102 protein-coding genes and 2 pseudogenes (1 of these 104 only partly in view) are annotated in these 112,400 nt (G+C 73.2%); 53 read left to right on the top strand and 51 right to left on the bottom strand.

What is annotated here, in order from left to right:
* Positions 1-74: 74 nt before the first annotated feature.
* Complete coding sequence (locus tag ACFYZL_RS10875; RefSeq protein ID WP_384750194.1) at positions 75-1,211, top strand: nitric oxide synthase oxygenase; 1,137 nt, start codon at positions 75-77, stop codon at positions 1,209-1,211.
* A 48-nt stretch (positions 1,212-1,259) separates the two neighbouring features.
* Positions 1,260-2,333: a lactonase family protein gene (locus tag ACFYZL_RS10870; RefSeq protein WP_388678030.1), complete on the top strand. Its 1,074-nt coding sequence runs from the start codon at positions 1,260-1,262 to the stop codon at positions 2,331-2,333.
* 81 nt (positions 2,334-2,414) lie between these two features.
* Here ACFYZL_RS10870 and ACFYZL_RS10865 read toward each other — a convergent pair whose 3' ends face one another.
* The gene (locus ACFYZL_RS10865) at positions 2,415-3,329 is read right to left on the bottom strand and encodes a sirohydrochlorin chelatase (protein WP_384750188.1); all 915 of its coding nucleotides are present in this window, start codon (positions 3,327-3,329) and stop codon (positions 2,415-2,417) included.
* A gap of 187 nt (positions 3,330-3,516) precedes the next feature.
* Here ACFYZL_RS10865 and ACFYZL_RS10860 point away from each other — a divergent pair, with 187 nt between their 5' ends.
* The gene (locus ACFYZL_RS10860; RefSeq protein WP_384750185.1) at positions 3,517-4,194 is read left to right on the top strand and encodes a uracil-DNA glycosylase; all 678 of its coding nucleotides are present in this window, start codon (positions 3,517-3,519) and stop codon (positions 4,192-4,194) included.
* Positions 4,195-4,440: 246 nt separating this feature from the next.
* Complete coding sequence (locus ACFYZL_RS10855) at positions 4,441-6,051, top strand: von Willebrand factor type A domain-containing protein (protein WP_388678026.1); 1,611 nt, start codon at positions 4,441-4,443, stop codon at positions 6,049-6,051.
* A gap of 56 nt (positions 6,052-6,107) precedes the next feature.
* Here the strand turns inward: ACFYZL_RS10855 and ACFYZL_RS10850 are convergent, their stop codons facing one another.
* Positions 6,108-7,199, bottom strand: coding sequence for a WD40/YVTN/BNR-like repeat-containing protein (locus tag ACFYZL_RS10850; protein ID WP_384750179.1), 1,092 nt, complete (start codon positions 7,197-7,199; stop codon positions 6,108-6,110).
* A 219-nt stretch (positions 7,200-7,418) separates the two neighbouring features.
* Here ACFYZL_RS10850 and ACFYZL_RS10845 point away from each other — a divergent pair, with 219 nt between their 5' ends.
* The 4 genes from ACFYZL_RS10845 to ACFYZL_RS10830 all read left to right on the top strand — a co-directional run bounded on the left by ACFYZL_RS10845 (position 7,419) and on the right by ACFYZL_RS10830 (position 12,499).
* Positions 7,419-8,759, top strand: coding sequence for a wax ester/triacylglycerol synthase family O-acyltransferase (locus ACFYZL_RS10845; RefSeq protein WP_384750176.1), 1,341 nt, complete (start codon positions 7,419-7,421; stop codon positions 8,757-8,759).
* Positions 8,760-8,839: 80 nt separating this feature from the next.
* Positions 8,840-9,958: an NADH:flavin oxidoreductase/NADH oxidase gene (locus ACFYZL_RS10840; protein WP_384750173.1), complete on the top strand. Its 1,119-nt coding sequence runs from the start codon at positions 8,840-8,842 to the stop codon at positions 9,956-9,958.
* A gap of 80 nt (positions 9,959-10,038) precedes the next feature.
* The gene (locus tag ACFYZL_RS10835) at positions 10,039-10,383 is read left to right on the top strand and encodes an ArsR/SmtB family transcription factor (RefSeq protein ID WP_384750170.1); all 345 of its coding nucleotides are present in this window, start codon (positions 10,039-10,041) and stop codon (positions 10,381-10,383) included.
* A 181-nt stretch (positions 10,384-10,564) separates the two neighbouring features.
* Entirely contained in the window at positions 10,565-12,499 is a 1,935-nt protein-coding gene (locus ACFYZL_RS10830) for a PAS domain S-box protein (RefSeq protein WP_388678020.1), read from the top strand.
* Positions 12,500-12,653: 154 nt separating this feature from the next.
* On the opposite strand, the gene ACFYZL_RS10825 is transcribed toward ACFYZL_RS10830, so the two are convergent.
* Genes ACFYZL_RS10825 through ACFYZL_RS10815 form a run of 3 tightly spaced genes read right to left on the bottom strand, consistent with a single transcriptional unit; the run spans position 12,654 to position 15,200 of the window.
* Positions 12,654-13,055: a hypothetical protein gene (locus ACFYZL_RS10825; protein WP_388678017.1), complete on the bottom strand. Its 402-nt coding sequence runs from the start codon at positions 13,053-13,055 to the stop codon at positions 12,654-12,656.
* Between the two features lie 41 nt (positions 13,056-13,096).
* Positions 13,097-14,455 carry an FAD-dependent oxidoreductase gene (locus tag ACFYZL_RS10820; protein ID WP_388678014.1) on the bottom strand — a complete coding sequence of 453 codons (1,359 nt, stop codon included), beginning with the start codon at positions 14,453-14,455 and terminating at the stop codon, positions 13,097-13,099.
* A gap of 52 nt (positions 14,456-14,507) precedes the next feature.
* The gene (locus tag ACFYZL_RS10815; protein WP_388678011.1) at positions 14,508-15,200 is read right to left on the bottom strand and encodes a DUF305 domain-containing protein; all 693 of its coding nucleotides are present in this window, start codon (positions 15,198-15,200) and stop codon (positions 14,508-14,510) included.
* A gap of 78 nt (positions 15,201-15,278) precedes the next feature.
* Here ACFYZL_RS10815 and ACFYZL_RS10810 point away from each other — a divergent pair, with 78 nt between their 5' ends.
* The gene (locus ACFYZL_RS10810) at positions 15,279-16,766 is read left to right on the top strand and encodes an LVIVD repeat-containing protein (protein WP_388678008.1); all 1,488 of its coding nucleotides are present in this window, start codon (positions 15,279-15,281) and stop codon (positions 16,764-16,766) included.
* Positions 16,767-16,776: 10 nt separating this feature from the next.
* Here the strand turns inward: ACFYZL_RS10810 and ACFYZL_RS10805 are convergent, their stop codons facing one another.
* From ACFYZL_RS10805 to ACFYZL_RS10790, 4 genes are all read right to left on the bottom strand, one after another.
* Positions 16,777-17,397: a TetR/AcrR family transcriptional regulator gene (locus ACFYZL_RS10805; RefSeq protein WP_388678005.1), complete on the bottom strand. Its 621-nt coding sequence runs from the start codon at positions 17,395-17,397 to the stop codon at positions 16,777-16,779.
* 97 nt (positions 17,398-17,494) lie between these two features.
* A complete protein-coding gene (locus tag ACFYZL_RS10800; protein WP_388678002.1) occupies positions 17,495-18,157 on the bottom strand; it encodes a phosphatase PAP2 family protein in 663 nt (220 codons plus the stop codon).
* Positions 18,158-18,227: 70 nt separating this feature from the next.
* A complete protein-coding gene (locus ACFYZL_RS10795) occupies positions 18,228-19,166 on the bottom strand; it encodes a M56 family metallopeptidase (RefSeq protein WP_388677999.1) in 939 nt (312 codons plus the stop codon).
* 80 nt (positions 19,167-19,246) lie between these two features.
* Complete coding sequence (locus ACFYZL_RS10790; protein WP_388677996.1) at positions 19,247-19,810, bottom strand: DUF5134 domain-containing protein; 564 nt, start codon at positions 19,808-19,810, stop codon at positions 19,247-19,249.
* Between the two features lie 207 nt (positions 19,811-20,017).
* On the opposite strand from ACFYZL_RS10790, the gene ACFYZL_RS10785 reads away from it, so the two are divergent.
* A complete protein-coding gene (locus ACFYZL_RS10785) occupies positions 20,018-20,557 on the top strand; it encodes a GNAT family N-acetyltransferase (protein WP_384750138.1) in 540 nt (179 codons plus the stop codon).
* Positions 20,558-20,576: 19 nt separating this feature from the next.
* Here the strand turns inward: ACFYZL_RS10785 and ACFYZL_RS10780 are convergent, their stop codons facing one another.
* A complete protein-coding gene (locus ACFYZL_RS10780) occupies positions 20,577-21,236 on the bottom strand; it encodes a glycerophosphodiester phosphodiesterase (RefSeq protein ID WP_384750135.1) in 660 nt (219 codons plus the stop codon).
* Positions 21,237-21,460: 224 nt separating this feature from the next.
* Positions 21,461-22,096 (bottom strand): PadR family transcriptional regulator, encoded by a 636-nt coding sequence (locus ACFYZL_RS10775; protein WP_384750132.1) that lies wholly within the window; start codon positions 22,094-22,096, stop codon positions 21,461-21,463.
* 49 nt (positions 22,097-22,145) lie between these two features.
* Between ACFYZL_RS10775 and ACFYZL_RS10770 the strand changes: the two genes are divergently transcribed.
* From ACFYZL_RS10770 to ACFYZL_RS10745, 6 genes are all read left to right on the top strand, one after another.
* Entirely contained in the window at positions 22,146-23,267 is a 1,122-nt protein-coding gene (locus ACFYZL_RS10770) for an LLM class flavin-dependent oxidoreductase (protein WP_384750129.1), read from the top strand.
* On the top strand, positions 23,267-24,430 hold the full coding sequence (locus ACFYZL_RS10765) for an alpha/beta hydrolase fold domain-containing protein (RefSeq protein ID WP_388677991.1): 1,164 nt from the start codon (positions 23,267-23,269) through the stop codon (positions 24,428-24,430). The genes ACFYZL_RS10770 and ACFYZL_RS10765 overlap by 1 nt, the downstream gene beginning before the upstream one ends.
* Before the next feature lie 81 nt (positions 24,431-24,511).
* On the top strand, positions 24,512-25,918 hold the full coding sequence (locus ACFYZL_RS10760; RefSeq protein ID WP_388677988.1) for a DUF6421 family protein: 1,407 nt from the start codon (positions 24,512-24,514) through the stop codon (positions 25,916-25,918).
* Positions 25,919-25,944: 26 nt separating this feature from the next.
* A complete protein-coding gene (locus ACFYZL_RS10755; RefSeq protein ID WP_384744992.1) occupies positions 25,945-26,709 on the top strand; it encodes an SDR family NAD(P)-dependent oxidoreductase in 765 nt (254 codons plus the stop codon).
* Positions 26,688-27,782, top strand: coding sequence for a threonine aldolase family protein (locus ACFYZL_RS10750; protein ID WP_388677984.1), 1,095 nt, complete (start codon positions 26,688-26,690; stop codon positions 27,780-27,782). Before ACFYZL_RS10755 ends, ACFYZL_RS10750 begins: the two co-directional genes overlap by 22 nt.
* Before the next feature lie 86 nt (positions 27,783-27,868).
* Entirely contained in the window at positions 27,869-28,513 is a 645-nt protein-coding gene (locus ACFYZL_RS10745; protein ID WP_388677982.1) for a transglutaminase family protein, read from the top strand.
* On the opposite strand, the gene ACFYZL_RS10740 is transcribed toward ACFYZL_RS10745, so the two are convergent.
* Complete coding sequence (locus ACFYZL_RS10740; RefSeq protein WP_388677979.1) at positions 28,449-29,687, bottom strand: MFS transporter; 1,239 nt, start codon at positions 29,685-29,687, stop codon at positions 28,449-28,451. The two genes, ACFYZL_RS10745 and ACFYZL_RS10740, sit on opposite strands and share 65 nt — an antisense overlap.
* 78 nt (positions 29,688-29,765) lie before the next feature.
* On the opposite strand from ACFYZL_RS10740, the gene ACFYZL_RS10735 reads away from it, so the two are divergent.
* Together ACFYZL_RS10735 and ACFYZL_RS10730 are read left to right on the top strand one after the other, a co-directional pair.
* Entirely contained in the window at positions 29,766-30,317 is a 552-nt protein-coding gene (locus ACFYZL_RS10735) for a CGNR zinc finger domain-containing protein (RefSeq protein WP_388677976.1), read from the top strand.
* A 118-nt stretch (positions 30,318-30,435) separates the two neighbouring features.
* Positions 30,436-31,647, top strand: coding sequence for an alginate lyase family protein (locus ACFYZL_RS10730; RefSeq protein ID WP_388677973.1), 1,212 nt, complete (start codon positions 30,436-30,438; stop codon positions 31,645-31,647).
* A gap of 80 nt (positions 31,648-31,727) precedes the next feature.
* On the opposite strand, the gene ACFYZL_RS10725 is transcribed toward ACFYZL_RS10730, so the two are convergent.
* Positions 31,728-32,450, bottom strand: a complete 723-nt coding sequence (locus ACFYZL_RS10725) for a lysophospholipid acyltransferase family protein (protein ID WP_384588059.1) — start codon at positions 32,448-32,450, stop codon at positions 31,728-31,730.
* Between the two features lie 320 nt (positions 32,451-32,770).
* Here ACFYZL_RS10725 and ACFYZL_RS10720 point away from each other — a divergent pair, with 320 nt between their 5' ends.
* From ACFYZL_RS10720 to ACFYZL_RS10700, 5 genes are all read left to right on the top strand, one after another.
* Positions 32,771-33,064 carry a thioredoxin family protein gene (locus tag ACFYZL_RS10720; protein WP_384744981.1) on the top strand — a complete coding sequence of 98 codons (294 nt, stop codon included), beginning with the start codon at positions 32,771-32,773 and terminating at the stop codon, positions 33,062-33,064.
* 264 nt (positions 33,065-33,328) lie between these two features.
* Positions 33,329-33,862 (top strand): flavin reductase family protein, encoded by a 534-nt coding sequence (locus ACFYZL_RS10715; RefSeq protein WP_384744979.1) that lies wholly within the window; start codon positions 33,329-33,331, stop codon positions 33,860-33,862.
* A 201-nt stretch (positions 33,863-34,063) separates the two neighbouring features.
* Positions 34,064-34,849, top strand: coding sequence for an electron transfer flavoprotein subunit beta/FixA family protein (locus ACFYZL_RS10710; RefSeq protein ID WP_384734483.1), 786 nt, complete (start codon positions 34,064-34,066; stop codon positions 34,847-34,849).
* Between the two features lie 59 nt (positions 34,850-34,908).
* Entirely contained in the window at positions 34,909-35,871 is a 963-nt protein-coding gene (locus ACFYZL_RS10705; protein WP_388677968.1) for an electron transfer flavoprotein subunit alpha/FixB family protein, read from the top strand.
* 174 nt (positions 35,872-36,045) lie between these two features.
* Complete coding sequence (locus ACFYZL_RS10700; RefSeq protein ID WP_384744976.1) at positions 36,046-37,344, top strand: DUF6986 family protein; 1,299 nt, start codon at positions 36,046-36,048, stop codon at positions 37,342-37,344.
* A 51-nt stretch (positions 37,345-37,395) separates the two neighbouring features.
* On the opposite strand, the gene ACFYZL_RS10695 is transcribed toward ACFYZL_RS10700, so the two are convergent.
* Complete coding sequence (locus ACFYZL_RS10695; RefSeq protein WP_388678165.1) at positions 37,396-38,388, bottom strand: LacI family DNA-binding transcriptional regulator; 993 nt, start codon at positions 38,386-38,388, stop codon at positions 37,396-37,398.
* 189 nt (positions 38,389-38,577) lie between these two features.
* Here ACFYZL_RS10695 and ACFYZL_RS10690 point away from each other — a divergent pair, with 189 nt between their 5' ends.
* Complete coding sequence (locus tag ACFYZL_RS10690) at positions 38,578-39,615, top strand: NUDIX domain-containing protein (protein ID WP_384744974.1); 1,038 nt, start codon at positions 38,578-38,580, stop codon at positions 39,613-39,615.
* 9 nt (positions 39,616-39,624) lie between these two features.
* Here the strand turns inward: ACFYZL_RS10690 and ACFYZL_RS10685 are convergent, their stop codons facing one another.
* Both ACFYZL_RS10685 and ACFYZL_RS10680 read right to left on the bottom strand, forming a co-directional pair.
* Entirely contained in the window at positions 39,625-40,320 is a 696-nt protein-coding gene (locus tag ACFYZL_RS10685; protein ID WP_388677964.1) for an MBL fold metallo-hydrolase, read from the bottom strand.
* Between the two features lie 108 nt (positions 40,321-40,428).
* The gene (locus tag ACFYZL_RS10680) at positions 40,429-41,793 is read right to left on the bottom strand and encodes a dipeptidase (RefSeq protein WP_388677961.1); all 1,365 of its coding nucleotides are present in this window, start codon (positions 41,791-41,793) and stop codon (positions 40,429-40,431) included.
* A gap of 351 nt (positions 41,794-42,144) precedes the next feature.
* Here ACFYZL_RS10680 and ACFYZL_RS10675 point away from each other — a divergent pair, with 351 nt between their 5' ends.
* On the top strand, positions 42,145-43,341 hold the full coding sequence (locus ACFYZL_RS10675) for a geranylgeranyl reductase family protein (RefSeq protein ID WP_384744996.1): 1,197 nt from the start codon (positions 42,145-42,147) through the stop codon (positions 43,339-43,341).
* Between the two features lie 505 nt (positions 43,342-43,846).
* A pseudogene (locus tag ACFYZL_RS10670) lies at positions 43,847-43,954 on the top strand (aldo/keto reductase); the annotation flags it as partial.
* A gap of 142 nt (positions 43,955-44,096) precedes the next feature.
* Here ACFYZL_RS10670 and ACFYZL_RS10665 read toward each other — a convergent pair.
* Positions 44,097-44,558 (bottom strand): nitroreductase/quinone reductase family protein, encoded by a 462-nt coding sequence (locus tag ACFYZL_RS10665; protein WP_388677958.1) that lies wholly within the window; start codon positions 44,556-44,558, stop codon positions 44,097-44,099.
* A gap of 175 nt (positions 44,559-44,733) precedes the next feature.
* Between ACFYZL_RS10665 and ACFYZL_RS10660 the strand changes: the two genes are divergently transcribed.
* A complete protein-coding gene (locus ACFYZL_RS10660) occupies positions 44,734-45,432 on the top strand; it encodes a TetR/AcrR family transcriptional regulator (RefSeq protein ID WP_384744966.1) in 699 nt (232 codons plus the stop codon).
* Positions 45,433-45,557: 125 nt separating this feature from the next.
* Positions 45,558-46,508: a spherulation-specific family 4 protein gene (locus ACFYZL_RS10655; RefSeq protein ID WP_388677954.1), complete on the top strand. Its 951-nt coding sequence runs from the start codon at positions 45,558-45,560 to the stop codon at positions 46,506-46,508.
* 30 nt (positions 46,509-46,538) lie between these two features.
* Here ACFYZL_RS10655 and ACFYZL_RS10650 read toward each other — a convergent pair whose 3' ends face one another.
* Positions 46,539-47,282 carry a maleylpyruvate isomerase family mycothiol-dependent enzyme gene (locus tag ACFYZL_RS10650; RefSeq protein ID WP_384744964.1) on the bottom strand — a complete coding sequence of 248 codons (744 nt, stop codon included), beginning with the start codon at positions 47,280-47,282 and terminating at the stop codon, positions 46,539-46,541.
* A 36-nt stretch (positions 47,283-47,318) separates the two neighbouring features.
* Here ACFYZL_RS10650 and ACFYZL_RS10645 point away from each other — a divergent pair, with 36 nt between their 5' ends.
* Together ACFYZL_RS10645 and ACFYZL_RS10640 are read left to right on the top strand one after the other, a co-directional pair.
* Complete coding sequence (locus ACFYZL_RS10645; RefSeq protein WP_388677951.1) at positions 47,319-48,011, top strand: alpha-ketoglutarate-dependent dioxygenase AlkB family protein; 693 nt, start codon at positions 47,319-47,321, stop codon at positions 48,009-48,011.
* 42 nt (positions 48,012-48,053) lie between these two features.
* A complete protein-coding gene (locus ACFYZL_RS10640; RefSeq protein WP_384744960.1) occupies positions 48,054-49,310 on the top strand; it encodes an ROK family protein in 1,257 nt (418 codons plus the stop codon).
* A 124-nt stretch (positions 49,311-49,434) separates the two neighbouring features.
* Here the strand turns inward: ACFYZL_RS10640 and ACFYZL_RS10635 are convergent, their stop codons facing one another.
* Positions 49,435-50,031, bottom strand: a complete 597-nt coding sequence (locus tag ACFYZL_RS10635) for an ATP-binding protein (RefSeq protein ID WP_384744958.1) — start codon at positions 50,029-50,031, stop codon at positions 49,435-49,437.
* Between the two features lie 201 nt (positions 50,032-50,232).
* Here ACFYZL_RS10635 and ACFYZL_RS10630 point away from each other — a divergent pair, with 201 nt between their 5' ends.
* Positions 50,233-51,414: a PLP-dependent cysteine synthase family protein gene (locus ACFYZL_RS10630; protein WP_388677947.1), complete on the top strand. Its 1,182-nt coding sequence runs from the start codon at positions 50,233-50,235 to the stop codon at positions 51,412-51,414.
* Between the two features lie 87 nt (positions 51,415-51,501).
* Here the strand turns inward: ACFYZL_RS10630 and ACFYZL_RS10625 are convergent, their stop codons facing one another.
* Positions 51,502-51,990, bottom strand: a complete 489-nt coding sequence (locus ACFYZL_RS10625; RefSeq protein ID WP_384744954.1) for an SRPBCC family protein — start codon at positions 51,988-51,990, stop codon at positions 51,502-51,504.
* Between the two features lie 157 nt (positions 51,991-52,147).
* Between ACFYZL_RS10625 and ACFYZL_RS10620 the strand changes: the two genes are divergently transcribed.
* The gene (locus tag ACFYZL_RS10620; protein WP_388677944.1) at positions 52,148-54,625 is read left to right on the top strand and encodes a hypothetical protein; all 2,478 of its coding nucleotides are present in this window, start codon (positions 52,148-52,150) and stop codon (positions 54,623-54,625) included.
* Here the strand turns inward: ACFYZL_RS10620 and ACFYZL_RS10615 are convergent.
* The 5 genes from ACFYZL_RS10615 to ACFYZL_RS10595 form a co-directional block, all read right to left on the bottom strand.
* Positions 54,576-57,023, bottom strand: coding sequence for a right-handed parallel beta-helix repeat-containing protein (locus ACFYZL_RS10615; protein WP_388677941.1), 2,448 nt, complete (start codon positions 57,021-57,023; stop codon positions 54,576-54,578). The two genes, ACFYZL_RS10620 and ACFYZL_RS10615, sit on opposite strands and share 50 nt — an antisense overlap.
* A 100-nt stretch (positions 57,024-57,123) precedes the next feature.
* Positions 57,124-57,735 (bottom strand): hypothetical protein, encoded by a 612-nt coding sequence (locus ACFYZL_RS10610; protein WP_384744949.1) that lies wholly within the window; start codon positions 57,733-57,735, stop codon positions 57,124-57,126.
* A gap of 229 nt (positions 57,736-57,964) precedes the next feature.
* A complete protein-coding gene (locus ACFYZL_RS10605; protein ID WP_388677938.1) occupies positions 57,965-58,789 on the bottom strand; it encodes an MOSC domain-containing protein in 825 nt (274 codons plus the stop codon).
* Positions 58,790-58,841: 52 nt separating this feature from the next.
* Positions 58,842-59,372 carry a DUF6643 family protein gene (locus tag ACFYZL_RS10600; RefSeq protein ID WP_384744946.1) on the bottom strand — a complete coding sequence of 177 codons (531 nt, stop codon included), beginning with the start codon at positions 59,370-59,372 and terminating at the stop codon, positions 58,842-58,844.
* Positions 59,373-59,628: 256 nt separating this feature from the next.
* The gene (locus ACFYZL_RS10595; protein WP_388677934.1) at positions 59,629-60,822 is read right to left on the bottom strand and encodes a glycosyltransferase; all 1,194 of its coding nucleotides are present in this window, start codon (positions 60,820-60,822) and stop codon (positions 59,629-59,631) included.
* 173 nt (positions 60,823-60,995) lie between these two features.
* On the opposite strand from ACFYZL_RS10595, the gene ACFYZL_RS10590 reads away from it, so the two are divergent.
* The 3 genes from ACFYZL_RS10590 (at position 60,996) to ACFYZL_RS10580 (ending at position 64,609) form a co-directional block, all read left to right on the top strand.
* Complete coding sequence (locus ACFYZL_RS10590; protein WP_384744943.1) at positions 60,996-61,730, top strand: nucleotidyltransferase domain-containing protein; 735 nt, start codon at positions 60,996-60,998, stop codon at positions 61,728-61,730.
* 349 nt (positions 61,731-62,079) lie between these two features.
* Positions 62,080-62,871, top strand: coding sequence for a glutamate racemase (locus ACFYZL_RS10585; RefSeq protein ID WP_384744941.1), 792 nt, complete (start codon positions 62,080-62,082; stop codon positions 62,869-62,871).
* Between the two features lie 127 nt (positions 62,872-62,998).
* On the top strand, positions 62,999-64,609 hold the full coding sequence (locus tag ACFYZL_RS10580; RefSeq protein ID WP_388677930.1) for an ABC-F family ATP-binding cassette domain-containing protein: 1,611 nt from the start codon (positions 62,999-63,001) through the stop codon (positions 64,607-64,609).
* Positions 64,610-64,847: 238 nt separating this feature from the next.
* On the opposite strand, the gene ACFYZL_RS10575 is transcribed toward ACFYZL_RS10580, so the two are convergent.
* Positions 64,848-65,432, bottom strand: a complete 585-nt coding sequence (locus ACFYZL_RS10575) for a TetR/AcrR family transcriptional regulator (RefSeq protein ID WP_388677927.1) — start codon at positions 65,430-65,432, stop codon at positions 64,848-64,850.
* A gap of 115 nt (positions 65,433-65,547) precedes the next feature.
* Between ACFYZL_RS10575 and ACFYZL_RS10570 the strand changes: the two genes are divergently transcribed.
* Entirely contained in the window at positions 65,548-66,600 is a 1,053-nt protein-coding gene (locus tag ACFYZL_RS10570; RefSeq protein ID WP_388677924.1) for an FAD-dependent oxidoreductase, read from the top strand.
* Positions 66,601-66,629: 29 nt separating this feature from the next.
* Here ACFYZL_RS10570 and ACFYZL_RS10565 read toward each other — a convergent pair whose 3' ends face one another.
* Positions 66,630-67,091, bottom strand: a complete 462-nt coding sequence (locus tag ACFYZL_RS10565) for a VOC family protein (RefSeq protein ID WP_384744934.1) — start codon at positions 67,089-67,091, stop codon at positions 66,630-66,632.
* Positions 67,092-67,205: 114 nt separating this feature from the next.
* On the opposite strand from ACFYZL_RS10565, the gene ACFYZL_RS10560 reads away from it, so the two are divergent.
* Genes ACFYZL_RS10560 through ACFYZL_RS10550 form a run of 3 tightly spaced genes read left to right on the top strand, consistent with a single transcriptional unit; the run spans position 67,206 to position 69,934 of the window.
* Positions 67,206-67,721 (top strand): hypothetical protein, encoded by a 516-nt coding sequence (locus ACFYZL_RS10560; RefSeq protein WP_388677921.1) that lies wholly within the window; start codon positions 67,206-67,208, stop codon positions 67,719-67,721.
* 43 nt (positions 67,722-67,764) lie between these two features.
* Entirely contained in the window at positions 67,765-69,390 is a 1,626-nt protein-coding gene (gene lnt / locus ACFYZL_RS10555) for an apolipoprotein N-acyltransferase (protein WP_388677918.1), read from the top strand.
* Between the two features lie 37 nt (positions 69,391-69,427).
* On the top strand, positions 69,428-69,934 hold the full coding sequence (locus ACFYZL_RS10550) for an NUDIX domain-containing protein (RefSeq protein WP_384744928.1): 507 nt from the start codon (positions 69,428-69,430) through the stop codon (positions 69,932-69,934).
* Here ACFYZL_RS10550 and ACFYZL_RS10545 read toward each other — a convergent pair.
* The 3 genes from ACFYZL_RS10545 to ACFYZL_RS10535 all read right to left on the bottom strand — a co-directional run bounded on the left by ACFYZL_RS10545 (position 69,931) and on the right by ACFYZL_RS10535 (position 73,594).
* Positions 69,931-71,190, bottom strand: coding sequence for a MalY/PatB family protein (locus ACFYZL_RS10545; RefSeq protein ID WP_388677915.1), 1,260 nt, complete (start codon positions 71,188-71,190; stop codon positions 69,931-69,933). The two genes, ACFYZL_RS10550 and ACFYZL_RS10545, sit on opposite strands and share 4 nt — an antisense overlap.
* Positions 71,191-71,235: 45 nt before the next feature.
* The gene (locus ACFYZL_RS10540) at positions 71,236-72,012 is read right to left on the bottom strand and encodes a trypsin-like serine peptidase (protein WP_384744925.1); all 777 of its coding nucleotides are present in this window, start codon (positions 72,010-72,012) and stop codon (positions 71,236-71,238) included.
* 127 nt (positions 72,013-72,139) lie between these two features.
* Positions 72,140-73,594, bottom strand: coding sequence for a hypothetical protein (locus tag ACFYZL_RS10535; protein WP_388677911.1), 1,455 nt, complete (start codon positions 73,592-73,594; stop codon positions 72,140-72,142).
* A 160-nt stretch (positions 73,595-73,754) separates the two neighbouring features.
* Between ACFYZL_RS10535 and ACFYZL_RS10530 the strand changes: the two genes are divergently transcribed.
* Complete coding sequence (locus tag ACFYZL_RS10530; protein WP_384581068.1) at positions 73,755-75,044, top strand: ATP-binding protein; 1,290 nt, start codon at positions 73,755-73,757, stop codon at positions 75,042-75,044.
* Between the two features lie 319 nt (positions 75,045-75,363).
* A complete protein-coding gene (locus ACFYZL_RS10525) occupies positions 75,364-75,687 on the top strand; it encodes a DUF6191 domain-containing protein (protein ID WP_384744922.1) in 324 nt (107 codons plus the stop codon).
* Here ACFYZL_RS10525 and ACFYZL_RS10520 read toward each other — a convergent pair.
* The 5 genes from ACFYZL_RS10520 to ACFYZL_RS10500 form a co-directional block, all read right to left on the bottom strand.
* On the bottom strand, positions 75,665-76,288 hold the full coding sequence (locus tag ACFYZL_RS10520) for a hypothetical protein (RefSeq protein ID WP_384744921.1): 624 nt from the start codon (positions 76,286-76,288) through the stop codon (positions 75,665-75,667). The genes ACFYZL_RS10525 and ACFYZL_RS10520 overlap by 23 nt on opposite strands.
* Positions 76,285-77,895: a serine/threonine-protein kinase gene (locus ACFYZL_RS10515; RefSeq protein ID WP_384744919.1), complete on the bottom strand. Its 1,611-nt coding sequence runs from the start codon at positions 77,893-77,895 to the stop codon at positions 76,285-76,287. The genes ACFYZL_RS10520 and ACFYZL_RS10515 overlap by 4 nt, the downstream gene beginning before the upstream one ends.
* A gap of 106 nt (positions 77,896-78,001) precedes the next feature.
* On the bottom strand, positions 78,002-79,258 hold the full coding sequence (locus ACFYZL_RS10510; RefSeq protein ID WP_384744917.1) for a Tm-1-like ATP-binding domain-containing protein: 1,257 nt from the start codon (positions 79,256-79,258) through the stop codon (positions 78,002-78,004).
* A 59-nt stretch (positions 79,259-79,317) separates the two neighbouring features.
* Positions 79,318-79,821 carry an NUDIX domain-containing protein gene (locus ACFYZL_RS10505; protein ID WP_388677904.1) on the bottom strand — a complete coding sequence of 168 codons (504 nt, stop codon included), beginning with the start codon at positions 79,819-79,821 and terminating at the stop codon, positions 79,318-79,320.
* Positions 79,822-79,851: 30 nt separating this feature from the next.
* The gene (locus ACFYZL_RS10500) at positions 79,852-80,967 is read right to left on the bottom strand and encodes a cation diffusion facilitator family transporter (protein WP_388677901.1); all 1,116 of its coding nucleotides are present in this window, start codon (positions 80,965-80,967) and stop codon (positions 79,852-79,854) included.
* A gap of 179 nt (positions 80,968-81,146) precedes the next feature.
* Between ACFYZL_RS10500 and ACFYZL_RS10495 the strand changes: the two genes are divergently transcribed.
* From ACFYZL_RS10495 to ACFYZL_RS10485, 3 genes are read left to right on the top strand one after another with little or no spacing between them, the layout of a single operon-like run.
* Positions 81,147-83,522, top strand: coding sequence for an FHA domain-containing protein (locus tag ACFYZL_RS10495; protein ID WP_384744913.1), 2,376 nt, complete (start codon positions 81,147-81,149; stop codon positions 83,520-83,522).
* Entirely contained in the window at positions 83,519-84,151 is a 633-nt protein-coding gene (locus tag ACFYZL_RS10490; RefSeq protein ID WP_384744912.1) for a hypothetical protein, read from the top strand. The genes ACFYZL_RS10495 and ACFYZL_RS10490 overlap by 4 nt, the downstream gene beginning before the upstream one ends.
* Entirely contained in the window at positions 84,151-85,125 is a 975-nt protein-coding gene (locus ACFYZL_RS10485; RefSeq protein WP_384744910.1) for a serine/threonine-protein kinase, read from the top strand. The genes ACFYZL_RS10490 and ACFYZL_RS10485 overlap by 1 nt, the downstream gene beginning before the upstream one ends.
* 69 nt (positions 85,126-85,194) lie before the next feature.
* On the opposite strand, the gene ACFYZL_RS10480 is transcribed toward ACFYZL_RS10485, so the two are convergent.
* The gene (locus ACFYZL_RS10480) at positions 85,195-86,442 is read right to left on the bottom strand and encodes a streptophobe family protein (protein ID WP_384744909.1); all 1,248 of its coding nucleotides are present in this window, start codon (positions 86,440-86,442) and stop codon (positions 85,195-85,197) included.
* Positions 86,443-86,626: 184 nt separating this feature from the next.
* Between ACFYZL_RS10480 and ACFYZL_RS10475 the strand changes: the two are divergent.
* A pseudogene (locus ACFYZL_RS10475) lies at positions 86,627-87,835 on the top strand (DUF6777 domain-containing protein); the annotation flags it as partial.
* A 782-nt stretch (positions 87,836-88,617) separates the two neighbouring features.
* A complete protein-coding gene (locus ACFYZL_RS10470; RefSeq protein ID WP_384743955.1) occupies positions 88,618-90,687 on the top strand; it encodes a SpoIIE family protein phosphatase in 2,070 nt (689 codons plus the stop codon).
* A gap of 23 nt (positions 90,688-90,710) precedes the next feature.
* Here the strand turns inward: ACFYZL_RS10470 and ACFYZL_RS10465 are convergent, their stop codons facing one another.
* The 4 genes from ACFYZL_RS10465 to ACFYZL_RS10450 form a co-directional block, all read right to left on the bottom strand.
* A complete protein-coding gene (locus tag ACFYZL_RS10465; RefSeq protein WP_388677895.1) occupies positions 90,711-91,484 on the bottom strand; it encodes a DUF4328 domain-containing protein in 774 nt (257 codons plus the stop codon).
* A gap of 79 nt (positions 91,485-91,563) precedes the next feature.
* Entirely contained in the window at positions 91,564-93,549 is a 1,986-nt protein-coding gene (locus tag ACFYZL_RS10460; RefSeq protein ID WP_388677892.1) for an ABC transporter permease, read from the bottom strand.
* 167 nt (positions 93,550-93,716) lie between these two features.
* Positions 93,717-94,538, bottom strand: coding sequence for a molybdate ABC transporter substrate-binding protein (modA, locus tag ACFYZL_RS10455; protein ID WP_388677889.1), 822 nt, complete (start codon positions 94,536-94,538; stop codon positions 93,717-93,719).
* 19 nt (positions 94,539-94,557) lie between these two features.
* On the bottom strand, positions 94,558-94,953 hold the full coding sequence (locus ACFYZL_RS10450; RefSeq protein WP_384581036.1) for a molybdopterin-binding protein: 396 nt from the start codon (positions 94,951-94,953) through the stop codon (positions 94,558-94,560).
* A gap of 134 nt (positions 94,954-95,087) precedes the next feature.
* On the opposite strand from ACFYZL_RS10450, the gene ACFYZL_RS10445 reads away from it, so the two are divergent.
* Entirely contained in the window at positions 95,088-95,480 is a 393-nt protein-coding gene (locus ACFYZL_RS10445; protein ID WP_384581035.1) for an RNA-binding S4 domain-containing protein, read from the top strand.
* Between the two features lie 63 nt (positions 95,481-95,543).
* Here ACFYZL_RS10445 and ACFYZL_RS10440 read toward each other — a convergent pair whose 3' ends face one another.
* The 5 genes from ACFYZL_RS10440 to ACFYZL_RS10420 form a co-directional block, all read right to left on the bottom strand.
* Complete coding sequence (locus ACFYZL_RS10440; protein ID WP_384743962.1) at positions 95,544-95,951, bottom strand: PTS-dependent dihydroxyacetone kinase phosphotransferase subunit DhaM; 408 nt, start codon at positions 95,949-95,951, stop codon at positions 95,544-95,546.
* Positions 95,948-96,553, bottom strand: a complete 606-nt coding sequence (gene dhaL / locus ACFYZL_RS10435; RefSeq protein WP_388677885.1) for a dihydroxyacetone kinase subunit DhaL — start codon at positions 96,551-96,553, stop codon at positions 95,948-95,950. Before dhaL ends, ACFYZL_RS10440 begins: the two co-directional genes overlap by 4 nt.
* A 55-nt stretch (positions 96,554-96,608) precedes the next feature.
* Positions 96,609-97,613 carry a dihydroxyacetone kinase subunit DhaK gene (gene dhaK, locus ACFYZL_RS10430; protein ID WP_384743965.1) on the bottom strand — a complete coding sequence of 335 codons (1,005 nt, stop codon included), beginning with the start codon at positions 97,611-97,613 and terminating at the stop codon, positions 96,609-96,611.
* 60 nt (positions 97,614-97,673) lie between these two features.
* A complete protein-coding gene (locus tag ACFYZL_RS10425) occupies positions 97,674-97,961 on the bottom strand; it encodes a hypothetical protein (RefSeq protein ID WP_384743967.1) in 288 nt (95 codons plus the stop codon).
* Between the two features lie 169 nt (positions 97,962-98,130).
* On the bottom strand, positions 98,131-99,822 hold the full coding sequence (locus ACFYZL_RS10420; protein WP_384743969.1) for a fibronectin type III domain-containing protein: 1,692 nt from the start codon (positions 99,820-99,822) through the stop codon (positions 98,131-98,133).
* Between the two features lie 232 nt (positions 99,823-100,054).
* Here ACFYZL_RS10420 and ACFYZL_RS10415 point away from each other — a divergent pair, with 232 nt between their 5' ends.
* Positions 100,055-100,690, top strand: a complete 636-nt coding sequence (locus tag ACFYZL_RS10415; RefSeq protein WP_388677880.1) for an alpha-ketoglutarate-dependent dioxygenase AlkB — start codon at positions 100,055-100,057, stop codon at positions 100,688-100,690.
* Between the two features lie 18 nt (positions 100,691-100,708).
* Here ACFYZL_RS10415 and ACFYZL_RS10410 read toward each other — a convergent pair whose 3' ends face one another.
* Positions 100,709-101,002, bottom strand: a complete 294-nt coding sequence (locus ACFYZL_RS10410; protein WP_384743972.1) for a YkvA family protein — start codon at positions 101,000-101,002, stop codon at positions 100,709-100,711.
* A 60-nt stretch (positions 101,003-101,062) separates the two neighbouring features.
* Positions 101,063-101,527 carry a MarR family winged helix-turn-helix transcriptional regulator gene (locus tag ACFYZL_RS10405; protein ID WP_384581086.1) on the bottom strand — a complete coding sequence of 155 codons (465 nt, stop codon included), beginning with the start codon at positions 101,525-101,527 and terminating at the stop codon, positions 101,063-101,065.
* A gap of 150 nt (positions 101,528-101,677) precedes the next feature.
* On the opposite strand from ACFYZL_RS10405, the gene ACFYZL_RS10400 reads away from it, so the two are divergent.
* Together ACFYZL_RS10400 and ACFYZL_RS10395 are read left to right on the top strand one after the other, a co-directional pair.
* A complete protein-coding gene (locus ACFYZL_RS10400; RefSeq protein ID WP_384743973.1) occupies positions 101,678-102,241 on the top strand; it encodes a DoxX family membrane protein in 564 nt (187 codons plus the stop codon).
* Between the two features lie 43 nt (positions 102,242-102,284).
* Positions 102,285-104,084 carry a glycoside hydrolase family 15 protein gene (locus tag ACFYZL_RS10395; RefSeq protein ID WP_388678162.1) on the top strand — a complete coding sequence of 600 codons (1,800 nt, stop codon included), beginning with the start codon at positions 102,285-102,287 and terminating at the stop codon, positions 104,082-104,084.
* Here the strand turns inward: ACFYZL_RS10395 and ACFYZL_RS10390 are convergent.
* Positions 104,068-104,907 (bottom strand): helix-turn-helix domain-containing protein, encoded by an 840-nt coding sequence (locus ACFYZL_RS10390; protein ID WP_388677875.1) that lies wholly within the window; start codon positions 104,905-104,907, stop codon positions 104,068-104,070. The two genes, ACFYZL_RS10395 and ACFYZL_RS10390, sit on opposite strands and share 17 nt — an antisense overlap.
* A 135-nt stretch (positions 104,908-105,042) precedes the next feature.
* On the opposite strand from ACFYZL_RS10390, the gene ACFYZL_RS10385 reads away from it, so the two are divergent.
* The gene (locus ACFYZL_RS10385) at positions 105,043-106,071 is read left to right on the top strand and encodes an NAD(P)-dependent alcohol dehydrogenase (protein WP_388677872.1); all 1,029 of its coding nucleotides are present in this window, start codon (positions 105,043-105,045) and stop codon (positions 106,069-106,071) included.
* Between the two features lie 16 nt (positions 106,072-106,087).
* Here ACFYZL_RS10385 and ACFYZL_RS10380 read toward each other — a convergent pair whose 3' ends face one another.
* Positions 106,088-107,494 (bottom strand): APC family permease, encoded by a 1,407-nt coding sequence (locus ACFYZL_RS10380; protein ID WP_384743979.1) that lies wholly within the window; start codon positions 107,492-107,494, stop codon positions 106,088-106,090.
* 393 nt (positions 107,495-107,887) lie between these two features.
* Positions 107,888-110,020: a SpoIIE family protein phosphatase gene (locus tag ACFYZL_RS10375; protein WP_384743981.1), complete on the bottom strand. Its 2,133-nt coding sequence runs from the start codon at positions 110,018-110,020 to the stop codon at positions 107,888-107,890.
* A 267-nt stretch (positions 110,021-110,287) separates the two neighbouring features.
* Between ACFYZL_RS10375 and ACFYZL_RS10370 the strand changes: the two genes are divergently transcribed.
* On the top strand, positions 110,288-111,040 hold the full coding sequence (locus ACFYZL_RS10370; RefSeq protein ID WP_384743983.1) for a class I SAM-dependent methyltransferase: 753 nt from the start codon (positions 110,288-110,290) through the stop codon (positions 111,038-111,040).
* 31 nt (positions 111,041-111,071) lie between these two features.
* On the opposite strand, the gene ACFYZL_RS10365 is transcribed toward ACFYZL_RS10370, so the two are convergent.
* A complete protein-coding gene (locus tag ACFYZL_RS10365) occupies positions 111,072-111,980 on the bottom strand; it encodes an alpha/beta hydrolase fold domain-containing protein (RefSeq protein WP_384743985.1) in 909 nt (302 codons plus the stop codon).
* 212 nt (positions 111,981-112,192) lie between these two features.
* Here ACFYZL_RS10365 and tdh point away from each other — a divergent pair, with 212 nt between their 5' ends.
* A protein-coding gene (gene tdh, locus ACFYZL_RS10360; RefSeq protein WP_384743987.1) for an L-threonine 3-dehydrogenase crosses the window boundary here: on the top strand, positions 112,193-112,400 show its beginning. The gene runs 821 nt beyond the window's last position; 208 of the gene's 1,029 nt are visible here — the first part of the coding sequence; the start codon lies at positions 112,193-112,195; the stop codon falls past the right edge of the window.

Raw genomic sequence — 112,400 nt, 5'->3', positions numbered from 1 at the left:
ACGGTGATTGTCTCTTGCACATTCATCCGGCATGTACAGGGTGGATCTGGTCGGACAGGGGGTAACCGCCCGGAATGGAAATCCTTCAACAGCGCGCCACCACCGCTCAGGTGTGGGAAGCGGCCGAGGAGTTCATCCGACTCTTCCACAGGGAGAGCCACGGCGCGGGCGATCCGCGCACCCGGCTCGCCGAGGTGCGGGCCGAGCTCGCCGACACCGGCACGTACCGGCACACCCACGCGGAGCTGGTCCACGGGGCCCGGGTCGCCTGGCGCAACAGCAACCGCTGCATAGGCCGGCTCTATTGGAACTCGCTGCGGGTCCGCGACCGCCGCGGGCTCACGGACGCCGACGAGATCGCCGCCGAGTGCTTCGAGCACCTGCGCGAGGCGACCAACGGCGGCCGGGTCCGGCCCACCATCACCGTCTTCGCCCCGGACACCCCGCAGAGCCCCGGACCGCTGATCTGGAGCGAGCAGCTCGTCCGGTACGCCGGTTACGGCGACCACCCGTCGATAACCGTCGGCGACGCCCGCAACGCCCCGCTCACCGAGGCCCTGCTGAGGCTCGGCTGGGCCGGCGGCGCCGGTACCCCGTTCGACCCGCTCCCGCTCGTGGTCCAGGGGGTCGACGACAAACCCCGCTGGTTCGACCTCCCCGCGGACGCGGTGCTGGAGGTGCCGATCGAGCACCCCGAGGGCGACGGCTGGGCCGACTGGGGGCTGCGCTGGCACGCCGTACCCGCCATCTCCAACATGTGCCTGGAGATCGGCGGCATCCACTACCCGGCGGCCCCGTTCAACGGCTGGTACATGGGCACCGAGATCGGCGCCCGCAACCTGGCCGACACCGACCGCTACAACCTCCTTCCGGCCGTCGCCCGGCGCCTCGGCCTGGACACCGGCAGCGACCGCTCGCTCTGGAAGGACCGGGCGCTCGTCGAGCTCAACCGGGCGGTGCTGCACTCCTTCGACCGCGCCGGGGTCACGATCGCCGACCACCACAGCGAATCCCGGCGCTTCCTTTCCCACATGGAACGGGAGGAGCGCAAGGGGCGCGAGGTGGGCGCGGACTGGTCCTGGATCGTGCCGCCGATCTCCGGCTCCGCGACCCCGGTCTTCCACCGCACCTACGAGGACCGGCCGAGCAGCACCGCGTACGTCCACCATCCCGGCGCGGAGGAAAGGGCGCAGGGGCGCGATTTGGTCTAGACCCTTCTGTTACGGTCGGCTCCGAACCGATCGACGGAGGGACAGGGCATGGGCGACACGACGGCCGGCGAGGCGGAACACCGGGTCCACATCGGCTCGTTCACCTCGTCGGGCGGGCGCGGGATCACCACCGCGGCCCTCGACCCGGCGACCGGAGCCCTCGCGGAGCTCTCCACGACCGACGCGCTGGCCGATCCCTCGTACCTCGTGGCGGGCGTGCACGCCGGGGTGCTCTACGCGGTGAGCGAGAGCGCCGAGGGAGCCGCCGGCGCCTTCGTCGCGGAGGGCCGGGGGTTGCGGGCGCTCGGGGACCCGGTGCCGGTCGGCGGCGCCGGCCCCACCCACCTCGGTGTCGCCGGGCCGTGGCTGCTCACCGCCCACTACACCTCGGGCGGCGTCGGCGCCCTCGCCATCACCGGGGACGGGTCCCTGGCAGGGCCCCCTCGGGTGCTGCCCCACCGCGGATCGGGTCCGGACCCCGAGCGCCAGGAAGGCGCGCACGCCCATCACGTACTGGCCGACCCCGACGGCCGCTGGGTACTGAGCGTGGACCTGGGCGCCGACCGGGTGCGCGTCTGCGCCCTGGACGCGAGCACCGGCACGCTGCGGCCGCACTCCGCGACCGCGCTGACCCCCGGCAACGGCCCGCGCCACCTCGCCTTCCACCCGGACGGGGAGGTCGTGTACGTGGTGAACGAGCTGAGGCCGCTGCTGACCGTCTGCCGGTGGGACGCGCGGGCAGGGGTGCTGGAACCGGTCGCGGAGGTTCCGATCGCCGCAGAGCCCGCTCCGGCGGGCGTCAGGGCCTATCCCTCCGCGATCGTGGTCGCGCGGGACGGCCGCTTCGTCTGGGTCGCCGTACGCGGCACGGACACCCTCGTGACGTTCTCGCTCGCCGACGGCCCCGAGGAACCCCGGCGGACCGACACGGTGGAGTGCGGGGGGCGTTGGCCCCGCGACCTCGCCCTCGACCCCTGGGGGACCCGGCTCTACGCGGCCAACGAGCATTCGGGGGACGTCACCTGGTTCGACGTGGATCCGGTGACCGGGCGGCCCGGCCGAGCCGGTTCGCTGCCGGTCCCGGCCGCCACCTGCGTGCTGTTCGCCCGCGCCGTCTCCTGACCCGCTCGCGCGTGAGGCCCCGCCCCCGGCGTTTCACCGATCGGGGGGCGGGGCCTCGCGCACGCGTGGTGCGGGTGGTCGTCAGTTCGCGGGAGCGCTCAGCGTGATCCCGAGGGCCGCGGAGTACTGGGCGACGGCCAGCTTGCCGAGCGCGCCGTAGGCGCCGAGCACCTCGGCGGCGGCGCAGTCGGCCTCCTTGCAGGCGGTGTCCAGCAGCCCGTCGGCGGCCTCCGGGCCGATCAGGTACGGGGCGAGCGCGAGCTGGGTGGAACCCTCGCGGCGCAGCTGCTCGGCGACCGCGGCCACCGAACCCTCCTCGTCCAGCGCGGCGGCCTTCACCGGCACCGCGAGGCGGGCGGCGAGCAGCATGCCGGTGATGCCGGCGGCCTGCACGGCCTCCTCGCCACCGGTGGTGGCGAGCACGATGCCGTCGGCGGCGGTGGTCACGGTGAAGAGCCGCGCGCGGTCGGCACGGGCCAGCCCCGCCTCGGAGAGCCGCACGTGCAGGCCCTCGGCGAGCAGCGGGTGCGGGCCGAGTACGTCGGCCAGCTCGGCGGCGGCCGAGGAGTCCATCAGCGCCTGGCGGATCCGGCGCAGCAGACCGCCGTCCGGACCGGCCAGCAGCGGCACGACCACGGCGTCCGGGCCGGTCGGAGCGGGCACCTCGTGGCCGGCGGTACGGGCGAACTCGGCGCGTTCGGCACGCTCGGTCGCGACGGCCGTCAGCACGCCGGACAGCGACGGGAACTCGGTCTCGTCGTCACCGTCCAGGAAGCCGATGCGGGCGTCCAGGCCGGGCAGCTCGGAACGGCCGATGCTGATGATCTCTTCCGCCAGCCCCCGCGAGGCGGCCGACGGCGTACCCGGCACGGCGAGCACCAGCGCGGGCGCGCCCTCTGGCGCCGCCGCGGGCTCGGGCCGGCGGTGCCGTCCGGTCTGGCGGGGTCGCGGCATTCGTACGGGCAGGCCATTTGCGGGCCCAGTGGGGGAGCTCATGGCGCCGCATGCTACTGGCTTATCGGAACCAGGTGTTCGGGAGGGCCTTCTCGGGCGGCATCTGTCCGTATTTATCCGATGAATATCGCATACGGTCAGCCGGTCATGGCCGAAAACCGAGCGGTCGTACTTTATACCGCCGACCGGATGCGGAGACGTGGTGCTTGCGCCAGTAGAGTGATCCTTTGTGGCAGCTCTTCCGTTGAACCAACTCGTCGAGCCCGGCTGGGCCGAGGCGCTGAGCCCCGTGGCCGGCCGCATCGCGGCCATGGGCGACTTCCTGCGCGCCGAGATCGCCGCAGGTCGCACCTACCTTCCGGCCGGGGCGAACGTCCTGCGGGCCTTCCAGCAGCCCTTCGACGAGGTACGCGTCCTGATCGTCGGGCAGGACCCCTACCCGACCCCGGGGATGGCCATCGGCCACAGCTTCGCCGTCGCGCCCGACGTGCGCCGACTGCCCGGGAGCCTGGAGAACATCTTCCGGGAGCTGAACACGGACCTCGGACTGCCCCGGCCCTCCAACGGCGACCTGACGCCGTGGACCCGGCAGGGCGTGCTGCTGCTCAACAGGGCACTCACCACCGCGCCCCGCAACCCCGGAGCCCACCGTGGCAAGGGCTGGGAGGAAGTGACCGAGCAGGCCATCCGCGCGCTCGCCGCCCGCGGCAAGCCCCTGGTGTCCGTCCTGTGGGGGCGCGACGCCCGCAACCTGCGGCCGTTCCTCCAGGAGTTCCCGGCGATCGAGTCCGCCCACCCGTCGCCGATGTCCGCGGACCGCGGCTTCTTCGGCTCACGGCCGTTCAGCCGGACCAACGACCTCCTGGCCCGTCAGGGTGCCCAGCCGGTCGACTGGCGCCTGCCGTAGGCCCCGTCCGGCAGGCGGGGCGGGTCCACGCCGGGCCGGATCGCGCCCCGAGGCGTCGTCGTACCGGATGCGGACGGCCGATCCCCGACGACGCCGGGCGATACCGGATGTCGTCGGGATCGACGCACGACGTTGACATTCCGCATGCCGTTGTCGGTTCGATACCGGTTCGCAATCCCTCCGAATGCTCCAACTCCCGCTCGTGCGCGTCAGATTCAACACCGACGACGCTCCGAGGGAGACGGCATGACGCCCCACCAGGATGACCGCACGTCCCGAACGACACGAACACCCCGAACGGCACGAACACCTCGCACGGCCCCGACCGCCCGGAGGAGACCCCGCGGCCGGCTGATCGCCGCGCTCGCGGCCGGAGGCGTCCTGCTGGCCGGGTGCGCGTCGGGCGGCGGGAACGGGAACCGGGCCGCGAACGGTGCCGACTCCCGGCCGAGGCCCGCCGCCTCCTTCCCCGGCGCAGGCGCCCCGGAGGGCGAGAGCGACGGGCGCAGCACCACGAAGCCGCCCGCGGACTACCTCTCGACCTTCGCGCTCGACGTGGACACCGCCAGTTACGGCTACGCCCGCCGCACCCTCGCCGAAGGCCGACTGCCCGACGCCGCGAGCGTACGTCCCGAGGAGTTCGTCAACAGCTTCCGCCAGGACTACCGGCAGCCCGCCGGCGACGGCTTCACGGTCACCGTCGACGGAGCCCGTACCACCGACCCGAGCTGGTCCCTGGTCCGTGTGGGCCTCGCCACCCGGGCCGCGGGAGGCGGTACGGACGCGGAACGGCGGCTGCCCGCCGCCCTCACCTTCGTCGTCGACGTCTCCGGGTCGATGGCCGAGCCCGGACGCCTCGACCTCGCCCGCACCTCCATGAACCTGATGACCGACCAGCTGCGCGAGGACGACTCGGTCGCCGTCGTCACCTTCAGCGGCACCGCCCGGACCCTGCTGCCCATGACCCGCGTCGAAGGCCACCGCGGCCGGATCCACGAGGTGGTCGACGGACTGCGCACCGCCGATTCGACCAACGTGGAAGCCGGCGTCACGCGCGGGTACGACGAGGCGGTGAAGGGCCTGCGGCCCGGCGCCACCAACCGCGTCGTCCTGCTCTCCGACGCCCTCGCCAACACCGGCGCCACCTCCGCCGACACCATCTTGAAGCGGGTCGCCTCGGCGCGCACGGAGCACGGGATCACCCTCTTCGGGGTGGGAGTGGGAAGCGAGTACAACGACGCCTTCATGGAACGGCTCGCCGACAAGGGGGACGGCCACACCACCTACGTCTCCGACAGCGAGGGCGCCCGCAAGGTGTTCTGCGAGGACCTCCCGGCGCAGGTGCAGCTGCGGGCCCGCGACGCCAAGGCACAGGTCTCCTTCGACCCGGCGACCGTCGAGCGGTTCCGGCTGATCGGCTACGACAACCGCCGGGTCGCGGACGACGCGTTCCGCGACGACACCGTGGACGGGGGAGAGGTCGGCTCCGGCCACACCGTGACCGCGCTGTACGCCGTACGGCTGCGTCCCGGCGCCGGCGGGCACGTGGCGACGGCGACGGTGCGCTGGCTGGACCCGAACACCCGGGCCCCGCACGAGGAATCGGGCCGGGTGGAAGCGGCCGCGCTGGCGGGTGACCTGTGGACCGAGGCGCCCCCGCGGCTCCAGATCAGCGCGGTGGCCGCGTACTTCGCCTCGGCGCTGCGCGAACGGGGCGGCGGCTGGGAGCGGGTGCCGGGCGCCGTCCCGCTGGCCGGTCTCGCGGAGCACGCGGACCGGCTGGCCGGCCGCACCGAGGACCCCGCCGTACGGGAGCTCTCGCAAGCCGTACGACAGGCGGGGCGGCTGACGGGCTGACGGGCGGTCCGGGCGGTCCGAACGGTTCGAACGGTCCGAGGGGTCCCCGGTGGGGCCTACTCCTCCACCACGGCCGCCCGTACGCACAGGACGTCCGGCAGGTGCTCGATCAGCAACTGCCAGCTCTCGCCGTCGTCATGACTGGCGTACAGCTCGCCGTTGCGGTTGCCGAAGTAGACGCCCGCCGGGTCCGCGTCGTCCGTGCACAGGGCGTCGCGGAGCACGGTGCCGTAATGGTCGCCCGCCGGCAGCCCCTTGGAGAGCGGCTCCCAGGTGGCGCCCGCGTCCCGGGTCCGGAAGACCCGGCAGCGGTGCTCGGCGGGGACGCGGTCGGAGTCGGCGTTCAGGGGGAAGACGTACGCGGTGTCCGCCCGGTGCGGGTGGGCGGCCACCGCGAAGCCGAAGTCCGAGGGCAGCCCGCCGCCGATGTCCGTCCACCGGGCGCCCGCGTCGTCGCTGCGGTAGACCCCCCAGTGGTTCTGCAGGTACAGGCGGTCCCCGTCCCCGGCGTCCCGGGCGATCTTGTGCACGCACTGGCCGAACTCGGGGTGCTGGTCGGGCAGGAAGACCGCCGAGACGCCCTCGTTGGACGGGGACCAGCTGGCCCCGCCGTCCGCGGTGCGGAACACCCCGGCGGTGGACACGGCCACGGTCACCGCGTCCGCGTCGCGCGGGTCGGTGATCACCGTGTGCAGGCCCTCGCCGCCCCCGCCCGGCACCCATTTCCCGCGACTCGGGTGTTCCCACAGGGGGCGGACCAGCTCGAAGGATTCGCCCCGGTCGGTGGAGCGGAACAGCGCCGCGGGCTCCGTCCCCGCGTAGACCACACCGGGGGCCTCCGGGCCGGCCGGCTGGAGCTGCCAGACCCGCTCCAGCGAGGCGCCGGTGTCCTTGGGGAACTTCACGGCGGGCGACGCCGGTTCCCGCCAGGTCGCGCCGAGGTCGTCGGAGGTGAAGACGGACGGCCCCCAGTGGGAGCTGTCCCCACCGACGAGCAGCCTGGGCGCCGGGCCCCGGCGGTCGACCGCCACGGCGTAGACGGCCTCGGCGTTGAAATGGGGTCCGTCGAACTCCCACGGGCCCTCACCCCGCCGTCGGCCGATGAACAGTCCCTTGCGGGTTCCCACGAGCAGCAGTACCTCGGCCATGGCCGGCACCTCCGGACTCGGACCTCTTCTTCCCGGTTCTTCCCGGTTCTTTCCGGCCAGTCTGCACCCGCCCACCGACAGCGACCCGGGGGCCGACCCGGGGCCCGGATTAGCTGATCGATACTGATCGTTTACCGACAGGAAATCATTGCCACTTGCATGTAGCTGTTTGGAATGGGTTGACTTCAGGCCATCACCGCCACACGCGAGAGGACCTACGTGGCCACCGAGCACCTTTCCCCGCTCGACCTCGCCTTCTGGCGGATCGAATCCGCCGCCCACCCCATGCACCTCGGCGCCCTGGCCGTGTTCGAGGCTCCCCGTGACGGGTCCGCCGCGGGACGTCCCGCCGAGCGGGCGGCCGAGCTGCTCGCCGCCCGGTGCGCCGCCGTGCCGGGCTTGCGCCGCCGGATTCGTGACGTGCTGCTGCCCGTCGGCGCGGCCGCCTGGTCGCCGGACCCCGGGTTCGACCCGGCGCGCCACGTGTTCCTCGTACGGACGGACTCCGCGGACCCGCACACCGCCGCCGGTCCCCTCATGGCGCGCCCCCTGGACCGGCGGCTGCCGCCGTGGGAGGCGCACGTACTGGCCGGACCCGACCCGGAGCGCTTCGCGGTGCTCTTCAAGTTCCACCACGCCCTCGCCGACGGCATGGGCGCCCTCGCCCTGGCGGCGTCCCTGTTCGACGGGTTCGACCAGGAGCCGGCCGTACGGACCTCCGCGCGTCCGGTGCCCGAGCAGCGGGCCGGTTCCGCCCTGCGCCGGCTGCCCGGAGCCCTGGCGGCCCGGGTCCAGGACGTCGGCCAGGCCCTGGAGATCGGCGCCGCGGTGGCTCGCTCCGGCCTGCCGCTCGGGGTTCCCGCGGCCCTCGTCGCGGGCCCCGAGAGCGCGGGCACCCGTACGGTCGCCGCCCTCGCGCTCGACCTGGACGAGGTCAACCTGGTCCGCAAGGGCGCGGGCGGCACCGTCAACGACGTGCTGATCGCCCTGGTCGCCGGAGCGCTCCGGCGCTGGCTGGCCGGGCGGGGCGAGCCCTTGCCGCAGGGGCCGGGCCCGCGCGCCCTGATCCCCGTGTCCCGGCGGGGCCGGCCCGGGACCGGCGGCGGGAACCGGCTCTCCGGCTACCTCCTGCGACTCCCGCTCGCCGAGGCCGACCCGCTGCGCCGCCTGTACTCGGTGCGAGCGGGCATGGACCGCAACAAGGACGCCGGTCCCGCGCGCGGCGCCGGTGCCGTCGCGCTGCTGGCCGACCACGTCCACCCGCTGGGCCACCGGCTCGGGGGCCCGCTCGTCGCACAGGCCGCCCGGCTGCTCTTCGACATCCTGGTCACCAGCGTGCCGCTGCCCGGGCTCACCTTCGCCCTCGGCGGGAGCCGGGTCCGCGAGGTCTACCCGCTCGCCCCGCTGGCCCACGGCCAGTCCCTGGCCGTCGCGGTCTCCACCTACCAGGGCACGGTCCACTACGGCCTGGTCGGCGACGCGGCCGCCGTTCCGGACCTGGAGGCCCTGGCGAGGGCGCTGCGCGCGGAACTGGACGAGCTTGTACGACAGGTCTCGTAGTACGAGAGTTTTCGTAGTACGGTGTCTCTCGTACTTAGCCGCCGATCCCCGGCGCGCCCGGTGACATCTGGAGATCCCTGATGAGTGCTGCACCCGCCGCCCCTGCCGCCCCCGCCGCTTTCGCCGCCCTGTTCGCACCGCACACGCTCCGCTCGGTCACCATCCCCAACCGCGTGTGGATGGCTCCCATGTGCCAGTACAGCGCCGAGGCCTTCGGGCCGAACGCCGGCGTGGCCAACGACTGGCACTTCGCCCACTACGCGGCCCGTGCCGTCGGCGGCACCGGCCTGATCATCCAGGAGGCCACCGCCGTCTCCCCGGAAGGCCGGATCACCCCCTACGACCTCGGCATCTGGAACGACACCCAGGTCGAGGCACTGCGCCGGATCACCGCCTTCGTCAAGGCCCAGGGCGCCGTCCCGGGCATCCAGATCGCCCACGCCGGCCGCAAGGCGTCCACCGACCAGACCTGGAAGGGCGGCGGCCCGGTGGGTCCGGAGGCGCACGGCTGGCAGCCGGTCGCCCCGAGCGCCGTGCCGTTCGCCGAGGGCCACCCGGTGCCGCACGAGCTGACGCCCGCCGAGATCGCCGAGATCACCGGCCGGTTCGCGGCCGCCGCCGGGCGCGCCCTGGACGCGGGCTACGAGGTCCTGGAGATCCACGGCGCACACGGCTACCTCATCGGCGAGTTCCTCTCCCCGCACAGCAACAGGCGCACCGACGCCTACGGCGGCTCCTTCGAGAACCGCACCCGCCTCGCCCTCGAAGTCGTCGACGCGGTGCGGGCCGTGTGGCCCGAGGAACTCCCGCTGTTCTTCCGGATCTCCGCCACCGACTGGCTGGAGGAGAACGGTTGGACGGCCGACGAGACGGTCCGGCTGGCCGCCCTCCTCCACGAGCACGGGGTCGACCTCCTCGACGTCTCCACCGGCGGCCTCGCCCCCGGCGTGACGATCCCCCTCGGGCCGGGCTACCAGGTGCCCTTCGCGGCCCGGGTCAAGGCGGAGACCTCCCTGGCGGTGGCGGCCGTCGGCCTGATCACCGAACCGGAGCAGGCGGAGAAGATCCTCGCCAACGGCGAGGCCGACGCGATCCTCCTGGGCCGGGAACTGCTCCGCGACCCGTACTGGGCCCGCCGCGCGGCCGCCGAACTGGGCGGGGAGCCGCGGACCCCGAACCAGTACCACCGCTCCTGGTGAACACCGGTCGTACGATGGTTCTCGTACCATGGGGGCCAGAGCGAACCGAGTGAGCGAACCGAGTGAGCGGAGCCAAGGACATGACGGAACGGGACGCGGCCCGCACCCTCGACCATCCCGAGGCGGCGGAGATCCGCCTGGAGGGCGTGCTGCACGCGCTCTCCGACCCGGTCCGGCTGTCCATCGTCCGCGACCTCGACGCCTCGGCGGCGGAGCTGGCCTGCTCGTACTTCGACCTGCCGGTCACCAAGTCGACGACCACGCACCACTTCCGCGTGCTCCGCGAGAGCGGTGTCGTACGCCAGACCTACCGTGGCACCACGAAGCTCAACACCCTGCGCCGCGACGAACTGGAGACCCTCTTCCCCGGCCTGCTCGACGCCGTCCTGACGGCGGCGACGGCCGAGGCGGGGCGGCTCGGCTAGGCGCTCGGGGCGATCGACAACCCGCGGAGCGTGGGTCGGGTGTTGGGCCGCCATATCCGTACATGAGGTCACCCGGATGCGACAGTAATCCGCCAATAAGAGGCAACTGCCGTGCGACAGTCCCTCACTGCGGTCACATGTCCCTCTGAACTGGCGCGGCGGAATCGCACTTGGGGTCGGTATGGGCACAGGACACAGATCAACGACGCCCCTGAGTCAGGACACCGGACCATCGCCGGCGGCGGAGGAGCGGTTCCGGGGGTTGCTGGAGGCGGCGCCCGACGCCATGGTGATCGTCGACGCGACGGGGACGATCACCCTCGTCAACGCGCAGACCGAGGCGCTGTTCGGCTATCAGCGTGAGGAGCTGTTGGGTCGACCCGTGGAGCTGTTGATTCCGGACCGGTTCCGCGGGCATCATGCCCGGCACCGCGACGACTACGCGGCGAACCGTCAGGTCCGGCCGATGGGGGCCGGACTGGACCTCCACGGTCTGCGCAAGGACGGCACCGAGTTCCCGGTGGAGATCAGCCTGAGCCCGCTGGAGACCAGCGACGGCCTGCTGTTCTCCGCCGCCGTCCGCGACGTCAGCGACCGCAAGGCGGCGGAGGAGCGGTTCCGGGGGTTGCTGGAGGCGGCGCCCGACGCGATGGTGATCGTCGACGCGACGGGGACGATCACCCTCGTGAACGCGCAGACCGAGGCGCTGTTCGGCTATAAGCGTGAGGAGCTGTTGGGTCGACCCGTGGAGCTGTTGATTCCGGACCGGTTCCGCGGGCATCATGCCCGGCACCGCGACGACTACGCGGCGAACCGTCAGGTCCGGCCGATGGGGGCCGGACTGGACCTCCACGGTCTGCGCAAGGACGGCACCGAGTTCCCGGTGGAGATCAGCCTGAGCCCGCTGGAGACCAGCGACGGCCTGCTGTTCTCCGCCGCCGTCCGCGACGTCAGCGACCGCAAGGCGGCGGAGGCGGAGTTGAAGGCGCTGTACGAGCGGCAGCGGCACATCGCTCTGACGCTCCAGCGCAGTCTGATGGGGACTCCGCCGGCCGTTCCCGGCCTCGCTGCGGCATATCGATACAGGCCCGCGACGCAGGGCGCCGGGGTCGGTGGAGACTGGTTCGATCTGATCCTGTTGGGTGCGGGCCGGGTCGGTGTCCTGATCGGCGATGTCATGGGGCGTGGTCTGGAGGCGGCGGCCGTGATGGGGCAGTTGCGTTCGGCCGCGCATGCCCTGGCCGTCACCGGCATGGAGCCGCGGGCGTTGATGCAGTCGCTCGAGACCGTCGTCGCGGACCTTTCCGTCCCCGATCAGCTGGTCACCTGCTGCTACCTGGTCATCGCTCCCGACACCAGGCAGGTGGCGGTCTGCTCAGCCGGTCATCTGCCGGTCCTGATAGCCGCCCCCGGCCAGCCGGCACAGATCCTCCCCGCCCCCGTGAGCGCGCCACTGGGCGTGGGCGGCATCCCGCACCAGCAGACCACTGTCGTCCTCGCGCCGGGCACGCTCCTCGCCCTGTTCACCGACGGCCTGATCGAAACCCCTGGCTGCGACATCGAGGAGCGGCTGAACGCCCTCATCGACACGATCGACAACACTCCCCACGGCAGCGCACTGGAGTCGGCGGCCGATCACATCCTGGCCACCCTGCTGCCACCCGATCCAGGCCATGACGACGATGTCACGCTTCTGCTGACCCGGGTCCCCGATGCCCCACAGGCCACGGCCGCGATCGAACTGCCTGCCGTGCCCGCGTCGGCAGGAGAGGCACGGGCCTTCGTCGAGAAGGCCCTCACCGCATGGGACCACGGCTGCCTCGCCGACGACGCCCGGTTGCTGACCTCGGAGGTGTTCACCAATGCCGTCCGGCACGGCAAGGGCCCGGTGCGCCTGCACCTCCGCCTCGACGCCTCCGAACTGGTCGTCGAGGTCACGGACCACAGTCCTCACCTGCCGCACCCTCGGCTCGCGGAAGCGGATGAGGAATCAGGACGCGGCCTCGCCCTGGTCGAAGCCCTGGCCACCCGGTGGGGTACTCGCCCCACCGATGCGGGCAAGACCACCTGGTTCACACTGCCGCTGAGCAGGAAGCCCCAGCCGGACGACAGGTAGAGGAGCGCCCGCACCGGCCCGAGTCCGAAGCCCGGTTCCGGTTTCGATAACCCAACACTCCACACTCCACGGCTGCCCTGCGTCAGAGCCATGAAGCGCAGCGTCCAGTTGTGCACGTGCGCGTCGCCGAGATGGTTCACACGCAGGATCGCACCTAGACCGTGGTGTCCCACCGGTGGAGCAGGCGGCCGTCGGGGCCGTAGACGTCCATCAGGTAGCCGCCGCCGAGGGTCAGGCCCTCCTTCGAGGTGAGGAAGGAGGTGATCGAGGCAGCCTGCTTCTTGAAGAGGGCGTCGCCCGAGTCCGGATTGCGGGTGTGGACGACGATGTACGGGGGGTAGCCCTCGCGCTTGAAGTTCGGCTCGATGCCGTACACGTCCGCGTCCCCGCCGGCTTCGCGGTAGCGGTCGGCCAGCGCCGCCGCCTCCGGCGGGGCGGCCGTGCTCGTCGCGGTGGGGCCGGGCGGAAAGCCCGTCGGCGACGGGGCGTCCGTGCACGCCGTCAGGGCGGCGGCGCACGTCACCACCGTCAGGGTCAAAGCGATCCCGCGTCCCACCCGCACAACTCCCATGATCCGGCGACCCCGTCCGGACCACGCTATGCCAGGCCCGCCGCCCCCAACAGGCCCGACCAGTCCGGGATCTTCACCGAGCCCCGGCCGAAGGAGCGGCCCAGGTCCGTCTCGGCCGCCTCGATGGCCAGCCAGCCCGGCCATTCCACCGGGTGCAGGCCGGCCGCGCGCAGGGCGTCCAGGGGGTCCCCGGACAGCTCCCGCCGGGCCAGCACGCCCGCGTCCTGGAGCAGCGAGGAGGCGGTCTCCTTCGCGCAGGGGCGATTGGTGCCGATCACGCCCGTCGGGCCGCGCTTGATCCAGCCCGCCACGTACTCGCCGACCGAGGCCCGGCCCGCCCGCAGCACCCGGCCCGCCGCGTGCGGGACCGTGCCCTTCGACGGATCGAAGGGCAGCCCGGCGAGCGGAACGCCCTTGTAGCCCACGGAGCGCAGCACCAACTGCGCCTCGATGTCCTCGAAGACGCCCGTCCCGCTCACCCCGCCCCGCCCGTCCGGGGCGGTCCGTTCGAAGCGCATCGCGGTGACCCGGCCGTCGGGCCCGCCCAGGATCTCCGCCGGGCGCAGGTAGAACCGCAGCGCGATCCGGCGGCCGGACCCGCCCGGGTCGGCCCCGGCCCAGCCGCGGAGCGCCTCCAGGTTGCGCCGTGCGACCGCGGGCAGGGCGGCGGCCGCGGCCGGGTCCTCGTACACCGGGTCGATGGCCAGCTCGGCCGGGTCGACCACCGTGTCCACTCCCGGCAGTGTGCCCAGCTCCCGCAGTTCCTTGGTGGTGAACTTCCCTTGCGAAGGCCCCCGTCGGGCCACCATCGCCACCCGGCGCAGCCCGCTGATGGCGAGCGCGCCCAGTGCCGGCTGGGGCATGTCCGTCGGCTCCAGTTCCGCGGGGCCGCGGGCCAGGATGCGGGTCACGTCCACCGCGACGTTGCCCGCGCCGACCACCACCGCCGAGTCCACTCCCGGCAGGTCGAAGCTCTCGTCGACCGCGTCCGGGTGCCCGCTGTACCAGGACACGAACGAGGTGGCGGAGTGCACCCCGGCCAGGTCCTCGCCGGGGATCCCGAGCAGCCGGTCCCGGGCGGCGCCCACGCAGTAGACCACCGCGTGGTACAGCTCCAGCAGTCGCCCGGTGGGCAGGGCGGGCCCGCCCACCTCGACATTGCCGAGGAAGCGGATCCGCTCGTCCTCCAGTACGGTGCGCAGGCTGCCCTGGAGGGACTTGATCTTCTCGTGGTCGGGCGCGACCCCGTAGCGGACGAGCCCGTACGGCGCGGGCAGGCGGTCCAGTACGTCGACGAGCACCCCGGGCACCTCGCGCTGCTGGACCAGCGTCTGGGCCGCGTAGACCCCGCTGGGGCCCGATCCGACGACGGCGACACGAAGCACGGCGGAGCTCCTCCCGCAGGTGGTCCCAGCATGACACCGGCCTCCCCGGCCGTCAGCCCATCGCGCGCATCCGGTTGATCTCGGCCGTCTGCACGGCCACCACCTCGGTGGCCATCTCCTCGACGGCGACGTTGTTGCCGTCGGCCAGCGCCTCGCCCGCCATCTTCAGCGCGCCCTCGTGGTGGGTGGTCATCAGCCTCAGGAAGAGCCGGTCGAAATCGGCGCCCGTGGCCGCGGTCAGCTCCTCAAGCTGCTGCTCCGTCGCCATGCCGGGCATCGTGGAGTGGTCGTGCGGGTGCCCGCCGGAGGCCGCCGGCGGCGCCGGGTGCAGGGCCCGCCACTTCTCCATGGCGCCGATCTCGGGCTGCTGAGCGGCCGTGATCCGCTCCGCCAGCCGCCTGACCCCGTCGGCCGAGGCCCGCTGCGGGGCCAGGGCGCTCATGGTCAGGGCCTGCCGGTGGTGCTCGATCATGTTCTGCACGTAGGCGTGGTCGGCGGCGTTCGGGCTGTCGTCGGGCTTCTCCTTGGCGGCCTGCTCGGGCGTGAGCGTGCGCGCCGCCTCGCCCGGTCTGCCGGGTGCGATCACCACGGGCCGCCCGTCCCGCGCGGCGTCCGTCGCGCCACCGGACTCGCAGCCGGTCAGGGCGAGCAGGATTCCGGCGATCGCGATCGCGGCCGCGCCGGTGAAACGGCGGGGCCGTACGGATAAGGCCATGAGACCGCTGGGGGCTTTTGCCATGTCCATGCAAAGGACCATACTGCCGGGGTCCTGGTTCCGTTCCCACCCCGAACGGAATCGACCGGACTTCCAAGGGAGGGCACAGTGACCTCGCTACACCACAGGAGAGTGCGAAAAGGGAGGATCGGGGCGGTCGTCGCGACGGCCGGGCTGTTCACCGCACTCCTGGCCGCCGGACCGGCGGCGGCCAGTCCCGACCCGGGTGACTTGTCGCCGGGCACCGGCTCCCGTCAGGGCGGCGCGGGCCTCGCGGCCGGACGGGAGCTCGCCCCGGGCGAGATCCCCGGGCAGGACGAGGTCGTGCACAGCGCCAACATCAAGCCCCTGGCCAACATCCCCTCGGTCGACCCCACCGTCATCAATTCGGACATCGCCTTCCAGGGCAGGTACGCCTACGCGGGCAACTACAACGGTTTCACGATCTACGACATCGCCAACCCGAAGGCACCCAAGACCGTCACCACGGTCCTCTGCCCCGGCGGTCAGAACGACGTCTCCGTCAGCGGCGACCTGCTCTTCCTCTCCACCGACTCCTCCCGCAGCGACGACTCCTGCAACAGCGTCTCGCAGCCCGCCACGGAGAAGTCCTCGTGGGAGGGCATCAAGATCTTCGACATCAAGGACAAGAAGAACCCCAAGTACATCAAGTCCGTGGAGACGGCCTGCGGTTCCCACACCCACACCCTGGTGCCGAGCGGCCGCGACATCTACCTCTACGTCGCCTCGTACTCGCCGAACGAGGCCTTCCCCGACTGCAAGCCGCCGCACGACGGCATCTCGGTGGTGAAGGTCCCGAAGAAGGCGCCGACGCAGGCCGCGGTCGTCGCCTTCCCGATCCTCTTCCCCGACGGCGGCAACCCGGGCGCGCCCACCAACCCGGGCGTCTCCAAGACCACCGGCTGCCACGACATCACCGTGCTGCCCTCGAAGAACCTGGCCGCCGGAGCCTGCATGGGGGACGGCATCCTCTTCGACATCAGCAAGCCCGAGCAGCCGCGCGTCATCGACCGGGTGCAGGACAACGTCAACTTCGCGTTCTGGCACTCGGCCACCTTCAACGAGCGGGCGAACAAGGTGGTGTTCACCGACGAGCTCGGCGGCGGCGGCGCCGCCACCTGCAACGAGGCAACGGGCCCCAACCGGGGCGCCGACGGCATCTACGACATCACCGGCACGGGTGACCAGCGCAAACTCGTGTTCCGCAGCTACTACAAGATCCCGCGCCACCAGGCCGACACCGAGAACTGCGTGGCCCACAACGGCTCGCTGATCCCGGTCGGCGGCGGCCGCGACATCATGGTGCAGGCCTGGTACCAGGGCGGCGTCTCGGTGTGGGACTTCACCGACTCCGCACAGCCCAAGGAGATCGCGTACTTCGAGCGCGGACCCCTGACGACGGACAAGATCGGCGTCGGCGGCTCCTGGTCGGCGTACTACTACAACGGGCACATCTACTCGAACGACATGGCCAAGGGCCTGGACGTGCTGCGGCTCGACGACTGGCGCACCGAAAGCGCCAAGTGGGTCTGGCTGGACCGGCTCAACGTCCAGAGCCAGCCCGACTACCACTGACCGGCACGACCTAGCGCAACGTTCCGCCGGGCGGCCCGCCGTCCGGCGGAACACCCAGCTTCCAGTCCAGTCCGTACCGCTGGAACAGCTCCGCCCGCAGCCTCGCCGGTGGCATGGGCGCCCCCGGCAGCAGCACCGCCACCACCGCACCCATGAGCAGCGCGCGCAGCAGCGGGTAGTCCGCGTCCGCCTCCGCGGAGCCGTACCGCACCACCGTGTCCCGCAGCAGCTCCGCCAGTCGCTGCTGCTCCGGGCACTGCACGAAGCCCTCGGCCGTGAGGATGCCCGCCATGTGGGTGCGCATCAGCAGCGGCTGGTCCCGGGCCAGCCCGAGGATCGCGTCGATCGCGCGCGCGAGCCGCTCCCGCCCGTCGTCGCAGCGCGGCTCCCGCTCCAGCGCCGCGTGCAGGGTGCGGTGCATCAGCCGGTGCACGGCGGACTGCAGCAGCTGCCGTTTGCCCGGAAAGTAGTACGAGACCAGGCCGCGAGCCGCTCCCGCCCGGTCGGCGATGTCGCCGAGCGTCGTCGCCTCGTACCCGCGTTCGGCCACGAGCTCGACCGTCGCCTGCAGCAGCCGCTCCCGGGAACGTCTGCGCAATTCTTCATTGACCGATGGGCTACGCGGGGACATGCTTACTCCTGCGTTGACTGGCTCGGAGCCAATATACTCAGCGCACGGGTCGGCCTGCTCTGGGTGACACGGGGGATCGCCCAGGGCAGGCACACCTTCACCGCCGAGCGGCGACGAACCGGGGCCGGCGGGCCGGCAGGCACACCGCGAGGGCCACCAGGACCACGCCCAGCAGCCAGCCGCCGATCACGTCCGACAGCCAGTGCACCCCGAGGTAGAGCCGGGTGAATCCGACCCCGGCCACCGAGACCACGGCCACCACCCAGGCGGCCACCACCCAAGCGTTCGTCGACCTCGCCCGGTCCGCCTTGCGGGGCAGCAGCCACAGCAGCAGCCCGCACACCACCGCGGCCGTCATGGCATGGCCGGAGGGGTAGGAGGCGTAGTTCGACGAGTGCACCGGGTCCGGCCACACCGGCCGCTCCCGTCCCACCAGCGCCTTCAGCCCCTGGTTCACCACCCCGGCCGCCAGTGTCGCCAGGCCCACCCGCCACGCGCGCTCCCGGTCACCGCGCAGCCACAGCCACGCGCACGCGAGGGCGGCGAGCGCGCGCATGGTCCAGGGGTCCCAAAACCAGTCGGTCAGCACCACCATCAGCCGGGTGACACCGGGATGGGTGACGGCATGGGCGTGTAGATCCCGGGCGACCTGTCGGTCGAGGCCCAGGAGCGGTGGCCACTCCAGCACCACCAGTACCGTCAGCACGGCCGCGAGCAAGGCGCAGCCGATGCCCACCCACCGCAAGTGATCGTTCCGCATGCGGGTGATCCTCGCACCCGTGCGTGCCCGAGGAGCTCAGCGCCTCAAGCCGGCGCCCCGGACCGGCGCCTCAGGCCAGCGCGCTCAGCCCCGGTACGAAGGCCACGAGCAGCGGTACCGCGGGGAGCAGCGTCGCCAGCGCCGTCAGCCGGAGCCTGCGGCTCGCCGGCAGGCGGGGTTCGGCCGTCAACAGCCGACGCACCCGCTGCGGAACGTGTGCGTCGGGCGTGGCTCCGGGTCCGAACGCCCCCCGGTCCTCGTTGAGTCCGACCAGCGCCAGTGCCACGGTGAGCCGCCCGTACCGCCGGGAGGCCACGTCGTCGGCGGCCAGCTCCACCAGGAGGTGCATTTCGGCCTCGAACGCCGCGAAGACCGGCACCTGCGGGAAGCCCCCGGCCAACGCCCGCGAGCAGTGCAGCAGCCAGTCGTGCCGGGCCGCCGTGTGGCTCTGCTCGTGCGCCAGTACGGCGTCCAGCTGGCTCCCCTTCAGCCGGCCGAGCGCCGCCGTGGTCACCACGAGCCGCGGCGCCGTACCCGGCAGCCACCACGCGTCCGGCCGAGGGCCCTCCAGTACGACGAGCCGCGCGCCCACCGGGTCCTCCCCGGGCAGCAGCGGGGCCCGCACCAGCAGTTCGCTGCCCTGCGCGCGCCGTCGGGCCCGTGCCCGCAGCACCTCCCGCGTCAGCATCGCCCCCGTCCACAGGGCGCCGCCCGCCAGCGCGAGCGCCGTACCGGCGGCCCAGGGACCGCCCGACGAGCCGAGGGCGTAGGCGTCGACCACCCCGTGCGGGGCGGAGGCGAAGAGCCACCCGCGGACCGCCTGCCAGGCGGCCGCCGCGCTCAGCAGCATCGACAGCCCGAAGCACAGGAGCACCGCGCCGACCACGCACTGCCACACCCACAGGGCGACGACCGGTTCTCGTTCGGGCCATCGGGCCCGGGCCAGCAGGCGGGGAGCGAGCACCGCGGTCAGGGCGCCGAGCAGCAGCAGTGCGGCGGGGACCATCATGGTCTTCACCCTATGAGCGAGGGCTACCTGCGGGTAAGGCCTCGGGACATTGGTGACGCAGGACACGTCGTCCCGCACCCTCACATGGCGAGCAGCATGGCCAACATCCCCATTCCCATGGCCAGTCGGCAGGCCCGGGTCAGCTCGGCGGACCCCGTCGGCCCCGTCGGACCCGTAGACCCCGAGGTCCCGGCACCGGCCGGGTGGTGGACCGTGGTGCCCGACGTGGTACCCGCCGTGATCAGGCGTGCCCCGCCGAGGACCACGTAGCCCGCGTAGTAGAGGAGCAGCACCCCCGTCAGCAGCGGAAGCCCGCCGCCGTGCCCGGATCCGGCTCCGTACCCGGCCGTCACCGCCATGTAGACCATCGTCAGCGCACCCACCAGGTGGTGGGCGTGGTGCGCCCCCTGGCGCAGCAGCCACACGGCGTGCAGGGCCGTGGCGCAGAACACCAGCGCCAGGGCCGTGGCCCGCCACCCGTCGCCGTGCCCGAGCGGAACCGCCATCAACGCCATGCCGAAGCCCATCACGGCCTCCCCGGCCGCGGCGCCACCCGCTCTGCGCACCCGCCCCAGGCAGTACGCGCCGCTCACCGCGCACAGCAGCACCAGCAGCCAGGCGGAGACGGAGACGGGGAGGGACATGGCGGAACCGTGCACGGCACAACCCCCGGGGCGTCGGCGCTCTCCGGCGTCACCGAAGAGACGTACAGGGGAAGGGATTCCCGCCTCACGGCGTCCTCACGCGGTCCCGGGTTAGGCTCTCGGTGCGCTGACCGGCATGTCATATGCCACCGCGCGGAACGCCGCACAGAACGCCCGCACAGAACGCCGCACAGAACGGAGCGCCCGATGTCGACCGCACAGCCCGCCCCCCTCAGTTTCCGTGACGCCGGGGAGGCGGACGTGTCCGAGTTGGTGGCGCTCGTCGAGTCGGCGTACCGCGGTGAGACCAGCCGCGGTGGCTGGACCACCGAGGCGGACTACCTGGAGGGCCAGCGCACGGACGAGGACGGGGTCCGCCAGATCGTCAACGCCCCCGAGGGCACCCTGCTCGTCGTCGAGCGCGCGGACGAGATGGTCGCCTGCTGCCACCTCGAACACCGGGGCGACCACGCCTACTTCGGCATGTTCGCCGTCCGCCCCGGCCTTCAGGGCGGCGGCCTCGGCAAGGAGATCCTGGCCGAGGCCGAACGCCGGGCCCGCGAAGCGTGGGGCGTCCGCGAGATGCGGATGACGGTGGTGAACGTACGGGAGGAGCTCATCGCCTACTACGTGCGCCGCGGCTACCGGCGCACCGGCGAACTGAGCCCCTTCCCCTACGGCGACGAGCGCTTCGGCGTCCCGCTCCGCGACGACCTGGCCTTCGAACTGCTGGTCAAGCCGCTGTAGGACGCCGCAGGGCGTCCCGTCAGGCGGTGAAGCGGCCCGTGCTGCGGATCTCCGGGAAGCGGGTCACGGCGCCGTCCAGGCCCAGCGCCCGGGCGAGCCGCAGCAGGTCCAAGGTGTCCACCTCCCTGCCGACGACCCGCAGTCCGGCCGCGTGCGCGTCCTCGACCGTCGCCAGGGGGAGTTCTCGGATGTCCAGGGCGACGGTCCCCGCGCCGATGGCCAAGGCGCGGTCCACGAGAGGCCTGCGTGCTGCCTGCGGGTGGTCCGCGTACAAGGTGGTCCGCACGCCCGGTACCAGCCGCGCCATCTCGCCGAGCGCTTCGTCGTCGAAGGAAGCGACCTCCACCCGCCCGGTCAGGTCGCGGCGCAGCAGCAGCTCAGCGAGCGGCCCGACCGCCGGGTGCTCCCGTACGGAGACCTGGAGGGGGGTCCGGACCGCGTCCAGGACCTCCTCGAAGACCGGCACGGGCTCGCCCTGCCCGGCGTCGAGCCCGCGCAGTTCGGCCAGGGTCAGATCGGCGACGGCGCCCGAACCGTCGGTGGTCCGGTCCACCTCGGGGTCGTGCAGGGCGACGAGGGCGCCGTCCTTGCTCAGTCGCAGGTCGAGGGCGATGACGTCCATGCCCGAACGTTCCGCTCGCAGGTAGGACCGCAGGGTGTTCTCCGGTTCGACACCCATGACCCCGCGGTGACCGATGGTGAGGAAAGTCAAGGTTCTCTCGCTTCCGTCGACGGCGGCTTCGCGCGCGGTCGCGGTGTCCCGACCGGCCCCGCGCGATGAGGACGCATGCTAGTGCGCCCGCCGCGCGAAGGGACCGCCCGTGCAAGGCCCTGAACGCGGCGCTCCGGCCGCTTCCCGCACGGGTCGTACGGTCCTTCGCGGCCGCCGGCGGCGTGATCGCGTCACCCGGGCGTGGGCGCGTCCCCATCGGCTTGACGACCGGCCGGACCGGCTGTCGGAGCGGCCGCGTCGAGCTCCGCCAGGTCGGTGAGCAGGGCCTGCGCCAATTCCAGTTCCGCGAGGTGCTGACGCTCGCTCCAGCGCAGCGCGAGGGTGGGGAACGCCCATTCCGGTACGTCGGCCGCGTGCTCCATGGCCTCGCGCACGGCGGCCAGTTCACCCCGGGTGCGCTCGATGTGTTCGGCGACCATCGCGCGCAGCCGCTCCGGTTCGGCGAGGTGACCGAGCCAGATCCGCAGGAGCAGCCCGTGCTTGAGCACCGGCGGGCCGGCCTCGGCGGTGTCGGCGGCCCAACCGGCGAGCGCCTCGCGGCCGGCGTCGGTGATGGCGTAGCGCCGCTTGGCCCGCGCCTCCTCGGGCCCCGAGCGCGCGGAGGACGCGTAACCCAGCTCCTCCAGGCGGCGCAGTTCCGCGTAGATCTGGCTGATCGCGGGCGACCAGTAGAAGAAGCGCAGGGAGGAGTCCGCCCACTTCTTCAACTCGTAGCCGGTCCGCTCCCCCGGGAAGGAGAGCAAACCGAGCATGGCCCACGCGGTCGGCGGCAGCTCTTGCTTCTTCGGCTCCTGACTACTAGTCATATTTCGAATTGAAGTGAGGCCAGGCACCGGACGCAACCCTGGAGGCACAGTGAAATTCTCCGTGATCTTCGAAGCTCAGCTTGCCGACCCGACGGTGGAACGGGAGCACCAGGTCATCCACGACTGCGTCGAGCAGGCCGTGCTGGCCGAGCGCATGGGCTTCGACCGGATCTGGGCCGTGGAGCACCACTCGCTCAAGTGGTACGCACACATGAGTGCCCCCGAGATATTCCTGACCTGGGTCGCGGCCAGGACGAACACCATACGCATCGGGCACGGCGTCGTGTGCATGCCCTTCAACTTCAACCATCCGGCGCGGGTCGCCGAGCGGGCCGCCATGCTCGACCTCCTCTCGGGCGGGCGGCTCGACCTCGGGGCCGGGCGCGGGGGCACCGAGCAGGAGACCTCGCTGTGCGGGGTGGACCGGGAGCGGACCACGGCGGAGGTCGAGGAGGCCCTGCGGATCATCGGCAAGGCCTGGCAGGAGGAGGAACTGGAGTACCACGGCGAGCTGATCGACATCGATCCGCACCCGATCCTGCCGAGGCCGAAGCAGACGCCGCATCCGCCGCTCTTCCTCGCGTGCAGCCGGGGCGAGACCCTCGTGCAGGCCGCCGAGCTGGGGATCGGGGCCCTGGTGATGGGCTTCGCCGGACCCGAGTCGATCGCGGGGATGCGGAGCGTCTACGACGCGGCGGTCGCCGGGCGGGACGGCAGCCGGTTCGTCTCCACCGTCGTCAACGACCACTTCTCCGTGCTCTGCCCGACCATCGTCCTCGACGACCGGGAGGAGGCGCGGCGGATCGGCATCCGGGGCCAGCGGTTCTTCGCGCAGTCCATCGGCCACTGGTACGGCGGGGCGGGCATCCCGGACGAGGCGGTGGTGGCGGGGGCCGACGAGGCCGCGGAGATGCGCCGGGCCGCCGAGCAGGTGGTGGCCCGGCTGCACGAGCTGGACATCCCGGTGCGGCCCAACTCCACCGCCACCTTCAACGCCGACCACGCCTACGGGAACGCGGACGACGCCATCGCGTACGCGGAGCGGCTCAGGGCGGCGGGGGCCGACGAGATCATGTGCCTGATCCAGATGGGCACGGTGGAGCAGGAGGCCTGCCTGGAGACCCTGCGCCAGTGGGGCGAGAAGGTCATCCCGCACTTCCGGGGGGCGTGATGCGCGAGCCCGCCGCCGAGGCCCGAGCGCGGACCGCCGTGTCCGGCCCGGAGCCCGCCTCCGCCTCTCCCGTGCCCGCCTGCGTCGGCCCGACGCCCGCCTCCGCCTGCCCGACGTCCGCCGGCGGCCCCGCGCCCGCCTCCGTCCGCCCGGGGCCCGACGCCCCGCTCGCCCCCGCCGCGCGGCTCGACCCGGCCGCGCGGCCCTACCTCGACGCCCTCGCCGCCGGCTTCCCCGACCTCGGCGGGCGGGTCACCGACGCCGACGAGGCGCGGCGGATCCTCGCGGCCGCGCCGCGCCCGGCCGCCGCGCGGCCCCGGGTCGGGGCCGTGGAGGACCGGAGCGTCCCGGGGCCGCCGGGGGCCCCGCCGGTCCCCGTACGGGTCTACCTCCCCGACCCGGAGCGGTGGCCCGGCCCCCGTCCGACCGTGGTCTTCAGCCACGGCGGGGGCTGGGTGCTCGGCGACCTCGACACCCACGACACCACCGCCCGCAACATCTCCCGCGCGGCCGGCGCCGCCGTCGTCTCCGTCGACTACCGCAGGGCCCCCGAGCACCGCTTCCCGGCCGCCCTGGAGGACGTCCACGCGGTCCTGTGCTGGGCCGGCGCCCACCTCGACGAGCTCGGGGGCGCCCCGGAGGCCCTGGTGGTCGCCGGGGACAGCTCGGGCGGCAACCTCGCCGCCGCGTCCCTGCTGCTCTCGCGCGAGCGCGGGGGACCGGCCGTCGCGCTCCAGGTGCTGGTCTACCCCGCCCTGGACGCCGCCCAGGACAGCGCCTCGTACCGGGCCGACGCCGAGGGCTGCTTCCTGACCGCCGCGCACATGCGCTGGTTCTGGGCGCAGTACCTCGGGCCGGACGGCCGCCCGGACGATCCCCTGGCCTCGCCGGTCCGCGCGGACCCGGCAGGGCTGCCGCCGGCCCACGTGGTCGTCGCCGGATGCGATCCGCTGCGGGACGAGGGCGTGGCGTACCACCGGCGGCTGAACGAGACCGGGATCACTTCGGTCCTCGACGTCCGTCCCGGGCTGTTCCACGGCTTCCTGGCACTGGCGGGCGTATTGCCGGTGGCCCGCGCCGTGTTGGACGGGTTGGGCGGAGCCATACGTTCCACCCTTTCGAACGGGAAGACTTCCGGTGAAGCGGGGGGTGACGCAGGATAATTTCCCGCTTCACCTCTTGAACGGGAGAGCCTCATATGCATACGCTGCCTTGACGTGAGGTTCTCCTGTGGAGGAAGTGACATGACGGAAACTCTTGTGCCGGGCATCGGCGGGGCCGCAATAACCGCCGGGGCGCGGGTGGTCGACCACCCGGCGTGGCCCGAGCTCAAGGCCGCCGTGGAGGAGATCCGCCCCTGGCAGTCCAAGGACGGGTCGATCGACTTCGAGGCCGAGGGCGCACCCGCCCAGCACACGGCCGAAGCCGCCGTCGGCCGCGTGATCCGCGCCGTCGAGGAGCTCTCCCCGCTGCTCCCGCACGCCACGGCGTACCACGAGGCCCTCGTCGCCGACCTCCGCAAGTGGGCCGCGGCCGGCTTCCAGGTGCCGGACTTCCTCGACTCGCTGCTGGCCTTCCACCCGGCCGCCGAGCGCGCCGACGGGCTCCAGCACCTCGTCGTCTTCCCCATGTACACGCAGAACGGCAACCCGGACCGCAACCTGGAAGCCGTCGCGCTGAAGATGGTGTGGCCCGAGTGGCTCTCCGAGCTGGAGCGCACCCGGTACGACAACCCGCTCTTCCTCGGCATCACCTTCGAGGACTTCACCGCGGGCTACGACACCCACTCCGCCGTGCTCTTCCCGGAGACCATCGCCGTGCGCGAGGCCCCCGAGCGCTTCACCTGGGGCGGCATCTTCTGCGACCGCGAGGCCGCGCGCTTCCGCAAGGTCACCACGGCCGCCGTCGAGATCCTCGGTGTCGAGCTGCCCGCCGACATCGCCGCGATGGTCACCGACCAGGAGCGCTGCGAGAAGGCGTTCGTCCTGTGGGACATGGTCCACGACCGCACCCACAGCCACGGCGACCTGCCGTTCGACCCCTTCATGATCAAGCAGCGCCAGCCGTTCTGGATGTACGGCCTGGAGGAGCTGCGCTGCGACCTCACCGCCTTCAAGGAGGCCGTGAAGCTGGAGTCCGAGGGCAACGAGCACGGTCGTGACGTGCAGTACGCCGTCCTCTTCGACCGGATGTTCCGCTTCCCCGTCTCCGGCGACCGCAACCGCAACTACGACGGTCTCGGCGGTCAGCTGCTCTTCGCGTACCTCCACAAGCACGACGTCGTGCGCTGGACGGACAACAAGCTGAAGATCGACTGGATGCGTGCCCCGCAGGTCACCAACCAGCTGTGCGCCGAGATCGAGGAGCTCTACCGGGCGGGCATCGACCGTCCGAAGCTCGTGCACTGGTTCAAGGCGTACGAGCTGGTCTCGACCTACCTCGCCCCGCACCCGGGCTCCAAGTGGGCCAAGGGCGCCGACGCCCTCGACCTGACGCAGCCGCCGCGCAAGCTGGTGGACGACGTGCTTCCGGACGAGTTTCCCCTGAGCATGTTCTTTGAGGCGCTCGCCAAGAAGCTCAAGGGAACGATCGCCTCCACCAAGGGCATCACCGCCCTCAACGCCGATCAGGCCGAGCGAGCCGCCGCGTGAGCGCTCGCCCACAGGAGGCTGCACAGATGAACGGCTCCGGGAACGGCAACAACGGAAAGCTGCACGGAGCGGTGGTGGCGGTGGCCGGGGCCGGCGGGCCCGCCGGCCGCGCCACCCTGCTCCGCCTCGCCGAGGCGGGGGCGACCGTCGTCGCCTCCGACGCCGATCCGGCACGGCTGGCGGAGGCCGTGGACGCGGCGCGCTACGCCCACGGTGGCGCCACCATCACCGGTGACACCGTGGACCTGCTCGACCTGGACGCCACCAAGGCCTGGGCCGAGCAGATCGAGAAGGAGTTCGGCCGCGTCGACGGCCTGGTCCACCTCGTCGGCGGCTGGCGCGGCAGCAAGACGTTCACCGACGTCGACCTCGCGGACTGGGACTTCCTGGAGAAGCTCCTCATCCGCACCGTCCAGCACACCTCGCTCGCCTTCCACGACGGACTGCTGCGCAGCGACCGCGGCCGTTTCGTCCTGGTCAGCCAGTCCGGTGCGCACAAGCCGGTCGCCAACAACGCCGCGTACAACGCGGGCAAGGCGGCGGCCGAGGCGTGGACGCTCGCCATGGCCGACTCCTTCCGCAAGATCGGCGGGGACGAGGGCCCGGGCGCCGCGGCTGCGATCCTGGTGATCAAGGCACTGGTGCACGACGCGATGCGCGCCGAGCGTCCCAATGCGAAGTTCGCGGGCTTCACCGACGTGAAGGAGCTGGCCGAGGCCATCGCCGGCGTCTGGGAGCGGTCCGCAATCGATGTGAACGGACAGCGTCTGTGGCTCACTCCGCAACCGTGAGAACCGAAACAGGGAAGACCGACGCCCGCCGCCACCACGACCCCGCCGTGCGCGGGTTCGCGAGCGACAACTACGCGGGGGTGCACCCGGAGGTCCTGGCCGCCGTGGCGCTCGCCAACGGCGGCCACCAGGTCTCCTACGGCGACGACGAGTACACCGAACACCTGCAGAAGGTCTTCCGCAGCCACTTCGGCCCGTACGCGGAAGCCTTCCCGGTCTTCAACGGCACCGGCGCGAACGTCACCGCCCTCCAGGCGATGACGGACCGCTGGGGCGCCGTGGTCTGCGCCGAGACGGCGCACATCAACGTCGACGAGGGCGGCGCGCCCGAACGGATGGCGGGCATCAAGCTGCTCACCGTCCCGACGCCGGACGGGAAGCTCACCCCCGAGCTCATCGACCGGCAGGCCTGGGGCTGGGAGGACGAGCACCGTGCCATGCCGCAGGTCGTGTCGATCACCCAGAACACCGAGCTCGGCACGGTCTACACGGTCGACGAGATCCGCGCGATCTGCGAGCACGCGCACGCCAAGGGCATGAAGGTGCACCTCGACGGCGCCCGCATAGCCAACGCCGCGGCCTCGCTCGACGTACCGATGCGCGCCTTCACCAACGCGGTCGGCGTGGACGTGCTGTCGTACGGCGGCACGAAGAACGGCATGATGTTCGGTGAGGCCGTGGTGGTGCTGAACCCGGATGCGGTCCGGCAGATGAAGCACGTCCGCAAGATGTCGATGCAGCTCGCGTCCAAGATGCGCTTCGTGTCGGTGCAGTTGGAGGCCCTGCTCGCGAAGGACCTGTGGCTGCGCAACGCCCGGCACGCCAATGCCATGGCCCAGCGCCTGGCGGCGGGCGTTCGTGAGACCGACGGCGTGGAGATCCTCTACCCGGTGCAGGCGAACGGGGTGTTCGCGAGGCTGCCGCACGAGGTGTCCCTGCGACTGCAGAAGCGTTTCCGCTTCTACTTCTGGGACGAGAGCGCCGGAGACGTCCGCTGGATGTGCAGTTACGACACTCAGGAAGAGGACGTCGACGCCTTCCTCCAGGCCCTGAAGGAAGAGATGGCCCGCTGATCCAGGCCATGGCTCTCTCTGCATAGATATACCCCCTACCGAAAATCTATTGATCTTCGGTAGGGGGTCTGTCTATGCTCCGGCGCATGCAGCTGATCCAACAGAACCCCGATATCCACGCCTATCTGGCATCGGATGAAGCGATCGATCACTGGCACCCCCTGGTGCAGGAAACCGCCGACGCCCTCTGGTCCGCCACCGGCGATGCATACTCATACGCCAAGGCGGCCTTCGAGTTCGTCCGCGACACCATCCCCCACTCGGCCGATTCCGGGGACCTGCGGGTCTCCTGGCGCGCCTCCGACGTCATCGCCACGCGCAACGGCATCTGCTACGCCAAATCCCACGCCCTCGTCGCCCTGCTGAGGGCCCAGGGCATCCCTGCGGGCCTTTGCTACCAACTCCTCGCGGACGATCATTCGTGCAGCGACAGCTGCTCCGGTGGAGCCGGGGCTTGCCCCGGGGGGACGAACGCGGTGATCCACGGGCTGGTCGCCCTCCGGCTGCCCGGCCGCGAGCGCTGGTCCCGGGTCGACCCCCGGGGCAACAAGCCCGGCGTGGACGCGCAGTTCAGCCTGGACACCGAGCGACTGGCGTTCCCCGTACGGCCCGAGCTCGGCGAGATCGACCACCCCGAGCTGTACGCGGTCCCGCACCCGGCCACCCTCAAGGCGCTCCGGCACTCCGCCGACCGGCCGGAGCTGTGGCGAAACCTGCCGACGGCTCTGTAACCGCCCCGACGGGCGCGGGCCCGCGCCCCACCGTCAGCACGTGCACCAGCGCCGCCGCGAACTGAAGTCCGGCGATCCCGGTCAGCAGCAGCCCCGCCGGTGCGTCGGCCGCGAGCCCCACGAGGGCCGCCCCGGCCGACGCGGCCGTCATCTTCAGCCCCGCCCCCAGCGTGAACACCTGCGTCCGCACCCCGTCCGGTGCGTACTCCGCGCGGATCCGCAGGGTCGCCGTGAGCAGCGGCCCGTCGCACACCCCGGCCACCGCGAACAGCGTCGCCGTGAGCGCGACGGAGGGCGTGAACGCCGCCGCCGTCAGGCCCACCCCCGTACCGGCCATCGCCCAGCGCACCAGTCGGCCGGGCGCCACCGACGTCATCCGGCCCAGCGTGAGCGAGCCCGCCAGCGCGCCCACCGCGAAGGCCGTCATCAGGACGCCCCCGGCGCCCGGGCTGCCGAGCCCGGTGGCCAACAGCACCGAGGTGGTGGTGAGCGAGCCTATGCCGACGAACGCCAGCGTCGTGGCCGCCGTGACCGCGCGCAGCTCCCGAACCCGCCACAGCGCCGCGAGGCCCGCGGCCGCTCCGGCCAGGGCGCCGAGGGGCGCGGCGCCCGCGGCCCGCTCCTCGTACGGGAGGGTCGCGGCCAGCGCCGCCGCCAGCGCCGCGGCCCCCGCCAGGACTCCCATCGCCGGCCCGGCCGACGCCGTCGCCGCGACGAGGCTCACCACCGCCGGGGCGGTGACCGCCGCGGCGTTGTAGGTCGAGGCGTCCCAGCCGTACGCCCGGTCCCGCCCGGGTCCCGCCGGGACCAGCCCGGTGACGAGGCTGGACAGGCCGCCCGTCACCATCGGCCCGCAGGTCCCGCCGAGCACCGCCACCGCGAACACCAGCGGCTCCGGGGCCCGGCCCAGCAGCACGGACAGGGACGCCACGGCTGCCGTGAATCCGGCCAGCGCGCCCACGTGGAAGAGTCGCGGCCTGCGGGTCCGGGCCGCGGCGGCGCCCGCGAGCGGGGCCGCCAACACGTTCGGCACCAGCCAGGCCGTCAGGACGAACGCCCCGTGCGCCGCGCTCCCGGTGCGCTCCAGGGCGAGCAGCACCACGGCCATGCCCATGCCCTCGTTGGCGAACCGCGCGGCCAGTGCCGCCGCCAGGTAGCGCCCGAACCCGCCCATTCCGGCCCCCCGCGTTGTGTAACGTGATAAGTGGACAAGACGTTACGTCATTCGAGTGTACGGGGAAAGGATCCAGGCATGGTGGACTCCGGACGGGGTTTTTCGGCGGCCCGGCGGCTGATCGACCTCGCGGAGGCGGTCCGCGCCACCCCCGACCTGCCGCGCGCCGCCCTCGCGGAGCTGCTCGCCGGGCACGGGGAACGCCCGGCCGATCTCACCGAGGAGGCCTTCACCGAGGCGGACGCGGCGCAACTGCGGGCCGCGGCGCGGCGGATGGGGGAGGTGCTCGCCGAAGGCGACATGGACCGGGCGGCCGAGGCGCTCAACGCGCTGTTCGCGGAGTGTGCCACCCGGCCCCGGCTGACCCGGCACGACGGCCACCCCTGGCACCTGCACGTGGACCGGGGCGAGGGGGCCGGCTGGGGTGATTGGTTCCTGGCCTCCGGCGCCCTCGCGCTCGCCGGGCTGCTCACCGAGTACGGGCGGATCGCCTGGGGGGCCTGCGCCGCCACGGGCTGCGGGCGGTTCTTCCTGGCCACCGGACCGGGCAGTGCCCGCCGGTACTGCTCCACCACGTGCGCCACCCGCGAGAGGGTCGCGGCCCACCGCCGTCGCAAGCGCGAGGGCTGACCGCGGGCGCCCCGCCGGGGCCGCTGATAGGAAACCTTCTTGTCGGATATCGTTGTCGACTTGGCATGTGCATGAGTATCTTCGGCCTACCGGAACCCCTCCCACCGGAAGGCCCCCCATGCGTTTCGGAATCCCCGCAGGACTCGCCGCCCTGGCCCTCGGCCTGGCCGTGACCGTGCTCCCCGCCCCCACACAGGCAGCGCCCGCGGCCCCGGCCGCGCCCGAAGTCCGAGCCGCACCCGCGCAGTTCGCACACCCCGGAGTCCTCAACAGCCGCGCCCAGCTGGAGTTCGTACGCACCCAGGTGCAGGCCGGCCGACAGCCGTGGAAGGCGGCGTACGACCAGATGCTCGCGAGCAAGTACGCCTCCGCGACCCGCACCGCCAAGCCGCGCGCGGTCGTCGAATGCGGCTCGTACTCGAACCCGGACATCGGCTGCTCGGACGAGCGCGAGGACGCCATCGCGGCCTACACGCACGCACTCGCCTGGTACGTCACCAAGGACCCCGCGCACGCGCGGAAGGCCATCGAGCTGATGGACGCCTGGTCCGCGGTCGTCAAGGACCACACCAACAGCAACGCGCCGCTGCAGAGCGGCTGGGCCGGCTCCACCTGGCCCCGCGCGGCCGAGATCATCAAGCACACCTACACCGGCGGCTGGCCGAACCAGGGGCGCTTCGCCGGCATGCTGCGCGAGGTGTACCTGCCCGAGGTGATCGGCGGCAGGCCGAACAGCAACGGCAACTGGGAACTGATCATGATGGACGCGGCCGTCGGCATCTCCGTCCACCTCGACGACCGCGCGAGCTACGACAAGGCGATGGGCATCTACCTCGGCCGCGTCCCCGCCTACTTCTACCTGGCCTCGGACGGGGCACAGCCCGTCTACCCGCCGCGTTCGAACATCGACACCCGCGGCGAGCTGATCGACTACTGGCACGGCCAGAGCACCTTCGTGGACGGCCTCGCCCAGGAGACCTGCCGGGACTTCGGCCACACCGGCATGGGCATCGCGGCCGCCATGCACGTCGCCGAGACCTCACGGATCCAGGGCCGCGACCTCTACCCGCAGTTCAAGGACCGCTTCCGGCACGCCCTCGGATTCCACGCCACGTACGAACTCGGCGAGCCCGTGCCGTCCTGGCTGTGCGGCGGGAGCCTGACCAAGGGCATCGGCCCGGCCACCGAGGTCGGTTACAACGCCCTGCACACCCGGCTCGGCGTCGCCATGGAAAAGACCCGCAGGCTCACCGAGGGGCGGCGCCCCGCGGGCACCGAGAACCACTTCGAGGCCTGGGAGACCCTGACGCACGCCGAGAACCCCAACTGACGGGGCCGGCGGACGGCATGCCGACGGCCCCCGGGACCGGCTGGTGGTCCCGGAGGCCGTCGCTCACGGTGTCGGCGGGGTCAGCCCCGGTCCTTGACCTCGGCGGCGGTCGGGGCCGTGCCGCCCAGGTGCGCCGGGAGCCACCACGAGTCGGCGGCGTCCTTCGGCTTGGCCGGATAGGCGCGCTGCGCCGATTCGAGCAGTTCCTGCACCCGCTCGCGCAGCCTGCGCGTGATCGCGCCGGCGTACTGGTCGGAGGGCGCCTCGATCGGCTCGCCCACGCGCATCGTCACCGGGATGTGGCTGCGCTTGAGGTCCTTCGGACGCCCCTTGGTCCACAGGCGCTGGGTGCCCCACAGGGCCACCGGGATCAGCGGGACCCCGGCTTCCTGCGCCATGCGGGCCGCACCCGACTTGAAGCTCTTGAGGGTGAACGACTGGGAGATCGTCGCTTCGGGGAAGACCCCGATGATCTCACCGGAGCGCAGCGATTCGAGGGCGTGCTGGTAGGCGGTCTCGCCCTGCGCGCGGTCGACCGGGATGTGCTTCATGGCGCGCATCAGCGGGCCCGACACCCGGTGCCGGAAGACCGATTCCTTCGCCATGAAGCGCACGAGCCGCTTCTGCGGCCGCGCGGTCAGACCGGCGAAGATGAAGTCGAGGTATCCGATGTGGTTCGACACCAGGACCGCCCCGCCCTTGCGCGGGATGTTCTCGGTGCCCTTCATGTCGATGCGGATGTCGAGCGCCCGGAACAACGTGTGCGCGGCGCCGATCACCGGGGGGTAGACGAGCTCAGCCATGGTGCGGAACCCCGCTTTCTGCCTGGGGAGGTGCTCCCGGCCGGAAGTTACGGCAGCGTAGGTACGCGGCCATGGGGGATCGTGCCCCATACGCGGGCTGCTGGCCAGTCCAGACGGGCGCGCCCGGGGAGATTCTCGTCACGCCGGGAATTGCGCAGGTCCGGGCAGCGCTCCGATCCTCGTACGAGCGTACGGGGATGATGTGCGCGGACGAAGACGGACGTGAGACGGGAGTACGGGTGCTCGGGCGGGCGGACGGGTCGACGGGGCCGGTTGTGACGGGATCGGGTGCGGCGGGATCGGGTGCGGCGGAGCTCGGCGTGGCGGAGCTCGGCGTCGCACTGGGGGAGCGGGCCAGCCTGGTGCAGTTCTCCAGCGCGTTCTGCCAGCCGTGCCGGGCCACCCGGCGGATCCTCGCCGAGGTCGCGGCGATGGTGGAGGGGGTCGCGCACATCGAGATCGACGCCGAGGAGCGGTTGGACCTCGTACGGGCCCTCGGGATCGAGAAGACCCCGACCGTGCTCGTGCTCGACGCGGCGGGTCGGGAGGTGCGCCGGGCGGCCGGGATGCCCCGCAAGGTGGACGTCATCGCGGCCCTGGGAGCCGCCGTATGACGGGGAACCGGGGCGCCGGCGAGACCCGGACGCGCCGGTGCGCGCGCCCGCACGCAGCGTGACGCGCCTGACATCTGTCTCGTCTCGCTTGACTGTGTACACGGGAGATCGCCAGGCTGGCGGCATGCGGTACGAACTCCTGCTCTTCGGCCGGGTCCACATAGACCTCGTCCGCCACGCGAGCGCGCGCTGTTGGGATCAGTGAACGCCCCGACCCCTGATCCCCGACCCGTGCCCGCGTTCGCCGCGGCAGAAGGAAGACTCATGACCGCCCCGACGGCACCCTCCCCCGGCCTCGCGGCCGCCCTCCCGGGCTCGCCCGACCTCCTGCGCTCCGTCTTCCGCCGGCACGCCGCCGGCGTCGCCGTGATCACCGCCGCGGACGGTGCGCGCCCGGTCGGCTTCACCGCGACCTCGCTCAATTCCGTTTCCGCCGAGCCGCCGCTGCTGTCCTTCACGACCGGCACCGGCTCCTCCAGCTGGCCCGCGGTGCGCGACAGCGAGTACCTCGGCGTCCACATACTCGGCGAGCACCAGAGGGAGCTGGCGGGCCTGTTCGCCCGCAGCGGAGCCGACCGCTTCGGCCCGGCGACCGACTGGAGGCTCGGGCCGCACGGCGTCCCCGTGCTGGACGGCGTACTGGCGTGGCTGGTCTGCCGGGTGGTGGCGCGCGTGCCCGCCGGAGAGCACCGTGTGATCATCGCGGAGGCGGTCGCCGGGGACCCGGCGGGTGATCCGACCGGCGCGGGCCGGCCCCTCCTGTACCACCAAGGACGCTTCAACGCCTTGCGCGACTGAATCGTCCCTGTTGGGAGCAGTTGCCCGGCGTTGGACAGATCACAGTTCACCGGCCTTGCGGGTTGGCGGAACCCAAGGTGTACTGACGAGTAACATTCCCTTCGGAGCGCGGGCCGCCCCGACCGGGATCCGCCCGACAAGGCGCCTATGCTGCCTGCACAAGGCGGTACCAGAAAAAGACGATGCGGTAGGAGAGCCGGCGTGAGCCTGAGGATCGTTGTCTGTGTGAAGTACGTGCCCGACGCCACCGGCGACCGGCACTTCGGCGATGACCTGACCGTCGACCGCGACGACGTCGACGGCCTGCTGTCGGAGCTCGACGAGTACGCCGTCGAGCAGGCGCTGCAGATCGCCGATGAGGCCGACGACGCCGAGATCACCGTCCTGACGGTGGGCCCCGAGGACGCCAAGGACGCGCTGCGCAAGGCGCTTTCGATGGGCGCCGACAAGGCCATCCACGTCGAGGACGACGACCTGAACGGCTCCGACGTCATGGCCACCTCGCTGGTGCTCGCCAAGGCCGTCGAGAAGGCCGGTTACGACCTGGTCATCACGGGCATGGCGTCGACCGACGGCACCATGGGCGTGCTGCCGGCGATCCTGGCCGAGCGCCTGGGCGTCCCGCAGGTCACCCTGCTCTCCGAGGTCAAGGTCGAGGACGGCGTCGTGACCGGCCGCCGTGACGGCGACACCGCGAGCGAGCAGCTGGAGGCCTCCCTCCCCGCGCTCGTCTCGGTGACGGACCAGTCGGGCGAGGCCCGCTACCCGTCCTTCAAGGGCATCATGGCCGCCAAGAAGAAGCCGGTGGAGTCCTGGGACCTGGAGGAGCTGGAGATCGAGGCCGACGAGGTCGGTCTCGAGGGCTCCTGGACCGTGGTCGACTCCGCGGCGCAGCGTCCGGCGCGCACCGCCGGCACGATCGTCAAGGACGAGGGCGAGGGCGGCAAGCAGCTGGCCGAGTTCCTGGCCGGCCAGAAGTTCATCTAAGAGCTTCGGCCAACCCCTCACAGTCCCCAGACACTTCGCAAAAGCAGGAGAGCAGTCCCATGGCTGAAGTTCTCGTCTACGTCGACCACGTGGACGGCGCCGTCCGCAAGCCCACCCTCGAGCTGCTGACGCTGGCCCGCCGCATCGGCGAGCCCGTGGCCGTCGCCCTGGGTGCCGGCGCCGCCGACACCGCCGCCACCCTCGCCGAGCACGGTGCCGTCAAGGTCCTCACGGCCGACGCCCCCGAGTTCGCCGAGTACCTCGTCGTCCCCAAGGTCGACGCCCTCCAGGCCGCGTACGACGCCGTTTCCCCGGCCGCCGTGCTCGTTCCGTCCTCCGCCGAGGGCAAGGAGATCGCCGCCCGCCTGGCCGTGCGCATCGGCTCCGGCATCATCACCGACGCCACCGACCTGGAGGCGGGTGACGAGGGCCCGGTCGCGACGCAGTCCGCCTTCGCCGCGTCGTTCACCACCAAGTCCCGTGTCTCCAAGGGCACCCCGGTCATCACCGTGAAGCCGAACTCGGCCCCGGTCGAGGCCGCTCCGGCCGCCGGCGCCGTCGAGGCGCTCGCCGTCACCTTCGGCGCCCTGGCCACCGGCACCAAGATCACCTCCCGCACCCCGCGCGAGTCGACCGGCCGCCCCGAGCTGACCGAGGCCGCGATCGTGGTCTCCGGCGGCCGCGGCGTCAACGGTGCCGAGAACTTCCACATCATCGAGGACCTCGCGGACTCCCTCGGTGCGGCCGTCGGTGCCTCGCGCGCCGCCGTCGACGCCGGCTGGTACCCGCACTCGAACCAGGTCGGCCAGACCGGCAAGTCGGTCTCCCCGCAGCTGTACATCGCCTCCGGCATCTCCGGCGCGATCCAGCACCGGGCCGGCATGCAGACCTCGAAGACCATCGTGGCCATCAACAAGGACGCCGAGGCCCCGATCTTCGACCTGGTCGACTACGGCGTGGTCGGCGACCTCTTCGCCGTCGTTCCGCAGCTGACCGAGGAGATCAAGGCGCGCAAGGGCTGACCTGCGCTTCTCTTCGTAGCTCCACTTCTCCGGGGCCGTGTGGTGATTGTCACCGCGCGGCCCCGAGTCGTTTGTCCAGGACGGCGGAGGGACCATTGACGGAGCGGAACCCCGTGACTAAATTCTGCTATGCGGATCTAAGCTTCCGTGAAGCGGAAAAGAGGAGAGTGCACGATGGGTCAGCAGGAGAAGGTGGCGACGAGCCTCGCAGGCGCGGTCAGCGAGGGCATCAGCGCTTCCCTCGCGCCGGTGGACGCGGAACTCGCGCGCCACTACCCGGGCGACCCCGGCACCCGTCAGCCGATCCACACGGTCTACGTGCCGGGTGACGTCTTCGACGCGGACACCGTCCGTTCCTGGGGCGACCAGGCCCTCGCGGCCATGGACGAGCACGCGCCGGACGCCGCCACCTTCGCCAAGGTACTCGGCATCCCGGACGAGCTGGCCGTACCGGTCTACGACCGCGTCCGCGCCAAGCTCGCCACGGAGCCCATCGAGGACCTCCGCGTCGACTTCGAGGACGGCTTCGGCGTCCGCTCCGACGAGGAGGAGGACCAGGCCGCCGCGCGTGCCGCCCGCCTGATCTCCGAGGCGTACTCCAACGGCACCAACGCGCCGTACATGGGCATCCGCATGAAGTGCATGGAGTCCAACGTCCGCGACCGCGGCATCCGCACCACCGACGTCTTCCTGTCCGGTCTGCTCGCCCACGGCGGCCTCCCGGACAACCTGGTCCTGACCCTGCCGAAGGTGACGTACGCCGAGCAGGTCACCGCCTTCGTCCAGCTGCTGGAGGCCTTCGAGACCGCCCGCGGCCTGCGCCCGGGCCGGATCGGCTTCGAGATCCAGATCGAGACGAGCCAGTCCATCCTGGCCTCCGACGGCACCGCCACCGTGGCCCGCATGATCGAGGCCTCGAAGGGCCGCGCCACCGGTCTGCACTACGGCACCTTCGACTACAGCGCCTGCGTCGGCGTCTCCGCCGCCTACCAGGCCAGCGACCACCCCGCCGCCGACCACGCCAAGGCGATCATGCAGGTCGCGGCCGCCGGCACCGGCGTGCGCGTCTCCGACGGCTCCACGAACGTGCTGCCGATCGGCACCACGGAGAAGGTCCACGAGGCCTGGAAGCTGCACTACGGCCTCACCCGCCGCGCCCTGGCCCGCGCCTACTACCAGGGCTGGGACATGCACCCGGGCCACCTCCCGACCCGCTACGCGGCCGTCTTCACCTTCTACCGCGAGGGCCTCGAAGCCGCCGCCGCGCGCCTGAAGGCGTATGTGGCCAAGATCGAGGGCGACGTGATGGACGAGCCCGCCACCGCCAAGGCCCTGGCCGGCTACCTGGTCCGCGGCCTCGACTGCGGCGCGGTCGGCGCCGAGGAGGTCACCGCCCTCACCGGCCTGACCCGCGCCGAACTGGACGCCTTCGCGATCCCCCGCCGCTCGGCGACCCTGACGGCGACCGCCTGATCCACCCCTGCGGGGCCCGGCCGGAACTCCCCGGCCGGGCCCCGCGGCGTTTCATGCCCCACCGGCCGGCGGGAGTTCCCCCGAGCCGCGGGGGATCAGGTGGGTCGGGAGCTCGATGCGGGTCGGGGGGAGGGTGGCGCCCGCCAGGCGCTGGAAGAGGCGGTCCGTGGCGACGCGGCCCAGGGCCGCCGGGTCCTGGGCGACCACCGTGATGCCCGGGCGCAGCAGGTCGGCCAGTTCGAAGTCGTCGAACCCGACCAGCGCCACCGGGTGTTCCAGGGCGGCGAGGATCCGGACCAGCGTGACCGTCACCCGGTTGTTGCCCGCGAAGAAGGCCGTCACCGGTTCCGGGGCCCCGAGCATCGCGCGGGCCGCGGCCGAAACCCGTTCGGGGTGCGTGGAGCCCAGGGAGACCCAGGAATCGGCCACCGGCAGGCCCGCCCCCGCCATCGCCGCCCGGTAGCCGCGCAGGCGTTCCGTCGCCGTGTGGATGCGCGGGTGGTCCCCGATGAAGCCGATCCGTCGGTGGCCGCCCGCGATCAGGTGGGCGACGCCCTCCCGGGAGCCGCCGAAGCTGTCCGAGAGGACCACGTCCGCGTCGATCCGGCCGGCCGGTCGGTCCACGAACACCGTGGCCACGCCCGCCCGCATCTCCGGTTCCAGGTAGCGGTGGTCCTCGCCCGCCGGGATGACGATCAGCCCGTCCACCCGGCGGGCGCACAGCGCGAGCGCCAACTCCCGCTCCCGATCGGGGTCCTCGGCACTGGAACCGTTGATGAGCAGCGCCCCGTGCTCCCGCGCCACCTCTTCCACCGCCCGGTTCAACGGGCCGTAGAAGGGGTCGGCGAGGTCCTCCAGGACCAGTCCGACGGTGGCGGTGCGGCCCTTGCGCAGCACGCGCGCGCTGTCGTTGCGGCGGAAACCGAGTGCCTCGATGGCCTCCTGGACGCGCTTCTCCGTCTCGGGGGTGACGCCCGGTTCGCCGTTGACCACCCGCGACACCGTCTTCAGGCCCACACCCGCGCGAGCGGCCACGTCCTTCATCGTGGGCCGGTTGCCGTAGCGGGCGTCGGACGGGCGGCGGTTGGTGGCCACGGCGGGAAAACCTCCGGAGGTAGCGGGCGGCGCTCTGACCTTGAGGATAAGCACTCGGCTGATTAACGGGTTTCCGTGGCAGGGTGGTGCGGGCAAGCCACTGGGGGCTCCGGACGAGCCATGCGGAGAGGGGTAGACGTGATTGTCTGGATCAACGGCACATTCAGCGCCGGGAAGACCAGCACGGCCCGCGAACTGGCCGGAATCCTGCCGGACAGCACCCTGTTCGACCCGGAGTTCATCGGGGACGCGCTGCGCGTGCTGCTGCCGCGCAAACGGCTCGCGGAGGTGACCGACTACCAGGACCTGCCGAGCTGGCGCCGGTTGGTGGTGGACACCGCCGCGGCGATGCTCGCCGAACTGGGAGGCGTGCTCGTCGTGCCGATGACGCTGCTGCGGCAGGAGTACCGGGACGAGATCTTCGGCGGCCTCGCGGCGCGCCGCATTCCGGTGCGCCATGTGCTGCTGGCCCCCGCCGAAACGATCCTGCGGGAGCGGATCGCGAACCGGGAGGAGCCGGGGGCCCCACAGGAGGTGGACCTCCACGTCCGCCAGTGGGCCTACGACCACATCCCGGTCTACCAGCAGGCCCTCGGCTGGCTCACCGCCGACGCGCACGTCATCGACAACGGCGCCCTGAGCCCACGGGAGACCGCCGAGCGGATCGCCGAGGCCGTCCGCACCGAGGCCGCCCCCGTCTGCGACATCGTGCAGAGCCCGGAACCCGTGCGCGAGACCGTGGCCGCCGGGGTGCTGTTCTTCGACGAGCAGGACCGCGTGCTGCTGGTGGATCCGACGTACAAGGCGGGCTGGGAGTTCCCGGGCGGCGTCGTCGAGGCCGGCGAGGCGCCCGCCCGGGCGGGCGTACGGGAGGTCGCCGAGGAACTGGGCCTCGTACTGGACGACGTGCCGAGCCTGCTCGTCGTCGACTGGGAGGCCCCTCAGCCCCCCGGGTTCGGGGGGCTGAGGCTGCTCTTCGACGGCGGCCGACTGACCGAGGAGGCGGCGCGGCGGATCCGGCTGCCGGGCCCGGAGCTCCGCGCCTGGCGCTTCGTCACCGAGGCCGAGGCCGCCGGACTGCTCCCGCAGCACCGTTACGAACGCCTCCGCTGGGCCCTGCGCGCCCGCGAGCGGGGACACCCCATGTACCTGGAGGCGGGCGTCCCCACCGGCTGACGGTCCCCGTCAGGCCGGGGTGTCGGCGGCGGCCTTCGCGAGGGCCGCCGCCGTGTCCGTGGTCAGGGGATCGCCGTGGCCGAAGCAGGCGACATCGGGGGAGAGGGCGGCCAGTCGGCGGAACGAGTCGATCGCCCGGGCGCGGTCCACGTTGAAGACGCCCAGCATCAGCGGGCCGACGGCGGCGACGCAGTCCCCCGTGAACAGCACCCCGTGGCGGGGCAGGTGCACGCCGATGCTGCCGTCCGTGTGGCCCGGGGCGTGGACCGCGTAGGCCCCGTCCCCGAAGCCCAGTGCGTCCCCGTCCTCCAACTCCTCGTCGACGGGGGTCGGCGGGGCCTCGGGCACCGTCAGGCCGTGCTCGTACAGCGGGACCTCCCACTCCGCCAGCACCGGTTCGGGCACCGGCCGCTCGCCCCGGATCACGGGCGCGTCCAACCGGTGCGCGAGGACCCGCGCGCCCCAGCGGGCGGCCAGTTCACCGGCCGCGCCGACGTGGTCGCGGTGGCAGTGCGTGAGGACGATCCGTTCCAGCCGGTCGGGCTCCAGCCCGAGGGAACGTATCGCCCCCTCGATCTCGGCGGCGGACTCCGCGTTGCCCGAGTCGATGAGCGTGAGGGCTCCGTCGTCCTGCCAGAGGTAGGCCTGGCCGATGGGGAAACGGAGCATGTGGAGCCGGTTGGGAAGTACTTCGACGAGATCCATGGGGCGAACGTACGCACGGCCGGGCGGCCCGGGCAGGCGAGTTCGCCGGGAGCGTGGTACGCCCAGAGCGCACTGCGCCCTGGGCGTACACGCACGTCATCGCGAGGGTCAGCCGCGCTTGGACTCCGCGTAGTTGACGAGGAACAGGGCCTCCGCCACCGACAGCCGCTCCAGCTCCTGCGGCGACACGCTCTCGTTCACCGCGTGGATCTGCGCCTCCGGCTCGCTCAGCCCGATCAGCAGCATCTCCGCCTCCGGGTACAGCTGCGTCAGCGTGTTGCACAGCGGGATCGAGCCGCCCATGCCCGCGATCTGCATCTCCTGCCCCGGGTACGCCTCGCCCAGCGCCGCGGCCATGGAGGCGTACGCCGGGCTGTCCGTGTCCGCCTGGAACGGCTGGCCCTGGCCCACGACCTCCAGCTCCAGCCGCGCCTTCCACGGCGTGTGCGCCACCAGGTGCGCCTCCAGGAGCTTGACGGCCGCGGCGGTGTCCACGCCCGGCGGCACCCGCAGGCTGATCAGCGCACCCGCGCTCGCGTGCACCGACGGGGTGGCGCCGACCACGGGCGGGCAGTCGATGCCGAGCACCGTCACGGCCGGGCGGGCCCACAGCCGGTCCGCGATCGTGCCCTCGCCGATGAGCTCGACACCGTCCAGCACCTTCGCGTCGGAGCGGAAGTCGGCCTCCGGGTACTGCAGGCCGTCCCACACCGCGTCCGAGGCCAGACCGTCCACGGTCGTCGAACCGTCCGCCGCGCGCAGCGAATCGAGGACGCGGATCAGCGCGGCCAGAGCGTCCGGGGCGACCCCGCCGAACATGCCCGAGTGCAGGTTGCCGCCCAGCGTGTCGATCTTCACCTTGAGCAGGCACATGCCGCGCAGGGTCGCCGTCACCGTCGGCAGGCCCAGGCGGAAGTTCCCCGCGTCGCCGATGACGATGGTGTCGGCGGTCAGCAGCTCCGGGTGCGCCTCCGCGTACTGCTGGAGACCGCCGGTGCCCTGCTCCTCCGAGCCCTCGACGATCACCTTCACGCTCACCGGCACGCCGCCGTTGGCCTTCAGCGCGCGCAGCGCCAGCAGGTGCATGATGAACCCGCCCTTGCAGTCGGCCGCACCGCGCCCGTACCAGCGGCCGTCGCGCTCGGTCAGCTCGAAGGCCGGGGAGATCCAGGCCGCGTCGTCCAGGGGCGGCTGCACGTCGTAGTGCGCGTAGAGCAGAACGGTCGGCGCCCCCTCGGGGCCGGGCAGGAAGCCGTAGACGGACTGGGTGCCGTCGGGGGTGTCGAGCAGGGCCACGTCCTGGAATCCCTCGACGCGCAGGGCCTCGGCCACCCAGTTGGCGGCGCCCTCGCTCTCGCTCCGGGGGAACTGTGCCCAGTCCGCCACCGACTGGAAGGCCACCAGCTCGGTGAGCTCCTGCTTGGCGCGGGGCATCAACGAGGCGATGGTCTCGGCGATCGGATTCTGGGACATGGGCACGCTCCTTTTGGGTGCGACGTTGTACTTCGTGTACGGCTTCCCCGCATCCGCGGGGTGCGCGTATGCCGGGGACGGCGAAAGACAGTCCTGATCCTCGCACAACGGGGCGACGGAGCGTCTCGCTAGGATTTGCCCGGCATCGGAGCAACGGGTGATCAGGAGCGGCAACACATCGTGAGCAGCGACGACGACGTACGCGACGCAGGTACGGGCGCAGGCGAAGGCGCGGACGCGGAGCGGTCCGGGCAGAGGGTGGGCGACGAGGTGACCGGCGAAGCCGACGAGGTGTCCGGGGGGGCGGGAGAGGCCGACGAGGTGTCCGGGGTGGGTCGGGAGACCGGCGAGGTGTGGGACGTGGTCGTGGTCGGGGCCGGGCCGGCCGGATCGTCCGCCGCGTACGCGGCGGCCAAGGCGGGGCGTAGCGTCCTGCTGCTGGAGAAGGCCGAACTGCCGCGGTACAAGACCTGCGGCGGCGGCATCATCGGTCCCTCGCGCGACGCCCTGCCGCCGGGATTCGTCCTACCCCTCAAGGACCGCGTCCACGCGGTGACCTTCTCGCTGGACGGGAAGCTGACCCGGACCCGGCGTTCCAAGCAGATGCTGTTCGGGCTCGTCAACCGGCCGGAGTTCGACGCGGCGCTGGTCGCCGAGGCCGAGAAGGCCGGGGCGTCGGTGCGTACGGGCACCGCCGTGGCCCGCGTGGAACAGCACGGGTCCGCGGTGCCCGACCGGCGCACGGTGGCCGTGGTGCTGGCCGACGGGGAGACCGTACTGGCCCGCGCGGTCGTCGGCGCGGACGGCAGCGCGAGCCGGATCGGCGCGCACGTCGGTGTGGAGATGGAGCAGGTGGACCTCGGCCTGGAGGCGGAGATCCCCGTCCCGGAGACGGTCGCCGAGGACTGGAAGGGGCGGGTGCTGATCGACTGGGGCCCGCTGCCCGGCAGTTACGGGTGGGTCTTCCCCAAGGGGGACACCCTCACCGTCGGGGTCATCTCTGCCAAGGGCGAAGGCGCCGCGACCAAGCGCTACTTGGACGACTTCATCGCCCGACTCGGGCTCGCGGGCTTCGAACCGGCCGTTTCCTCGGGGCACTTGACCCGCTGCCGCAAGACCGACTCGCCGCTCTCGCGCGGCCGGGTCCTGGTCGCCGGCGACGCCGCCGGACTGCTGGAGCCGTGGACGCGGGAGGGCATCTCCTTCGCGCTGCGCTCGGGGCGGCTGGCGGGGGAGTGGGCGGCGAAGATCTCCGAGGCGCAGGACGCGGTGGACGCGCGCCGCCAGGCCCTGAACTACGCCTTCGCGGTGAAGGCCGGGCTGGGCGCGGAGATGGGCGTCGGGCAGCGGATGCTGACCCTGTTCGAGTCCAAGCCGGGGCTGCTGCACGCGGCGATCACGGGCTTCCGCCCCGCATGGCGGGCCTTCGCGCGGATCACGCGCGGCTCGACGACGCTGGCGGACCTGGTACGGACGCACCCGCTGGCGCGGCGTGCCCTGCACGCGATGGACGCCCGCCAGGCGGCCCGCCGGGGCGGCCGGGGCTAGCGGGACCCGACCGCGGACTCCCCGCGGGTCCCGCCCCGGACCTGCGGGGAGTCGGGTCGCCTGGTTCCCGGCCCGGGCGCCGGGGGCGGGGCCGGGGGCGGGGCCTGGGGCGGGCTACGGGGCGGCGCCGGCGAGGAGTTCCGCCACGGAGGTCCGGGGGTACAGCACGGAGCGCCCCGCTCGGTGGGCGCTGACCAGGCCCGCGTCGCGCAGTGCCGTCAGATACTGGGACACCCGGGACGGCGAAGCCCCGCACGGCGGGCCGGTTCGGTGGTGGAGGCAGGGGGGTCCGGTTCGGCCGGGAGCCGGGAGCCGGGAGCCGGGAGCCGGGAGCCGGGAGCCGGGAGCCGGGAGCCGGGTGCGCGAGCGGCCGAGGACCCCTGTGACCGCCTCGGTCCTGGTGGCGGCGCGGGGTCGCCGGGGTACGCGCGCCGGGTACGCCGGCTGCGGCGGGGTGACCCGGGTGAAGGGGCCCCGAAAGGTGAAGATCGAGGGGATCGGCACCATCGCGCCGGTGGTGTGCGTACAGAACCCGTACGGCATCGGGGGGCGGTCCGAACACGATGCGTTCGTCCGGAGCTGCGGAGAGCAGGGCGTCGCGTACGTGCCGTTCTAAGCGGGCGCCGGTGCGGGACGCACGGTCGGGGCGGGCGGGACCGAGCACGCCGACAGGAGCCGGCCGTACTGGAAGCCGTCCACCGGCGCGTTCCCTCGCACGAGGGGCGGGGCCCGAACGTCCGGCGGGCGGGCGGGGGTCAGTTCGAGACCGTGATGCGGAAGACCGGGTGGTCGCCGGCGGCGGCCCGGAGTTCCGCGTCGGAGGACTTCGCCGTCACGCCCTGGAAGAAACGGTTGACCTCCCAGCCCCACTTCTCCAGGTACGCCCGCAGGATGGCCGCCTTCTCCGCCGGGTCGGTGATCTCGGTCGCGGCGAAGGTCCGCAGCTTGCGCCCCACGCGCAGCTCGCCGCCGCCGGCGACGCGCATGTTGCGGACCCACTGGGAGTGGCCGCGGGCCGAGACCAGGTACTGCGCTCCGCCGTACGTGTGCGGGTTGACCGGGATCCGCTGCATCTCGCCGGACTTCCGGCCGCGGACCGACAGCTCGGCGGTGCCGGCCAGGCTGATGCCGAAGCGGGCCAGCTTGCCGAAGAGGGCGTTGAAGCGGACGGCGAACGGACTGGCCTGGACGTAGTACGGGGTGGGCGTGCTGCTCATGGTGGGCTCCAGGTCTTCTCGGGTCTTCCCGGGTCTTCTCCGGCTTCGGAGAGCACTGCTCTCGCTTGAGACCAGTGTGCACGGATCGATGCTCCAAAGCAAGAGCAGTGCTCTCGAAATGGAGCGGAGATCTCGTTCTTGGGCAGTGCTCCGGCCGCGTGGCAGACTGGCCCGCATGAACACCGTGCGAGGGGCCAGGGAACGGGCCCGCATCGAGGTCACCGCCGCCATCAAGGACGAGGCGCGCCGCCGGCTCGCGGACGAGGGAGCCGCCAAACTCTCCCTGCGCGCGGTCGCCCGCGATCTGGGCATGGTCTCCTCCGCCCTCTACCGCTACTTCCCCAGCCGCGACGACCTGCTCACCGCGCTCATCGTCGACGCGTACGACAGCCTCGGTGCCGCCGCCGAGCAGGCCGACGCCCAGGCCCTCGCCGCCGGCGCCCCGCCCCGCGCCCGCTGGATCGCGGTCTGCGAAGCCGTCCGCGCGTGGGGGCTGGAGCGCCCGCACGAGTACGCCCTCATCTACGGTTCCCCCGTACCCGGTTACAGCGCCCCCGTGGACACCATCGGGCCCGCCTCGCGCGTCGGAAACATCCTCATCGGGATCGCCCGGGCCGCCCACGAGGGCCGCGGTCTCGCCCTGCCGCCGCTGCCCGCGACCCTGCGCGCCGAGGCCGAGCGGATGACCGCCGAGTTCGCCACCGGACTGCCGCCGGAGGTCACCGCCGCCCTGGTCGCCGCCTGGGCGCAGCTGGCCGGCCTCGTCTCCTTCGAGCTGTTCGGCCAGTTCAACCGGGTCGTCGAGGACCGGGACGCCTTCTTCACGCATGCCGCCGGCCAACTGGCCCACGGGGTGGGGCTGCCCGCCGTGTGACGCGGCGCCCGCCCGTTCGCTCTTCTGTTCCTCGTATGAATGCGTGCGGTTCCGGCCGGAAGCCGGGGCCGCCCGGCTAGTGTTCCTCGGGCCGCCCACCCCTTGCCGCCGCCGGAGGAACGTTCATGCCCCGCGCCGTGAAGGCCCTGTTCGCCATCGTCGTCACCGCGTTACTCGTCGCGCCGGCGCCGGTCGTCACCGCGTCGGCGCGCGACACGCCCCCGACCGAACCCGCTCGGTCCCAGGTCGCCTCGCCCCGGACGGCCGGCGTGCGGGGCCTCGACATCGCGGTCCCCGCCTACGTCTGGGCGGACGACCCCGTGCTCACCGATCTCGCCGCCACCCGCCCGGCCCCTTCGGTGGTCGTCCTCAACCCGGGCAACGGCGACGCCCCGTTCGACGCGGCCTGGCGGTCCCGCGCCGACGCCCTGCGCCGCGCCACCACCGCGACCGGCGAGAAGACCAAGGTGCTCGGCTACGTCCACACCGACCACGGCAACCGCGACATCGCCGAGGTGAAGGCCTCCGTCGACAACTACCTCAGACCCGCCGACGGCGACGGCCGCCTCCACGTCGACGGCATCTTCTTCGACGTCGTCAGCCGCGACTGCGGGCCCGGCAACGCGACCCGCGACCACTACGCCGAGCTCCGCCGTTACGTGCAGGCCGGCATGGACGCCGTCGACCCCTCCGTCCCCGAACTCGTCGTCGACAACCCGGGTACCGCCATCGCCGACTGCTACCTGGAACCGGGCCACCGGACCGCCGACGTCTTCGTCACGTACGAGGACACCTACGCCGCCTACACCGGCGGCGGCTGGCTCGGCGGCAACGTCTTCGACCCGGTGGGCGGCTACCGCCCCGGCGCCGAACTCGACCCGAGCGGCACCGCGTTCTGGCACCTCGTCCACGAGGTCCCGGACGCGGCCGCGATGCGCACCGCCCTGCGGACGGCCTTCACCCGTGGCGCGGGCTACGCGTACGCGACCGGCCGGACCATGCCCAACCCCTGGAACGCGGCGCCCGCCTGGCCGTACCGCGCGCAGACCGCGTACGCCGCCACCCTCGGGGAGTGACCCAGTTCCGGTTCCCGGGAGGCCCCCCGGTCAGATTCCGGCCTTCTCCCTCCACAGCCCGGCCAGCGACAGGTCGCCCGTGACGCCGGGGCCCGACAGCGGGAGACGGTTCCAGAGGGCCGAGTACAGCCAGGACGCGGTGCCCGTCACCTCGCAGTCGGCCGGCTCCTCCGTGGTGCCGCGGACCGTGCGGGCCGGCTCCGCGGACAGGTGGACGGTCCACGACGCACCGGTGTCGGCCGCCCGGATCCGCAGCACCTTGGGCTCCGCGGTACGGACCCGGCTGCGCGGGCGGGCGTGGAAGCCGGTCAGCAGCTCGTCCACCCCGTCCTCCGCGAACCGCGCGTCGACCGGCGCGTACGCCACGCCGAGCGCCGACTCCGCGTCCAGCCGGTGCACCGAGGTCTCATGGGCCTGCCGCCGCGCCCAGAACGCCAGCGGGGACGGCGCGGCCGTCGGAAGGAAGGTCCAGCACTGGACGTCGGCCGGCGCCTCGGTCAGCGTGCGCACCAGCGCTGCGTGCCCCTCCCGAAACCACCTCAGCAGCTCGTCCCCCGAGAGCTCGGGCGCTTCGGGAAACCCCACCGGCTCCAGCCGCCCCTCCGCGACGTAACCGGCCGCCCAGCGGTGCACGGCCCCCGTGTGCCGCAGCAGATCGGCCACGTGCCACCCCGGACAGGTGGGCACCGCGGCCTCGGTGCCGGCCCGTTCGGCCGCGTCGGCGAGGAGCTCGCCCTCACTCGCGACCGTCTTCACGTATTCGATGATCTCCATGGCGGGAGTCTCGCAGCCGGAGCCGACAATGGAGCCATGGACGGGGAACACGGGGAACACGGAGATCACGGGGAACTGTTCCCGCGCGAGCGGTCCGAGATCGCTCCCGGCGCCGTGCACGTGCCCGACTGGCTGGGGCCGGGGCGCCAGCGCGAGCTGCTCGCCGCCTGCCGGGAGTGGGCCCTCCCGCCCGCCGGCCTGCGCACCGTACGGACTCCCGGCGGCGGGGTGATGACCGCCCGGCAGGTGTGCCTCGGGCTGCACTGGTACCCGTACGGATACGCGCGCACCGCCGTCGACGGGGACGGGGCGCCCGTCAAGCCCATGCCCGACTGGCTGGCCGCGCTGGGGCGGGAAGCCCTGGCCGCCGCCTACGGGCGGATTCCGGACCCCGAGGTGGTCCACGACATCGCCCTGGTCAACTTCTACGAGGGCGACTCCCGCATGGGCATGCACCGCGACGCGGAGGAGAGGTCGGGGGCTCCGGTGGTGTCGCTCAGCCTCGGCGACAGCTGCGTCTTCCGCTTCGGGAACACCGCCTCGCGCGGCCGCCCGTACCGGGACGTCGAGCTGCGCAGTGGGGACCTCTTCGTCTTCGGGGGTCCGAGTCGTCTGGCCTACCACGGCGTGCCGAAGGTCCTGCCGGGCACCGGCCCGCACGGGCTCGGCCTCGCCGGGCGGCTGAACGTCACCCTTCGCGTCGGCGGCCTCGGCCCGGGCCCGACGTAGCGGCGGCGCCCGGGGCCCTCCGATCATGCGAGGATCGTTGCCATGAACGGCAACGGGGCCCCGCCGGGGGTGGGGGACGCGACCACGGTGTCCACGTCCGCACGGACCAAGCTGGAGCGAGGCCGAGGGGCGCTGGGCCCGGCGCTGGAGCTGGTCCACACCGGCCGCGCCCCCACGCGTGCCGTCCTGACCGCCGAGCTGGGGGTCACCCGCGCCACCGCCGGGGCCGTCGCCGCGGAACTGGAGGCGCTCGGGCTGATCCGCGTCGACTCCCGGCCCGGCGGCGCGGGCGGCGGCGGCACCCAGGGCCGCCCCTCGCACCGGCTGGCGGTCGCCGAGGACGGGCCCGTCGCACTCGCAGCCCAGGTGCACCCGGACGGCTTCCGCGCGGCCCTGGTCGGCCTCGGCGGCCGGATCGTCGCCACCGCCCCCGGCAAGATCACCGTCTCCGCCGACCCGGCCCAGGTGCTCGGCGCGGTGGTGGACGCGGGCGCTCGGCTGCTGGAGGAGAGCGGCCGCCGCTGCATCGGCGCGGGCCTCGCGGTGCCCTCGGCCGTCGCCGAGCCCGAGGGCACGGCACTGAACCCGCTGCACCTGGCCTGGCCGCCCGGCTCTCCCGTACGGTCCGTCTTCGCGCGGTGCGTGAAGGCGGCCGGCATCGACGGCCCCGCCCTGACCGGCAACGACGTCAACCTCGCCGCACTGGCCGAGCACCGGCACGGTGCCGGGCGCAGCGCTCAGCACCTGCTCTGCGTGGCCACCGGGCACCGCGGGGTCGGCGGGGCGCTGGTGCTGGACGGGCGCCTGCACAGCGGGAGTTCGGGCCTGGCCCTGGAGGTCGGCCACCTCACCGTGAACCCGGAGGGGCGGGCCTGCCACTGCGGCAGCCGCGGCTGCCTGGACGTGGAGGCCGACCCGCTGGCCTTCCTCACCGCGGCGGGACGTACGCCCGGCCCGGAGGTCTCGCTGCTCCAGCAGGCCCGTGACCTGCTGCGCGACGAGCCCGGCGAGGCGGGGGTACGGGCGGCCACCGAGGAGCTGATCGACCGCCTCGGCCTCGGCCTCGCGGGCCTGGTCAACATCCTGAACCCGGACCGCATCATCCTCGGCGGCCTGCACCGCGAACTGCTCCACGCCGACCCGGACCGGCTGCGCGCGGTGGTCGCCGACCGCAGCCTGTGGGGCCGCAGCGGGGGAGTACCGATCCTGCCGTGCACCCTCGACCACAACAGCCTGGTCGGCGCGGCGGAACTGGCGTGGCAGCCGGTGCTGGACGACCCGCTGGGAGCCCTGGCCTAGGGCCTGTCGTCGAACTCTCGTCTGCCCCGCGACGCCGGGCCCGCGCTCTCGCCGCACCGGGGCGACGACGGGAGTTCGACGACAGGCCCTGGGGCCGCCGGCGGCAGCGGTGTGCCCCGGGGCGTCAGCCGGGCACGGTGCCGACCGGGACCGACACCGAGACCGCCACCGGCAGCGCTGTCGGTACGGGTTGGGCATCCGGGGTGAGGGACACCGCTCGCGCGGGCTCCCGTACGGGAGTGGTCTTGATCCGCCTCGGCTGCGCCGGAGCCTGCGGTACGGGCGCCGCCCGCAGGGAGAACCACACCGCCTTGCCCGGACCGTCGGGCCGCTCCCGGGCCCCCCAGGCCTCGCTGAGCGCCGCCACGAGCGCGAGCCCGCGTCCGCAGGTCTCCAGCGCCTCCAGTGGCTGCGGCGCCGGCGAATGCGTTTCCGCCGGCGGATACGTTTCACGGAGCACCGGGAGCCGAGGATCGCTGTCGATGACCGAGACCGTGAGGCGCCCGAGGCGCAGTTCGATCTCCACCGTGCAGGTCTTGTCCGGCTGCGCGTGGCGGTGGACGTTGCTGAGAAGTTCCGTCACGCCGAGCGCAGCCCGGTCTATGAGCGGGTCGAGCTGCCAGTGGCGCAGCTGTGCGGAGACGATCCTGCGGATTTGGCCGATCCGCGACGGCAAGGCCTGCAGTTCGACGACGCAGTGCCTGCGGGAATGACTGATCACGGCTGCGACTCCCCGACATGAGTGTTACGGGTGCTGCACCCTCGGTAATGCTCCACCAGGGTCACCCACGGTGCGCCACAGTGCAACCGAACGCGTCCTAAAGCGATCCGCATGGAAACCCAAAGCGACTGTTTGCGCAGGTGAGGGAGGTACATTGCGAAAGCACAGGGCATGAAACACGGGCACGAAGGAGCACGGCGCATGAGCACCACCGGCACAACCGGCGCAGCCGCCAAGGCCGCCACGAGCGGCGCCACCGTCACCACCGCCACCACCGCCACGACCGTCGACGTGGACCACAGTGACGCCGAGTACCGTGCGTGGCTGAAGGAGGCCGTTCGCAAGGTCCAGGCGGACGCCAACCGTTCGGCCGACACGCATCTGCTGCGCTTTCCGCTGCCCGAGGCGTGGGGCATCGACCTCTACCTCAAGGACGAGTCGACGCACCCCACGGGCTCGCTCAAGCACCGCCTCGCGCGCTCGCTGTTCCTCTACGCACTCTGCAACGGCTGGGTCCGCCCCGGCCGCCCGGTCATCGAGGCCTCCTCGGGCTCGACCGCGGTCTCCGAGGCGTACTTCGCGAAGCTCATCGGCGTCCCGTTCATCGCGGTCATGCCGCGGACCACCAGCCCGGAGAAGTGCCGGCTCATCGAATTCCACGGCGGCGAATGCCACTTCGTGGACGACTCGATGAAGATGTACGAGGAGTCGGCCGAGCTCGCCGCCCGTACCGGCGGACACTACATGGACCAGTTCACGTACGCGGAGCGGGCGACCGACTGGCGCGGCAACAACAACATCGCAGAATCGATTTATCAGCAGCTGCGCCTGGAGCGGTTCCCCGAACCGGCCTGGATCGTCGCGACCGCCGGCACCGGCGGCACCTCCGCGACCGTCGCGCGCTACGTCCACTACATGCAGTACGACACCCGGATCTGCGTCCCGGACCCGGAGAACTCCTGTTTCTTCGACGGCTGGACCAACAACGACCCGCACGCGACCAGCGACTGCGGCTCGCGCATCGAGGGCATCGGACGGCCCCGGATGGAGCCGAGCTTCGTACCGGGTGCCGTCGACCGGATGATGAAGGTCCCGGACGCGGCGAGCGTCGCCGCCTGCCGGGCGCTGGAGCAGGCGATCGGCCGCAAGGCGGGCGGCTCCACCGGCACCGGCCTGTGGAGCGCACTGAAGATCGTCTCCGAGATGGTGGCCGAGGGCCGCACGGGCAGCGTGGTCACCCTGCTCTGCGACTCGGGCGACCGCTACCTGGACAAGTACTACTCCGACCAGTGGCTGGCGGAACAGGGCCTCGACCTGGCCCCGTACGCCAAGACCATCGACACGCTCCTGACGACGGGCACCTGGCGCGAGCCCGCGGTCTGAGCCGGCCGGCGGGCAGGGGGCCGACGGGTAAGGGGGCCGACGGGTAAGGGGGCCGACCGGTACGCGAACCCGAACCGGACGGCCCGGCTACTGACCCGCCGCGCGTCGGGCCGCCAGGCGGGCGTCCAGCGCGCGGACCGCCTGGCGGAAGGAGTGGCCCAGACCGGGGCGGGCGAGGGCGAGGGCGAAGCGGAAGGCGGCGGGTCCGTCCGCGGCGAAGGTCCAGCGGACATGGGTGCCGGCCCCCTGGGGAGTCAACCGCCACTCCTCCAACAGGGCCTGGAGGCCTGGGGCGTTGGTCGTGTCGACCCGGTACGCGTAACGCCGCTCGGGATCCGCCGCCATGATCGTCTCCTCGAAGCGGACGCCGCCCATCAGCCTGATCTCCCGGCCCGCGCCGCCGTGCGTGGGGCGGGCGAGGGTCACCGCCTTGAACCAGCGCGGCCAGCCCTCCACTTCCTCGGCGAGGGCCCGGTACACGTCCTCCGGCGCGGCGGAGACCTGAGCGGCGAAGACCAGCCGGACCGGTGCGTCCTCGATGAAGTCCAGCCCCACCGGGCGGAGTCGGCGAGCCATGGCGGTACCCCCTGGGGTGAGATCGCTGTCGTGCGCGGCGACACCATAGCCGCACCTCGCGAAGAAGTCCGCACACCCAGGGGGTACATGTGGCCGCGGTGCTGGCAAGGGGCCCCGCCCGGCGGGATGCTGGTGCTCCCCGAGAGCGGAGGCCGCCGTGCCGGATACGCCCCTTCCACCGCCACCCCCCGACCGGGGCGACCGCCGGGGCGACGGCCCGGCCCCGGCCCCGGCCCCGGCCGTGCTCGCGCTGGAGCTCCTCGTGCACGGCGTGGCCGGCGCGGCACCCGGTGAGCTGCTCGGTGACCCGCGTACCGTACGGGTCACCGGGGACTCCACCGCCGCCGTCTTCCGCCGCACCGAGGACGCCGACGCCGAGGCGCACCCCGAGCGGTACGCCGGGCGGCCCGTCCCCGAGGCCTACTGCTGGTCCCGGCTCACCTCCGGCAACGGCGCCCGCGCGCTGTGGCTGCTGCTCCTGCCCTTCATGGTGGCCAACCTCGCGCACTGGGCCCGCCCCGCCGGCACCACCGGCACCACACCGCGCGCCGTGCGGACGTACGGGGTCCTCGTACGGATCCTCGCGCTCAGCCTCACCGTCCTGCTGATCGCGGCCGCCTGCGAGGTCGCGCTCGACCTGTTCGCCTGGCAGTGCGCGGGCACCGGCTCCTGTGCGGGCTCCCGGTTCTCCTGGCTGGGCTTCCTCGCCCCCGGGGGCGGCTGGTGGGCCGAACCCGGCCGCCGCCTCGCGCTCGGGGCCCTGGTCCCGGCCGCCCTGACCGGGCTGCTCTGGTACCTGTCGAACCGCACCTGGAGCGCCTACGAGTCCCAGCCGCCCCCCGTCGGATCGGCCGACCCGGACACCGCCTCGGACACGGTCCCCGCGCTCGGCCGGCCCGGATTCTGGTACGGGCGCCGCCTCGTGGCCCGCCTGCGCGCCGCGCACACCGCCGCGGGGCTGCTCACCGTGGCGGTGGCCGTCTCCGTGCCCACGGCCCGCCACGACCGCGGGTCCGCCGGCGCACCCGTACTGGAAGCGGTCGGCTGGGCCACCCAGGGGCTGCTCGCCGCCACGGCCGGAGCCGTGGCCTGGGTCGTGTGCCGGCGCGGCCGCACCGAGGACCGGGCCGACCACCACCTCGACCGGGCCGCCGTCACCCTGCTGCCCCGGGCCGCCCTCGCGCTGCTGGTCGCCGTCCTCGTGCACGCCTGCTGGGCGCGCCCCGGCTGGACCTCCGCCGGGCGGCTCCCCGGGGACCTCGCCTTCGGGGTGCTGATGCTGGGTCAGGGCTGCTGCGTGCTCGCGCTCGCCGCCGTCGCCCGGTACCTGCACCGCCGGGCCCCCGATCCGGCCACCGCGCTGGGCGGCCTCGGCGGGCCCGCCGTCGGCATGCTCGGCTGCGCCCTCGGCGGGGTGATGTCGGGCGGCGTCGCCCAGCGCGTCGCCGACTGGCTGGACGGCGGCGCCGTCCCCGGGACACCCGGCGCCCCGCTGCCCGGGCCGCCCGTGCTCCTGACCTGGCAGGCCGCCGTCCTGCCGCCGCTGCTCGTCGTACTCGCCCTGCTCGCCGGCTGGTTCACGGTGCGCGGGGTCCGCGAGCGGCGCGGCCTGGCCGTCGGCATCGCCGCCGAATACCCCGGGGAGACACCGGACGGGCCCCGCAGCCGCCGCATCGCGGGGGCGCGGGCCGCCGCCGCGCTCACCGACTCCGCGCCCTGGTTCGTCGGGGCCGTCTCCGGGATCACGCTGCTGCTCGGCGCCGGAGCCCTCGCAGGGGCATGGATCGGCGGCCGCGCCCCCTACGAGGCGGCGCGCGGCAGCGGCCCGCTGCTGGAGACCGTCGCCCGCACCGCGCAGGACGCCGGGTCCTGGCTCATCGGCTTCGGCTTCGTCCTCTTCGTGGCCTGGGGCCGGCGCGCCTACCGGGACCCGTCGGCCCGCCGCACCATAGGGATCCTGTGGGACGTCGGCACCTTCTGGCCGCGCGCCGCACACCCCTTCGCCCCGCCCTGCTACGCCGAGCGCGCCGTGCCCGACCTGACCTGGCGGATGACCGGCTGGACGGACCGCACCGGCGGACGGCTGGTCATCTCCGGCCACTCCCAGGGCAGTGTCCTCGCGGCGGCGGCCGTCTGGCAGCTGCCCCCGCACGTCCGCCGCCGGGTGGCCCTGCTCACCTACGGCTCCCCGCTCGCCCGGCTCTACGGCCGCTGGTTCCCCGCCTACTTCGGCCCGGGGCCGCTCACCGCACTGCACGGCGACCTCGACTGCTGGCGCAACCTCTGGCGGGCCACCGACCCCATCGGCGGCCCCGCGCTCCCCGGAGCCGGCCAGGGCGTGGACCGCGGCCCGCTCGCCGACCCGGTCGCCTACGGCCGCAGCGCCCGGTACCCGCTGCCGGCGCCGATCCTCGGCCACTCCGACTACCAGGCCGACCCGGCCTTCGCCGCCGAACGCGCCGCACTGCTCGCCCGGCTCGACGAGGCCGCGCGGGCCGACGAGGCCGCGCGGGCCGATGAAGCCGCCAGGGCCGGGGAGCCCCGCCCGGCGGTGCCCGGGGGAGTACCGGCCCAGGGTCCGGGGCTCAGCAAGGAGCGGGCAGGGCGGGCAGATCCGCCGGGAACAGCAGGGTGAGCTCGTCCGTGCTCGGCTCGGACAGCTGCGCCACCCGCCCCGCGTGCCGCTCGACCATCGACTCGAAGGTCTGGCGCGCGGTGCGGCCGTTGCCGAACGCCGGGCCCTTGGGCAGCTCCGTGAAGTACGTCAGCAGCGCCTCGGTCGTGCCCTCGCCGAGCCGGTACTCGTGCTCCTCCGCCTGCTGCTCCACGATCCGCAGCAGCTCGTCGGGCCCGTAGTCGCCGAAGGTGATGGTCCGGGAGAACCGCGAGGCGACGCCCGGGTTCACCGCCAGGAAGCGGTCCATCTCCGCCGTGTACCCGGCGACGATCACCACCACCGCGTCCCGGTGGTCCTCCATCAGCTTGACCAGGGTGTCGATCGCCTCGCGCCCGAAGTCCCGGCCCGAGTCCTCCGGGGCCAGCGCGTACGCCTCGTCGATGAACAGCACCCCGCCGCGCGCCCGCTCGAAGGCCTCCTGCGTACGGATAGCGGTGGAGCCGATGTGCTCGCCCACCAGGTCCACCCGGGACACCTCGACGAGATGGCCGCGCTCCAGCACCCCGAGGGAGGCGAGGATCTCCCCGTAGAGCCGGGCCACCGTGGTCTTGCCGGTGCCGGGGGAGCCGGTGAAGACCAGGTGCCTGCGCACGGAGGCCGCCTTGAGACCCGCCTGCTGCCGCCGCCGGCCCACCTCGATCATGTCGGTGAGCGCCCGCACCTCGCGTTTGACGCTGTCCAGGCCCACCAGCGCGTCGAGTTGCCCGAGCGTCTCGCCCGAACCCCGCGGAGCCGCCACGGGCCCGCCGTCCGGCTCGTGCCCCGGGCGGGGTACGGGCACCTCCGCCGACGCCGGTACGTCGCCGCGCGCCGCCGGGACGGTACGGATCCCCGCCCGTTCCCCGGCGAACGCGCCACCGGAGCCCGACTGGGCCGCCCGTCTGGTCCCCGACTCGTCGCCGGTGCAGTCCTCGACGGACGGCCCGTCCTCCGCGAACTCGTAACCCCCGCGCGCGCACCGCTCCGTGTGGCAGCGGGTCAGCGTGGTGCGGCAGCCGTCGATGACGTGGAAACCGAAGCCGGAACTGCCCTCCACCCGGCAGGCCGTGAACGTGCCCCGCCCGCCCGCCGACACGTAGAACCCCGCCTCGGCGGGGGAGGTGACCGTGCACCGCTCCAGGGCGGGGTCGGCGCCCTTGGTGACGATCACCCCGGTCTGTACGGAGTCGAAGGTGCAGTTGGCGAGGGTGCCGCCGCTGCCGTGGTCGCGGAACCAGGCGCCCGTCCCGGCCTCGCGGATCCGGCAGTCGTCCAGCTCGGCGACGGCCCCGTCGCTCACCGAGACGGCGGTGTTGCGCACCTGCGAGAGGTCACTGTCGACCACGTCCACGCGCGAGCCCCGGTCCAGTACGAACAGCGCGTCCGGCACGTCGTGCACCCGGCAGGAGGCGAGGGAGGCGGTGGCTCCGTCGCTGATCCACACCGCCGGGTAGTCGCCCGTGCTGTCGTGGATCTCGCAGGCCTCGGCATCGACCCTGGTCCCCGGATCCCACACCGACAGGCCGTTGCGGCCGAACCGGCGCACCGTGGTGCGGCTGAGGGTGAGCACCGAACGGGACCGCAGGTCGACCGCGTTCTCCGGGATGTCGTGGATGTCGCAGCCCGCCAGGGTGAGCACGGCGTCGGTGTCGAGGGTGACCCCGTCGGCGGAGGTGCGGTGCACCGAGCAGTCGGTGAGCCGGGCCGAGGCCCGCGAGGCGATCTGCACCCCGGCGCCCTTGATCTCGTACACCTCGCAGCCGAGCGCCTCCAGTCCCGAACCCTCGCCGGTGATGCCGATGCCCGCGCCCGTGGCGTGGTGGATCCGGCAGCGCTCCAGCCGGGGCCGGCCGCCGTCGCGCACCGTGACGCCGGTCTGCCCGGCGGCCAGGACCTCGCACTCCTCGAACACCCCGCCGCCGCCGTCCAGTACGGCGATCCCGACGCCGGTCGGATTCTCCACCGTGCACCGCCGCACCAGGGGCCGGGCGCCGGAGCCGCGGACCTCGATGCCGGCCGCCGAGCGGGTGCTGACCCGCAGATCGGTGAGCTCGGGCGAGCCGTCCTCGACCAACAGCGCGGGCGTCGCCCGGTCCTGGCCCTCCAGGTGCAGGTCCTGGACCACGGCCGAGGCGCGCACGGTCAGGGCGACCCCGTCGAGCGGGGCGATCCGCACCGACCCCAGCCCGCCCTCGGGCCCGCGCAGGGTCACCGCGTGCTCCAGCACCAGGTTCTCCCGGTAGGTGCCGGGCGCGACGGTGAGCACGTCCCCGTCGCCCGCGACGGCGAGCGCGGCGGCCAGCGTCGGATACTCGCCGGAGCGGCGCCGCCACCGCGAAGTCCCGCCGTGCGTCACCTGGACCGTGCCCTGAGCCATGGTGCTGTCGTGCCCCCGCCCTCGTACTCGCCGATGCCGTTCCGACCGATCCGGTCCGGCCGCCCCACCGTAGCGCGCGCGGCGCCGCCGGGTGGCCAGGTCAACTGCCCGCGCCCGCCCGGCCCCAATCCGGACCGGCGGCCGCCCAGGCGCGGTCCAGACGTATGTACCGCCGATGCATGAGCCTGCGTACGACCAGCCGCCGCACCGTTTCCACCAGTGCGGCCGCACCGATCGCGATCGCCAGCCCCGCCACTCCCGCGTGCAGCGCGGCGGAGGACGGATCGAGGGGCTGCCCCACCAGGCGGCCGCGCGCGTCCGTCCAGATCCGGAAGCGGTCGCCGGGCCGCGGCGGTTCCTCCGCGGCCGGCACGGTGCCCTGGTGGTTGCTGCCGTCGGGCGCGGTCCACGAGGCCACGATCTGCGTCCGGTGCGGGGCCGTGCGCTGCGCCGACGGGTCCGCGGAAGCGCCCGCGGCCGCCTCGGGGGCCGGCCGGAGCACGACCGCCGCCACGAGGTGCCGCTCCTGCTGCTGCTCGTGCGCGGCGCGCTGCAAGGTCCCGTCGACCTTCAGGCCCGCGACCCAGCCGAGGGCCGGAGCCATCACGAGGAGGCACACGAGCGCGGCGAACGCCACCCATGCCTCGAAGAGATCGGTCGGACGCCGCAGCGGATTGCGCCGCCAGCGCCACACACCCATTGCCGTCCACACGGTTTGGCTCCCCCTGCCCCGCGAGCTTCGCCTGTCTGCGCGTACAAGCCTCCCGCACCCCCCGGTAACGCGCATTCCGGGACGCACGAGACATGTGTCACCCGATCCGGTGCCGTCCCGTCACCGGGTGCCCACCTGTCTCGACTGATCCAACGGCGTGGTCGGGCCGGTTGGTTCCAGTCGGGGCAAGGCTCCCCCCGAAGGTGTCATTCCGGGAGGTCTGAGCGGGTCATTCGAGGATGCGGACCTCGTCGCCGACGCGCACGGTCCCCAGCCGCACCGGCACCAGCTGCCGCCCGAAGGCCAGTGACTTGCCGATCCGGCGGTGCTTGGCGAGGGTCTTCAGCGGCTCCTTGCCGCGTTCCGCGGTCCGCTGGTCGGTGGTGGTCACGACGCACCGGCCGCATTCGCGGACCCCGCGGAACTCGGCGTCGCCGATCGCCAGGCGCCGCCAGCCGTCCTCCGCCCACGCCTCCGCCCCGGCGACCACCACATTGGGGCGGAAACGGTTCATCGGAAGCGGACCCTCCTCGGGATGGCCCCCCCGGGTGATCAGCGAGTTGAGCGCCTCCAGCGAGGCGAGCGTGGTGAGCAGCAGCGGATAGGCGTCGGCGAGGCTCACCGTCTCGCCCGGCAGCGCGTAATCCGGGTCCACGGGCCGGCGCACGGCCGGATCGTCCATGTACGCGAGGCGTACCGGCACCCCGAGGTACTCGCCGAACCAGGCGGCCGCGGCGTCGGCCGCGATCACCGTCTCGATCTTCTGCCCGAACAGCACGACCGGCTCCAGAGGCCCCGGTCCGGGGGCCTCCACCACCAGCTCCGCCATGCCCGGCGCAGACACCGCGATGCGCCCGTCGCCCAGCGGACGGGCCGACGCCAACGCCAGCCGCGGCTGCTGGCGTTGGGTGATGACCATGCCCTCGGTGTCGACCAGCGCCCACCGCCGGTCTCCGGACAGACCCCATGGCTCCACGGCCACCGCGTCGGGAGCGATCCCCGCTACCGATTTGACGGGATGGACGTGGAGCGCATGGACATGCAAGTTCGACATGGGGGCATACTGCCAGCCCCGTCCGCTGTCCATGCAACTGTCACGGGATCGGTCAGTAGCCGCGCCCCTGGTACGGGCGACCGTACGGGTCCTCGTACGAGGCGCTCTGGACCGGTGCGGGCACCTGAACCGGAACCTGCATCGGGCGCGGCGCGGCCGGACGCATGGCCTCGTAACCGGTGGCCGTGGCGACCGGGCGGGGCGGCTGCAGCTGGGGCTGCGGCACGAACCCGGCGCGGGCGCCGACCGGCTGCTGCTGCGGGATGTACGGGGCGGGCGCGTTCTGCAGCGGCATCGGCTGCGGGGCGGCCTGCTGGGGGTACGGGTACCCGTATCCGGGTGCCTGCTGCTGGGGCGCGGCCGGGGGGAGGGCGGCCGGCAGGGCGGGCAGCGCGGAGGCGAGGGCCGGGAGGTACCCACCGCTCGAATACCCGGAACTCGGGGAGTCGTAGGCGGCCGGAACGCGGATCGGGGCGATCTGCGGAGTGCCGCGTTCGGCGACGAGGGAGTCGTAGATGGGGGTGTCCGGGAAAGAGGGCGCGGAGTAGTAACCGCCGCCATAAGTGGAGCGGGGGGAGGTCATGGGACCTAAGTTAAGCCCACGACTTCACCGGGTCCATAGCGAGGTGTCACCGACCCCCCTCTGACCTGCATATTCGCAGGTCAGAGCCCCACCTTTCACTTGACGTTCACGTGCACGATTCGCCACGTCCGCACCGCCTTGTCCCACTCGTCCTCACCGGTTGCGTGGTGCACCGATTTGCTGTTGACGGAGCGTCACGACTCCGTGACCTCGGATGACGTTGGTTTTGGCCCCAGTTCGTAGGTGATTCCCTGTTTCAGGCGTCGCTGGGGCGGGCATAGGTACGGCCCTTCCAGGCGGCGCCGCGTCCCCGGTAGTGCTGGACGGCCGAGTCGACGGTCATCAGCAGGTACAGGAACGCGGTGAACGGGAGCAGCGGCGCGAGCGCGGGTGACTGGCGGTGGTAGCGGAGCATCGGCAGGTAGGTGCCCGCCATCAGCAGCCAGGCCAGACCCCCTGCCCAGGCGACCGCCGGGTGTCCGGTGGCGAGCCCGCCGAGCAGGGCGACCGGCGGTACGAGGTAGACGAGCACCAGCCCCGCCACGGTGCCGGCCAGCAGGAGGGGCCGGTGACGAAGTTGCGCGTACGCGCTGCGCGAGACCATCCGCCACAGGTCGCCGAGCACGGGATACGGGCGCACGCTGTCGACGCGCTCCGCGAGCCCGAGCCAGATCCGCCCGCCGGAGCGCTTGACGGCGCGCGCCAGGGACACGTCGTCGATGACGGCCTGCCGGATGGAATCGGGCACCCCGGCCTTCACCGCGGCCCCGGTGCGCAGCAGCACGCAGCCGCCGGCCGCCGCCGCGGTGCGGGCGCCCGGGCGGTTGGTCCGGCGGAACGGATAGAGCTGCGCGAAGAAGTACACGAAGGCCGGTACGACGAGCCGCTCCCAGAAGCCCACCACGCGCAGCCGGGCCATCTGGGAGACGAGGTCGAGATCGGCGGAGGTCGCGGCGGCCACCAGTTCCCGGAGGCTGTCGGGCTCGTGCGCGATGTCCGCGTCGGTGAGGAGCAGGAAGTCCGGCTCGGTGGGATGCGCGGTGCGGGCGTGCGCGATGCCGTGGCGCAGCGCCCAGAGCTTGCCCGTCCAGCCGGGGGCGGGCTCGCCGGGGGAGACGACCGTGAGCGGCAGGCCGGGCTGCTCGCGCGCCAGCTCCAGCGCGAGGGCGGCCGTGCCGTCCGTACTGCCGTCGTCGACCAGCACCACCTCGGCCTCGCCGGGATAGTCCTGGGCGATCAGCGACGGCAGGCTGCGGGGGAGCACCTCGGCCTCGTCCCTGGCGGGCACGACGATCGCCACGGACGGCCAGCGGGCGGGGGCGGTGCGGGGTTCCGGGAGCCGGACGTCGGTACGCCAGAACATGCCCTGGGCGAGCGTGAGCCAGAGCCAGGCGGCGAGGGAGGCGAAGGCCGCGCCGGTGGCGGCGTCGGCGGCGGTGAGGAGGCCCATGTCGGCAGTGTGCCGGGCCCCGCGGGGCGTGTCGTGGACCTGGACGCGCCGGGGTGGCGGGGGTGGTAGCGGTGGCGGCGGCGCCGGCGGTCGCGACGGCCGGGACGGCCGGGACGGTCGCGGTGGCGGGAAACCGGGTCGTTCTTGATCACTTGGTCTGCCACCCTGGCCGGATGGAAACGGACCCTGTGGAACAGGCGCGGCGGCTCGCCGGTGAGCTCTTCCCGGACGCGCTCGCCGTGATCCTCGCCGGATCGACGGCGGCCGGGCGCGCCACCGCCACCAGTGACCTGGACATCGCCGTGCTGGTGGCCGACGGAGGCGAGACGTACCGGGAGACCATCCGCTACGAGGGGCGGCTGGTGGAACTCTTCGTCCACACCCGCGCCGGACTCGGCGAGCTCTTCGCCGCGGACATCGCCACGCGGCACGGGGTCATGCAGAACATGTACGCCGCGGGGCGCGTCCTCGTCGACGTGGACGGCGAGGCGGGGCGGGCCCGCGCGCTGGCCGAGGCCGACCTCCGGGAGGGGCCGCCGGCGCTGGATCCGGAGACGGTCGAGAGCAAGAGGTACGCGCTGACGGACGCGCTGGACGACCTCGGCGACGCGGGTGACCGGGCGGAGCGGATCGCGGTGGCATCGGTCGTCCTCGGCGGCGCCGCCGAACTGCTCCTGGACCACCACCGGGCGTGGACCGGCGGCGGCAAGTGGCTGCCGAGGCGCCTGAGGATGGCGGACGAGCGGCGCGGGGGTGCGCTGGTGGAGGCTCACCTCCACTTGTGCGAGTCCGGGGACCCGGCGGCGCTGCTCGCGGCGGCCGAGGAGATCCTGGACCTGGTGGGCGGCCCCCTCCGCGAGGGCTACCGCCGCACGTGGCGGAAGCCCGCGGAGCCCGAACGGGGCTGAGTCGCCGTCCTGGCCGGGGTGCCGTCTGCTCCGGTGGTGTCGTGACGTGGTGCTCCCCGGGCGGGGCTGGTCGGGTGGGGCGGTGCCCCGGCGGAGCGTCCCCTCGTCCTCGCGCCCCGGGGCACCGCTTCGTCGCGCGAGCGTGGTTGCGCGCTCGTCCTGCGGGGACACTCCGCCGTGTCCCCGCCCCACGGGCGCTCCCCGACGGGTCGCCGGACAGGGGCCGCCGAGCCCGGCGGGGACCCGGCCCCGCCGAGCGGCTCCGCACGGCCGAGCCCCGCGGGAGAGGCGCGGCCCCGCCGCGGTGGGCGCCCGTACCGTCGGGCCCCGCAGGGATTAAGGTGGCGGGGTGAAGATCGCCCTCATGGACTCCGGAATCGGCCTCATCGCGGCGGCCGCGGCGGTGCGGCGGCTGCGGCCGGATGCGGACCTCGTGCTGTCCTCCGACCCCGACGGGATGCCCTGGGGGCCACGTACCCCTGCGGACCTCACCGGACGGGCGCTCGCCGTCGCCCGGGCCGCCTCCGCGCACCGTCCGGACGCTCTGATCGTGGCCTGCAACACCGCCACCGTGCACGCCCTGGACACCGTGCGGGCGGAGCTCGAGCCCGGTATCCCCGTCATCGGGACCGTGCCGGCGATCAAGCCCGCGGCGGCCGCCGGTGGCCGCGTCGCCATCTGGGCCACCCCCGCCACCACCGGCAGCCCCTACCAGCGCGGGCTGATCCGCGACTTCGCCGCCGGGGCCCGGGTCACCGAGGTGCCCTGCCCCGGTCTCGCCGACGCAGTCGAAGCGGCGGACGACGAGGCCGTGGCGGCCGCCGTGGCCGCCGCAACCGCGCTGACTCCGCCCGACGTCACGGACGTGGTGCTCGGCTGCACGCACTACGAGCTGGTCGAGGCCCCGATCCGGGCCGCCCTCGACGAGCGGACGCGGGGAGCCGGGTACGTCTTCCACGGTTCCGCCGAGGCGGTCGCCCTGCAGGCACTGCGCCGTCTCGGGGTCGGGCCCGCGCCCGAGCTGCCCCGCACGGGCGGATTGACCGTCCTGCGCAGCGGGCGCGAGGAGAGCCTCCCCGCCGCCGCGCTCGCGTACGCCGAGGGGCAGCTGCTCGCGGGTCACCGCGCCCCCGTCGGGTAGCCCCGGCCCCGGCCCCCACCCGCCACGGCGAGACGAAGCGTCTTGCGTGATGCCGCCACGTCGTCTACCTTTTCCCGCACAGCGAGACGCAACGGTTCGTCTCGTCATCCAGGGAAAGGGATCGTCCTTGCGTGCTCCACTCGCCTCCACCCAGATCGTCCTGTCCGAGGTCACCAAGAGCTACGACACCCGCGTCGTCCTGGACCGCGTCAGCCTCACGGTCCGGCCCGGCGAGCGGGTCGGCGTCGTCGGTGACAACGGCTCCGGCAAATCCACCCTGCTCCGGCTCCTCGCCGGACAGGAACGGCCCGACCGGGGGGAGGTCACCGTCACCGTGCCCGGCGGCATCGGTCACCTCGCGCAGACCCTCGACCTCCCGCCGTCCGCCCGCGTGGGCGACGCCGTCGACCTCGCGCTCGCCGACCTGCGCGCGCTGGAGCGCCGGATCCGGGCCGCGGAGTCCGTACTGCACCTCGCCGGCCCCGAGGAGCTCGCCTCGTACGCGGCGCTCCTCGACGCCCACGAGGCGCGCGGCGGCCGCGATGCCGAGCGGCGCGTCGCGACCACCCTGCGCCACCTCGGCGAAAGCGCCGGGCTGGACCCGGACCGCCGGCTCGGCACCCTGTCGGGCGGTCAGCGATCCCGCCTCGCGCTCGCGGCCGCACTCGCCTCCGAGCCGGAACTCCTGCTGCTCGACGAGCCGACCAACGACCTCGACGACGAGGCGGTCGGCTGGCTGGAGGAGCGGCTGCGCGGCCACCGGGGCACCGTCGTCGCCGTCACGCACGACCGGGTCTTCCTCGACCGTGTCGCGACCGTGATCATGGAGGTGGATCAGGGCCGTCGGACGGTCGGCCGCCACGGCAACGGTTACGCAGGGTTCCTGACCGCCCGCGCCGCCGAACGGGCCCGCGGACAGCGGGAGTACGACGAGTGGCGCGAGGAGGTCCGGAGCGCCGAGAGGCTCGCCGAGGCCAACATCGGGCGGTTCGCGGCGATCCCGCGCAAGCTGCCCCGCGGCTTCAGCGGAGCGGGCGCGTTCCGCGCCCGGTCCCGCGGCCACGGCGCCGCGAGCCGGATCCGGGCCGCCCGCGAACGACTGCACCGGCTGACGGAGAACCCGGTTCCGCCGCCCCCGCGGCCGCTCGCCTTCACCGGCCGGTTCACCGAGGGTTCCGCCGGGGTGGTGGAGCTGGCCGGAGCGGTCGTGCCGGGGCGGCTCGCACCGGTGTCGCTGACGCTCGCCCCGGGGGAGCGGCTCCTGGTCACCGGGCCCAACGGGGCCGGAAAGTCGACCCTGTTGCACCTGCTGGCGGGGGAGTTGGAGCCGGGGTGGGGCCTGGTGCGCACGCCGGCGCGGGTGGGGCTGCTCAGGCAGGACGACCCCTGGGCGCACGAACTGCGCTCCGTGGTCGAGTTGTTCGGCGAGGAAGCCGCAGAACGGGCCGCCTCCCACGGCCTGCTGGCCCGCGAGGACCTCGGTCGGCCGCTGCACACCCTCTCGTCCGGGCAACGCCGCAAGGTCGAACTGGCCGGGCTGGTGGCGCGACCGCTGGACCTGCTGCTGCTCGACGAACCCACGAACCACCTGGCCCCGGCGGTGGTGGAGGAACTGGAGGCGGCCCTTGCCGAATTCGCCGGGACCGTGGTCGTGGTGACCCATGACCGGCGGGTGCGCGAGGCGTTTTCGGGGCGGCGCCTGGAGCTTCGGCGTGAACCGGTCACCGCAGGGCGGTGAGCCGGCGTGCCCGTGCCGCGCGCGGTGCCGCGTACCCCGGCAGGTGCGGGCCGCCCCGGGGTGCCGCTGCGCGGAGCCTGTCCCCTACCCGCCCTTCCACCGTTCCCCGGGCTCCGCCCGGACCCGTCCTGGGGCTCCGCCCCGGACCCCGCGCCTCAAACGCCGGCGAGGCTGGAACAGCCCCGCGCCTCAAGCGCCGGCGGGGCTGAAAGGTCCGTCGGGTGGTTGGGGTGGGGGATTACGGTGTTTCGCCGGCGCATACGGCGGTCAGCAGGTCGCGGGTGAAGCGGTCCAGGTCGTCCAGGCCGGATGCCGCCAGGGCGTCCGGCGCGCCCGCCAGGAGGTGGGGGATCGCGCCGTGCAGGGCGAGGGTCAGGGCGCGGGCCGTTCGCGGGTCGGAGGGCAGGCCGGCCGCGCGCAGCAGATGGGCGTGGGCCGTGAAGTCCGAGGCGCCGATCGGGTCCAGCAGCGCCGCCAACCACGGCCGCCGCGTGGACTCGGTCTGGAGTTCCATGTAGGCGACCATCCGCGGCCGCCCGGGCCCCGCCACGTTGCGGAGCAGCGCCGCGAGCAGGCCCGCCAGCTGTTCGGCGTCGCCGGGCGGGGGCCCGGCGGTCAGGGCCAGGTACTGCTCCAGGCAGCGCTCCGCCACGGCCCGCAGCAGCGCGTCGCGGGTCGGGAAGTAGTTCTTGGCCGTGCCCGTCGGCACGTCGGCGGCGGCGTCGACGGCCCGGTGCGTGAGGCCGCGCCCGCCCGCCTCGGCCAGTACGGCGACGGCCGCGTCCCGCAGCCGGTCGCGTCGGTCCTGATTCCCCTGGTTCACCTTGCCAGCTTAACCACAGCCGTGGTACCACAGATGGGGTACCACGGCTGTGGTGGTATGCGTTGTCCGTCGTGGCACCCGTGCAGTATTCGTGCACCTGCTGAGGGGAGACAGCATGAGCGGCAACCGCGGTACGGCCCTCGTCGTCGGCGCCGGAGTCGGCGGACTCGCCACCGCCATCGGACTGCGCAGGGCCGGCTGGGGGGTCGCCGTCCTGGAGCGGCGCACGGCCCTCGAACGCTACGGAACGGCCTTCGCCATCCACCCCGGCGCGCAGGCCGCCCTCGACCGCCTCGGCCTCGGCGACGCGCTGCGGGCGCGCGCGGTCCCGTACCGCGACGCGCGGATCCGCCGCCCCGACGGCACGGTGCTCGCCGCCCTTCCGCTCGAACGGATCGAGCGCAAGGCGGGCAGGCCCGAGCTCCTCATCGCCCGCCCCTACCTGATCGACGCCCTGGTCGCCGAGTTCGACCGGCTCGGCGGCGCGCGGATCGCCTACGGGCAGGCGCTCGCCGAACCGGCCGACGTGCCGCCCGGCGTCGACCTCCTCGTCGGAGCGGACGGCATCAACAGCGCCGTCCGCACCGCGCACTTCGGCCGTGCCAGTGCTCCGCGCACCATCGGAACGGTCGCCTGGATCGGCATCGCCGGATTCGAGACGGGCGTGTACGGCGAGACCTGGGGCGTGGGCCGCTTCTTCGGCATGACCCCCGTCGAGCCCGGCCGCACCAACTGGTACGCCGCCGTCCCCGAGGCCACCACCGCCGACGAGCTGCGCGATGCCTTCGCCGGCTGGCACGATCCCGTCCCGCGCGTCCTCGCCGAGACCGACCCCTCGACGTGGATCCGGTACGAGATGCGCCACCTGTACCCCGCGCTCCCCGCCTTCACCGCCATCGGTCGGGTCGCCCTCGTCGGCGACGCCGCCCACGCCATGACGCCCAACCTCGGCCAGGGCGCCTGCACCGCCCTGCTCGACGCGGAGGCCCTGACCCGCGCGGTGGCGGGGCACGGACGGACCGGACTGGCGGGGGCGCTGCGCGCGTACGACGCCGAGCGGCGCCGCAGCGCACAGCGCGTGGCCTTCGCCTCGCGGAACCTGCACCGCTTCGTGAGCGCCCGCCGCCCGGCGCTGCGCGACGCCCTCGTGGGCCTGCTCCCCGGCTGACCCGATGATCCGATGATCCGGTGATCCCGTCAGCCGAGGCGCCGCGTCATCTCCTCCCGGGAGACCTCCTCCAGGTGGGTGAGGAACACCCACAGGTGCCCCGACGGATCCCGCAGGATGGCGGTCCGGTCACCGTGGAACCGGTCCGCCGGCTCCTGCACCAGCTCCGCGCCGGCCGCCACCGCCGTCCGGACGAGCGCGTCCACGTCCGGTACGAACACGTGCAGCGCGACCGAGGTCCCGCCCAGGGTCGAAGGCGGGGAGAACGGGCCCTCGGAGGTGTCACCGAGCATCATCACCGCCCCGCCGACGCGGATCTCGGCGTGCAGCACCCCGCCCTCGGGGCCGTCGAGCCGGAACTCCTCGACGGCGCCGAAGGCCCGGACGTAGAAATCGATCGCCGCGCCGGCGTCGGCCACCATGATGTGCGGCACCACCGCCGTGCGGTAGCGCGGGGGAACGTCGTTCTCGACTGTCTGGTGAGTGGTCATGGCCAGGACCGTAGGACCTCGAGTTTGGTTGAGGTCAAGCACGGGCAGGCGCGCATCGCGGCGCGTGGGCGAGAGGTGGTGGCGCCGGTGCGGAACGTGAGTACGCTGCACAACATGACGGTGCACAACCCGGGCCCGCGCTGGACGGGCCGGGCCTCCAACCGCGTGCAGTGGCTGCTGGCGGCGGCCGGTGCGGCCTGTCTGGCGCTCGGCGCGGAACTCGCCGTCGACAACGCCTGGACCTCCGGCTACGTCCCCCTGCTCATGGCCGTGATCGGCTGCCTCGCCGCGGGACTGCTGATCCTCTTCGGGACCCTCGCCTTCGTACACGTCGCCGTCACCGTCGACTCCGAGGTCTTCGAAGTGCGCTGCGGCCACATGGGGCTGCCCCGCCGCAGGATCCGGCTCAGCGACGTGTCCTCGGCCGAGTTCGTCCCCCGGATCACCCCGCAGCAGTGGGGCGGCTGGGGCTACCGCTGGCGCCCGGAGAAGGGCACCGCGGTCATCGTCCGGCGCGGCGAAGGCGTGGAACTGAGACTCGGCGACGGAAAGCTGTTCACGGTCACCGTCGACGACGCGGAGAACGCCGTCCGGGTCATTCGCACCCACCTCCGCGCCCTCGCCCGATAGGTCCTTACCTGCGCTTCCTCCGAGGGGACGTACACTCCGCCAAATGAGCAGCAGTGTCACCCGCACGGCCGGGAACGAGCCCGTGAAGCCCGCCGACCCGGCGGGCGCGGCCCCCGGCGCCCACGGCGGAATCCTCGCCCGGATGGGGCCGCGCACGTCCCTGTGGCTGGTCCGGGCCCCGCTCGCGGCGCTCGCGGGGGTGCTGCTCTACCTCGGCTTCCCGCCCCGCCCCCTGTGGTGGCTGGCCCCCCTCGCCCTCGCCCTGCTCGCGGGCTGCCTGCACGGCCGCCGCGCCCGGGCCGGCTTCGGCCTCGGGTTCCTCACCGGGCTCGGCTTCATGCTGCCGCTCCTCGTGTGGACCGGTTCGGAGGTCGGTCCGGTGCCCTGGCTGGCACTCGCCGCCGTCGAAGCCCTCTTCATCGGGGTCACCGGCCTCGGCATCGCCCTCGTCGGCCGCCTCCCCGCCTGGCCGGTCTTCGCCGCGGCCGTCTGGGTCGCCGGCGAGGCCCTGCGGGCCCGGATCCCCTTCGGCGGCTTCCCCTGGGGCAAGCTCGCCTTCGGCCAGGCGGACGGGATCTTCACCCCGCTCGCCGCCGTCGGCGGCACCCCGCTGCTCTCCTTCGCCGTCGCCCTCTGCGGATTCGGTCTGTACGCGGCCCTGCGCGCGGCCCGCGAGCACCCCGGCCGCGCCACCGCCGCCGTCGCCGCGCTCAGCGTCGCCGCCCCCATCGGCGCCGGGCTCGCTGCCCGCCCGCTGGTCTCCGACTCCGCCGAGGACGGCAAGGTCGTCGCCGCCGTCATCCAGGGCAACGTTCCGCGCCTGGGCTTCGACTTCAACGCCCAGCGCCGCCAGGTCCTGGACAACCACGTCAACCGGACCATCGAGCTCGCCCAGGACGTCAAGGCCGGCCGCGTGCCCAAGCCCGACTTCGTCGTCTGGCCGGAGAACTCCTCCGACCTCGACCCGTACACCGAACCCGACGCCTACGCCGCCATCGAAAGCGCGGTCCAGGCCATCGGCGTGCCCGTCGCCATCGGCGCCGTCGTCGCCCCGGAGACCGGACCGTTGCGCAACACGATGATCCTGTGGGACCCGGTCAAGGGCCCCACGGACACCTACGACAAGCGCAAGATCCAGCCCTTCGGCGAGCGCATCCCGATGCGCTCCTTCGTCCGGCTCTTCAGCTCGGACGTGGACCGGGTGCGCCGGGACTTCGGCCCGGGCAAGGACCCCGGCGTCTTCGACATGGCGGGCAGCGGCGTCGGCATGGTCACCTGCTTCGAAGCCGCCTTCGACGACGCCGTCCGCTCCACCGTCCGCGACGGCGCCCAGGTGATCGCCGTACCCAGCAACAACGCCACGTTCGGCCGCACCCAGATGACGTACCAGCAGCTCGCCATGGACCGGATCCGCGCGGTCGAGCACAGCCGTGCCGTCCTCGTCCCCGTCACCAGCGGGGTCAGCGCGGTCATCCGACCCGACGGGAAGATCGTCCGGCAGACGAAGCTGTTCACCGCGGACGCCCTGGTCGCCGAGATCCCGCTGCGCTCCACCGAGACACCCGCCACCCGGCTGGGGCCGCTCCCGGAGTACGCCCTGCTGCTGGTCGCGGCGGGCGGTCTCGGCCTCGTCCTGACCCGCCGCATCCGCACGCGCCGCGCCGCCTGACGCCGAAACGGCGCCCCCGGCCTCGTAGGGTCGGGGGATGACCACACCCGATTTCATCCGCGAGATCCGTGCCACCGCCGGGCACCGGCTGCTCCTGCTGCCCGCCGTCACGGCGATCGTCTTCGACGACCGGGGCCGGGTCCTGCTCGGCCGGCGCTCGGACAACGGGCGCTGGTCCGTCGTCGGCGGGATCTGCGAGCCCGGTGAGCAGCCGGCCGAGACCGCCGTGCGCGAGGTCCACGAGGAGACGGCCGTGCGCTGCGTCCCCGAACGGGTGGTCCTCGTGCAGATGCTCGCTCCGATCACCTATCCCAACGGTGACGTCTGCCAGTTCCAGGACATCACCTTCCGCTGCCGCGCGACCGGCGGCGAGGCCCGGGCCAACGACCACGAATCCCTGGAGGTGGCCTGGTTCGCGGTGGACGAGCTGCCGCCGATGGAGCGGTTCTCCCTGTTCCGGATCGAGCAGGCCCTGCGCGACGAGCCCACCTGGTTCGAGCCCTTCGAGATGCCTGCAGAGGAAACGGAAGGCGCCGCCCGCTAGACCACCGGGTCCTCGGCTTCCGTCAGCGCGCGTCCCATCCGTACCACCGCTTCGCGCAGGATCGTCGGCGAGGTGGCGAAGTTGAGGCGTACGCAGCCGGCGCCGCCCGTGCCGAAGACGTGCCCGGAGCTCAGGGCCACGCGGGCCCGGTCGAGGAACAGCCTGGCCGGTCCCGCGACGTCGGCGACCACGCCGGGGCCGTCGCACGGCTCGTCGTCGTGGAGGCCCAGCGCCGTGCAGTCCAGCCAGGCCAGGTACGTGCCCTCGGGCGGGACGTGGCCGATGCCCGGCAGGTGCTCCTCGACCAGCGCGCCCAGCAGACGGCGGTTCGCGTCCAACCCCGTGAGCAGCTCGTCGAGCCACTCCCCGCCGTCCCGGAACGCCGCCGTGTGCGCCAGCACCCCCACATGGCTGGGGCCGTGGCCGACCTCCTCCGGCATCCGGCGCAGATCGTCCGCCGACTCCGGGCCCGCGACGGCCACGGCGGCCTTGAGGCCGGCCAGGTTCCAGGCCTTGGACGCGGACATGACGCAGAAGCCGTCCTCGGAGCCGGGCACGCTCAGGAACGGGGTGAACCGGGCCCCGGACAGCACCAGCGGGGCGTGGATCTCGTCGGCGACCACCCGCACGCCGTGGCGCCGGGCCAGTGCGGCGACCGTTTCCAGCTCCGTGCGCGTATGGACCACACCGGTCGGGTTGTGCGGGTTGCTCAGCAGGAAGGCCGCCCGACGGCCCCCGCGCCGGGCGCGGACGAAGGCGTCCTCCAGCGTGCCGGGATCCATGCGCAGATCCGGGCCGAGGGGCGCTTCGACCACTTCCCGGCCGTCGTGCGAGACGAAGGCGTAGAAGGGCGGGTACACGGGGGAGCAGACCACCACCGCGTCCCCCGGACCGGTGATCAGGCGCAGCAACTCGACGATGCCCAGCATGACGTCGGGGGTGATCGCGGTGTGCTCGATCCGGATGCCGTCCCAGCCCCAGCGCTTCGCGGCGAAGGCCGCCAGGGCCTCGGCGTACGCGGTGCCGTGGGGGTAGCCGGTGTCGCCCAGGTCGATCGCCCGGTGCAGGGCCTCGGCCACGGGGGGCGCGAGGGGCACGTCCATCTCGGCCACCCACAGCGGGAGGACGTCCGCGGGATGGGCGCGCCATTTCATGCTGGTGCGCCGGCGCAGCTCTTCCAGGGACAGCCGGACCAGCGGATCGGTCCGACCGTGGTCCTCGTACGGGTAGGCGCTCGCGTCGCTCGGCCGGCTCATGCCCACAGACTGCCCGCTGCGGCGGCCCGCGCAACCGGTACCGCGTCAGTCGGAGTCGGCGGCCTCCCGGTACAGCTCGACCGCCTGGTCCCCCATCACCGCGCTGTAGGAGATCTCCGGTACGGCTCCGCCGCCCTCGTACCCGCCGAGCACCCCGGCCAGCGCGCCGTCCACGAGCCACGGGCTGCCGCTGGTGCCGCCGGTGAGGTCCGGGCAGCCGATCCGGCGTTGGGTCCGCGAGAGGAGCGCGGTGGTGTTCGCGCACCGCAGCGGGGTCTCCTGGGTGCGCGGGTAGCCGATCACCGTCACCGTGGCGTCGTCCGGCTGTTCCGCGGCGATCGGGAAGCCGCCCACCAGGTCCTCGACGGATCCGCCCGGCCCCCCGTCGACGGGGGCGACGGTCGCGAACGCGATGTCCGCGTCCGGGTCCTGGCCGGTCTTCCAGTCCTCGGCGACGTAGACGCTCGTGATCCGCCACAGCCCGTACGGGGCCTTGCCGTCCCGGTAGCCCGGTGCGAAGAAGGTGGTGTCCGGGTCGGCCACGCAGTGCGCGGCGGTGGCGATCACGTCGTGGTCGTCGCTCCGCACCACGGCCGCGGTGCAGAAGTGCCCGCCGTCGAGTCCGCCCGTGAAGAGGGCACCCACCCGGTCCGCCGCGGCGTCGGGCAGGGCCTCGGCGGTGACGCCGAGCGGTGCGCCGGCCATCGCGTCGGGCACGTCGACGCTGATCAGCGCCGCCATGGCCGCCAGGGCCAGCAGGATCCGGGACGCCCGCCGCGCACGGGTGCGCCGGGCCGGTCGGTGGAGCGTTCGGTGGATCATGCCCCCACCCTGCCTGCCCAACCTTTGCCCGGAGCCCGGAGTTCCGTATGAATACGCTGTGAATCCCGTGGACCCGAGGTGAAATCCGGACCGTAGGAAACGCCAGGCGGGACCCGGAAGGGACGGTCTAGGCGCGCCGCTCGTACACCGTCAGCCGGCGGCCCCGCACCTGGCGGTCCTCCACCACCGTGAAGTGCTCCCGCAGGACGGCGGCCTTCGTCTTGTCCCGTTCCGCCGACGGGGCCTTCGCGACCTTCGCCGAGTCCGTCACCAGGAGCACCCGCCGCCGGGCGAGCATCGCCGCCCTGATCCGGGCCGGGTCGGCCTCCTCGCCCTTGAGGGTGGCCGACGCCACCGGGGTCCGCGCGAGCGCGATGTCGTCCAGGCCGGTGAAGGCGCCGGGGGAGACCAGTGCCGTGTCGCGCCGCGCGGCCGGTACGAAGAGCACCGCGTCCCCGTCCTCCTTCAGCCGGGCCACCTCGCCGGCCACCGCCAGCACGTCGTCCACCCGGCTCGCCGGGGCCCGCTTGCCCAGCTCCACCGGCAGCAGGGCCAGCACCGCGACCCCGATGACCGCCGGCACCAGCAGGGCCGACGCCCTCGGGAAGCGCGGAGCGCAGGCCCGTACCGCGGCCCCCAGCGCGGCCCCGATCAGCAGGGCCAGGCCCAGCATGCCGAACAGCACGTACCGGTCGAGGAACAGCGGCTGGACCAGCGACAGCCCGATCAGCCCCAGCTGGGGCACCGCCAGCAGCGGCAGCCCGACCGCGGCCACCGACAGTCGGGACCGGTCCGGCCGGTCCGCCCACGCCCCGAGGGCGCCGATCGCCAGCAGGATCCCCGGGCCGATCAGCATGTGCCAGGTCAGCGGCGGTATCCACGACACCTGGTCGGACTGGGTCCGGCTGAACAGGATCAACGGCAGCGCCCCCGCCACCGCGCCCGCGCCGTACGCCGTCCAGCGCAGCCACACGCCGCGCCCGGCCCGCACCCACCACAGGGTCACCGCGTGCGTGGGCAGGATCAGCAGCGACAGCCAGTTCAGCAGGGCGCACACCAGCACCGTGATCCCGTACGCCGTCCAGCGCGGCCACGCCCGGCGCCCGGGGCCGCCGCCCAAGAGCGACACCAGCAGCAGAGTCGACACCGCGGCCCCCGCCGCGACCAGCGCGTACGGCCTGCCCTCCTGGAGGTAGAACTGGACCGCCGGCAGCAGCCCGAGGGCCAGTCCGCCGCCGAGCCCCGCACAGGAGCCCGCCAACCGCCGCCCGATCAGCGCAACGCAGGACGCGGCGGCCGCGACGGCCAGCACCGAGGGCAGCCGCAGGGTGGTCGTGCTCGCGCCGAAGACCTCGAAGAGGCCGTGCATGAAGAAGTAGTACAGCCCGTGGACGGCGTCCACGTTCCCGAGCATTTCCCCGATCCGGTCCGCCGGGCGCCCCGCGACCTGCCAGGTCGCCGCCTCGTCCCGCCACACGCTGTCCTGCCGGGAGAGCCCCCACAGACCGAACGCCAGGGTCCACAGGAAGGGAGCGATCCATATGAGCGGCCCGCGTCGGGCCGCGGTTATGTGGCAAAGCATGAAGGCGCTGGAATCCTCGGTCTGGCGTTCGGGCGGAAAGCACCAGTCTATGGACGACACGGACGGTTTCCGGACCGCCTGTTGTGCACGGAGGTGCGTGATCGGCCCGCCCCCTGGCCCCTAGCCTCGCCGCAGGAGCACGAACGAGGGGCGGTACCCGGTGAACTGGCTCATCCACGACTACCGCGAGAGCGATCTCGCAGCGGTGGTCCACCTGATCGACACCACGGCGGAACTCGGCCAGGAATCCGTCTTCTCGCTCGCCGAGTGCATCAGCGCCCTCACGGACCGGCAGCCCTGCGTGGTCGCCGTCCACCAGGGCGTCCCGATCGGCGCGGCCCTCGCCTGCGTCACCGGCGAGCGGGCCTGGGTCATGCGCATCGCGATCGCCTCCGGCTGGCGCGGCCGGGGCCTGGCCAGCGCCCTGCTCGTCGAGCTGGAGCGGCGCCTCATCGCCGCCCGCGTCGGCCGCATCGCCTACGTCCTGCCCGAGGAGGACCTCCTCGGCGAGGGCCTGCTGAACGCCGGATACACCCGGCAGCCGGCGGTCGCCTACTTCGAGAAGACCGAGCCGCTGCACGGACCGGCGGCAGGTCTCCTCGACGACCTCGGCGGCCGTTTCCTCCCCAACGACCTGTGGACCAAGGTCGCCGGGATGGAGAAGGAGAAGGACCTCATCGAGCGGCGCGTGGTGCTGCCGTTGGCCGAGCCCGAGCGGGCCGCCGCCCACGGAGTGCGGCCGCCGCGCGCCATCACCCTCTTCGGCCCGCCCGGCACCGGCAAGACCACCTTCGCCCGCGCCATCGCCTCCCGGCTCGGCTGGCCCTTCGTGGAACTGCTGCCCTCCCGGCTCGCCGACGGCGGCAACCTGGCCACCGCGCTGCGCGACGCCTTCGCCCGGATCTCCGAACTGGAGCGGGTGCTCGTCTTCATCGACGAGGTCGAGGAGATCGCCCCCGTGCGCAGCGAGCCCGCACAGCCCGGCGGGATGCACGGCGTCACCAACGAACTGCTCAAGCTGATACCCGGCTTCCGCGAGGGCGACGAGCGGCTGCTGGTGTGCGCCACCAACTCCATCCGCTCCCTCGACCCGGCCTTCCTGCGGCCGGGACGCTTCGACTACCTGATCCCGATCGGCACCCCGGACGCCGGTGCCCGCGCCGCGATCTGGTCGCGGTACACGGCCGGGCGGGCGGACGTCGACGTGTCGGCGCTCGTCGCGGCGACCGAGCTGTTCACCCCGGCCGACATCGAGCACGCGGCGCGCATCGCGGCGCAGGTGTCCTTCGAGCGGGACCTGGAGGCGGTGGGCGCTCGGGGCGCGGCGGCCTCGCAGCTCGGCGCGACCACGGCGGACTACCTGGAGGCGGTCGCGCAGTGCCGGCCGACGGTGACCCCGGCCATGACGGGCGAGTTCGAGGCCGACATCACGGCCCACGCCCGCTTCTGAACTCCGTCCCCCGGTTGCGGCGGGGGACGGGTACGCAAGTGGCCCGCGGTCGCTCCCCAAAGCGACCGCGGGCCTCCCGCGCGGACTTGGCATCCATGCGGGACGGCCACGCTCCGGTTGGGGTGTTCGCCGGCTGGAACGTGACGCGCATCGGTGCCGGAGGGCGTCCTGCACGCCCTCGTCAACACATTCGAGTCTGCCGGTGGGCACCCGCCGCGGGCTTCGGCCGGACGGCCACGACCACCTCGGCCGAAAGGCCGAAAGATGGGAAGACCGGAAGACCGGAAGGCCGAAAAGGTGCTTCGGTTACTGTCGGGCCATGGGCTTTGTCATCTTCATGACGCTCCCGGGGCTGGCGATGCTGCTCACCGCGATGGCGTTCCTCGACCTGGCGCTGGTCCGAGCCGGCCGCGCCGGTCTGCTGCCCTGGCGGTGGAACGGCCGCCAGGGGCAGATCTCGAGCACCGGTTTCGAGCAACTCCACGCGAGTTTCTCGCCGGGCAAGCAGAACGAGCTGAAGGAACGCCAGAGCGCCCTCGTCCTGCGCGACGACGAGGAGGACGGCGCACCGCCCCGCACCCGAGTCGACCTCGACGGCGGTCTCGCCGTCATCCGTCTGCCTATTGGCGGCAGTCGTACGTGAACTCCACGGCCGCCGTGCGCCGCTCGGGCGTCAGCAGCCGCAGCTCGGCCCTGGCCGGGTAGCTGCCCCGGCCCTGGAAGGTCCACAGCAGGTGCAGCCGGGTCTCCCGCTGCCCGCTCGGCACCCGCTCGGTCAGCTGCTCGGACTGCGTGCCGTCGCTCCGCACCCAGCGGTAGGCCAGGGTGCCCGGACGTCCGTCGGTGCCGACGACGGCGACCACGTCGGCCGCCGCGTCGCAGGCCGGGCCCTTGGGATCGGTGGTCACGGCGAGGGTCCGGACGTGCAGGGCGGGCCCGAACCGCTGCCAGCCGAGGTACGCGAGGACCGCGAGCAGCACCACCGCGGCGAGGGCGTACCGCCGCAGGCCCGCGCCCCGGCGGTGCGGCGCAGGCCCGGCGGGCACGGTCACCGGGAACGGCGCGGGCATGGCCGCGGTGACCCCGGGCCCGAAGCGGAGCACGGAGCCCTCGACCCGGTCGGGTGCGACCGCGCCGGGCCGTTCGGGGCCGGCGAACCAGTGGCTGCCGAGGACGGTGGCGCTGTACTCCTCGTCGCCGCTGCCCGAACCGTCACTGGTGAGCTTCCGGGTGACGTCGTTCATGCGGGAACGCACCTCCGCTTGGACTGGATGCTGTGCGTGCTCGGACCGGATCCGGCCGCCGGCGTGGTGGTGACCCGGACGCCCCAGTAGCAGCCCGCACCGGTGAAGGTGTGCGCCATGGCGGGCTGATCCGAACCGACGGCGTACTGGTACACGCTGGTGCCGTCGGGCCGCGCGAACGGGTCGCCGGCGTCGCCGGTGAACCACTCGAAGGTGACCTTCACGTTCCCGGTTCCCGATGCCTTCAGGAGCACCGCGGCCCGCCCCTGGTCCAGCGCCGTCTGGATGAGGGTCACCCGGGCCACGTACACCTCGACGGGTGGAGTCGGCGGCGCCGTCGTGGGTTTGGGGGTCGTCGGTTTCGGCGTGGGGCTCGGGTCCGGGCTGTACGACGGCGAGGGAGACGCGGACGGCGACGCGCTGGGCGAGGCGGAGGGACTCGCCGGGGCGGACGGCGACGGCGTGGCGGAGGGCGACGCGGACGCGGAGGTGCTCGGGCCGGCTGTCGGCGCGTTCTGGCCGGGAGGGGCCGCGCTCGTCGTCGCGAACGCGCTGAGCGCCGCGGCCCTGCCCGGGGACGCGCCGAGCGCGTCCGTGGTCAGGACGAGCGCCGCGCCCAGCACCAGCGCCACCCCGGCCGCCAACAGGCCGCGCCGGCCGGGGGCCCAGCTCGAACCGCCGCGCAGGGTGGTCGTCGCCACCGCCGTCGTACCCGCCCCGGACGCGGCCGCCGAGGGGAACAGCAGCGGCAGCAGGGCGGCCAGCGCCGCCAGCTTGCGCTGCCCGCGCTCCTCCCAGTCGGGGCCGTACGCGGCGAGCGCCACGCCCTCCAGCTCCGCCACGAACGCCTCGGCGTTCTCCGGCCGCTGCTCGGGCTGCTTGGCCAGACCGCGCCGGATCAGCGGCCGCACGGGCTCGGGGGCCTCGGTCTCGGGGACCGGGGCCTCCATGTGCTGGACGGCGAGCTCCGCGAAGTTGTGCCCGTCGTAGGGCTTGCGGCCGGTGAGGCACTCGAAGAAGGTCGCCGTCGCCGCGTAGACGTCGGCGGCGGGGGAGGCGGGCCGGCCCTGCCACTGCTCGGGTGCCATGTAGGCGGGGGTCCCGGCCACACCGGGCGTCGCGCCGCGGTTCGCGGCGATGCCGAAGTCCACCAGCTTCGAGGAGCCGTCCGCCGAGACCAGCACGTTCTCCGGCTTGTAGTCGCGGTGGACGACACCCGCCCGGTGCGCCGCCGCCAGACCCAGCAGGGAGCCCTTCAGGACCACCAGGGCGGCCTCGGCGTCCGTCTGCCCGGACTGCTTCAGCAGTGCGCGCAGCGAGATCCCGTCGACCAGTTCCATCACGATGGCGGCGCCGCCGGGCGCCTCTGCGTATTCGACGTATTCGTACAGCCGAACCACGTGCGGGGAGCGCAGGTCCCCGAGCAGGCGCGCCTCGGCCCGGAACTCCCCGACGAAGGCCGGGTCCTCGCGCAGCCGGTCACCGAGGTACTTCACCGCGACGGCCGTGCCCGTGCCGTCGTGGACGGCGAGCACCACGCGGCCGCTGCCACCCGAACCCAGTTCCCGGACCTCCGTATAGCCGGGGACCGTCCACGTGTCCGTCATCGCCTGAGTCCCCCGCATCCCGGTTCGTCGAGGTGGCCGGTCGGACGACCGGCCACCCCCCAGGACACTTTTCCGCCACGGCCGGTTCCCAACCGGGCCGGGCGGCTCAGGCAGCGGCCGACACCGCGCCGATCATGGCGTGCAGACGGTCCGCCGCGGCGCGTCCGAAGGCCGGGTCGTTGATGTGCGTGTCGTAGTCGTGGAGCCGGGCGGTGCTGCCCCGCAACCCGTCGCGCAGCGCCGAGAACAGGGCCCGGTCCGCGGCCGGGTCGTGGTAGGGCCCGCCCGGTGCGCCGAGCGTGGACAGCCCCCGCAGCGGGACGCACACCTCCGTGGGGCCGGTGGCCGTGCGGAGCTTCGCGGCGACCCGGCGGCCGAGCTCCGCGCATTCGGCCTCGGTCGTACGGATCACGGTGATGGACGGGTTGTGCACCCGGACCCTGCGGTACCGGACCCGCTCGGGCAGGGTCTCCACCGGCCCGAACTTGACCATGTCCAGCGCCCCCAGGCTCACCACCTGCGGAATCCCGGCCCGCCCGGCCGCGCTCAGCCGGTCGGGACCCGCGGTGAGGATGCCCCCGCACAGGTCGTCGGCGAGTTCGCTGAGCGTCAGGTCGAGGACGCCCGCGAAGACGCCCTGGCCTGCCAGGGTCTCCAGGGTGCGGCCGCCCGTGCCGCTGACGTGGAAGACCAGTACCTCGTAGCCGAGTTCCGTCAGCCGCTCCCGGGCCGCGTCCACGCCGGGTGTCGTCACCCCCGCCATGCTCGCCGCGACCAGTGGCCGCGAGCCCGTGCCCAGCCGTGCCGGGCGGCGCAGTTCCAGGGAGGCGCGGGCGAAGCCCCGGGCCATTCCGGCGGCGGCCTCCGCCGCGTTGGCCAGGACCGGCGCCGAGATGCTGTTGATCCCCGCGATGTCCACGACGCTGTACATCATCGTGATGTCCGAGGACCCGACGTACGGGGACACGTCCCCGGACGCCATGGACGAGACCATCAGCTTCGGTACGCCGAGCGGCAGCGCGCGCATCGCCCGGGTCGCGATGGACGTGCCGCCGCTGCCGCCGATCGCGAGCACCGCGTGCAGCCGGCCTTCGGCGTGCAGGCGCAGCACGGTCGCTTCCGCGCCCCGGGCCATCGTGGTGACGGCCGCGCCCCGGTCGGCGGCCGTGCGCAGCTCGGACAGTTCGGCTCCCGCCGCCCGGGCCACCGCTTCTCTGGGGACGTCCGCGGGCACGCGGGGTTCGCCCATGATGCCCGTATCGACCAGTACCACCTCGACGCCGGCGCGCAGCAGCCTCTCGCGCAGCCAGCCGTACTCGACACCCTTGGTGTCCAGGGTTCCCACCAGCACGACGTTCGTCATATGTGCAATGTCCACGCAGGTGGGGTTTGGTGGCAAGTAAAGGTCGGGTCAACGTCCGATCAATCCTCCAAAAGGGTCAACAGTCGTTCCAGAAACGGAACTTGAGCGGGAATCAGTTTCGACTGCGCCGTCGAGGGAGCGAACCAGGCCACCCGGTCCAGCTCGGGGAACTGCCGCACGGTTCCGGAATGCGGGGGCCACTCCAGGGAGAACGTGCCCGGCACCATCAGCGCGGGGTCGAGGTCCGCCTCCACCGCCCAGATGGTGACCAGCTTGCCGCTGCCGAGGCGCACGTCGCCGAGCGGCAGGTACTCCCCCTCGGGAGGGGGCATTCCGAGCTCCTCGGTGAACTCCCGGCGGGCCGCGTTCCGCGGTGTCTCGTCCGCTTCGTACTCCCCCTTGGGGATGGCCCAGCCCCCGGCGTCCCGCCCGGCCCACAGGGGGCCGCTCATGTGGCCGAGAAGGACCTCGATCCCGTGGTCGGGCGGGGGGCCGGCCATCCCGCCCGTTCGCACCGTGCGCCGGAAGAGGAGCAGCCCGGCACTGCGTTTCCCATGGCTCATGGGCACATGTATGCCCCGCCGGACGCGGACTCAGTGGTCGTGCGGGCCCTGACGGTGGACCGGCCCGTGCGCGTCCGCGCAATGCGAGTCCGCGGGATCCTCGCCCGGGCGCCCTACCGTGAGCAGGGAGTCCTGCACGTGGTCCACCTGGAGCGTGGTGTGCGTGATCCCGTACTCCTTGGCCAGCAGCCCCTCGAGGTCCCGGCGCACCGCGTGGCAGTCCCCGCCCGGCTCCACGAGCACGTGCGCCGAGAGCGCCGCCTGGCCGGAGGTGATGGTCCAGATGTGCAGGTCGTGCACCTCGGTGACCGGCGGCCGACCGACGAGCCGGTCGCCGACCGCGTCCGGGTCCACGTGGGCCGGCGCGGCTTCCAGCAGGATCCGGCCGGACTCGCGGATCAGCCCGTAGCCCGCCTTGACCATCAGCACCACCACCACGAGCGTGGCGATGGCGTCGGCCTGCCGGAAGCCGGTGGTCAGGACGATCAGACCGGCCACGGCGGTGCCGATGAAGGCGAACAGGTCGTTGAGGATGTGCTGGAAGGCGCCCTCGACGGCGAGGGACGAACGGTTCGCCCGGGAGATGCACCAGGCCGCCACCACGTTGACGACGATGCCCGCGAGCGCGGTCACCAGGACCAGGCCGCCCTCCACCGGCGGCGGATCCAGCAGCCGCCGTACCGCCTCGTACGCCAGCCACGCCCCCAGCAGGAGCAGGGTCAGGCCGTTGGCCTGGGCGGAGAGTATTTCCGCGCGCTTGAGCCCGTACGTGAACCCGCCGCGGGCGGGCCGCGCCGCCAGCCGCATCGCGATGAGCGCGAGGACGATCGAGACGGCGTCCGTCAGCATGTGGGCCGCGTCGGAGATCAGGGCCAGCGAGTGGGCCATGATGCCGATGACCACCTCGACGGCCATGAACGTGGTGATCAGGCCGAGCGCGATCCCCAGCCAGCGGCGGTCGGCGTCGGCGGACACGCCGTGGCTGTGGCCGCCGGGTCCGTGCCCATGGTCGTGCCCGTGCCCGTGCCCGTGCCCGTGCCCGTGGCCGTCGTCGGGCCGCGCCGTCCCGTCCTGCGCGTGCCCGGCCGCGTCGTGAGCGTGATCGCTCCCGTGCCGGTGGTCGTGAGCCTGGTCGAGCCCAGACATGGGGTCCCCCGTCTCCATCGCACACCCGTGTGTTCGGGTCCGTCGCTCGAAGTGAACCGCACCCGGACGAGATGGGCAAAGGCTGCAACGGGGACCGTTGTCATTACCCATAAGAGGCCTCTGACCTGCGGCGATGTCACGCCGCTGCCGCGCCGGTCGGATCGTGGGAAAATCTGCTCATGGTCCAGCGCCCCGGTGTGCCGACCGCGCCCGAGCTCGTCCTGGAAACCGACCTCGGCTCCACACGGATGAGCCCGGGCCGGAGCTACCACGTAGGGCGCGACCCCCTCTGCGAGATCTGCCTCGACGACGCCCGCGTCTCCTGGCACCACGCGATCCTGCGCCCCGAAGGAGACCACTGGACGATCGAGGACGAGGGCAGCACCAACGGCACGTGGGTCGACGGCCACCGCGTCCAGGAGTGGAGCGTCGGAGTCGGCACCGAGCTCCGCTTCGGCAGCGTCGAGGACGGCCCCCGAGCCGTCGTCGTCGGCCGCACCCCCACGGCCGTCGGAGCCTCCCGGCCGTCGAGCGTCTCCAACCCGGGAATGACCGGCACCTTCCGGCAGCCGACCACCGTGCGCCCGCTGGCACCCAGTACCGCCGTGCGCATCGGCCGCGCCCCCGACAGCGACCTCGTCATCGACGACCTCGTCGTCTCCCGCCGGCACGCCGAACTGCGCTCCCTCCCCGACGGCACGTACGAGATCGCCGACCTCGGCAGCCACAACGGCACCTACCTCAACGGAGCCCGCATCGACGGGGCCGCCCGCCTCTCCGAGGGCGACATCGTGGGCATCGGCCACTCCGCCTTCTGCCTCGTCGGCGACCAGCTCCAGGAGTACGTCGACACCGGCGAGGTCTCCCTCGACGTCGAGGGACTCACCGTCACCGTCGACCAGGGCCGCAAGACCCTCATGGACGGCGTCTCCTTCCCCGTGGGAGCCAAGTGCCTGCTGGCCGTCGTCGGCCCCAGCGGCGCCGGCAAGTCCACCCTGCTCGGCGCGCTCACGGGGCTGCGCCCCGCCGACAGCGGCACCGTCCTCTACGACGGCCGCGACCTCTACCGCGACTACGCGGAACTGCGCAGCCGCATCGGCCTCGTGCCCCAGGACGACATCCTGCACGCCCAGCTCACCGTCCGCCGCGCCCTCGTGTACGCCGCCGAACTGCGCTTCCCGCAGGACACCGCCAAGGCCGAACGCGAGGCCCGGGTCGACGAGGTGATCCGCGAACTCGGCCTCGTCCAGCGGGCCGACCAGCCGATCCACAGCCTCTCCGGCGGCCAGCGCAAACGCGTCTCCGTCGCCCTGGAACTGCTGACCAAGCCCTCCCTGCTGTTCCTCGACGAACCCACCTCCGGCCTGGACCCGGGCATGGACCGCTCGGTGATGCACATGCTGCGCGGCCTCGCCGACGACGGTCGCACCGTCATCGTGGTCACCCACAGCGTGCTCAGCCTCGACGTCTGCGACCGGCTGCTGTTCCTCGCGCCGGGCGGCCGCGTCGCCTACTTCGGCCCGCCGCAGGAGGCCCTGGCCTTCTTCGGCTTCGACGAGTGGCCGGAGGCCTTCGAGGCGTTCGAGACCCAGCAGGACCGCGACTGGGCGGGTGCCTACCGCGGCTCCCCGGAACACCGCCGCTACGTCGACGTCACGGCCCACCGGGCCCGGCCCGCCGCCGGGGCCGCGGAGCCCCTGCGCGCCGCGCCCCTGCCGCCGCCGAAGGCGCAGAGCTGGGGCGCCCAGCTGTCCACCCTGATCCGCAGGTACGCCGCCGTGCTCTCCGCCGACCGCACGTTCCTCGTCATCATGGTCGCGCTGCCGTTCATGATGGGGGCCATGGCCCGCGCGCTCGCCGGCAGCACCCTCACCGCGGATACGGCGCTCAACGCCCTGCTCATCCTGACCATCGGCGGCGTGCTCACCGGCGCGGCCAACGCCGTACGCGAACTCGTCAAGGAGCGCGTGATCTACCAGCGTGAACGGGCCGTCGGGCTGTCACGCTCCGCCTACTTCATGTCCAAGGTGGTGGTCCTCGGCGCGATCACCGTCGCCCAGGCCGTCGTGCTGACCCTCGTCGCCCTCGGCGGAGTGAACCTCAACGCCCCGCACGGCAGGGGCGTCGTCATGCCACCGCTCATCGAGATCACCCTCGCCGTGGCGCTGCTGTCCTTCACGTCGATGATGCTCGGCCTGCTGATCTCCGCCCTCGTGCGCAAGGAGGAGGTCACCATGCCGCTGCTGGTCCTCCTCGCCATCGTCCAGGTCGTCTTCTGCGGCACCCTGCTCAAGCTCTACGACGTCGCCGTCCTCGAACAGGTGGCCTGGCTCGCACCGGCCCGGTGGGCGATGGGCGCGATGGGCGGCACCATCGACGTCGGCGCGATCGTCCCCGGCAAACTCACACAGGACCCGATCTTCGACCACAGGACAAACGTGTGGCTGGTGAGCATCGCCATGCTGCCGGTCCTGTCCGTGCTCTTCGGACTGGTGGTGTCCCGGCTGCTGCGCAGGCACGAGCCGGCCGTCATGCGGAAGCAGCCGAAGCGATGACGTTCCCCGACGCGGTCGCCGACTTCAACCCGACGCACGTCGTCCCCCAGGAGGGCATGCCCGCCTGGGAGTCCCCCGACGCCACCCGGCCCACCGTCCCCCTCGACCCCTTCCTGCCCGTCCAATTGCTCTCCCGCAGCGGGGACTGGGGCGAGGTGCTCTGCGCCAACGGCTGGTCGGCCTGGGTGGACGGCCGCCTCCTGGTCGCCGTACCGCAACCCCCGCCCACGGCCGCCGGGAGGCCACCCGTCCGCGGCGAGGACCCCAGGCCCCAGCTCGCCCGGAGCACCCAGACCGTGGAGCGCTACCGGCGGGCCGTCGAGGAACTCGCCTCGGGGCGCATCGACGCCGAGGCCTTCCGCCGCTCGGTGCGGGGCCTGCGCGCCGGAATCGTGCTCGACGGGGAGTCGGTCTGGCTCTACGACGAGGCGACCGGACGGTGGCTCTACGGGGACGGCACCCACCTGAGCACCTACGCCGTGGCCGCGGGACCGGGCGCGTCACCCGACGCGGAGACCGACGCGCTCGGCGTCCAGCTCGACGTACTGCCCGACGGCGCCGACGAGCCGCCCGCCGGACCGGTGGGGCACGCCCCGACCCAGATCGTCAAAGACCCCGGGACCAGGTGATGGGCGAGTCGCCCGGCGCGGAACCGGCCCCCGGCCGCCCTTCCGACCTGCGGGGGAAGCAGATCGCCGGATACCTGGTGGAGAGCGAGATCGGTCGCGGCGGCATGGCGGTCGTCTACCGCGCCCGGGACCTGCGGCTCGACCGGACGGTGGCGCTCAAGCTGCTGGCCCCGCAACTGGCGCGCAACGACACCTTCCGGCAGCGGTTCGTCCACGAGTCGAAGGTGGCCGCGGCCATCGACCACCCGCACATCGTGCCCGTGTTCGAGGCGGGTGAGACGGAAGGGCTGCTGTACATCGCCATGCGCTTCGTGGCCGGGCAGGACCTGCGGGCGATGCTCGACCGGACCGGTCCGCTGCCGGTGGGGACGGCCGCCCGGATCACCGGGCAGGTCGCCTCGGCACTCGACGCGGCGCACGACCACGGCCTCGTCCACCGGGACGTGAAGCCCGCCAACATCCTCGTCGCGGCGGGCACGGACAGCGAGCACCCGGAACACGTGTACCTGACCGACTTCGGCCTGACGAAGAAGTCGCTGTCGCTGACCGGGTTCACGACGGCCGGGCAGTTCGTCGGAACCCTGGACTACGTGGCACCGGAACAGATCTGGGGGAAGCCCGTGGACGGCCGGTGCGACGTCTACAGCCTCGGCTGCGTCGTCTACGAGGCCCTCGCCGGCGCGCCGCCCTTCCGGCGCGACGACGACATGGCCCTGCTCTGGGCCCACCAGTACGATCCGCCGCCCCCGCTCGGCTCCCACCGGCCCGGCCTGCCCGCCGCGGTGGACGAGGTGCTGGCGAAGGCCCTCGCGAAGTCGCCGGAGGACCGCTGGAACACCTGCCTGGAGTTCATCGACGCCCTGCGCCGCACGGACACGGGGCCGGAGGAGCGGGCGGAGGCCGGACCCAAGGCCCCTCCTCCCGTGCCGACACCGCCGCGCTGGGCCCTGCCGGTCTTCCGTACGGAAACCTGACCCGGTCTTCCGCGCCGACATCTGGCCCGACACGCCCCGACCCGGCCTTGAGGGAGGCGTGCCAACCCGTCACCGCCGCACCGGCTCGGCCGGTTCCTCCACCCTGCCGCCACGGTGCAGGGGCCGGGCCAGCAGGGCGCCCAGGAACCCGGCCACCGCGCCCCACAGGAGCGCGAGGCCGACGGTGCGCCCCAGGACCGCGGCGAACTCGACGGTGCCGCCCAGGCCGTCCACGTCGCCGATGCCCAGGAGGGACAGCCCGAACCGGGCCTGCACCCCGGCCAGCAGACAGACGGTGAGCGTACCGAGGGCCAGGGCCACGCCCAGATGGAGCGCGTGCTGCCAGGGACGCACGTGGGTGGGGGAGCGCACGGCCGTCAGCACGCCCGTGCCGAGCAGCAGGACCGCGGCGACCACCACCAGCCACCACGCCCGCGCGTCCCGTTCGGCGAGGGAGGCGACGTCGATCGTGGACAGGTCGGGGCCGCGCAGGGCCTGGTCCAGCAGCTGCGGCATCGGCAGCCCGAAGGGCCCCTCGACCTTGCCCTCCCAGGCGCCGCCGAAGCCCAGGGTCAGCGCGGGCCAGACGAGGTTGGGCAGCCCGAGCAGCAGCACGGCGAGGGTCCGCGCCGCGTGGCCCTGCGTGGCGGCCACCACCAGGCCGACGACGATGCCGACGACCACGTACGCGAGGAGCAGTACGACGGTGGCGAAGGCGGCCGGCCGCAGTGCCGTGTGGAAGCGCACCAGCCGGGCCGGCAGCGGAGCGCGGCGCGAGACGAGCAGGGCGACGAGCAACAGCCCCAGGATCCAGAGCAGTCCGAACAACAGCGTGGGGCCCAGGTCGCCCTCGAATCCCACCTTCGGCGCGGAGTCGAGGAGTTCACCGATCTGGCCCAGGGGGTTGTCCCCGGTGGAGATGGCGAAGGTCTGGCGGGCGAGCAGGGTCGCGCCCATGAGTACGAGGAGCCAGATCACCACCAACGGGACGGCCCGGCCGAGGAGTTCGCGGGGCCGCGCCACCGCCCGGTTGTGCAGCGGGCGCAGGAAGAGCCAGCCGGCCGTGAGGGCGCCGGCGAGACTCACCGAGAGCGGCAGCAGGGACAGGCTCGCCTCGGCGCCCCCGAGGACGCCCGCGCCGCCCGTCACCTCCACGGACCCGCCGGCCGCCATCACCACCACGGCGGCGACGACCCGGGGGTACGCGCCGCCCGGCAGATCGACGGCGTCGGCACAGGCCAGCCCGGCCGCGGCGACGGCGGCCATCACCGCGAAGGCGGCCAGGACAGCCACCAGGGCGTCGCGCAGTGCCCCCACGGAGCCCCCCGGCGATGGTGATCGCGTCGTATGGCTCACCCAGCCACCGTAGGCAGGCTCGGCTTGCGGGCACCACCTGAACGGCGCACACAATGGTCCGGCAGGGAACTCCTCCTCCTGGGAAGAAGAGCCCGTGACCACGCAACCTTCCGGCAGCCAGCCGCCGTCACCAGACCGCCCCTCGGTGCCGCCCTCCGGCCGCCCCACGGGGCCCCCTTCCGGCCCGCTCTCGGGCGGGCAGCAACAGGGTCCGCCGCCTCCGCCGCCGTCCGCGCCGCCCGGCGGCCCGGGCGCACCCGGCGGCCCGGGCGGTCCCGGTGACCAGCCGAAGGGCCCCTGGTGGCGATCCGTACCCCGGCTCGCCACCGTGCTCGTCGCCGTGGCCGCGGCCGTGGCCCTGGCCGTGGTGCTGACCAGGCCCAGCGGCGCCCCGCAGGCCGACCGCGAGGTGTTCCTCCAGCCGGCCGCGGCTTCGGGCCCCGACCCCTTCACGCCGTCGACGGTCACGAAGGAGGGCGCCCAGCAGCCACCGGCGAGCCCCACGCCCACCGCGCAGCCCACCGCCACACCGGCCGGAACACGGAGCATCAGCGGTTCCTCACCCGGCGTGTACGGGGGCACGAAGAACTCCGCCAGCTGTGACGTGGAGAAGCTGATCAGCGACCTCTCGGCGGACCCCGCCAAGAACGCCGCCTTCGCCTCGGGCCTCGGCATCCAGCCGGCGGCCGTCCCGGCGTACCTCCGCTCGCTCACCCCGGTGCAGCTGCGGATGGACACCCGGGTCACGAACCACGGCTACCAGGACGGCAAGCTCACCACCTACCAGGCGGTGCTCCAGGCCGGGACGGCCGTACTGGTGGACGACCGAGGGGTGCCGCGGGTGCGCTGCGCCTGCGGGAACCCGCTCGGTCCGCCGGTGGCGCTGCAGGCCAACCCGAAGCGCTACGGACAGGTGTGGAACTCGTACCAGCCGTCGCAGGTCGTGGTCATCGCACCGGCGCCGACGATCGTGCACAAGTTCGTGATCTACGACCACCAGGACCGGCGTTGGTACGAGCGTGACCGTGGCGACCACCACGGCAGGCACGACCGGCCCGTCCCGCCGCCGGTGATCGTGACGCCGACCCTGATACCGCCGACGCGCACCCCGACCCGGACGCCGACGTCGACCCCGACGACCACGCAGACCCCGACCACGACCCCGACGACCACCAAGACCCCGACGACGACGCCCACCACGACTCCGACCACAACGCCCACCACCACCCCGACCACGACGCCGACCACGACGCCGACGTCGACCCCGACCACGACTCCGACCTCCACCCCGACGTCGTCGGCCTCGCCGTCGGGATCCGAGTCGCCCTCGAAGTCGCCTTCGCAGTCGCCGTCCACCTCCCCGTCCCCGTCCCCGTCCACTTCGCCTTCGGCGTCCCCGTCGGCATCGGCCTCGCGGTCCGCGCCGGAATCACGGTCGGCGTCCCCGTCGGAGACCCGGGCACGGTCCGCCTCGCCGTCGGTCCAGCGGAGCCAGGTGGAACCGGTACCGCCGGCCCCGCGGACGACGCCGGCGGCGCCTGAACCCCCGGTCGCGACGCAGCCCCCGCCGCCGAGCGCACCGCCCCAGGCGTCGCCGCTGCCCCCGAAGCCGTCACCGCCGCAGCCTTCACCTCCCGCCCGTCCCACGCAGAACAGCGACGGAGGAGCCGGCAACGACAACGGTGGCAACCAGAACGGCGGCAACCAGAACGGTGGCAACCAGAACGGTGGCAATGAGAACGGCGGCAACCAGAACGGTGGCACCGGCAACGAGAACGGAAACCAGTAGGAGATGACCGGACGGGCCCCGGTCGAGGCAGGTGATCCCCTCACCCGCCTCGACCGGGGCCCCATGTCGTCCAGACCGCCCCCGCCGACGGGCCCCGTCGTGCAGGATGGCGAAGGACCCATGGGAGGGGTAGGGGTGGGACGACAAGATCTCCGCCTCCGAGCAGCTCGCCGCCTCGGGGATCGGGTGGCCTGCGGGGAACCCGGATCTGCTGGAACTCGCCTTGTTCGACGGCGTCTGGGATCCGGCAACCGACGCCTGATCGGAAGGCGGGTCGGGCGAGCGGTCGGCGGCGGGTCTGCGTTCCTTTTTCTGCCGATGTGACCGGAGGGTGAGACCCTGGCTGCATGGCCCAGAGGGGAAGGAACCCCGAGGTCGATTGGCCCGCGCGCCCGGACAGGAGCCTCGCGCTCAACCGCATGGGCACGTTCGACTGGGACCTCGGCAGCGGTCGGATGCATCTGGATCCCACCGCGCTGGAGGTCCTCGACCTGCGCCCGGACGAGTTCACCGGGACTCCCGCCGGACTGCGCTCGCGCATCGCTCCGGCCGAGGAGGCCCGGCTCGACGCCCGTGTCGCGCAGGCGCTCAAGGACGGCCGCAGCCACTACGGGGCGTACGTGCGCAGCCGCCGCCGGGACGGATCACCGGCCTGGACGCACATCCAGGGGCACATCCTGCGGGAGCCGGACGGCCGCCCCTACCGCATCATCGGGATCCTCCGCGACGCCGCCCACGACCCCGGCGAGCCCGGTGCCGCCGGGGACCAGGCCGAGGGGCGCCGCCGGATGACCGGGGTCGTCGAGCGGACCACGGCGATCCTCGCCCACGCCCGTACCGTCAACGACGTCACCGACGTCCTCAAGGACCCCGAGGCCCTCGGACACCTCGGCGCGGTCAGCGTGATGCTCGGCATCGTGGACGGCGGCCGCATCCACCTGGTCGCGGAGGGGCAGCTCGGTACGTACGTGCCCGAGATCGAGTACACGCGGATCGACGCGCAGTTCCCGATGAGCGAGGCCGTGCGCACGATGCAGCCGGTCTACCTGTCCGCGCGGGAGGAGTTCCCGCGCCGCTACCCGCTGCTCTGGCCGTACATCGAACCGCTCTCCGTGCGCAGCGGCGTCTACCTGCCACTGATCGCCCAGGGCCGCGTCATCGGCGCCCTCGGGCTCCTCTACGCACGCGAAGGCGATTTCACCGCCGAGGAGAGGAACGTCCTCATGGCCCTCGGCAGCGGCATCGCGCAGAGCCTCCAGCGGGCCATCCTCTTCGAGCAGGAGCACGACCTGGCCGAGGGCCTCCAGCGGGCCATGCTGCCCCGCCGGATCCCCGAGGTGGCGGGCGCGCAGATCGCCGTACGGTACCGGTCCGCCCGGATGGGGCGGGACATCGGCGGCGACTGGTACGACGTGATCCCCCTCGGCGAGGGCCGGGTCGGGGTGATGATCGGCGACGTGGAAGGGCACGACACGGACGCCGCCGCCGTCATGGGCCAGCTGCGCATCGTGTTGCGCGCGTACGTCGTCGAGGGGCACACCCCGGGCACCGCGATGGCCCGCGCCTCCGCCTTCCTGCGGGAACTGGCCACGGAACGCTTCGCCACCTGCACGTACGCCGAGGTCGACCTCACCACGGGCATGTTCCGCACGGTCCGCGCCGGCCACCTCGACCCGATCGTCCGGCGCGGCGACGGCAGCTCCCACCGCATCCAGGTGGCGGGCGGGCTACCGCTCGGACTGCCCCCGCGGGAGAACGGGGAGAGCGGCTCCGGCTATCCCGTCACCAGCCTCGAACTGCACCCGGGCGACACCCTGCTGCTGTGCACGGACGGCCTCATCGAACGGCCCGGAGCGGACTCCGACACCGGGATGCGGGAGCTGATGGCGGCGGTCCGGACGGGCCCCGCGGACGTCGAGGAACTCGCCGACCTGCTGTGCGAACTGGTCGGGGACTCCGGCGGCGGGGACGACATGGCCCTGCTCCTGCTGCGCCGCCGCGGCACGCCCCCGGCGCGCGGCGGCGGCCCGCTGTCCCAGAAGCTGGAGCCCGGCGACGCGGAGGCCCCGGCGATGGCCCGCCACCTGATCCGGGCGGCTGCGGCGGCCTGGGGAGCCCGGGACCGGGCCGACGAGATCGAACTGGCGGCGGACGAGCTGATGACGAACGCCCTGGTCCACACCGAGGGCGGCGGCCAGGTCAACATGCGGCTCACCGCGGACGGCCGGATCCGGATCGAGGTCGAGGACTCCAGCAGCGCCCTGCCGAGGCGCCGCGAGGCCGGGGACTGGGCCGTGTCCGGGCGCGGCCTGATGCTGGTGGACCAGCTCTCGGACCGGTGGGGCGTGGAACCCCGGGGCGCCGGGAAATGCGTCTGGTGCGAGTTCGCGGCGACCGCCCCGGAGCATGCCGCGTGAAGCCCGGGCCCCGGGGGCGGACCTCAGACCACGGCGTTCGGGCCCTGGGCTGCCTTGGTGTTCTGCAGGGCCGTGAGCCTGCGGACGAAGACGACGGCGAGCACGGCGGCGGCCACCATGAGCAGGTCGGAGACGACGCCCACCGATGACGCGCTCCGCAGGGCCTCGGGGGTCTCGGCCCGCGCGTAGACCACGCTGAACACGCGGTCGCCGATCACCGCGAGGACCCAGAGCGCCCACCAGGCGCTGACCGGCGCGGTGGAGACCTGCCGGTAGGAGCCGTCCGGCGCCTGCTGCGTGCTCGCCGCCCAGATCTCCAGTGCGGTCCGGTACGGGAAGAACAGGTTCCCGAAGGGGATGAACCAGCCGCCGATGGCCCAGCCGCGGGTCTGGGTGAACCCGTCGCGGCGGAAGATCTCGCCGTTCACGCGCACGCGGTAGAACCAGGTCACGAAGAGGGCCGCCGTGCCGATCAGTGTCAGCAGCTGGAGAGAGCCGGCCGTGCGGGTCATGACGTCCGACAGGTTCAGGGAAGCCTCCGAGACCGTGCCCGGATCCGCGATGAGGTCCGTCATCAGGGACCGGGCGTACACGTTGGCGCCGGCCGCGTAGAGATTGACGGCGGCGGCGATCGACAGCACGATCGTCAGCGCGGTGGCGAGGCCCTGGGGCGAGCGCAGGACGTCCACGAGCGGGGGCGGGTACTGCCCCGGGTACCGCCCCTGGGCCGGGTACGGCTCCCCGGGCTGCGGCTGCGGCTGCGGCTGCGGCGGTGATCCGGGCGCGCTGAAGGACATGACGGTGTACCCCCCACGGGAACGTGTGTGCCATGCGACGTAGTGCCCGTGCACCGGCGCGGGCTCCGCTGAGCCTACGTCACAGACGTACGAGCGTGACCTCCGTCGCCTTCACGCTGGTCCACACCTCGGAGCCGTCGACGATCGCCAGTTCCGCGGCCGCCTCCGGGGTGATCTCCGCGACCAGGTCGGGAGCCCCGTACGAGGAGACCAGCACGCGCAGCCGGCTGCCGACCGCGGTGATCTCCCGTACGGTGCCCTGCCAGACGTTGCGGGGGCTGCCCGTCGGCTGCTTCCGGTGCACCGACACCGCCTCCGGGGCGATGATCGCGAGCGCCTGGGCGCCTTCCGGGAGCTTCTCGGCCACGACGAGCCGGCCGCCGGCATCGAGGGCGAGCCCGTCGGCGGACGCCGTCCCGGGCCAGGCGTTGCGGCCCAGCATCCGGGCCACCCAGGGGGAGCGCGGGTGCCGGGACACCTCGGCGGGAGGGGCGTCCTGGAGGGTACGCCCGTCGGCGAGTACGAGGACGCGGTCGGCCAGCGACACCGCTTCCACGGGATCGTGCGTGACGATGAGGCAGACCCCGCCGAAGCCGGCCAGGTGCGTGCGCAGGGTGTGCCGCACGTGCGCCCGGGTCGTCTGGTCGAGGGCGGCCAAGGGCTCGTCGAGCAGCAGGAGCCGGGGCCGGGCGGCCAGGGCGCGGGCCAGGGCCACGCGCTGGGCCTGGCCGCCGGACAGCTGGGCGGGCTTGCGCTGCGCGAGGTGGCCCACGCCGAGCCGGTCCAGCCACGCCTGCGCCTCGCGCCGCGCCTCGGCCCGCGGGACGCGGCGGGCCCGCAGCCCGTACGCGGTGTTGGCCAGGGCGCTCAGGTGCGGGAACAGGGCGCCGTCCTGCGGGACCCAGGCGACCTGCCGTTGGTGCGGAGGCAGGGCGGTCACGTCGGTGTCGCCGAGCCGCAGTTCGGCGCGGGCGCGGGGGGTGAGGCCGAGCAGGGCGCGCAGCAGGGTGGTCTTGCCGGCGCCGTTCTCGCCGACCACGGCGATGGTGGTGCCGGGTTCGGCTTCGAGGGTGAGCTGGTTGAAGCCGGTGACCGAGGCGTGCAGGCGCCAGTGCCCGCCGGCCGGGACGGGCTCCCCGGCCGGTTCCGCGGACTGCCCGGCCGGTGCCCCGGCGGGTGCCGCGGCCGGTTCCGCGGTCGGGGCCGGGGCCGCCGGTTCGTCGGCCGTCACCCGGGACCCCGCAGGGCCGGCCGAGTCGGCGGCGGGGGTCGGTGTGCTCGTCCAGCGCCCCCGCAGGGCGATGAGCACGGCCATCGCGATCGCGAGGAGCAGCAGCGAGACGGAGGTGGCGGCCTCGGGCCGGTCCTGGAGCAGCAGGTACACCTGGAGCGGCAGCGTCTGGGTGGTGCCGGGCAGGTTCCCCGCGAAGGTGATGGTCGCGCCGAACTCGCCGAGCGCCCGGGCCCAGGTGAGGGCGGCGCCCGCGATCAGTCCCGGAGCCACCATCGGCAGGGTCACGGTGAAGAACACGCGGACCGGCGGGGCGCCGAGGGACGCGGCGGTTTCCTCGTAGCTCTGCTTGAGGCCGCCGAGGGCCCCCTCCAGGCTGATCACGAGGAACGGCATCGCGACGAAGGTGGCCGCGAGCACCGCGCCCGAGGTGTGGAACGGCAGGACGATCCCGAACGTGCCCTCAAGCCACGGGCCGATCAGTCCGCGGCGCCCGAAGCCGAGCAGCAGGGCCACACCGCCGACGGTCGGCGGCAGCACCATCGGCAACAGGACCAGCGAGCGGACCAGGGCCTTGCCCTTGAAGTCGACGCGGGCCAGCAGCCAGGCCAGCGGCACACCGAGCACCAGCGAGAGCCCGAGGGCCCAGAGGGACACCACCAGCGAAAGCCGCAGGGCCTGGAGCACACCGGGGCTGGTGAGGTGGGCGGTGAGCTCGCCCCACTGGGTGCGCGTCAGGATGCCGATCAGCGGCAGCAGCAGGAACGCGACGGCGACCAGCGCGGGCAGCGCCAGGGTCACGGGAGGCCGGGTGCGGGTGCGGAATGTGCTCATCAGGTTCCTGGCTGGGCGGGCGGCGGCGGGCGGCCGCCGTGGGAAGCGTACGGGGCGGCCCGCGCGAACGGACCGCGTAGGGCGGGAACGTCCGCGGACGCCGAGAGGGACTGCCCGTCCCCCCACGGATCGGGCAGTCCCTCGTGCCGGCCACGGTGCGCCGGGAGTTACGGCTTCTGGAAGCCCGCGTTCTGGAAGAGGTTCTGCGCCTCGGGGCTGCTCAGCCAGGCCACGAAGGCGGCGGCGGCCTCGGCGTTCTTGGACTGCTTCAGCGTGGCCGCCGGGTAGGTGGCCACCACGTTCTGCTCGTCCGGGATGTCCACGGAGACGACCTTGTCACCGGACTTGATGGAGTCGGTCTTGTAGACGAGACCCGCGTCGGCCTCGCCCAGCTCCACCTTGCTCAGCACGGCGCGGACGTTGGGCTCCTGCGAGACCGGCTTCACCTCGATCTTCTGGGCGTCGAGGATCTGCTTGCTGTACTTGCCGACCGGGACCTCGGGCGCGGCGAGCACGACCTTGATCTTGGTGTCGGCCAGGTCCTTCAGTGCGCCGATCTTGTACGGGTTGTCCTTGCCGGCCACGATGACCAGGCGGTTCTTGGCGATGATCGTGGCATCGCCCGTCTCGGCCTTCACGCCGTCCATGGTCTTCGTGTCGGCGGTCACCAGCGCGTCGGCCGGGGCGCCCTGCTTGACCTGGGCGGCGAGCTCCTGTGAACCGGCGAAGGAGATGGTGAGCTTCGTGCCCGGGTGGGTCTTCTCGTACACCTCCTTGGCCGACTTGAAGACGTCGGTGAGGGACGAGGCGGCCAGGATGGTGAGGTTCGCGGCCGGAGCGGCGGAGGCCGAGGGTGCGGCGGAGGAGCCGGCGGCGTCCTTCTTGTCGTGACTGCCGCTCTTGCCGCAGGCGGCCAGCGGCACGAGCAGGGCGGCGGCCAGAACGGCGGTGGTGGCGCGACGGCGGGCCGGGGCGGAAATCAGGGACATGAGCGGATTACTCCTCGGTTCAGATGCGATCGATGTGCACGCTGGTGGACTTCACGCGGGCGGTGGCCCGCATTCCGACCTCCAGCCCCAACTCCTCCACGGCCTCACGGGTGAGGAGGGAGACCAAGCGGTGGGGACCCGCCTGGATCTCGACCTGGGCGGCCACGTCGCCGAGCCGGACGGCCGTGACGATGCCGGGAAAGGCGTTCCGCGCCGAGGTGTACGGCTCCCCGTCCTCGATGTGGGCACCCTGTCCCACTTCGATGGAGAAGGCGGCCAGGTCGCGGCCGTTGATCAGCCGACGGCCGGTCTCGTCGCGATGGGTCGTGACCCGGCCGGCGTCGGCCCAGCGGCGCGCGGTGTCCGGGCTGACACCCAGCAGACGCGCCGCCTGTCCGATTGTGTAGGACTGCATGTGCGACAAGGTAGGGCCATGCGTCGCGCATTTGCAATCTCATCAGGATGAAGTACCTGGTAGCTGCGATGCCTCTTGTCGCAATCGCCAAAAGTCGTTCCGTTTTCACCTGCCCGCCTCGCTAGAGTCGGGTCATGGCTGAAGAGGTATCGGGAACGGACACGGGCACGGTGCGGGTCGATGCGTGGATCTGGTCCGTGCGCCTGACGAAGACCCGCTCGATCGCGGCGACCGCATGCCGGGCCGGGCACGTGAAGGTCAACGGGGAACGCGCCAAGCCCGCCCAGTCGGTGCGCGCGGGCGACGAGGTGCGGCTCTTCCACGCGGGGCGGGAGCGGATCGTGGTGGTCCGCAGGCCCGTCTCCAAGCGGGTGGGCCCGCCGGTCGCCGCGGAGTGCTTCGTCGACAACAGCCCGCCGCCGCCGACCCCGGTCGAAGCCGCGGCGGTCGGCATCCGCGACCGCGGCGCGGGCCGCCCGACGAAGCGGGAACGCCGAGAGATCGAAACCCTGCGCGGCCGGCCCTAGCCTCCGGCGGCAGGGCGGATACCGCCCGGTGCCCGGGCGGTTCCGGATCCGGTGGTGGCGGGGTCAGGCCTTGCGGTAGGTGTACGCCTCCGTCGCGGCCGAGGCCACGGCGGCGGCGGGAGCTCCGGTGGAGGCGGTGATCAGGGCCGCCACCGCGCCCTCCACGAACGGGGCGTCCGCCAGCAGCGCCCCCTCGGGGAGTTCGTCCTCCGCCAGCAGGGCCTTGATCGTCAGTACCGAACTGCCGAGGTCGGCCAGCAGCACGACCCCCGCGCCGCGGTCCACCGCGGCCGCGGCCGCGCGGATCAGCTCCGCGCTCGTGCCGAGCCCGCCGTCGGCCGTGCCGCCCGCCGCGGCCAGCGGGGCCACCGGGCCGCCCGCCGCCAGGTCGCGTGCCAGTTCCGCCACCGACTCCGCCACCGACGCGCTGTGCGACACCAGCACGATGCCGACCGGGCCGCCGCCCGTCACAGGACGCCGTCCGCCACGTCGGCCAGCGCCCGCAGCAGCAGCGCCGACGAGGTCGCGCCCGGGTCCTGATGGCCGATGCTCCGCTCGCCGAGATAGCTGGCCCGGCCCTTGCGGGCCTGCATCGGCACCGTCGCCAGCGCCCCGTGCTCCGCCGCGTCGCCGGCCGCCCGGTACGACGTGCTCAGCGCGGCCACCCCCGGTACGAGCGCGTCCAGCATCGTCGCGTCGCCCGGCGCCGCCCCGCCGAGCTGCGCCACCGCTCCCACCCCCGCGTACAGGGCCTGCCGCAGCTCGGTGTCGGAAACCTCCGGGGCCTCGCCGAGCTCCTTGCCGGTGCGGCGCAGCAGCGTCCCGTACAGCGGCCCCGACGCCCCGCCCACCGTCGAGATCAGCGTCCGCCCGGCGAGCTGCAGCACCGCGCCGGGCGTCGCCGGGGCGTCCGCGTCCAAGGCCGCGAGCACCGCCGTGAAGCCGCGCTGCAGATTGCTCCCGTGGTCGGCGTCCCCGATGGGGGAGTCGAGCTCGGTCAGCCGGTCCGCCTCGCGCTCCACCGCGGCGGCCGCCGCCGCCATCCAGCGCCGGAAGAAGTCTGCGTCAAGCACCGGTTCTCCTCGCCTCACCCGACTCGTACTGCGCGGTCCATCGACACCATACGAGTCAGCGGCCCCAGCGCAGCGCCGCCGTCCGCACCGGCGCGTCCCAGAGCCTCAGCAGCTCCTCGTCGGCGCGGCACAACGTGACCGAACACCCCGCCATGTCAAGCGAAGTGACGTAGTTTCCAACGAGCGCCCGCGCCACCGGCACGCCCCGCGCCGCCAGCAGCCGCGCCACCTCCGCGTGGAACCCGTACAGCTCCAGCAGTGGAGTCGCGCCCATCCCGTTGACCAGCACCAGCACCGGCCCGTCGGCGGGCCCCACCTCCGTGAGCTCCTCCAGTACGGCCCCGACCGCGATCTCCGCGATCTCCCGAGCCGGCATCATCGCGCGCCGCTCCCGCCCGGGCTCGCCGTGGATGCCGACGCCCAACTCCAATTCCCCGTCGGGAAGTTCGAAGGTGGGGCTGCCCTTCGCCGGAGTGGAGCACGCGGTCAGCGCCACCCCGAAGCTGCGCGAGGCCCCGTTGACCTTCCGGGCGATCGAGGCGACCCGCTCCAGCGGCGCCCCCTCCTCGGCGGCGGCCCCGGCGATCTTCTCCACGAAGAGCGTGGCACCCGTGCCCCGCCGCCCGGCCGTGTACAGGCTGTCGGTCACGGCGACGTCGTCGTCGACCAGGACCCGCTCCACCCGGAGCCCGTCCTCCTCGGCGAGCTCGGCGGCCATGTCGAAGTTCAGTACGTCCCCGGTGTAGTTCTTGACGACGAACAGCACCCCCTGACCGGACTCCACGGACGCGGCCGCGCGCACCATCTGGTCGGGCACCGGCGAGGTGAACACCTCTCCGGGACAGGCGGCGGCCAGCATCCCGTACCCCACGAACCCGGCGTGCAGCGGCTCGTGCCCGGACCCGCCCCCGGACACCAGGCCGACGCGGCCACCGGTGCGCGCGTCCCGACGTACGACGATCCGCCGCTCGACGTCGACGTCCAGCTCGGGGTGGGCGGCTGCCATTCCGCGCAGCGCGTCGGCGACCACGGTCTCAGCGGAGTTGATCAGCATCTTCACGGACGTCTCCCTCGACTGCCGGATCAAGTTCCCGGCCGCAACGGCCTGTTCGAGGTCAGGTTAGGGGGAGTACCGCTCGGGCATGACGTGTTCGACGCCGTCCATCTCCCAGGTGCACCGTGGCGGCGTCGGGACCAGGTGCGGCTGGCGCACCATGATCCGGAAGGGGTGGGCCGGCTCCTCGGGCAGGACGCCCTCCAGCACCGTGGTGCCCGGTTCGTGCTCCTCGCGGTGGGCGATGAGCTTGCCGTTGACGAGGAGCTCGATCTCACCCGTCCGTCCGGGCCCGACGTTGACGGTGATCGAGTGGGCGCCGTGATCGACGTGGAAGTGGTGACTGCGGGACACGGGACACCTCCACGGAGTCACGACAGAGCAGGGCTCGCTCCCCCCATTGTGGGCCCGCGCACCGGACCCGCGCGCGGGCAGCCGGACCGCGTCGTGCGGGCTGGACGGCGCACGGAAGGGCCGCCGCCGATGGTGCGGCGGCGGCCCTGCGAACGGCGGGGCCGGGTGGTCAGCCGGTGAAGCCCGCCGTGATCGAGGTGAACTGCCAGTCGCTCTGCGCGATGCCCGAGCAGCTCTCCTGGAGGCCGCCGCCGGGGCAGCCCCGGTCGCGGTTGACGGACCAGAAGGCGAGGCGGGCGAGGTGGTGGGAGTTGGCCCAGTCGCGGATGTCGGTCCAGTTGCGGACGGTCGTCGTCTCCTGGGTGTCGCTGATGCCGTTCATCCCGGAGATGCCGATGTGCGCGTAGGCGGTCGCGTCGTCCCAGCCGAAGGAGGACTTCAGCTTGGCCTTGAGGCCCTCGGTGGCGCTGACCGTGCTCGCGTACATGTCGGTCGAGGCGTTGCCGAAGTCGAACGGCATGATGGTGAAGACGTCGATGCCGGCGTTGAGCGCCTTGGCCTGGTCGATCAGGCGGTTGCCCCACGAGGTCGGGCCGGTGGTGCTCGTCCCGAAGGTCAGGATGGTCCGCAGGCCCGGGTTGTTCTGCTTGACGATCTTGAGGGCGCCGAGGATGCGGTCCTGGACCGCGGCGTTCTCGAACTCGTCGGTGTTCTCGATGTCCACGTCGATCGCCTTCAGGCCGTAGGCGTCGATGACCTTCTGGTAGGCGCCGGCCAGGGCCTCGGGAGTGGCGCAGTTGGGGCCGAGCTTGTTGCCCTGCCAGCCGCCGATGGACGGGACGACGTCCCCGCCCGCCGCGCGGATCGAGGCGATGGTGCTCTGGTCCACGCCGCCGGCCAGCGGCCGCTGGCCGTCCCAGGCCGGGTTGCAGCCGCCGGAGGAGAGGATGAAGGCCATGGTGAACCACTTCGCGCCGGTCGCGTTCATCACGGTGGTGGCGCTCGGCGGGTTGCCCCAGCCCTGGTAGAGGTAGGGCGCGGCCTGCTTGAAACCGGTCGGGACCGTTCCGTTGTCGGTGGTGACGGACACGGGGGCGGAGGCGGCCGAGGTGTTCCCCGCCAGGTCGTGGGCCCGGACGGTGAACGTGTAGTTCGTGGCGGGGGTCAGGCCGGTGACGGTCGCACCGGTGCCGGTGGCCGTGGCGACCTTCGTGGCCCCCTGGTAGACGTCGTAGCCGGTGACGCCGACGTTGTCGGTGGAGGCGGTCCAGGCCAGCGAGGCGCTGGTGGAGGTCTTGCCCGTGGAGGTGAGGCCGGTCGGGACGGTGGGCGCCTGGGTGTCGGCGGTGCCGCCGGGGCCGTCGAGGATGACGTCGTCGGCGTAGTAGGTGCCCTGCCCGTACCAGCCGTTGAGGTAGACCTCCGCGCTGGTCTGGGAGGCGCCCGTGGTGAAGGTGACGGTGAGCAGGGAGTAGGCGCCGGTGGAGGTGGTCCAGGTCGAGGGCCCGCCGGTGACTCCGAGGTAGACGTAGCTGCCGCGGACCCAGGCCGAGAGCGTGTAGGTGGTGTTCGGCCGGACGGCGACGGACTGGGTGCACTTGGCGTTGTCGGAGGCGGTGGCCGCACCGGCCAGCGCCTTCGAGCCGCCGTGCACGGGTGAGCTCACCACGGAGCCCAGGCCGCCCGAACAGGACCAGCCGGCCGGGGTGCCGGCCGCCTCGAAGCCGCCGTTCGCGAGCAGGTCGGCGCCGAACGCGGAGCCGGGGGCCGTCAGCACCGCGGCCGCGCCGAGGAGGGCGGCGCCCAGGCCGCAGGCGAGACGGGTGCGGGTGCGTGTGCGGGTGCGTGTGGGGGTGCGCAAGGAAATGCCTCCGGCGTGGGTGGGGGGATGGCGGCAACACCGTTGCGGGCGGCGGTAGTTGGGGGCTCGTCCGCCTCGTCGCCGGGAACCTATTCCTCCGGATGCCCCGCCGTCAATAGGTCTGGACCAATTGGCCGAAGTGGCGGAGGCGGGCGGCCCGAGGGGTCCACTCGAAGACCTGTTCGGAGATCTATTAGCGCAAGTGTTCGGTTCCTGGGGTTAGGCTGGAGACATGTACGCAGCCCAAGGCCTTCAGGGTTCCCTCTTCGACCAGGGCGACGAGATCCGGCTCGGCCCGCTGGACGCCGTGCGGCGCACGGATCTCGGGGCGGGGGCGTGGGTCGACCACCTGCCCGGCTGGCTGAGCGGCGCCGACGCGCTCTTCGAACGACTCGCGGCCGACGTGCCCTGGCACGCCGAACGGCGGCAGATGTACGAGCGGGAGGTGGACGTGCCCCGGCTGCTCGCGTTCTACGCGGAGGGCGAGGCCCTCCCGCACCCGTCCCTCGCCGAGGCTCGCGACGCGCTCGGCCGGCACTACGCCGTCGAGCTCGGGGAGCCCTTCGCCACCGCCGGCCTGTGCCTGTACCGCGACGGTCGCGACAGCGTCGCCTGGCACGGGGACCGCATCGGCCGCTCCTCCACCGAGGACACCATGATCGCCATCCTGTCCGTCGGCGACCCGCGCGATCTCGCGCTGCGCCCCCACGGCGGCGGTCCCACGCTGCTCCGGCTCCCGCTCGGCCACGGCGACCTCGTCGTCATGGGCGGTTCCTGCCAGCGCACCATGGAACACGCCGTGCCCAAGTCGGCGCGGGCCGTGGGGCCGCGGATCAGCGTCCAGTTCCGCACCCGCGGCGTGCGCTGACCGGGGGCCCGCCGCCCGCTACGCCGCGCCCGGCTCCTTGTCCGCGCGGGCGGCGGTGGCCGCCGCGTGCAGGGCGCGCAGGGCCAGCAACAGGATTCCGATGTCGTCCAGGTACACCGGGTCCGGGATCAGGTCCACGGGGGAGATCGTGTACGCCACGGCGACCCAGAAGAGCGCCTTGTCGTGCAACGGGATCCCCGCGTCGAGCAGGAGCCGCCGCGCCTTGAAGACGCGCACGAGCAGCACGGCCGCCGCGATCGCGAGTCCGACCGTGAGGACCGTCGCCAGTGTGAGCCAGGCCGTGGTGTCCATGACGCCCATATACCCCCGATCGGACAGGTGCTACCGGACGCGCTCCCGTCGACGCTACCGCTACGCGCCCTGTGCGCGCAGCCTGCGGCCGACCTCGCCGAGCCCGTCGGCGAGCGCGTCCAGCTGCGCCGGGGTCAGGACGTCGACGAGGACCTCCCGGACCGTCGCCACGTGCCCGGGCGCGGCCTCGCTCAGCTTGGCGGCGCCGGCGTCGGTGAGGACGGCGAACACCCCGCGGACGTCGGAGGGGCAGCTGCGGCGCCGGACCAGGCCGGCCTTCTCCATCTGGGTCACCTGGTAGGTGAGCCCGCTCTTGGAGTTGATCAGGCCGTTGGCCAGCTCGGTCATCCGCAGCTCGCGGTCGGGCGCCGCGGCGAGCCGCACGAGGATCTCGTACTGCGGGTGCGAGAGTCCGGAGTCGTCCTTGAGTTGCTGGTCGAGTCGTCGGTTGACCAGGGCGGACGCGGCCAGGAAGCCGCTCCAGGCCCGCATCTCGCGCTCGTCCAGCCATCTCGTGCCAGCCATGTCAGCCGAATCAGCCATGGCTCCACCCTACATGGGTTGTTCGAATTTGAATCACTGGCTAGGGTCGGAGTCCGAGTTCGAATTTGAACTACCTCGGGTTGGAACCACCCGAGTCCACGGCCCGCCCCTCCGGAAGGAACCGAACCCCCCATGACCAGCCCCTCCGCCACCGCTGCGAAGTCGCCGGCCGCCTCCACCTCCGCCACCGTCCTCCCCGCGGCCCTCTCCACCCCCGGCCACGACGTGGGCCTGCTGATCCTGCGCCTCGTCCTCGGGCTGACCATGGCCGCGCACGGTTCCCAGAAGCTCTTCGGCTGGTTCGGGGGCGGCGGCATCGGCGGCACCGGTCGGTTCTTCACCGCCAGTGGCTACCCCGCCGGGGACGCCATGGCCGTCCTCGCCGGCCTGACCGAGACCCTCGGCGGCCTCGGCCTCGCCGTCGGACTGCTCACCCCGCTCGCCGGAGCCGCCGTCGTCGGCACCCTCGTCAACGCCATCGCCGTCCACGGAGCCGGTTCCTTCTTCGCCCCGCAGGGCGTCGAGTACGAACTCCTCCTGACGGCGGGCGCCGCCGCCCTCGCCCTCACCGGCCCCGGACGGTACGCCGTCGACCGCTTCCTGCCCGTCCTGCGCGCCCACCGCCTGACCCACGGAGCCCTCGCCGTCGCGCTCGGCGTCGTCCTCGGGGGCGTCCTCCTCCTCGTGCGCGGCTGATGCCGTGCCGGATGCCCGGGGTCCGTCCTGATTGACCCCGGGCATTTGGTGGAATAAGGCGCAAATGACCCAACCCATCGAAGACTACGCACTCATCGGCGACCTGATGACCAGCGGACTGGTCGGCCGTGACGGGTCGGTCGACTGGCTGTGCCTGCCGCGCTTCGACTCCGGTGCCTGCTTCGCCAGGATCCTCGGAGACGAGGAGAACGGCCACTGGCGGATCGCCCCCCTCGACGCCGCCGACGGCGAGCGGTGCACCCGCTGGGCCTACGTGGACGACACGCTGGTCCTGGAGTCCTACTGGGAGACGGACACCGGCGCCGTCAAGGTCATCGACCTCATGCCGCAGCGCGACGTGGCCCCCGAGGTGATCCGCATCGTCGAGGGCATCTCCGGGCGGGTCAGGATGGGCAGCACCCTGCGCCTGCGGTTCGACTACGGCCACGTCGTCCCCTGGGTCCGCCGCAGCAACGGCGACCGCGTCGCCATCGCCGGACCCGACTCCGTCTGGTTCCGCAGCGAACCCCCGGTCCGCACCTGGGGCGAGGACAACAGCACCCGCTCCCAGTTCCCCGTCGCCGAGGGCCAACGCGTCGCCTTCGTGCTGACCTGGCACCCCTCCCACGAACCGCGCCCCGAGCCCGTCGACCCGTACGCCGCCCTGGACCAGAGCCTCGCCGACTGGCGCGAATGGACCGCCCAGTGCCGCTACGAAGGCCCCTACCGGGAAGCCGTCACCCGCTCCCTGATCACCCTCAAGGCACTCACCTACGCCCCGACCGGCGGCATCGCCGCCGCGGCCACCACCTCCCTGCCCGAGGAGATCGGCGGAGTCCGCAACTGGGACTACCGCTACTGCTGGCTGCGCGACTCCACCCTCACCCTGGACTCCCTCATCGCCACCGGCTTCCTCGACGAGGCCCACGCCTGGCGCAGATGGCTGCTGCGGGCCGTCGCCGGCGACCCCGCGGACCTCCAGATCATGTACGGGCTCGGGGGCGAGCGCCGGATCCCCGAGAGCGAGCTGCCCTGGCTGCGCGGGTACGCCGGCTCCGCCCCCGCCCGGGTCGGCAACGCCGCCGCCGACCAGCTCCAGCTCGACGTGTACGGGGAGGTCATCGACTCCCTCTACCTCGCCAGGTCCGCCGGGCTGCCCGCCGAACGCCACGCCTGGCGGATCCAGATCGCGCTCCTCGACTTCCTGGAGCGCAACTGGCACCGTCCCGACGAAGGGCTCTGGGAGGTGCGCGGCCCCCGACGCCACTTCGTGCACTCCAAGGTGATGGCCTGGGTCGCGGCCGACCGGGCCGTGCGGACCCTGGAGGCCGACCCCTCGCTCGACGGCGACGTCAAGCGCTTCCGGGCCATGCGCGACGCGGTGCACCGCGACGTCTGCGACAACGGGTTCGACACCGAGCGCGGCACCTTCACCCAGTACTACGGCTCGCGCGAACTCGACGCGGCCACCCTGCTCATTCCCCGGGTCGGCTTCCTGCCGCCCGACGACCCGCGCGTCATCGGCACGGTCGACGCGGTGCGCGCCGAACTCGGCAGCAGCGGACTGGTCCGCCGCTACAGCACCGAGGGCGTCTCCGTCGACGGACTGCCCGGCGACGAAGGAGCCTTCCTGGCCTGCTCGTTCTGGCTGGTCGACGCCCTGCACATGACCGGCCGGGAGACGGAGGCCAGGGAGCTCTTCGATCGGCTGCTGGCGGTACGCAACGACGTGGGCCTGCTCGCCGAGGAGTACGACCCCGTCGCCGGACGCCAACTCGGCAACTACCCGCAGGCGTTCAGCCACATCGGGCTGGTCAACAGCGCGCTCACGCTCGGCGGCTGACCGGCGCCCCGCCGTCCACCCGGGCCTCCTCGCGGCGGCGCAGCAGGTCGCCGGTCTCCGCGTCGGCCGGCAGGAACGCCTCCAGGTGCAGTTCGGCCAGCGTGACGTCCACGGCCGTCGCGAAGGAGGTCAGGGTGGTCAGGAGTCGCAGTTCGCCCTCCCCGGTGCGCAGCCGCAGCGGCACGGCGAAGCCGAGGTGGTCCGGCCCCGGTACCGCCCCCGACGGCAGGTAGCCGCTCAACTCGGCCAGCAGCGCGTCCAGTCCGGGATCCGGGTGAGCGGCGGCACGCCCCCGTACGCCCTCCACGATGTGCCGCCCCCACGCCGCCAGGTTCACCACGCGCGGCGCCATGCCCTCCGGGTGCAGGGCCAGGCGCAGCACGTTCACCGGCGGTTCGAGCAGGTGTGCGGCCGCCCCCTCCGTCAGCACCCCGAACGCCTCGTTGGCCATGACGAGTTCGCCGCGCGCCCCCGCCACCACCGCCGGGTACGGCAGATGCCCGGTCAGGATGGAACACAGGGCCGTCATCGCCGGCTCGATCGCGTCCCCGTCCCGCGGCGACTCGGCGTAGGCGGGCACGTAACCGGCTTTCAGAAGAAGCGAGTTGCGCTCCCGCAGGGTCAGCCCCAGCGCCTCGGCGAGCCGCACCACCATCGCCCGCCCCGGCAGGGAGCGGCCGCTCTCCACGAAGCTGAGATGGCGCTGGGTGGTCCCGGCGAGCACGGCGAGTTCGAGCTGGCTGACGCGGCGCAGCGTCCGTCTGCGCCGCAGCTCGCGCCCGAAGGGAGAGGGGGACGTGGACGCGACAGCAGAGGTGGCCATGGCCCCTTTCTAGCCGCTGTTCGGCGGACCCGGCGATTCCCCGCAGGGAATTGCCGGGCGCATCCCGCGGACCGGAACATCCGGGGGGTCGAACGAGCGACCACCGGCGACCCGAGCCGAGCCATGGAGGCGGAGATGCGTGCGTACCACCTGGAATCCTTCGGTGACATCGACGGGATCGTGCTGCGCGAGCACGGCCCGGCGGTCCCGGAACCGGCCGGCCCGACCGACATCGTGGTCGCCGTCCGCGCCGCCTCCCTCAACCGGCGCGACCTGATGATCCTCCACGGCCGGTACCCGCTGCCCGCCGTCCCCGGTGTGGTTGCACTGAGCGACGGCGCGGGCGAGGTCGTCGCAGTGGGGGAGGCCGTGACCCGGTTCGCGGTCGGCGACCGCGTCTCCTCCTCCTACTTCCCGCGCTGGCGCACCGGCCGGATCACCCCGGATGCCATCGACCAGCCCGGCTGCACCATCGACGGGATGCTCGCGGAGTACGCCGTACTGGACGAGCAGTGGGCGGTGGCCGTCCCGGCGCACCTGACCTGGGAGGAGGCGGCGACCCTGCCGTGCGCGGCGCTGACCGCGTGGTCCGCGCTGACCGGCGGCGAAGCCCTGCTCCCCGGCCAGACGGTGCTCACCCTCGGCACCGGCCCGGTCGCCCTGTTCGCCGTGCAGTTCGCGAAGTCGATGGGCCTGCGGGTCGTGTCGACGACCTCGGACGAGGAGAAGGCCGACCGCCTCAAGGCACTGGGCGCCGACGCGGTCGTCGACTACCGGCGCCACCCGGAATGGAGCACGCAGGTCAGGGAGGCCACCGACGGGCTCGGCGCCGACCTGGTCGTCGAGACGGGCGGCCCGGACACCATCGAACAGTCGCTGCGCGCCAGTGCCCTCTACGGCCAGATCGCCCTGTTGATCACCGGCAGCGCCCGCAAGCCCGGGATCGAGGTGTCGAACGAGGCGTACGCGTCGAGCCTGGCCACGATCCGCCGCGAGTTCGTCGGCAGCCGGGAGCGGTTCGAGGCGATGAACCGCGCCGTCACGGCGCACGGGCTGCGACCGCAGATAGGCCGTGTGCACTCCTTCGAGGAAGTGCACACGGCCTATCGGAACCACGAGGTGGACCCGCCGTTCGGGAAGGTCGTGATCAGCCTCGGGAGTTGACCCGGGGCCGGGCGGACTACGCCTCCGTGCCCAGGTCGTCCTCCGGGATGGTGACCAGCCAGCGGGTGTCCTGGCGCGGACGCAGGTACAGGGCCCAGTACAGCGTGGCCACGGCGATGATCCCGCCGGTCCACAGCAGGTACTTGCCGTCCTGCTGGATCAGGATGCCCACGAAGACGAGGATCAGGACGATCGGCACGGCCGGCCACAGCGGCATCCGCCAGGCGACGGCCTGGCCGTGCGCCCCGCGCCGGCTGAACAGCGCGGCGACCGCGACGAGGAGGTACATGCCGGTCACCGAGACGCCGGTGACGCCGTACAGGGTGTCGAGGTTGACGAAGCACAGCGCCGCCCCCGGGACGCCGACGATCAGCGTGGCCACCCACGGGGAGCCGAAGCGACCCAGCTTGGACAGGGCGTTGTTCACCGGCATCGGCCAGGCGCGGTCGCGGGCGGAGGCGAACAGCACGCGGGAGTTCTGGATGACCATGACGATGCCCGCGTTGATGATGGCGAGGGCGACGCAGAGGCTGACGAAGGTGCCGACGGCGGAGTTGGACCAGGCGGTCACCATTCCGCCGAGGTCACCGGCGGTCAGCGCCTCCAGGTCGGGGGCGCCCATGGTGATGGCGATGACCGGGACCAGGATGACGGCGCTGGAGATGGCGAGGGTGGCGAGCACGGTGCGGGCCACGTTGCGCTTCGGGTTCTCCAGCTCCTCCGAGAGGTAGACGGCCGTGGAGAAGCCCTGGGTGACGAAGAGGGCGATGGCCAGTCCGGAGACGACCATCATCGCGGTGACGGCGGAGGTGCCGCCGCCCTCGGCCGCGACCGTGCCGTGCACGAGCGCGTCGGCGCCGCGCTCGCTGTGGGCGAAGCCCAGTACGGCGACGAGCGCCGCGGCGATCACTTCGAGCACCAGGAAGATGCCGGTGATCCAGGCGTTGGCCCGCAGGTCGAGGAGGCCGGCGAGGGTGGCGAGCAGCATCACGGCGCCACCGGCGACCGGCGCCGGTATGTGGACCAGGGGGGCCAGGTAGTCGGCCGTACCCATGGCGATCACGGGCGGCACGATCATCACGACCAGCAGGGACATGACGAACACCAGCCACCCGGCGAGCCGGCCGGCCATGGTGGACACCATGGCGTACTCGCCACCGGCGCTGGGGATGAGGGTCCCGAGCTCCGAGTAGCAGAACGCGACGCCGATACAGAGCAGCGAGCCGATCGCGATGGTCAGAGCCGTCCACGTGCCGAGGCTCGAGAACAGGTCGGGCACCACGACGAAGAGGGTCGAGGCGGGCGTCACGCACGAGAGGGTCAGCAGAGTGCCGCCGACGACGCCGATGGAACGCTTGAGCTTCTGGGGGGCGGGCCCCGTGGCGGGGGAGAGGGCCTGAGGTGCGCTGATCGTGTCAGTCATCGGTGCGGGGTTCCGATCGGCAGAGCTGGGAAATGAGCGCGGGAGCTGTATCGCCTCCGAGGCGGTGGTGAGCAAGTGGTTCCGTGGCTCCCGGGCCGACATGCAATCTCCGCGAGAACCGCAGGTCAAGAGCTGTTCACCTGCGGATTCCGTTGTCGCGGACCCTGCCGGACACCTGGGGACCGCGTAAAGACCGTGTTAAAGCGGCCTGCGCGACGGGTGCGATAACCGCAGCTCGGGCACCGAAGAATTTCCCTCCGCTTTGCCGGACACCGTCCGGAATGTGGGCGGCGTCCGGCAATGTGCGGGCGCTGCCGACCCGGCCGGTACGGCGCGGCCCCCGGCACCCCCGGCACCCCCGGTCCTCCGGGACGGGCTCCCGGGCCGCGTTGCCTACGGGTCGCCGCCCGTGCGGGACGCCAGCAGCAGGGCGATGTCGTCGGGCCGGTCGGCGGAGCTGCCCGCCTCGCCGATCAGCCGGTCGGCCATCTCCGTCAACGGAGCCGGACCCGCCGCGGCCAGCGCCGCCCGCAACCGCTCCACACCGACGTCGATGTCGGTACCCGGCTTCTCCACCAGCCCGTCCGTGTACAGGGCGAGCACCGAGCCCGTGGCCAGCCGCAGTTCCGTCACCGGGTACGAAGCCTTCGGATCGATGCCGAGCACCACCCCGCCCGCCAGGTCGAGCACCTCGGCCCGGCCGTCGGGGTGCCGCATCAGCGGCTGGGGATGCCCGGCGCGCACCGCCCGGGCCTTCCCCGACACGGGATCGAGCGACACGTAGCAGCAGCTGGCGAACTGACCCGGATCCAGGTCGATGAGCAACCGGTTGGTGCCGCTCGCCACCTCCTGCGGGGAGCTGCCGCTCAGCGCGAAGGCCCTTACCGCGCTGCGGAGTTGACCCATGGTGGCCGCGGCGGCCACGCCATGGCCCTGGACGTCCCCGATGACCAGTGCCAGCAGCCCGTCGTCCGTCTCGATCACGTCGTACCAGTCGCCGCCCACGTCCATGCCGACCGAGCCCGGCAGGTAGCGGGCCACCGTGTCCACGTGCTCGCGCACCGGCAGCCGGTGCGGCAGCAGGGCCGACTGGAGCCCCCGGGCGCGCGCCGCCTCGTTGTCGTACCGCTTCGCCCGCTCCAGGGCCTGCGCGATCAGCCCGGCCAGCGCCGTCAGCACCGTACGCTCCTCCGGGCTGAAGCCGCGCGGCGCGTCGAAGCCGAGGATGCAGGAGCCCACCGGCCGGCCGGAGGCGATCAGCGGCAGGAAGGCGCGTGCACCGACGTGCGCGTCCAGCGGGATCCCCGGATAGGCGGCGGCCAGCTTCTCCATCGACTCGAAGAACATCGGCCGCCCCGAGGTCAACGTCTCCACGCCGGGCAGCTCCGCCTCGAGCGAGACACCGTCGAACCGGTCGAGGAAACCCCTCGGGAACCCCGTCTCCCATGCCAGGAACAGATGCCGCTCGTCGAGCATGTAGATCGCCAGCTGACGGCCGCCGAAGGCCGGCAGCAGCTCGTCGGTGACGACCGCCGACACCTGGCGGGCCGTGACCGCCTCCGTCAGCGCGATCGCCAGGGCCACCGGGCGGTACAGCGCCGAGGCCCGATCGGCCACCGAGCCGATGTTCCCGCTCGGCTGGGCAGCGGAGTCGGGAGGGTAATCGGGCTGCTCGGCGGCGCCGATCAGCACGGTCACACCGTCCGAACCGGGGTACAGGTCGACGGACAGCCACTCCCTGGGCCGGTGCCCGCCACGGCGGACCGGGAAGTGCACCACCTCACCGGCGAGGAAGACGGCCCGGAAGTGGTCCTCGTACGCGCGCTTCCCCAGCCAGGGCGCCGCCTCCCACAGCACCCGCCCCAGCAGCCGCTCCCGGGGGATGCCGAACATCGTCTCGGCGGCCGCGTTCGCGAAGCGGATCCTGCCCTCCCGGTCCACGGAGAGCAGCGCCTGCGCGAGCCGGTCCACGACGGCGCGGACGCCCCCGACCGGGGCGGGCGAAGGCACGGACCGCGGATCGCCCTCCCAGACCACCGGCTCCCCGGCCGCCCTCAGCGCCGCGAGGTCCCGTGCCAGCTCCGCCGCGGCCTCGCGGATCCGTTCCCGGTCGCCGGCCCCCACCGGCACACCGGGAGTGGCAGGGCGCAACACCATCAGCACCCCGAACCGCTCCGAGCCCGCGGTCACCGGCTCGAACAGCGAACCGAAGGGGAAGGGCAGTCCCGCCATCAGCTGGGGGAAGCGCTGTACGGCCGATTCCGGGTCGGGCAGGTGCACGGACTGTCCGGACCGGTACGCCTCCGCCACCGGGTACGGGCGGTTCACCTGCATCCGCCACCAGGACCGGAACAGCTCACCCGGGAGACCGACGCTCGCGGCCAGCAGCAGCTGATCGGAGTGCGAGCGCAGGTAGACCCCGCCCGCGTACCCGCCGACGGCCTCCACGGCGCGCGCCGTGCCGCGCGCGAGTGCCTGGGCCGTGGCATCGGGGGCCGGTCCTGGGCTGTCCCCTCTCGCGGTCACACCGTCAGGATGCGCCCTCGGCGGCGACCGCCGCACCCCGGCGGCCACCCCGTGGCACGGGCCGGAACCCCCGTCGCGACGCCGTCCCGCGGCCCGCCCGGACGCGCGACGGCGCCACGGCGCGCGCGAACGCCGCCCCGGCCACGGCACTAGGCCGAGCGCTTACCTCGTCCGGGGGACGCACGGCCGTACGGACCGCGGACGACCACGTCCCGGGGCACCATACGCACGCGTCCCCCACCCCGGCAGGCCACCGGAAGGCAGAGCATGCGCTACCAGTACGACGCCATCGGCGAGCGTTACGCGGAGTCGAAGAGCACGGCCGCCTTCTCGGCGGCCGACACCCACACCCTCCTCGGCGCCCTCGACGAACTCGGCGGGGTCCGCGGGCTCGACACCCTCGACCTGGCCTGCGGACACGGCCACAACACCCGGCTGCTGGCCCGCGGCGGGGCCCGCCGGACCGTCGGCGTGGACATCTCGGAGGAGATGATCAGACTCGCCCGCGCGCACGAGACGGCCGGCCGCGCGACGGACGGGGACCGGTCGGCGATCGAGTACCACGTCGCCGACGCCGCGGGACTCCCGAACCTCGGCCCCTTCGACCTCGCCACCGCCGTCTACCTGTTCAACCACGCACCCGACCGAGGCTCCCTGCACGCGATGTTCCGGTCCGTCCGCGCCAACCTGCGCGCCGGGGCCAAGCTCCTCGCCATCGTCCCCAACGCCGGGGCGTTCCCCCGCGTGGACTGGTCCCCGTACGGCCTGCGCATCCTCGACCGGCTCCCGGAGGGCGACGCGCCCCTGCTCAAGGCACACTTCCTCACCGAGCCGCCGGTGCCCTTCGAGTTCCGCGAATGGGCCCACTCCGACCTCGCCGAGGCGGCCGTCGAGGCGGGCTTCGCCACCGTCGGCTGGCAGCCGACCCGGACCCCGCCCGCCGACCCGGTGCGCGACGAGGAGTACTGGACGGGGTACCGGGCCTGGCCGGTCAGCTCGCTGATGACCTGCACGGCGTAGGCCGGGGACGTGGGAGGCGCGAGGTGGGACGTCAGGCGTCCGCGGTGGCCCGGATCAGCTCCACGATCCGCTCCCGCGCCGCCCGCCCCTCCGGCACCGGCAGCAGCGGGTACCCGTGCGGCAGCCCCGGCTCCTCGTGGAACTCCACGTCGACCTCCGCGGCTAGGGCCCGGCTCAGCAGCTCCCTGCTGTCCGTGGTCAGCACGTCCCGGGTCCCGGTGAACACCGTGATCGGCGCCAGCCCCGCGAAGGACCCGTGCAGCGGGCTCACCCGCGGATCGTCGGCGGAGAGGGTCCCGGCGTACAGCCGCCCGGCCTCCCGCAGTCCGGGGCGGGCCAGCATCGGATCGGCCGCCTCGATCAGCGCCTGGTCGGGATGGCTCATGGACACGTCCAGCCACGGCGAGATCAGTACGATCCGGGAGGGCTGCGCCCCCGTCCGGTCGCGCAGCCGCTGCGCGGCGGCCAGCGCCAGCCCGGCGCCCGCGGAGTCCCCGATGAGCACCGTGCCGCCCGCGCCGCCGCTCTCGATCAGACCGCTGAGCAGGTCCGCGGCGACGGGGACCGTCCGGTCGGCGGTCCCGCGCGGAGCCAGGATGTACGCCGGTACGACCACCCGCGCCCGCGCCTGGGTGACCAGCTGCCGGACCAGCGCCCAGTGCGGGCGGACCAGCTCGTTGATGTACCCGCCGCCGTGCACGTACAGCACCTGTGCCGCCGGCTCGACCCCGAGCGGTGAGACGTCGTACACCGGCCAGGCTCCGACGAACGTCCGCGAGATCTCCGCGACCCGGCCCAACCAGCGGGGCGGAAGGTGCGAAGCGGGCCGCCGCGCGGACTCCGCCACCCGGGTCTGGACCGCCTCGGCGCTCGCGAACCGTCTTCGCCTGCCCGCCGCGATCAGCGCCGCCGACAGCGCCCTGCTGCGCAGACTCGGCACGCCCCTCACCTCCCCTTTTCCCCGAACCGTCGTACCGGTCCGGGACCCTGCCCCGTCACTGGAGGAGCATAGGCGTGAAGCTGCGCTGTCGACCCGCTTAAGAAAGTCTCGATGGACTGATCACCGTGCCGATCGGCAGATTGGTGCCGTCACCGACGCCGTCCGGGCCCGCACGCCCGAGGCGACCCCTTCCGCACGCCTGGAGCCACCCCATGAAGGCACTCGTCAAGCACAAGGCCGAGCCCGGGCTGTGGCTCATGGACGTTCCCGAGCCCGACTACGGTCCGGGCGACGTGCTGATCAAGGTGCTGCGCACCGGCATCTGCGGAACGGACCTGCACATCCGTTCCTGGGACGGCTGGGCGCAGGGCGCGGTCAAGACCCCGCTGATCCTGGGCCACGAGTTCGTGGGCGAGGTCG

This window comes from Streptomyces sp. NPDC001717 (assembly GCF_042892775.1).
GTDB lineage: Bacteria > Actinomycetota > Actinomycetes > Streptomycetales > Streptomycetaceae > Streptomyces.
Note: the sequence above shows the minus strand (reverse complement) of the source record. Positions and strands in the feature narration are given on the sequence as shown.

Bases quoted from the DNA above. Each gene is read 5' to 3' on its own strand.
- ACFYZL_RS10370 (WP_384743983.1), top strand. From the start codon at position 110,288: ATGCGCTACCAGTACGACGCCATCGGCGAGCGTTACGCGGAGTCGAAG.
- ACFYZL_RS10700 (WP_384744976.1), top strand. From the start codon at position 36,046: ATGGGTCAGCAGGAGAAGGTGGCGACGAGCCTCGCAGGCGCGGTCAGC.
- ACFYZL_RS10630 (WP_388677947.1), top strand. From the start codon at position 50,233: ATGAGCACCACCGGCACAACCGGCGCAGCCGCCAAGGCCGCCACGAGC.
- ACFYZL_RS10380 (WP_384743979.1), bottom strand. From the start codon at position 107,494: ATGACTGACACGATCAGCGCACCTCAGGCCCTCTCCCCCGCCACGGGG.
- ACFYZL_RS10640 (WP_384744960.1), top strand. From the start codon at position 48,054: ATGAACGGCAACGGGGCCCCGCCGGGGGTGGGGGACGCGACCACGGTG.
- ACFYZL_RS10645 (WP_388677951.1), top strand. From the start codon at position 47,319: ATGGACGGGGAACACGGGGAACACGGAGATCACGGGGAACTGTTCCCG.
- ACFYZL_RS10540 (WP_384744925.1), bottom strand. From the start codon at position 72,012: ATGATCCACCGAACGCTCCACCGACCGGCCCGGCGCACCCGTGCGCGG.
- ACFYZL_RS10650 (WP_384744964.1), bottom strand. From the start codon at position 47,282: ATGGAGATCATCGAATACGTGAAGACGGTCGCGAGTGAGGGCGAGCTC.
- ACFYZL_RS10525 (WP_384744922.1), top strand. From the start codon at position 75,364: ATGGGCTTTGTCATCTTCATGACGCTCCCGGGGCTGGCGATGCTGCTC.
- ACFYZL_RS10665 (WP_388677958.1), bottom strand. From the start codon at position 44,558: ATGAGCAGCACGCCCACCCCGTACTACGTCCAGGCCAGTCCGTTCGCC.
- ACFYZL_RS10865 (WP_384750188.1), bottom strand. From the start codon at position 3,329: ATGAGCTCCCCCACTGGGCCCGCAAATGGCCTGCCCGTACGAATGCCG.
- ACFYZL_RS10795 (WP_388677999.1), bottom strand. From the start codon at position 19,166: ATGATGGTCCCCGCCGCACTGCTGCTGCTCGGCGCCCTGACCGCGGTG.
- ACFYZL_RS10680 (WP_388677961.1), bottom strand. From the start codon at position 41,793: ATGTCCCAGAATCCGATCGCCGAGACCATCGCCTCGTTGATGCCCCGC.
- ACFYZL_RS10410 (WP_384743972.1), bottom strand. From the start codon at position 101,002: ATGGACACCACGGCCTGGCTCACACTGGCGACGGTCCTCACGGTCGGA.
- ACFYZL_RS10390 (WP_388677875.1), bottom strand. From the start codon at position 104,907: ATGGCCACCTCTGCTGTCGCGTCCACGTCCCCCTCTCCCTTCGGGCGC.
- ACFYZL_RS10835 (WP_384750170.1), top strand. From the start codon at position 10,039: ATGACGGAACGGGACGCGGCCCGCACCCTCGACCATCCCGAGGCGGCG.
- ACFYZL_RS10745 (WP_388677982.1), top strand. From the start codon at position 27,869: ATGCAGCTGATCCAACAGAACCCCGATATCCACGCCTATCTGGCATCG.
- ACFYZL_RS10535 (WP_388677911.1), bottom strand. From the start codon at position 73,594: ATGCTTTGCCACATAACCGCGGCCCGACGCGGGCCGCTCATATGGATC.
- ACFYZL_RS10400 (WP_384743973.1), top strand. From the start codon at position 101,678: ATGACCAGCCCCTCCGCCACCGCTGCGAAGTCGCCGGCCGCCTCCACC.
- ACFYZL_RS10450 (WP_384581036.1), bottom strand. From the start codon at position 94,953: ATGCAGTCCTACACAATCGGACAGGCGGCGCGTCTGCTGGGTGTCAGC.
- ACFYZL_RS10785 (WP_384750138.1), top strand. From the start codon at position 20,018: ATGTCGACCGCACAGCCCGCCCCCCTCAGTTTCCGTGACGCCGGGGAG.
- ACFYZL_RS10760 (WP_388677988.1), top strand. From the start codon at position 24,512: ATGACGGAAACTCTTGTGCCGGGCATCGGCGGGGCCGCAATAACCGCC.
- ACFYZL_RS10495 (WP_384744913.1), top strand. From the start codon at position 81,147: ATGGTCCAGCGCCCCGGTGTGCCGACCGCGCCCGAGCTCGTCCTGGAA.
- ACFYZL_RS10415 (WP_388677880.1), top strand. From the start codon at position 100,055: ATGTACGCAGCCCAAGGCCTTCAGGGTTCCCTCTTCGACCAGGGCGAC.
- ACFYZL_RS10755 (WP_384744992.1), top strand. From the start codon at position 25,945: ATGAACGGCTCCGGGAACGGCAACAACGGAAAGCTGCACGGAGCGGTG.
- ACFYZL_RS10520 (WP_384744921.1), bottom strand. From the start codon at position 76,288: ATGAACGACGTCACCCGGAAGCTCACCAGTGACGGTTCGGGCAGCGGC.
- ACFYZL_RS10465 (WP_388677895.1), bottom strand. From the start codon at position 91,484: ATGTCCTTCAGCGCGCCCGGATCACCGCCGCAGCCGCAGCCGCAGCCG.
- ACFYZL_RS10615 (WP_388677941.1), bottom strand. From the start codon at position 57,023: ATGGCTCAGGGCACGGTCCAGGTGACGCACGGCGGGACTTCGCGGTGG.
- ACFYZL_RS10815 (WP_388678011.1), bottom strand. From the start codon at position 15,200: ATGGACATGGCAAAAGCCCCCAGCGGTCTCATGGCCTTATCCGTACGG.
- ACFYZL_RS10590 (WP_384744943.1), top strand. From the start codon at position 60,996: ATGGAAACGGACCCTGTGGAACAGGCGCGGCGGCTCGCCGGTGAGCTC.
- ACFYZL_RS10545 (WP_388677915.1), bottom strand. From the start codon at position 71,190: ATGAGCCGGCCGAGCGACGCGAGCGCCTACCCGTACGAGGACCACGGT.
- ACFYZL_RS10565 (WP_384744934.1), bottom strand. From the start codon at position 67,091: ATGACCACTCACCAGACAGTCGAGAACGACGTTCCCCCGCGCTACCGC.
- ACFYZL_RS10505 (WP_388677904.1), bottom strand. From the start codon at position 79,821: ATGAGCCATGGGAAACGCAGTGCCGGGCTGCTCCTCTTCCGGCGCACG.
- ACFYZL_RS10780 (WP_384750135.1), bottom strand. From the start codon at position 21,236: ATGGGTGTCGAACCGGAGAACACCCTGCGGTCCTACCTGCGAGCGGAA.
- ACFYZL_RS10875 (WP_384750194.1), top strand. From the start codon at position 75: ATGGAAATCCTTCAACAGCGCGCCACCACCGCTCAGGTGTGGGAAGCG.
- ACFYZL_RS10715 (WP_384744979.1), top strand. From the start codon at position 33,329: ATGACCGCCCCGACGGCACCCTCCCCCGGCCTCGCGGCCGCCCTCCCG.
- ACFYZL_RS10510 (WP_384744917.1), bottom strand. From the start codon at position 79,258: ATGACGAACGTCGTGCTGGTGGGAACCCTGGACACCAAGGGTGTCGAG.
- ACFYZL_RS10600 (WP_384744946.1), bottom strand. From the start codon at position 59,372: ATGACCTCCCCCCGCTCCACTTATGGCGGCGGTTACTACTCCGCGCCC.
- ACFYZL_RS10595 (WP_388677934.1), bottom strand. From the start codon at position 60,822: ATGGGCCTCCTCACCGCCGCCGACGCCGCCACCGGCGCGGCCTTCGCC.
- ACFYZL_RS10485 (WP_384744910.1), top strand. From the start codon at position 84,151: ATGGGCGAGTCGCCCGGCGCGGAACCGGCCCCCGGCCGCCCTTCCGAC.
- ACFYZL_RS10655 (WP_388677954.1), top strand. From the start codon at position 45,558: ATGCCCCGCGCCGTGAAGGCCCTGTTCGCCATCGTCGTCACCGCGTTA.
- ACFYZL_RS10470 (WP_384743955.1), top strand. From the start codon at position 88,618: ATGGCCCAGAGGGGAAGGAACCCCGAGGTCGATTGGCCCGCGCGCCCG.
- modA (WP_388677889.1), bottom strand. From the start codon at position 94,538: ATGTCCCTGATTTCCGCCCCGGCCCGCCGTCGCGCCACCACCGCCGTT.
- ACFYZL_RS10765 (WP_388677991.1), top strand. From the start codon at position 23,267: ATGCGCGAGCCCGCCGCCGAGGCCCGAGCGCGGACCGCCGTGTCCGGC.
- ACFYZL_RS10385 (WP_388677872.1), top strand. From the start codon at position 105,043: ATGCGTGCGTACCACCTGGAATCCTTCGGTGACATCGACGGGATCGTG.
- ACFYZL_RS10660 (WP_384744966.1), top strand. From the start codon at position 44,734: ATGAACACCGTGCGAGGGGCCAGGGAACGGGCCCGCATCGAGGTCACC.
- ACFYZL_RS10625 (WP_384744954.1), bottom strand. From the start codon at position 51,990: ATGGCTCGCCGACTCCGCCCGGTGGGGCTGGACTTCATCGAGGACGCA.
- ACFYZL_RS10695 (WP_388678165.1), bottom strand. From the start codon at position 38,388: ATGAAGGACGTGGCCGCTCGCGCGGGTGTGGGCCTGAAGACGGTGTCG.
- ACFYZL_RS10775 (WP_384750132.1), bottom strand. From the start codon at position 22,096: ATGACTAGTAGTCAGGAGCCGAAGAAGCAAGAGCTGCCGCCGACCGCG.
- ACFYZL_RS10730 (WP_388677973.1), top strand. From the start codon at position 30,436: ATGCGTTTCGGAATCCCCGCAGGACTCGCCGCCCTGGCCCTCGGCCTG.
- ACFYZL_RS10855 (WP_388678026.1), top strand. From the start codon at position 4,441: ATGACGCCCCACCAGGATGACCGCACGTCCCGAACGACACGAACACCC.
- ACFYZL_RS10405 (WP_384581086.1), bottom strand. From the start codon at position 101,527: ATGGCTGGCACGAGATGGCTGGACGAGCGCGAGATGCGGGCCTGGAGC.
- ACFYZL_RS10560 (WP_388677921.1), top strand. From the start codon at position 67,206: ATGACGGTGCACAACCCGGGCCCGCGCTGGACGGGCCGGGCCTCCAAC.
- ACFYZL_RS10685 (WP_388677964.1), bottom strand. From the start codon at position 40,320: ATGGATCTCGTCGAAGTACTTCCCAACCGGCTCCACATGCTCCGTTTC.
- ACFYZL_RS10445 (WP_384581035.1), top strand. From the start codon at position 95,088: ATGGCTGAAGAGGTATCGGGAACGGACACGGGCACGGTGCGGGTCGAT.
- ACFYZL_RS10725 (WP_384588059.1), bottom strand. From the start codon at position 32,450: ATGGCTGAGCTCGTCTACCCCCCGGTGATCGGCGCCGCGCACACGTTG.
- ACFYZL_RS10850 (WP_384750179.1), bottom strand. From the start codon at position 7,199: ATGGCCGAGGTACTGCTGCTCGTGGGAACCCGCAAGGGACTGTTCATC.
- ACFYZL_RS10460 (WP_388677892.1), bottom strand. From the start codon at position 93,549: ATGAGCACATTCCGCACCCGCACCCGGCCTCCCGTGACCCTGGCGCTG.
- ACFYZL_RS10805 (WP_388678005.1), bottom strand. From the start codon at position 17,397: ATGTCCCCGCGTAGCCCATCGGTCAATGAAGAATTGCGCAGACGTTCC.
- ACFYZL_RS10870 (WP_388678030.1), top strand. From the start codon at position 1,260: ATGGGCGACACGACGGCCGGCGAGGCGGAACACCGGGTCCACATCGGC.
- ACFYZL_RS10550 (WP_384744928.1), top strand. From the start codon at position 69,428: ATGACCACACCCGATTTCATCCGCGAGATCCGTGCCACCGCCGGGCAC.
- lnt (WP_388677918.1), top strand. From the start codon at position 67,765: ATGAGCAGCAGTGTCACCCGCACGGCCGGGAACGAGCCCGTGAAGCCC.
- ACFYZL_RS10800 (WP_388678002.1), bottom strand. From the start codon at position 18,157: ATGCGGAACGATCACTTGCGGTGGGTGGGCATCGGCTGCGCCTTGCTC.
- ACFYZL_RS10830 (WP_388678020.1), top strand. From the start codon at position 10,565: ATGGGCACAGGACACAGATCAACGACGCCCCTGAGTCAGGACACCGGA.
- ACFYZL_RS10500 (WP_388677901.1), bottom strand. From the start codon at position 80,967: ATGTCTGGGCTCGACCAGGCTCACGACCACCGGCACGGGAGCGATCAC.
- ACFYZL_RS10790 (WP_388677996.1), bottom strand. From the start codon at position 19,810: ATGTCCCTCCCCGTCTCCGTCTCCGCCTGGCTGCTGGTGCTGCTGTGC.
- ACFYZL_RS10735 (WP_388677976.1), top strand. From the start codon at position 29,766: ATGGTGGACTCCGGACGGGGTTTTTCGGCGGCCCGGCGGCTGATCGAC.
- ACFYZL_RS10490 (WP_384744912.1), top strand. From the start codon at position 83,519: ATGACGTTCCCCGACGCGGTCGCCGACTTCAACCCGACGCACGTCGTC.
- ACFYZL_RS10705 (WP_388677968.1), top strand. From the start codon at position 34,909: ATGGCTGAAGTTCTCGTCTACGTCGACCACGTGGACGGCGCCGTCCGC.
- ACFYZL_RS10840 (WP_384750173.1), top strand. From the start codon at position 8,840: ATGAGTGCTGCACCCGCCGCCCCTGCCGCCCCCGCCGCTTTCGCCGCC.
- ACFYZL_RS10740 (WP_388677979.1), bottom strand. From the start codon at position 29,687: ATGGGCGGGTTCGGGCGCTACCTGGCGGCGGCACTGGCCGCGCGGTTC.
- ACFYZL_RS10570 (WP_388677924.1), top strand. From the start codon at position 65,548: ATGAGCGGCAACCGCGGTACGGCCCTCGTCGTCGGCGCCGGAGTCGGC.
- ACFYZL_RS10605 (WP_388677938.1), bottom strand. From the start codon at position 58,789: ATGTCGAACTTGCATGTCCATGCGCTCCACGTCCATCCCGTCAAATCG.
- ACFYZL_RS10515 (WP_384744919.1), bottom strand. From the start codon at position 77,895: ATGACGGACACGTGGACGGTCCCCGGCTATACGGAGGTCCGGGAACTG.